This window comes from Bacteroidota bacterium (assembly GCA_039821555.1).
GTDB lineage: Bacteria > Bacteroidota > Rhodothermia > Rhodothermales > Rubricoccaceae > JBCBEX01.
Genome location: JBCBNX010000003.1, coordinates 1 through 115,343, shown reverse-complemented (window position 1 = coordinate 115,343; position 115,343 = coordinate 1). Strand labels below are relative to the sequence as shown.

95 protein-coding genes, 1 tRNA gene and 1 pseudogene (1 of these 97 running past the window's edge) are annotated in these 115,343 nt (G+C 68.8%); 44 read left to right on the top strand and 53 right to left on the bottom strand.

Going from position 1 to position 115,343, the window contains the following annotated elements; translation table 11 throughout:
* The 7 genes from atpB to AAFU51_04890 form a co-directional block, all read left to right on the top strand.
* Positions 1–1,209 carry the 3' portion of a F0F1 ATP synthase subunit A gene (atpB, locus tag AAFU51_04920; protein ID MEO1570590.1) on the top strand. It extends 57 nt beyond the left edge of the window, so 1,209 of the gene's 1,266 nt are visible here — the last part of the coding sequence; the start codon falls outside the window, past its left edge; it ends in the stop codon at positions 1,207–1,209.
* A gap of 74 nt (positions 1,210–1,283) precedes the next feature.
* Positions 1,284–1,517: an ATP synthase F0 subunit C gene (gene atpE, locus AAFU51_04915; GenBank protein MEO1570589.1), complete on the top strand. Its 234-nt coding sequence runs from the start codon at positions 1,284–1,286 to the stop codon at positions 1,515–1,517.
* Between the two features lie 108 nt (positions 1,518–1,625).
* On the top strand, positions 1,626–2,141 hold the full coding sequence (gene atpF / locus AAFU51_04910; GenBank protein MEO1570588.1) for a F0F1 ATP synthase subunit B: 516 nt from the start codon (positions 1,626–1,628) through the stop codon (positions 2,139–2,141).
* A gap of 72 nt (positions 2,142–2,213) precedes the next feature.
* Positions 2,214–2,780 carry an ATP synthase F1 subunit delta gene (gene atpH / locus AAFU51_04905; GenBank protein MEO1570587.1) on the top strand — a complete coding sequence of 189 codons (567 nt, stop codon included), beginning with the start codon at positions 2,214–2,216 and terminating at the stop codon, positions 2,778–2,780.
* Between the two features lie 95 nt (positions 2,781–2,875).
* Positions 2,876–4,462: a F0F1 ATP synthase subunit alpha gene (gene atpA / locus AAFU51_04900; protein MEO1570586.1), complete on the top strand. Its 1,587-nt coding sequence runs from the start codon at positions 2,876–2,878 to the stop codon at positions 4,460–4,462.
* A gap of 83 nt (positions 4,463–4,545) precedes the next feature.
* Positions 4,546–5,484 carry an ATP synthase F1 subunit gamma gene (gene atpG, locus AAFU51_04895; protein MEO1570585.1) on the top strand — a complete coding sequence of 313 codons (939 nt, stop codon included), beginning with the start codon at positions 4,546–4,548 and terminating at the stop codon, positions 5,482–5,484.
* Positions 5,485–5,726: 242 nt separating this feature from the next.
* Positions 5,727–5,816: transfer RNA gene (locus AAFU51_04890), tRNA-Ser, on the top strand.
* Positions 5,817–5,877: 61 nt separating this feature from the next.
* On the opposite strand, the gene AAFU51_04885 is transcribed toward AAFU51_04890, so the two are convergent.
* From AAFU51_04885 to AAFU51_04860, 6 genes are all read right to left on the bottom strand, one after another.
* Complete coding sequence (locus AAFU51_04885) at positions 5,878–6,348, bottom strand: nuclear transport factor 2 family protein (GenBank protein ID MEO1570584.1); 471 nt, start codon at positions 6,346–6,348, stop codon at positions 5,878–5,880.
* 54 nt (positions 6,349–6,402) lie between these two features.
* Positions 6,403–7,083 carry an AP2 domain-containing protein gene (locus tag AAFU51_04880; protein ID MEO1570583.1) on the bottom strand — a complete coding sequence of 227 codons (681 nt, stop codon included), beginning with the start codon at positions 7,081–7,083 and terminating at the stop codon, positions 6,403–6,405.
* Positions 7,084–7,276: 193 nt separating this feature from the next.
* Entirely contained in the window at positions 7,277–7,546 is a 270-nt protein-coding gene (locus AAFU51_04875) for a NifU family protein (GenBank protein MEO1570582.1), read from the bottom strand.
* Positions 7,547–7,592: 46 nt separating this feature from the next.
* Complete coding sequence (locus AAFU51_04870) at positions 7,593–10,415, bottom strand: AAA domain-containing protein (protein ID MEO1570581.1); 2,823 nt, start codon at positions 10,413–10,415, stop codon at positions 7,593–7,595.
* Between the two features lie 81 nt (positions 10,416–10,496).
* Positions 10,497–11,357, bottom strand: coding sequence for an Mrp/NBP35 family ATP-binding protein (locus AAFU51_04865; GenBank protein MEO1570580.1), 861 nt, complete (start codon positions 11,355–11,357; stop codon positions 10,497–10,499).
* Positions 11,358–11,540: 183 nt separating this feature from the next.
* Positions 11,541–11,903, bottom strand: coding sequence for a cupin domain-containing protein (locus AAFU51_04860; GenBank protein ID MEO1570579.1), 363 nt, complete (start codon positions 11,901–11,903; stop codon positions 11,541–11,543).
* 432 nt (positions 11,904–12,335) lie between these two features.
* Between AAFU51_04860 and AAFU51_04855 the strand changes: the two genes are divergently transcribed.
* Positions 12,336–13,397 (top strand): hypothetical protein, encoded by a 1,062-nt coding sequence (locus tag AAFU51_04855; protein ID MEO1570578.1) that lies wholly within the window; start codon positions 12,336–12,338, stop codon positions 13,395–13,397.
* A gap of 15 nt (positions 13,398–13,412) precedes the next feature.
* Here AAFU51_04855 and AAFU51_04850 read toward each other — a convergent pair whose 3' ends face one another.
* Positions 13,413–14,330: an exopolyphosphatase gene (locus tag AAFU51_04850; GenBank protein MEO1570577.1), complete on the bottom strand. Its 918-nt coding sequence runs from the start codon at positions 14,328–14,330 to the stop codon at positions 13,413–13,415.
* A 110-nt stretch (positions 14,331–14,440) separates the two neighbouring features.
* Here AAFU51_04850 and AAFU51_04845 point away from each other — a divergent pair, with 110 nt between their 5' ends.
* The 3 genes from AAFU51_04845 to recJ all read left to right on the top strand — a co-directional run bounded on the left by AAFU51_04845 (position 14,441) and on the right by recJ (position 18,024).
* A complete protein-coding gene (locus AAFU51_04845) occupies positions 14,441–15,298 on the top strand; it encodes a shikimate dehydrogenase (protein MEO1570576.1) in 858 nt (285 codons plus the stop codon).
* A 6-nt stretch (positions 15,299–15,304) separates the two neighbouring features.
* A complete protein-coding gene (gene pgeF, locus AAFU51_04840; GenBank protein MEO1570575.1) occupies positions 15,305–16,063 on the top strand; it encodes a peptidoglycan editing factor PgeF in 759 nt (252 codons plus the stop codon).
* Positions 16,064–16,269: 206 nt separating this feature from the next.
* Positions 16,270–18,024, top strand: a complete 1,755-nt coding sequence (recJ, locus tag AAFU51_04835; GenBank protein MEO1570574.1) for a single-stranded-DNA-specific exonuclease RecJ — start codon at positions 16,270–16,272, stop codon at positions 18,022–18,024.
* Between the two features lie 276 nt (positions 18,025–18,300).
* Here recJ and AAFU51_04830 read toward each other — a convergent pair whose 3' ends face one another.
* Positions 18,301–20,391 (bottom strand): hypothetical protein, encoded by a 2,091-nt coding sequence (locus AAFU51_04830; protein MEO1570573.1) that lies wholly within the window; start codon positions 20,389–20,391, stop codon positions 18,301–18,303.
* 301 nt (positions 20,392–20,692) lie between these two features.
* Here AAFU51_04830 and AAFU51_04825 point away from each other — a divergent pair, with 301 nt between their 5' ends.
* The 4 genes from AAFU51_04825 to AAFU51_04810 all read left to right on the top strand — a co-directional run bounded on the left by AAFU51_04825 (position 20,693) and on the right by AAFU51_04810 (position 23,809).
* Entirely contained in the window at positions 20,693–21,190 is a 498-nt protein-coding gene (locus AAFU51_04825) for a GNAT family N-acetyltransferase (protein MEO1570572.1), read from the top strand.
* 91 nt (positions 21,191–21,281) lie between these two features.
* Positions 21,282–21,554 (top strand): hypothetical protein, encoded by a 273-nt coding sequence (locus AAFU51_04820; protein MEO1570571.1) that lies wholly within the window; start codon positions 21,282–21,284, stop codon positions 21,552–21,554.
* A gap of 130 nt (positions 21,555–21,684) precedes the next feature.
* Entirely contained in the window at positions 21,685–22,497 is an 813-nt protein-coding gene (locus tag AAFU51_04815) for a hypothetical protein (GenBank protein ID MEO1570570.1), read from the top strand.
* A gap of 82 nt (positions 22,498–22,579) precedes the next feature.
* A complete protein-coding gene (locus AAFU51_04810; protein ID MEO1570569.1) occupies positions 22,580–23,809 on the top strand; it encodes an FAD-binding oxidoreductase in 1,230 nt (409 codons plus the stop codon).
* Between the two features lie 10 nt (positions 23,810–23,819).
* Here the strand turns inward: AAFU51_04810 and AAFU51_04805 are convergent, their stop codons facing one another.
* On the bottom strand, positions 23,820–24,458 hold the full coding sequence (locus tag AAFU51_04805) for a phosphoribosylanthranilate isomerase (GenBank protein MEO1570568.1): 639 nt from the start codon (positions 24,456–24,458) through the stop codon (positions 23,820–23,822).
* 219 nt (positions 24,459–24,677) lie between these two features.
* Between AAFU51_04805 and AAFU51_04800 the strand changes: the two genes are divergently transcribed.
* The 5 genes from AAFU51_04800 to AAFU51_04780 all read left to right on the top strand — a co-directional run bounded on the left by AAFU51_04800 (position 24,678) and on the right by AAFU51_04780 (position 32,017).
* Positions 24,678–26,015, top strand: coding sequence for an OmpA family protein (locus AAFU51_04800; GenBank protein MEO1570567.1), 1,338 nt, complete (start codon positions 24,678–24,680; stop codon positions 26,013–26,015).
* An 84-nt stretch (positions 26,016–26,099) separates the two neighbouring features.
* The gene (locus tag AAFU51_04795; GenBank protein MEO1570566.1) at positions 26,100–29,300 is read left to right on the top strand and encodes a two-component regulator propeller domain-containing protein; all 3,201 of its coding nucleotides are present in this window, start codon (positions 26,100–26,102) and stop codon (positions 29,298–29,300) included.
* Between the two features lie 165 nt (positions 29,301–29,465).
* Positions 29,466–30,101, top strand: a complete 636-nt coding sequence (locus AAFU51_04790) for a response regulator transcription factor (protein MEO1570565.1) — start codon at positions 29,466–29,468, stop codon at positions 30,099–30,101.
* Positions 30,102–30,301: 200 nt separating this feature from the next.
* Positions 30,302–31,483: a T9SS type A sorting domain-containing protein gene (locus AAFU51_04785; protein MEO1570564.1), complete on the top strand. Its 1,182-nt coding sequence runs from the start codon at positions 30,302–30,304 to the stop codon at positions 31,481–31,483.
* 45 nt (positions 31,484–31,528) lie between these two features.
* Positions 31,529–32,017: a DUF6252 family protein gene (locus tag AAFU51_04780; GenBank protein MEO1570563.1), complete on the top strand. Its 489-nt coding sequence runs from the start codon at positions 31,529–31,531 to the stop codon at positions 32,015–32,017.
* 24 nt (positions 32,018–32,041) lie between these two features.
* Here the strand turns inward: AAFU51_04780 and trpC are convergent, their stop codons facing one another.
* From trpC to trpE, 10 genes are all read right to left on the bottom strand, one after another.
* Positions 32,042–32,884: an indole-3-glycerol phosphate synthase TrpC gene (trpC, locus tag AAFU51_04775; protein ID MEO1570562.1), complete on the bottom strand. Its 843-nt coding sequence runs from the start codon at positions 32,882–32,884 to the stop codon at positions 32,042–32,044.
* Between the two features lie 89 nt (positions 32,885–32,973).
* Positions 32,974–33,096: a hypothetical protein gene (locus tag AAFU51_04770; GenBank protein ID MEO1570561.1), complete on the bottom strand. Its 123-nt coding sequence runs from the start codon at positions 33,094–33,096 to the stop codon at positions 32,974–32,976.
* A 134-nt stretch (positions 33,097–33,230) separates the two neighbouring features.
* Positions 33,231–34,277 (bottom strand): anthranilate phosphoribosyltransferase, encoded by a 1,047-nt coding sequence (gene trpD / locus AAFU51_04765; GenBank protein ID MEO1570560.1) that lies wholly within the window; start codon positions 34,275–34,277, stop codon positions 33,231–33,233.
* 86 nt (positions 34,278–34,363) lie between these two features.
* Positions 34,364–34,681, bottom strand: coding sequence for a four helix bundle protein (locus tag AAFU51_04760; GenBank protein ID MEO1570559.1), 318 nt, complete (start codon positions 34,679–34,681; stop codon positions 34,364–34,366).
* A gap of 3 nt (positions 34,682–34,684) precedes the next feature.
* On the bottom strand, positions 34,685–35,308 hold the full coding sequence (locus AAFU51_04755; protein MEO1570558.1) for an aminodeoxychorismate/anthranilate synthase component II: 624 nt from the start codon (positions 35,306–35,308) through the stop codon (positions 34,685–34,687).
* A 138-nt stretch (positions 35,309–35,446) separates the two neighbouring features.
* Positions 35,447–36,529 (bottom strand): tryptophan--tRNA ligase, encoded by a 1,083-nt coding sequence (gene trpS / locus AAFU51_04750; protein ID MEO1570557.1) that lies wholly within the window; start codon positions 36,527–36,529, stop codon positions 35,447–35,449.
* A gap of 36 nt (positions 36,530–36,565) precedes the next feature.
* Positions 36,566–36,886: a hypothetical protein gene (locus AAFU51_04745; protein MEO1570556.1), complete on the bottom strand. Its 321-nt coding sequence runs from the start codon at positions 36,884–36,886 to the stop codon at positions 36,566–36,568.
* Between the two features lie 41 nt (positions 36,887–36,927).
* Positions 36,928–37,473, bottom strand: coding sequence for a hypothetical protein (locus tag AAFU51_04740; GenBank protein ID MEO1570555.1), 546 nt, complete (start codon positions 37,471–37,473; stop codon positions 36,928–36,930).
* Positions 37,474–37,531: 58 nt separating this feature from the next.
* Positions 37,532–37,948: a four helix bundle protein gene (locus AAFU51_04735; GenBank protein ID MEO1570554.1), complete on the bottom strand. Its 417-nt coding sequence runs from the start codon at positions 37,946–37,948 to the stop codon at positions 37,532–37,534.
* A gap of 46 nt (positions 37,949–37,994) precedes the next feature.
* The gene (gene trpE, locus AAFU51_04730) at positions 37,995–39,551 is read right to left on the bottom strand and encodes an anthranilate synthase component I (GenBank protein ID MEO1570553.1); all 1,557 of its coding nucleotides are present in this window, start codon (positions 39,549–39,551) and stop codon (positions 37,995–37,997) included.
* A gap of 399 nt (positions 39,552–39,950) precedes the next feature.
* Between trpE and AAFU51_04725 the strand changes: the two genes are divergently transcribed.
* Positions 39,951–40,772: a YdcF family protein gene (locus AAFU51_04725; protein MEO1570552.1), complete on the top strand. Its 822-nt coding sequence runs from the start codon at positions 39,951–39,953 to the stop codon at positions 40,770–40,772.
* Positions 40,773–40,791: 19 nt separating this feature from the next.
* Here the strand turns inward: AAFU51_04725 and AAFU51_04720 are convergent, their stop codons facing one another.
* Positions 40,792–42,576 carry a L,D-transpeptidase family protein gene (locus tag AAFU51_04720; protein ID MEO1570551.1) on the bottom strand — a complete coding sequence of 595 codons (1,785 nt, stop codon included), beginning with the start codon at positions 42,574–42,576 and terminating at the stop codon, positions 40,792–40,794.
* A gap of 333 nt (positions 42,577–42,909) precedes the next feature.
* Between AAFU51_04720 and AAFU51_04715 the strand changes: the two genes are divergently transcribed.
* The gene (locus AAFU51_04715; protein ID MEO1570550.1) at positions 42,910–43,254 is read left to right on the top strand and encodes a DUF3098 domain-containing protein; all 345 of its coding nucleotides are present in this window, start codon (positions 42,910–42,912) and stop codon (positions 43,252–43,254) included.
* Entirely contained in the window at positions 43,251–43,538 is a 288-nt protein-coding gene (locus AAFU51_04710) for a hypothetical protein (protein MEO1570549.1), read from the top strand. Before AAFU51_04715 ends, AAFU51_04710 begins: the two co-directional genes overlap by 4 nt.
* Here the strand turns inward: AAFU51_04710 and AAFU51_04705 are convergent.
* Together AAFU51_04705 and AAFU51_04700 are read right to left on the bottom strand one after the other, a co-directional pair.
* Positions 43,532–44,869, bottom strand: coding sequence for a DUF1343 domain-containing protein (locus AAFU51_04705; protein MEO1570548.1), 1,338 nt, complete (start codon positions 44,867–44,869; stop codon positions 43,532–43,534). The genes AAFU51_04710 and AAFU51_04705 overlap by 7 nt on opposite strands.
* A gap of 101 nt (positions 44,870–44,970) precedes the next feature.
* Entirely contained in the window at positions 44,971–46,404 is a 1,434-nt protein-coding gene (locus tag AAFU51_04700; protein MEO1570547.1) for a DUF4139 domain-containing protein, read from the bottom strand.
* 351 nt (positions 46,405–46,755) lie between these two features.
* On the opposite strand from AAFU51_04700, the gene AAFU51_04695 reads away from it, so the two are divergent.
* The 3 genes from AAFU51_04695 (at position 46,756) to AAFU51_04685 (ending at position 49,042) form a co-directional block, all read left to right on the top strand.
* Complete coding sequence (locus tag AAFU51_04695) at positions 46,756–47,928, top strand: pyridoxal phosphate-dependent aminotransferase (GenBank protein MEO1570546.1); 1,173 nt, start codon at positions 46,756–46,758, stop codon at positions 47,926–47,928.
* A gap of 96 nt (positions 47,929–48,024) precedes the next feature.
* Positions 48,025–48,681: a DUF1361 domain-containing protein gene (locus AAFU51_04690; protein MEO1570545.1), complete on the top strand. Its 657-nt coding sequence runs from the start codon at positions 48,025–48,027 to the stop codon at positions 48,679–48,681.
* A 97-nt stretch (positions 48,682–48,778) separates the two neighbouring features.
* The gene (locus tag AAFU51_04685; protein MEO1570544.1) at positions 48,779–49,042 is read left to right on the top strand and encodes a hypothetical protein; all 264 of its coding nucleotides are present in this window, start codon (positions 48,779–48,781) and stop codon (positions 49,040–49,042) included.
* 34 nt (positions 49,043–49,076) lie between these two features.
* On the opposite strand, the gene AAFU51_04680 is transcribed toward AAFU51_04685, so the two are convergent.
* The 3 genes from AAFU51_04680 to AAFU51_04670 form a co-directional block, all read right to left on the bottom strand.
* The gene (locus tag AAFU51_04680; protein ID MEO1570543.1) at positions 49,077–49,433 is read right to left on the bottom strand and encodes a hypothetical protein; all 357 of its coding nucleotides are present in this window, start codon (positions 49,431–49,433) and stop codon (positions 49,077–49,079) included.
* Between the two features lie 49 nt (positions 49,434–49,482).
* On the bottom strand, positions 49,483–49,860 hold the full coding sequence (locus AAFU51_04675; GenBank protein MEO1570542.1) for a hypothetical protein: 378 nt from the start codon (positions 49,858–49,860) through the stop codon (positions 49,483–49,485).
* A gap of 70 nt (positions 49,861–49,930) precedes the next feature.
* Positions 49,931–50,590, bottom strand: a complete 660-nt coding sequence (locus AAFU51_04670; protein ID MEO1570541.1) for an EcsC family protein — start codon at positions 50,588–50,590, stop codon at positions 49,931–49,933.
* Between the two features lie 271 nt (positions 50,591–50,861).
* Between AAFU51_04670 and AAFU51_04665 the strand changes: the two genes are divergently transcribed.
* The 4 genes from AAFU51_04665 to AAFU51_04650 all read left to right on the top strand — a co-directional run bounded on the left by AAFU51_04665 (position 50,862) and on the right by AAFU51_04650 (position 55,175).
* Positions 50,862–52,451 carry a PAS domain S-box protein gene (locus tag AAFU51_04665; GenBank protein MEO1570540.1) on the top strand — a complete coding sequence of 530 codons (1,590 nt, stop codon included), beginning with the start codon at positions 50,862–50,864 and terminating at the stop codon, positions 52,449–52,451.
* 62 nt (positions 52,452–52,513) lie between these two features.
* Positions 52,514–53,164, top strand: a complete 651-nt coding sequence (locus tag AAFU51_04660; protein ID MEO1570539.1) for a response regulator transcription factor — start codon at positions 52,514–52,516, stop codon at positions 53,162–53,164.
* A gap of 207 nt (positions 53,165–53,371) precedes the next feature.
* Entirely contained in the window at positions 53,372–54,277 is a 906-nt protein-coding gene (locus AAFU51_04655) for a universal stress protein (protein ID MEO1570538.1), read from the top strand.
* A 172-nt stretch (positions 54,278–54,449) separates the two neighbouring features.
* Positions 54,450–55,175, top strand: coding sequence for a KR domain-containing protein (locus AAFU51_04650; GenBank protein ID MEO1570537.1), 726 nt, complete (start codon positions 54,450–54,452; stop codon positions 55,173–55,175).
* Positions 55,176–55,225: 50 nt separating this feature from the next.
* Here the strand turns inward: AAFU51_04650 and AAFU51_04645 are convergent, their stop codons facing one another.
* From AAFU51_04645 to folP, 3 genes are all read right to left on the bottom strand, one after another.
* On the bottom strand, positions 55,226–55,900 hold the full coding sequence (locus AAFU51_04645; protein ID MEO1570536.1) for a protein-L-isoaspartate(D-aspartate) O-methyltransferase: 675 nt from the start codon (positions 55,898–55,900) through the stop codon (positions 55,226–55,228).
* Positions 55,901–56,041: 141 nt separating this feature from the next.
* The gene (gene cdaA / locus AAFU51_04640) at positions 56,042–56,824 is read right to left on the bottom strand and encodes a diadenylate cyclase CdaA (GenBank protein MEO1570535.1); all 783 of its coding nucleotides are present in this window, start codon (positions 56,822–56,824) and stop codon (positions 56,042–56,044) included.
* Positions 56,821–57,783, bottom strand: a complete 963-nt coding sequence (gene folP / locus AAFU51_04635; GenBank protein ID MEO1570534.1) for a dihydropteroate synthase — start codon at positions 57,781–57,783, stop codon at positions 56,821–56,823. The genes cdaA and folP overlap by 4 nt, the downstream gene beginning before the upstream one ends.
* A gap of 244 nt (positions 57,784–58,027) precedes the next feature.
* Here folP and AAFU51_04630 point away from each other — a divergent pair, with 244 nt between their 5' ends.
* From AAFU51_04630 to AAFU51_04620, 3 genes are all read left to right on the top strand, one after another.
* Positions 58,028–58,870, top strand: coding sequence for an RNA polymerase sigma factor RpoD/SigA (locus AAFU51_04630; GenBank protein ID MEO1570533.1), 843 nt, complete (start codon positions 58,028–58,030; stop codon positions 58,868–58,870).
* Between the two features lie 147 nt (positions 58,871–59,017).
* Positions 59,018–59,347, top strand: a complete 330-nt coding sequence (locus AAFU51_04625) for a hypothetical protein (GenBank protein MEO1570532.1) — start codon at positions 59,018–59,020, stop codon at positions 59,345–59,347.
* Positions 59,348–59,437: 90 nt separating this feature from the next.
* Positions 59,438–60,607: a DUF3667 domain-containing protein gene (locus AAFU51_04620; protein ID MEO1570531.1), complete on the top strand. Its 1,170-nt coding sequence runs from the start codon at positions 59,438–59,440 to the stop codon at positions 60,605–60,607.
* Here the strand turns inward: AAFU51_04620 and thiE are convergent.
* From thiE to menB, 7 genes are all read right to left on the bottom strand, one after another.
* Positions 60,604–61,245 (bottom strand): thiamine phosphate synthase, encoded by a 642-nt coding sequence (gene thiE, locus AAFU51_04615; protein ID MEO1570530.1) that lies wholly within the window; start codon positions 61,243–61,245, stop codon positions 60,604–60,606. The genes AAFU51_04620 and thiE overlap by 4 nt on opposite strands.
* Positions 61,246–61,346: 101 nt before the next feature.
* Entirely contained in the window at positions 61,347–62,840 is a 1,494-nt protein-coding gene (locus AAFU51_04610; protein ID MEO1570529.1) for an AMP-binding protein, read from the bottom strand.
* Positions 62,837–63,898, bottom strand: a complete 1,062-nt coding sequence (gene menC / locus AAFU51_04605) for an o-succinylbenzoate synthase (GenBank protein MEO1570528.1) — start codon at positions 63,896–63,898, stop codon at positions 62,837–62,839. Before menC ends, AAFU51_04610 begins: the two co-directional genes overlap by 4 nt.
* A gap of 42 nt (positions 63,899–63,940) precedes the next feature.
* Positions 63,941–64,879, bottom strand: coding sequence for a 1,4-dihydroxy-2-naphthoate polyprenyltransferase (locus tag AAFU51_04600; protein MEO1570527.1), 939 nt, complete (start codon positions 64,877–64,879; stop codon positions 63,941–63,943).
* A 61-nt stretch (positions 64,880–64,940) separates the two neighbouring features.
* The gene (locus AAFU51_04595) at positions 64,941–67,544 is read right to left on the bottom strand and encodes a T9SS type A sorting domain-containing protein (GenBank protein ID MEO1570526.1); all 2,604 of its coding nucleotides are present in this window, start codon (positions 67,542–67,544) and stop codon (positions 64,941–64,943) included.
* Between the two features lie 91 nt (positions 67,545–67,635).
* The gene (locus AAFU51_04590; protein MEO1570525.1) at positions 67,636–68,010 is read right to left on the bottom strand and encodes a hypothetical protein; all 375 of its coding nucleotides are present in this window, start codon (positions 68,008–68,010) and stop codon (positions 67,636–67,638) included.
* A 116-nt stretch (positions 68,011–68,126) separates the two neighbouring features.
* Positions 68,127–69,038: a 1,4-dihydroxy-2-naphthoyl-CoA synthase gene (gene menB, locus AAFU51_04585; GenBank protein MEO1570524.1), complete on the bottom strand. Its 912-nt coding sequence runs from the start codon at positions 69,036–69,038 to the stop codon at positions 68,127–68,129.
* Positions 69,039–69,386: 348 nt separating this feature from the next.
* On the opposite strand from menB, the gene AAFU51_04580 reads away from it, so the two are divergent.
* Complete coding sequence (locus AAFU51_04580) at positions 69,387–69,929, top strand: hypothetical protein (GenBank protein ID MEO1570523.1); 543 nt, start codon at positions 69,387–69,389, stop codon at positions 69,927–69,929.
* A 65-nt stretch (positions 69,930–69,994) separates the two neighbouring features.
* Here the strand turns inward: AAFU51_04580 and AAFU51_04575 are convergent, their stop codons facing one another.
* Positions 69,995–70,735: an alpha/beta fold hydrolase gene (locus AAFU51_04575; GenBank protein ID MEO1570522.1), complete on the bottom strand. Its 741-nt coding sequence runs from the start codon at positions 70,733–70,735 to the stop codon at positions 69,995–69,997.
* A 293-nt stretch (positions 70,736–71,028) separates the two neighbouring features.
* Here AAFU51_04575 and AAFU51_04570 point away from each other — a divergent pair, with 293 nt between their 5' ends.
* From AAFU51_04570 to AAFU51_04560, 3 genes are read left to right on the top strand one after another with little or no spacing between them, the layout of a single operon-like run.
* On the top strand, positions 71,029–71,517 hold the full coding sequence (locus tag AAFU51_04570; protein MEO1570521.1) for a hypothetical protein: 489 nt from the start codon (positions 71,029–71,031) through the stop codon (positions 71,515–71,517).
* A 33-nt stretch (positions 71,518–71,550) separates the two neighbouring features.
* Positions 71,551–72,138, top strand: a complete 588-nt coding sequence (locus AAFU51_04565; GenBank protein MEO1570520.1) for a hypothetical protein — start codon at positions 71,551–71,553, stop codon at positions 72,136–72,138.
* 48 nt (positions 72,139–72,186) lie between these two features.
* Entirely contained in the window at positions 72,187–75,171 is a 2,985-nt protein-coding gene (locus AAFU51_04560) for a hypothetical protein (protein MEO1570519.1), read from the top strand.
* Between the two features lie 89 nt (positions 75,172–75,260).
* Here AAFU51_04560 and menD read toward each other — a convergent pair whose 3' ends face one another.
* Entirely contained in the window at positions 75,261–77,144 is a 1,884-nt protein-coding gene (gene menD / locus AAFU51_04555; protein MEO1570518.1) for a 2-succinyl-5-enolpyruvyl-6-hydroxy-3-cyclohexene-1-carboxylic-acid synthase, read from the bottom strand.
* A gap of 78 nt (positions 77,145–77,222) precedes the next feature.
* Positions 77,223–78,455, bottom strand: a complete 1,233-nt coding sequence (locus AAFU51_04550; protein ID MEO1570517.1) for an NAD(P)/FAD-dependent oxidoreductase — start codon at positions 78,453–78,455, stop codon at positions 77,223–77,225.
* A gap of 121 nt (positions 78,456–78,576) precedes the next feature.
* Between AAFU51_04550 and AAFU51_04545 the strand changes: the two genes are divergently transcribed.
* From AAFU51_04545 to AAFU51_04530, 4 genes and pseudogenes are all read left to right on the top strand, one after another.
* Positions 78,577–79,167, top strand: coding sequence for a hypothetical protein (locus tag AAFU51_04545; protein MEO1570516.1), 591 nt, complete (start codon positions 78,577–78,579; stop codon positions 79,165–79,167).
* Between the two features lie 134 nt (positions 79,168–79,301).
* Positions 79,302–79,700 (top strand): hotdog fold thioesterase, encoded by a 399-nt coding sequence (locus tag AAFU51_04540; protein MEO1570515.1) that lies wholly within the window; start codon positions 79,302–79,304, stop codon positions 79,698–79,700.
* Positions 79,701–79,703: 3 nt separating this feature from the next.
* Positions 79,704–80,633, top strand: a complete 930-nt coding sequence (pheA, locus tag AAFU51_04535; GenBank protein ID MEO1570514.1) for a prephenate dehydratase — start codon at positions 79,704–79,706, stop codon at positions 80,631–80,633.
* 77 nt (positions 80,634–80,710) lie between these two features.
* A pseudogene (locus tag AAFU51_04530) lies at positions 80,711–81,063 on the top strand (IS481 family transposase).
* Between the two features lie 617 nt (positions 81,064–81,680).
* Here AAFU51_04530 and AAFU51_04525 read toward each other — a convergent pair.
* Positions 81,681–84,422, bottom strand: coding sequence for an alpha-amylase family glycosyl hydrolase (locus tag AAFU51_04525; GenBank protein ID MEO1570513.1), 2,742 nt, complete (start codon positions 84,420–84,422; stop codon positions 81,681–81,683).
* A 499-nt stretch (positions 84,423–84,921) separates the two neighbouring features.
* On the opposite strand from AAFU51_04525, the gene AAFU51_04520 reads away from it, so the two are divergent.
* Positions 84,922–85,431, top strand: coding sequence for a L,D-transpeptidase family protein (locus tag AAFU51_04520; protein ID MEO1570512.1), 510 nt, complete (start codon positions 84,922–84,924; stop codon positions 85,429–85,431).
* A 12-nt stretch (positions 85,432–85,443) separates the two neighbouring features.
* Here the strand turns inward: AAFU51_04520 and AAFU51_04515 are convergent, their stop codons facing one another.
* From AAFU51_04515 to ispG, 5 genes are all read right to left on the bottom strand, one after another.
* The gene (locus AAFU51_04515; protein ID MEO1570511.1) at positions 85,444–86,217 is read right to left on the bottom strand and encodes an SDR family oxidoreductase; all 774 of its coding nucleotides are present in this window, start codon (positions 86,215–86,217) and stop codon (positions 85,444–85,446) included.
* An 11-nt stretch (positions 86,218–86,228) separates the two neighbouring features.
* Positions 86,229–86,813: a GNAT family N-acetyltransferase gene (locus AAFU51_04510; GenBank protein MEO1570510.1), complete on the bottom strand. Its 585-nt coding sequence runs from the start codon at positions 86,811–86,813 to the stop codon at positions 86,229–86,231.
* A gap of 10 nt (positions 86,814–86,823) precedes the next feature.
* On the bottom strand, positions 86,824–87,483 hold the full coding sequence (locus AAFU51_04505) for a hypothetical protein (GenBank protein ID MEO1570509.1): 660 nt from the start codon (positions 87,481–87,483) through the stop codon (positions 86,824–86,826).
* A gap of 143 nt (positions 87,484–87,626) precedes the next feature.
* The gene (locus tag AAFU51_04500; GenBank protein MEO1570508.1) at positions 87,627–88,580 is read right to left on the bottom strand and encodes a WD40 repeat domain-containing protein; all 954 of its coding nucleotides are present in this window, start codon (positions 88,578–88,580) and stop codon (positions 87,627–87,629) included.
* Entirely contained in the window at positions 88,577–89,725 is a 1,149-nt protein-coding gene (gene ispG, locus AAFU51_04495) for a flavodoxin-dependent (E)-4-hydroxy-3-methylbut-2-enyl-diphosphate synthase (GenBank protein MEO1570507.1), read from the bottom strand. Before ispG ends, AAFU51_04500 begins: the two co-directional genes overlap by 4 nt.
* 230 nt (positions 89,726–89,955) lie before the next feature.
* Here ispG and AAFU51_04490 point away from each other — a divergent pair, with 230 nt between their 5' ends.
* Positions 89,956–90,369 carry a hypothetical protein gene (locus AAFU51_04490; protein ID MEO1570506.1) on the top strand — a complete coding sequence of 138 codons (414 nt, stop codon included), beginning with the start codon at positions 89,956–89,958 and terminating at the stop codon, positions 90,367–90,369.
* Between the two features lie 3 nt (positions 90,370–90,372).
* Here AAFU51_04490 and AAFU51_04485 read toward each other — a convergent pair whose 3' ends face one another.
* The 9 genes from AAFU51_04485 to AAFU51_04445 all read right to left on the bottom strand — a co-directional run bounded on the left by AAFU51_04485 (position 90,373) and on the right by AAFU51_04445 (position 114,929).
* Entirely contained in the window at positions 90,373–92,709 is a 2,337-nt protein-coding gene (locus tag AAFU51_04485; protein ID MEO1570505.1) for a M56 family metallopeptidase, read from the bottom strand.
* Entirely contained in the window at positions 92,702–93,160 is a 459-nt protein-coding gene (locus AAFU51_04480; protein ID MEO1570504.1) for a BlaI/MecI/CopY family transcriptional regulator, read from the bottom strand. Before AAFU51_04480 ends, AAFU51_04485 begins: the two co-directional genes overlap by 8 nt.
* A gap of 128 nt (positions 93,161–93,288) precedes the next feature.
* On the bottom strand, positions 93,289–95,346 hold the full coding sequence (locus AAFU51_04475) for a tetratricopeptide repeat protein (protein MEO1570503.1): 2,058 nt from the start codon (positions 95,344–95,346) through the stop codon (positions 93,289–93,291).
* Positions 95,347–95,486: 140 nt separating this feature from the next.
* A complete protein-coding gene (locus AAFU51_04470; protein MEO1570502.1) occupies positions 95,487–97,529 on the bottom strand; it encodes a hypothetical protein in 2,043 nt (680 codons plus the stop codon).
* 95 nt (positions 97,530–97,624) lie between these two features.
* Positions 97,625–109,996 (bottom strand): hypothetical protein, encoded by a 12,372-nt coding sequence (locus AAFU51_04465; GenBank protein MEO1570501.1) that lies wholly within the window; start codon positions 109,994–109,996, stop codon positions 97,625–97,627.
* A 52-nt stretch (positions 109,997–110,048) separates the two neighbouring features.
* Positions 110,049–111,752, bottom strand: coding sequence for a hypothetical protein (locus AAFU51_04460; GenBank protein ID MEO1570500.1), 1,704 nt, complete (start codon positions 111,750–111,752; stop codon positions 110,049–110,051).
* A gap of 288 nt (positions 111,753–112,040) precedes the next feature.
* On the bottom strand, positions 112,041–113,024 hold the full coding sequence (locus tag AAFU51_04455) for a calcium/sodium antiporter (protein MEO1570499.1): 984 nt from the start codon (positions 113,022–113,024) through the stop codon (positions 112,041–112,043).
* Positions 113,025–113,169: 145 nt separating this feature from the next.
* A complete protein-coding gene (locus tag AAFU51_04450; GenBank protein MEO1570498.1) occupies positions 113,170–113,943 on the bottom strand; it encodes a hypothetical protein in 774 nt (257 codons plus the stop codon).
* A gap of 98 nt (positions 113,944–114,041) precedes the next feature.
* Positions 114,042–114,929: a permease-like cell division protein FtsX gene (locus AAFU51_04445; protein ID MEO1570497.1), complete on the bottom strand. Its 888-nt coding sequence runs from the start codon at positions 114,927–114,929 to the stop codon at positions 114,042–114,044.
* A 228-nt stretch (positions 114,930–115,157) separates the two neighbouring features.
* Here AAFU51_04445 and AAFU51_04440 point away from each other — a divergent pair.
* A partial coding sequence (locus AAFU51_04440; protein ID MEO1570496.1) for an IS481 family transposase occupies positions 115,158–115,343 on the top strand: 186 nt, incomplete at its 3' end.

Sequence of the window (115,343 nt, the reverse complement as noted above, 5' to 3'; positions counted from 1 at the left end):
GTTCGTGCCGCTGAAGGCGACCAACTCGACGCCGTCCAGCACAGCGTCGACGGCAACTACCTCGACTTCCTGCCCTTTGCCAAGGTCGAGTTGCCGCGCTTCTTCGTCGTCCGTGACGCATCCGGCGCGCTCGGCTTCGACTTCTACGCGACGACGAAGGCCGCCCTTCGCTCCGGCGACTACGTCATGAAGAAAGAGGATGGCGAGCAGGGCGGCGACTCCGCCAGCGATGACGCTGCCGCTGGGTACGGTGGCGATTCGACGAGCGACGGCGCCTACGGAGATGGCGCCTACGGAGATGGCGCCTCTGGTAGCCTCGAAGCCAAGCTCGCATCGGGCAAGCACCTCTACGAGACCATCGTCCCGGCCTCCGGCTCGATGGTGATCGACCTCTCGCCGACGCGCCACCTGCTCTTCGCGCTCCTGGGCATGCTCATCGTAGCGCTGCTCTTCATCTCGATGGCGAGCAAGTACAAGAAGGGCGTCGGGCGCACCTCGGCGCCGAAGGGCACGCTCCAGAACATGCTGGAGTCCATCATCCTCTACGTCCGCGACGAGATCGCCGTCCCGCAGCTTGGCAACAAGGCAGACAAATACATGCCCTACCTGCTGACGGTCTTCTTCTTCATTCTGACGTGCAACTTGCTCGGCCTCATGCCCTACGGCGCGGCCGCTACGTCGAACATCGCCATCACGGCGGTGCTGGCCTTCTTCACCTTCGCGCTCACGCAGATGGCAGGCACGAAGGACTACTGGATGCACATCCTCTGGCCGCCCGGTATCCCGGTCCCGATCAAGTTCATTCTCATCCCGGTCGAGATCCTGGGCATCTTTACGAAGCCCTTCGCGCTCGCCATCCGGCTCTTCGCCAACATCACGGCGGGTCACCTGGTCATCCTGAATCTGATCGGGCTCATCTTCATCCTCGGTGCCCTCTTCGGGCCGGTCGTAGGCTTCGGCGTGGCCGTGCCGAGCATCCTGATGACGGTGTTCATCTACGCCCTCAAGGTGCTCGTCTCGCTCATCCAGGCGTACGTCTTTACGATCCTCTCGGCGCTCTTCATCGGGCAGGCTGCGGAGGAGCACGACCATCACCACCACGACGAGTCGCACGCGCATGAGATCGCGCGTCACGCCTCGGCTCCCATCGTCGCCACGAACGGCTCGACGCAGGAGAAGCAACTCGTCGGCGCCCCGGTCACGGCCTAGCGGCCCACGAATACCTCAGCGGGCATCGCGCTCGCGTTTGTCACCCTAGATCCTCTAAACCCCCTACCCCAACAATGGAAGGACTCGCATTTGCCTACCTCGGTGCTGCCATCGGCGCCGGTCTCGTTGCCATCGGTGCCGGCATGGGCATCGGCCGCCTCGCTGGCTCTGCCCTCGAAGGCACGGCCCGTCAGCCTGAAGCCTCGGGCGACATCCGTACGACGATGATTATCGCCGCGGCCCTCATCGAGGGTGTGGCGCTCTTCGGCCTCGTCGTCTGCATCCTCGTCGCGCTCAAGACTGTTTAAGTCCGGCGCGACTGAGGACCCCAACGCGAGTGTGGGAGCGGCGAGTCGAGACGACCTCGGCTCGCCGCTCACCCGCCTCACCCCTTTACCTGTATTGACCTCGTTCCGATGATTGCGACCATCCTCGCTGCTGGTGGACTGCTCTCCCCGAACGCCGGGCTGATCTTCTGGATCGTCATTGCGTTCTCCCTCTTCCTCTTCATCGTGGGCAAGTACGCCTGGGGGCCGATCACGTCGGCGCTCCGCGAGCGCGAGGCCACCATCGAAGAGTCCATCACGCGTGCCGAGAAGGCGCTTGCTGAGGCGAAGGCCATGCAGGCCGACAACGAGAAGCAGCGCCGTGAGGCCGAGCGCGAAGCTCAGCGCATCCTCGCCGAGGCCCGCGACGACGCCCAGGCCCTCCGCGAGCGTGAAGCCGACAAGACGAAGGCTGAGATCGCCCGCATGCAGGAGCAGGCCAAGAAGGACATCGAGAACGAGAAGCAGCGCGCCATCGGCGAACTGCGCCAGGAAGTCGCCGGGCTCGCCATCGGAGCGGCGGAGAAGATCCTCCGCGAGAACCTCGACGCCAGCCGCCAGCAGAAGCTGGTCGACGCCTTCCTCACCGAGATGCCGAAGAACTAAGTCCGGATGGTTGAAGGCGTAGACGCAGAGTCGATCACGCCTTCGCGCCTCCAAACGTTCACACCCCGATCTATGAACCCCGTCGCTCGACGCTACGCGCAGGCGCTCTACCAGGAGGCTGAGGCTCTAGAAGCAAGTGCCGCCGGGTCGGTCGAGAAGATCGACGCCGACGTGCGCGACCTCCGCACCAGCCTCGCCGACTCCCGCGACCTGCTGCTCCTCTTCGAGAGCCCCGTCATCCCGAACGACAAGAAGACGTCGGTGGTGGAGAAGCTCCTTAAGGGCAACGTGCAGCCGCTCACGCTCGACTTTGTGAAGCTGCTCGTCCAGAAAGACCGCGACGGGCTGCTCCCCGAGGTGCTCGACGCCTACCAGGCCCTCCGCGACGAGGTCAACGGTGTCGTCGAAGCCGACGTGCGCTCCGCGATGCCGCTCTCCGCGAAGGAGACCAAAGCCCTCACCAAGACGCTTCAGCAGCGCACCGGCAAGAAGGTGCGCCTCCAGGTCCGCGTCGACGAAGCCCTGATGGGCGGCATCGTCGTCCGCATCGGCGACCAGGTCTACGACGGTTCCGTCCGTCACCAACTCGCGCAGCTCCGCGACCAGTTCGCCCAGCGCGCCTACGTTTCAATGAACTAGTGTGTTGAGGGTTGAAGGTGTAAGGTCCAAGGCCGCGAAGCCTGGACCCACCAACCTTCAACCTTGAACCTTCAACTTTCAACTTCCCCTTCTCCATGGCTACGATTCGACCGGACGAAGTCACTGCTGTCCTCCGCGAAGAGCTGGGCGGCTTTTCCAGCGAAACCGACGTCTACGAGGTCGGCACCGTCCTCCAAGTCGGCGACGGTATCGCGCGCCTCTATGGCCTCTCGAACGTCCAGGCCGGTGAGCTGATCGAGTTCACCGAGACGGGCGTCACCGGCATGGTGCTCAACCTCGAAGAGGACAACGTCGGTGCCGTGCTCTTCGGCGAAGTCGACCAGGTGAAGGAGGGCCACGAGGCCAAGCGCACCGGTCGAATTGCCTCGATCAGCGTCGGCGAGGGCATGCTCGGCCGCGTGATCGACCCGCTCGGCAACGCCGTCGACGGCCGCGGTCCCATCACGGGCGACCTCCTAGAGATGCCGCTGGAGCGCAAGGCACCGGGCGTGATCTACCGCGAGCCGGTCACCGAGCCGCTCCAGACCGGTATCAAGTCGATCGACGCGATGATCCCGATCGGTCGTGGCCAGCGTGAGCTCGTCATCGGCGATCGCCAGACCGGTAAGACGGCGGTCCTGATCGACACGATCATCAACCAGAAGCAGACGCACGAGGAGGGCGGCAGCCCGGTCTTCTGCGTCTACGTCGCCGTCGGCCAGAAGGCCTCCACGGTGGCCCAGGTGCAGCGCGCGCTCGAAGCCAACGGCGCGATGGACTATACCGTCATCGTCAACGCCCCGGCCTCGTCGCCCGCGCCGCTCCAGTTCATCGCGCCCTTCGCCGGCGCGTGCATCGGCGAGTTCTTCCGCGACACGGGCCGCCACGCGCTCGTCGTCTACGATGACCTCTCGAAGCAGGCCGTCGCCTACCGCGAGGTGTCGCTGCTGCTCCGCCGCCCGCCAGGCCGCGAAGCCTACCCGGGTGACGTCTTCTACCTCCACAGCCGCCTCCTGGAGCGCGCCGCCAAGATCACGGCGTCCGACGAGATTGCTGGTCAGATGAATGACCTCCCGGACAGTCTCCAGGGCAAGGTCAAGGGTGGTGGTTCGCTCACGGCGCTCCCTGTCATCGAGACGCAGGCGGGCGACGTGTCGGCCTACATTCCGACCAACGTGATCTCGATCACGGACGGCCAGATCTACCTCGAGTCCAACCTCTTCAACGCGGGTGTGCGCCCGGCCATCAACGTCGGCATCTCGGTGTCGCGTGTGGGTGGCAACGCCCAGATCAAGGCGATGAAGAAGGTCGCCGGTACGCTCCGCCTCGACCTCGCCCAGTACCGCGAGCTGGAGGCGTTCGCCAAGTTCGGCTCCGACCTCGACCCGGCTACACAACGCCAGCTCAACCGCGGCGCGCGCCTCGTCGAGATCCTAAAGCAGGCGCAGTACCAGCCGGTGCCGGTCGCTGAGCAGGTGGCGCTGATCTACGCCGTCACGAATGGCTTCGCCGATAGCATCCCGACCTCGAAGATGCGTCAGTTCGAGCGCGAGTACCGCGAGGCGCTCCGTCTCAAACACGCCGCGCACCTCGACGACCTCGCCACGTCCGGCAAGATGAGCGACGAGGCCAAGGCCGCCATCGAGAGCGAGGCCAAGGACGTCGCTGCTACGCTGAGCTAGGGATTAGGGCCTCGGGAATAGGGGATGGGGTCGCGCTGACCCTCCCTGTTCCCCATCCCCTATCACCTATACCCTAATCCAACATGGCTTCCCTTCGCGACATCCGCGACCGCATCAAGACGGTCAAGAACACGCAGCAGATCACGCGCGCCATGAAGATGGTGGCGGCGGCGAAGCTGAGGCGGGCCCAGGAGCGCATCTTCAACACGCGTCCCTACGCCTTCAAAATCCGCGAGCTGATCGGCCACCTCCGCTCAGGCGTGGACCCGTCGAGCCACCCGCTCTTCCAGGCGCGGGAATCGGTGGACGCGGCCCTCGTCGTCGTCGTGACGAGCGACCGCGGCCTCGCTGGGGCGTTCAACGCGAACATCCTCAAGAAGGCCGAGGCGACCATCGCAGAGCGCTACGCCGATCTCGAAGCGGCGGGTGGGCTCTACATCCTCGCCGTGGGGCGCAAATCGCATGAGCACTTCTCGAAGCGCGGCTATCAGATGGTGATGGACACCGACGGCGCCGACTTCCGTGGCGTCTTCAACAGCCTCAGCGTCACGCAGGCCACGCGCGTCATCGAGTCCGCGATGGAAGGGTGGGACGCTGGGCGGTGGGACGAGGTCACGGTCGTCTATAACGAGTTCAAAAACACGATCACGCAGAACCGGATCGCGGAGCAACTCATCCCGATTCCCGCTGACGGCTTCCTCACGCCGGTCATGCAGGCCAGCGAGGACTACATCGAAGCGGAGGACAACGGCGAAGTCGAGTACATCTTCGAGCCCAACGCACAGCGCCTCCTCGACGACCTCGTGCCGCGCTTCCTCACCTACCAACTCTGGCGCATGCTGCTGGAGTCGAACGCCGCCGAGCAGGGCGCGCGCATGGTGGCGATGGACAACGCGACCACGAACGCGGGCGAGCTGCTGAAGGACCTCAAGCTGACCTACAACCGCGCTCGCCAGGCCGCCATCACGACGGAGATCATCGAGATCTCGTCCGGCGCCGAAGCGCTCAAAGCCGCGTCGTAGAGAAGGGCACAGGCCCATGTCCTTGTCATCCCGGACTTGATCCGGGATCTCTAACGTTTTCGGTGTTTCGTGGCATCGCAGAGATGCTGAATCAAGTTCAGCACGACAAAGGTGAGCGGCCGCTGCTCGTCTTGCTCTGCCCTTTGTTGAATTTCGGCGCACGGGTGGACGGCGCTGCGAGGCCGTCCTATCTTGCGGGCCTGCGCTGCTCAAACGCTGCCTGTTTCGCCAAGCACACACCCGGAGAGGTGGCCGAGTGGCTGAAGGCGCTCCCCTGCTAAGGGAGTATAGGGTTTATAGCTCTATCGAGGGTTCGAATCCCTCCCTCTCCGCACCCCACACCATGTGGGCAACGCCCTGGAATCTAAGAGATTCCGGGGCGTTTGCTTTTGGTCATTCGCTCTGCTTTGCCATATACCGATCGAGGCCTTTGCGAGCCTGCTGGCGCACCTTGTTTTGGACAAACGGCGTCCAGCCGAGCGCGAGCCCCATCGGGCCGAGCGCCTGCCGCGCCCAGCGCGGGAAGCTGAATGTGTCGCGGTGCTCGCGGATCAGGCCATCCTCGAAGCGGAAGTGCGCCTGGATGCGGTTGTGGACCTTGCGCTTGCCACCGAAGGTGTACGTGGCCTCCCAGGCAGCACGGCCGGTCGTGTCGTCAGCGTGGACGTCGCTGTGGGAGAGTACGAGGTCGGTGCCGCGCTCGCAGAGCATCGCCCACATCGCGCGGGCCTCGTCGCCCACGAGGTGCGGGAACGCCGGGTCGCTGAAGACGACATCGGGGTGGTAGCACGCGGCCATTCCCTCGGCGTCGCGTTGTTGGAAGGCCGTGTAGAAGCGGTCGATCAGCGCAGCGTTCGGGTGCATGGGCTCAGAGATCCAGCGGAAAAACGGAGAGCCGAAAGTGTAGCGCCGTCGGTGCTATTTCCCAAACAGCTTCGACTCTAGGTGCTCCTGGATCTTCTCCTCCTTCTGCATGCGCTCCACGGGGGCGAGCCGGTCGAGGTTGAGCGAGGGGACCTCGCCACGATCAGCCGCCTCGGCGCGCTGGCGGGCCTCTTCCTCGCTCTTAGCCTCGTCCTCCTTGCGCTGCTCCTCTTCGAGCAACTCACTTAGGGTCTCCTGCGCGGTGGCAAAGTTGAGGTGCGGCTCGACGGTGTCGCGGCCCGCCTCCTCGTGTTCGCGGTAGAGGCGGAGGCAGCCGTTCCAGAGCGCGCGGCGCAGGCCCCACTTGGCGACGGAGTAGGCGGCACCGCGCCGCTTGCCCTCGGCGTCGATCCAGGAGAGCTGGACGTAGAGCTTCTCGTCGCCGTCCTTACCGGCCTTGGTGCGGAGGCTGAGGCCGGAGACGCCGGTATTGGACCAGGCGCGGCGGGCGGAGGGGGGCGTGGCGTCAGGCAATGCGTCGAGCAAGGTATCGCGGTAAGAGATCGCCGCACCGAGGGCTGCGTCTGGCGTGCCGTGGCGCGAGTCCGAGAAGAACTTGGTGTGACGCGCGCCATTTCTGCGCACGCGCACCTGCCAGCCGTGCGTCGCGCTGCGACGCGGCGGCTCGGCACTCGGCTCGATATCGATGCGGGTGATGTTGCGGTGCTCGCTCATGGCAACGTGGGGTGGTGTTGCCGGTCGGGTGGGGAAGTCTCCGGTAGGGAGCCGACGGGCACACGTCGCGAAAGGGGCACGCCAGGTGGCGCAGGGGGAGGGGCGCGCTGAATCTACGCACCTGGCCCCGAACAGCAAACCCCGACGAGCGAACGAAATCGGGGCGGGCTGGCAGAAAAAACTAGGACGGCACCTAATGCGCGGACGGCGTCACGGCCTCCACGCGGGTGATCTCGGGCACCGCGCGCTTGAGCGCCTGCTCGATGCCTGCGCGCAGCGTCATCATGCTCATCGGGCACGTCCCGCAGGCGCCGAGGAGTTCGAGCTCGACCACCATGTCGTCGGTGACACTCTGCAGGCGCACCGAGCCACCGTCGGCCATCAGGTAAGGCCGGATCGTGTCGAGGGTTTCTTCGATGCGCTGGTTCAGCGCGTCGTCCTGAAGGGTGGTCGTGGTGCTCATCGGCGGCGTCTGGATCTTGTGTTTTGCTGCTACGGCGAAGCAAGCGTCAGGTTCGCGGGTCTAGGCTCCCGTCGGAGGTTTCCCGGATGAAATGAGGAGCAAGGGCTGGGGCGCGACGCAACGCATCCCCGACCGCATCGAGGCATGCCGTCTGGTCGAGGTACCAGCGTGCGTACGGGAGCGGGAGCACCGGAAGCGTCGCCCGGCCCAGTATGCGGATCCGATCGGGGGCCAGCTGCGCCTCAAAGGCCCCCGGATAGCCGATCAGGTCGATGCCGCACGCATGCGCCTCGTCCATCACCACAAGATCGAGGTGCAGCCCGGCGATAGGGAAGCCGACCCGGCACGTCCAGCCTCGTTCTTCCAGTCCGGCAACGACCTCGGCTGCAAACCGATCGAGCGAGGCCGCGCGCGTGACCACGGCCGAGTTGGTCAGACTCGCCTCGGCGATATGTTGGAGATAAGCGCCAGGCAGCGAGTCAGCGGCCACCTGGCGCGGGTCGAGCGAGGTGATGACGTGCTGCTGGTAGCGGGCGCGGGTCACGGCGACGTTGAACACGTCGGCGCGGTCGAGGTAGCGGAAGGCGGCGCTGTGGGAATCGCTGTCAAGTGCGAACGAGAGGAGCATTACATCGCGCTCCTCGCCCTGGAACGTGAACGGCGTCCCGACCATCACTCGATGCCGGTCGAGGACGCTCGCCTCGAAGCGTGCCGTGAGGGCGTCACCGAGGGCATCGACCTGTGCGCGGAAGGGCGACAGCACGCCGATGGAGCGCGCCGACCCGCCCGGAGCCTCAGCGTCCTCGGCTACGAGTGCCACGACCGCGTCGAGCACGTGCTCGACCTCGGTGTCGTTCACGCCCGAGGCCGCGCGGTGTCCGTCCACGCGGTGCAGCACGAGCGGAGGTACCGGCGGCGGCGTGGGCTTGGCCGTCATCACACGCAGCCGCTCGCCGTAGAACCGCGCGTTGCTGAAGGCGATGATCGGCGGCGCGCTGCGGTAGTGCTCGTCGAGAAACACTACATCGTCCTGCGAGCCTATGCGCGCGTCCATCAAGTCGAGGATGCTACGGCTCCGGTAGTCGAAGTCGGCAGTCGTTCGAGCATCAAGGCCATGTTTCTCCGCGAGGGCGGCCTGCCGGGGCCGTGCGAGAAACGACAGGTGCCGCAACTGCTGCGGGTCCCCGACGACCACGACCCGCTTCGCCCGCTGGAAGAGCGGGAGCACGCTCGCGAGGTCGCACTGCGACGCCTCGTCGATGATGGCGAGGTCGAACAACTCGCGTTCCATCGGCAGCGTCTCGGCGAGGTCGCCCAGCGCGACGAGCCAGACGGGAAAGGCGGCCAACAGCGTGTCTAGCCGGATGCTCTCGAAGCGTTTCTTCTGGGTGCCGCTCGCGCGAGCGCGGAGCGCCTGGTCGAGGAGTTGAATTTCCAGCCGCCGCCGCTTCAGGACATCGGCCAGGCGATACGCGTTGCGCTGTCGGGCATAGTCCTGCGCCTCCACAACGAAGCGGCGGAGGCGCGCCTCGTAGCGCTCGGCGAGGTGCCAGACCGCCTCGGTGCGGCTGGTGCGCCAGGCTGCCCATCGAGCACGCAGGCTCCGGGGCGCGTCGGCGAGCGCGCGGCTCCAGGCGGCCTCTTGCCGCTCGCGCTTGGCCAGCCCAGCTTCCGCCTTGTCGATGGCAGCGTGGCTGCGCAGTAGGCGCCGACGCTGCTCGTTGAGTGCGTGCTCGGTCGGCGCGTCTTGCGTATGCATCCCGCTGAGCAGCTGGCGGAAGTACGCCTTGAGCGCCTTGCCATAGCCGCGCCGTCCGGCTCTCATCGCCACGCCGGGCATGCCGAGTTGCCGTTCGATCTTGTCGGCGACGACATCGACGGCATGGTCCATCTTCGAGGCGACGAGCACCGTCTCGCCGCGCAGGACATGCTCGGCTGCGAGCGCCGCGATGGTGTACGACTTGCCCGTGCCTGGTGGCCCCACCACCACCGACGCCGTTCGCTCGGCCGCGCGGTCGAGGATGGCCTGCTGCGGGCGGCTCAGGATAGCCGGGACGAGGTGGTCGCCAGACTGCCGGGGCGCTGGAGCCTGCTGACCGGTGAACAGAAACCGCAGCGGAGCCGAAAGCTGCGTCGTGGTGGCCAGCGCGTCGAGTTCGCTGAGGACGCCGCGGGTACCGCGCCCGCGCGGGGCGAGCAGTAGCATCGAAGCGGGGAGGAGCGCGAGGCCGCGCTTTGGCATGCGTGTCCGCAACGCTGCCGCATCGACAAGTGCCGGAAAGGCCTCGGCCTGCGTGCCGTCGAGCGAGGGGACGGTTTCCTGCAGCAGTGCGGCGAGTTCGTAGAGACTAGCTGCGCTGAGTGGCTCGGCGGTGAGGTGGTCCCAAAGCCGCTCGCTGAGCGTTGCGTCGTCCTTCTGGTCTGGGCCCTCCTGGCTAGAGTCGAGCGCGCGGAGCAGGCCTTCGTTCAGGCGCGGGTCACTGAGGTCGAGCGCAGCGAAGGTCCCGCCAGGACGTTCCTGGAGCGTGGCGGGGTAGGTGAGTAGCGGCGCGCAGATCCGCACGGGGCGCCCGAATCCCCCGACTGTGTCGTCGTCGCGGTCCTGCTCGGTGCGCGGCCACGACCCGACGACGAACAGGCTCGCGTAGAGCAGCTCCTTCTCGCGCTGGTAGAGCGTCGTCGCCTTCTGGAAATCCACTGCCGTCTCGCCGACGAGCGGGAGCAGTGTCAGGTCGCCCGTCAGGATGTCCTCGCGCTCGGGGACGACGTAGCGCGGCCCGATGGTTTTGGCAAAGACGTTCCACAGCGTCGCGCGGCGGTGGTCCTCCTCAAAGCAGTCGCGGAGGTAGCGGACGAGGGGCGCGTGCATTGAGGGGGGTCAGGTGGGGCGAGGTGCTCCCAACCTACGCCCAACGGCGGCACCAACTCACCGCGGCACTGCGATACCGCCTTACTTGTACAGAATCTCGATGGGCTGCGTCGGCGGCTCGCTCTCGTTGCGAATCGTGACCTGCGTGATCGTCTCCTCCGCGATGCGCTGGAACGCTTTGGCCGATGCGCTCTCTGGCTCGGCTACGACGATGGGCTTGCCGCGGTCGCCCGACTCGCGGAGCTGCTCTTCGATGGGCACCTCGCCGAGGAGCGGCACGCCGAGCTCCTCGGCGAGCTTGCGCGCCCCGCCCTGGCCGAAGAGGTAGTAGCGCCGGTCGGGCAGGTCCGGCGGCACGAAGTAGGCCATGTTCTCCACGATGCCGAGCACGGGCACGTTCACGTTCTGGAAGAGCGCCACGCCCTTGCGCGCGTCGTCCAGCGCCACCTTCTGCGGCGTCGAGACGACGACGGACCCCGTGAGCGGGATCGTCTGGACGATGGTGAGCTGGATGTCGCCTGTGCCCGGCGGAAGGTCCAGGATCAGATAGTCGAGCTCGCCCCAGTCGGCGTCGCTGAGGAACTGCCGGACGGCGGACGACACCATCGGGCCGCGCCAGATGACGGCGTTGCGGGTGTCCACGAGGAAGCCCATCGAGAGCAGCTTCACGCCATAGCGCCGCAGCGGAAGAATCTTGCGCTCGTCGTTGAGGCGCGGCTTCTCGCCCTCGGGCACGCCGAACATCGTCGGGACGCTCGGGCCGTAGATGTCGGTGTCCACGAGGCCGACTTTGTGCCCGGCCTGGCTGAGCGCGACGGCGAGGTTGGCCGCGACCGTGCTCTTGCCGACGCCGCCCTTTCCGGACGCGACGGCGATGGCGTTCTTGACGCCGGGGATCGAGGGGGGCGTGGGCGCTTGCGGCCCGGCGTTGGGCGGAGGCATCGCTTGGGAGGTATGGACGCGTGGATGTACGCAGGTGTGAACGTGTGGCTCTTCGGTACGTTCGGAGCCGCGCGCGTAGGGTTGGCGAAGAGCGAAACGGCCGAGCGTCAGAGCCGGGCTTTCAGGTCAGAGCCGGGCTTTCAGGTCAGAGCCGGGCTTTCAGGTCAGAGCCGGGCTTTCAGGTCAGAGCCGGGCATCGACGGGCGCGGTCAGGTCGGACGGGGCCGCATCGCCGGTGTTGACGACGCCGAGCGGCTCGAAGAGTACGATCTCCGCCACCTCGTCGGCGACGGGCCGGTGCTCCACGCCGCGCGGCACCACGCACACCTCGCCAGGACCCAACTCCACCACGCGGTCCCGAAACTCGATCCGCAGCCGCCCGCGCACCACCCAGAAGAGCTCGTCGATGTCGTCGTGCTTGTGCCAGACGAACTCCCCTTGCACGCGCGCGACCTTGACGGCCTGCCCGTTGAGCTCCGCGACCACATGCGGCTCCCAGAGCCTGTCGAGCGCCGCAAACTTGTCGGCAAGGTTGATTGCAGTCATAGCGTCTCTGAGCGGATAGGAAAGGGCGTCTCGGAGGCGATGGCACCAGATCGACCAGGGCAGGTTCCGAGCGGAGCCGCCCGGCGAACCGGGCGCAAGCGCGCAGTCTGGGACGCCAAACTAGCCGCTGCGGCCACCAGGAGGCCGTGGTACAGCGTGTGCGTAGGTCTGCAGTCCCTTCTCGCTGGCTCCGTTATCAGCTGCCCTTCTTGCCACCCTTCTTCTTGCCTCTCTTTTGGGTCGTAGTGACATCTAAGCTGATGGTCGCTCCCGGCTTCGATTCCGCTCCCGCTGCGTTCGACTCGTCGCCTGATCCTACAGGATCGCACTCCTGAGGATCGCACTCCTCGTCCGCCTTGCGGACACGAAATCGCTGCGGCGTGAGCGTCTGACCTACTGAATGTCACGACTCCCTAGTCTCTGGCTCGTCTCATGCGTTATCTCCTCCTTCTACTCGCCGTCGTTCTCTCCACACTCCCGGCCTCCGCGCAGCGCGTCGTCCGCGCCGACCTCGCCTTCTCGCCCGACGGCACGCTCGCGGCCACGAGCACCGGCACCGGCACGCTCCTGGTCTGGAACGCCGACGACTGGAGCCTGCAGCACCGCTACGCGACCGATGACGACCGGCTCTTCGGCTTCGCGTTCACGCCGGACAGCCGCTACGTGGCGTTCGGGAGCAACGGCGGACGGCTCGCGGTGATGGACCTGAAGACCGGCGCCCTCGTGTTCGACGTGCAGGACCGGCCGGGGAGTGTCAACGTCGCCCGCTTCGGCTCCGACGGCACCACGCCCGACGGTCTACTCTTTGCCGCAGGGGAGGGGCGCACGCTGACGAGCTACGTCTGGCACACCGGCATCCCCAGCCGCGTCTACGACCTAGGTCGCGACACGATGCCGAACGGCGACCCGCTGATCGTGGAGGACTTCGACGTCGTGCCCGAGCGCGGCTGGCTCTTCGTCGCGCGTTTCGACGGGCAGGCGCGGCTCATGGACATCGCCACGGGCGCAGTCGTGCACACGTGGACGGCCAAGCTGCGCCCTCGCGACGGGCAGCGCAACGTCAAGGATGTCGCGGTGCTACCGGGCGGGCGCACCGGCTTCTTCGCGGGCGTCGGGGGCGATGTGATCGCGGTGGACCTGGACACCGGCGCTCGGATCGACTCGGTGCGCGTCCACCCCGACTTCGTCTCGAAGCTCACGGCCCGACCGGACGGCGCGCTCCTCGCCACACTGGACCTCGACGGGACGGCGACGCTCCTCGACCCGGTCGCCTTCGGCGACCCCGACCGCGAGGCCGTCGTCCGGCAGATGACCCAGACCGCGAGCTTCAGCAGCCGGCGGCTGCTCTTCGCGGGCGAATTTCGACCGGGTACCGATCAGTTCGTCACGGGCGGCATCCGGCTCCCGCTCATCGTCTGGGACATCGAGTCGGGTGCCCGCCTGCGCACGGTGGAGCGCCTCCCTGAGGTCGCCGCCGCCGATGAGAGGGAATAGACGGCGAAATAGCGGCTAGGCATGACGCCGCGCCCAGTCCAGCGCGAGGCCGTAGCGCAGGCCGCGCGGGCTGGGGCGGTAGGCGTCGAAGCCACCGTTCGCACACACGAGGTCGAGGATGAGCACGCCCGCCGCGAACACGTCGCTGCGCCCTTCCATGGCTGCGGGGTTGAGCGCGAGTACCTCGTCGGGTGCGAGCGTGAGCAGACGCTTGCTCCACGCGTGGATCTCGGCAGTGGGCACGTCCTGCCACGGGTTGTCGGGGTGGACGAGCTTGGCGAGCGCCCTCGTCGTGCCCGAGGCGCCGAGGAGCGGGAGGCGTCCGTCGAGCGGGACCGTCCCGAGCGCGTCCGTGACGGTGCGCCGCGCGGTGACGACGTGGTAGGCGCTCGGGGGGATCGTCTCGAAGCAGCGCTCAGTGAGCCGCACCGCGCCCACGTCGAGGCTCACGCGGTGCTCGATCTCGATGCCGTCCTGTGACGCGTCGCCCGTGCGGCGGCCCGTGATGAGTTCTGTGGAGCCGCCGCCGATGTCGAGGACGACCGCGCGGTCGAGGTCCGGAAACGCCGAGAGCGCACCGAGGAAGCTCAGCCGGGCTTCTTCCTCGCCCGCGATCACGCGGTAGTCGAGGCCGAGTTCGTCGCGCGCGCGGTCCACGAGGACGTGCCGGTTGGCGGCGTCGCGGGATGCGCTCGTCGCGCCGATCACAGCCGCCTCGGCACCGTGGGTGTCGGCCTGCTGCTTGTAGGCTGCGAGGGCCGTCATCACCCGCTCGATGGCGTCCGGGTGGAGGTTCTTGCTTCCGTCGACGCCCTGGCCGAGGCGCGTGAAGCGGTCTTCTTTGTAGGCGACGCGGAGCGCCCCGTCGGGCGTCACGTCGGCGATGAGGAGGAGGCAGGTGTTGGTGCCGATGTCGATGGTGGCAACGCGCAAGGGAGGTGTGAGGTCGGAAGCGAGAAGGGTGACGTTAGAGAGTAAAACGGATAGGTTCGGTGTCCGGTCCCGGTGCGCGCTAGCTTGCGCTGGCTTTCATGTCCATGTCTATGACCCCAACCGCTCAGACCCGCCTCGCACTGCTCCTCGGCGACCCCGTGGCGCACTCGCGCTCGCCCGCGATCCACAACGCCGCGTTCGAGGAGCTCGGGATCGACGCCGTCTACCTCGCCGCCCACGTTCGGCCCGACGACCTCGGCGACGCCGTCGTGGGACTGCGGGCACTCGGCGTGCTCGGGGCCAACGTGACGATCCCGCACAAGCAGTCCATCATCCCGCACCTCGACGCGCTCACGCCGGTCGCCGAGGCCATCGGCGCGGTCAACACCGTCGTGCCGCAGCCGGACGGGACGCTCCTCGGGACCAACACCGACGCGGCGGGCTTCTTCGAGCCGCTGCGGCCCTACGCGGAACGCCTCGACGGCGCGGAAACGGTCGTCTTCGGAGCGGGCGGGGCGGCTCGGGCCGTCGTCTACGCACTGCTCACCGAAGTGCGCGTCGCCCGCCTGACGCTCGTCGCGCGCTCGCCCGCCAACGCGGAGGCTCTCGCCGACGACGTCGCCCACCTCGACCCGCTCGGCGCAGTCGCAGTCCGTGCGGACGACGACGCCTCCGAGGCCGTTCAGAGCGCGACGCTGCTCGTCAACGCGACGCCGCTCGGCATGCACGGGGCGCACGAGGCCGAGACGCCATGGAGCGCCGCCGCCGACTTCCACGCAGCGCAGATCGCCTACGACCTCGTCTACGCGCCCGCTGAGACGCGCTTCCTCCGCGAAGCCGCCGCGCACGGCGCAACCCCACTCGGCGGCATGGCCATGCTCGTCGGGCAGGCCGCCGAGGCGTTCCGGCTCTGGACCGGCCAGACGATACCGCATGCCGCCGTGCTGCGTGCCCTCACATCGACCTGACCCTCCGTGCTCCTGCGTTCCGATCTGTTCGCCGAACTCCCCGCGATTGTCGCGGCGATCACGACCCGGCACGCGCCCGTAGGCGTTGCGCTCGGGGATCTGGGGTATGACCTCGGCACGAACACCGAGACGGAGGCGGCCACGCGCGACGCGCACCAAGCGGCGCTGCTCCGCGCGCTCGACTTCCGCGCCGAGAGCGATCCGGCCGACGTGCTGGTGCTGGCCGGGCAGGTGCACGGGGCCGAGGTCGAGACGGTCACGGCCGCGGGTGTCTATCGCGAGCGCGATGCCCTCGTGACGAGCCAGCCGGGTGTGTTGCTCGCCATCCAGGTCGCCGACTGCGCGCCGGTGCTGCTCGCCGATCCCGAGGCGCGCGTCGTTGGGGCTGCGCACAGCGGGTGGCGTGGGACGGTGGCGAACATCGCGGCGCAGACCGTCGCTGCGATGCAGGCGCTCGGTGCCGAGGCGTCCCGCATCCGCGCCTACATCGGACCGTGCATCAGCCAGGCGCACTTCGAGGTGGGGCCTGAGGTGGCGGCACAGTTCGACGACCGGTTCGTGACCGTGCCGTCGCCCGGCGCGAAGCCGCACGCGGACCTCAAGGCCGTCCTCCGCGCGCAACTCCTCAGCGCCGGGCTCGCGGAGACGCACCTCGACATCGACCCCGGCTGCACGGTGGCGGACAATGACCGCTTCTTCTCGTACCGCGCCGAAGCGGGCCGCACGGGCCGCATGCTGGGCGTGATCGGGCTGCACGAGGGCTGACGGCGAGCGGCTCTGGATTCGCCGGGCGGGGTTCGTTGTGCAGGGTTTACTGCGCGGTCTGGTGGCCTGCACAACCAACAGGAAGTCGAAGGGGACCGTCCCACGGGCGGGTGAAGCGACCAAGCCAAGGTTACCCCCATGTTATATTCGCGGCGAACGAATGTCATACGGAAGCCGCCCTGACGCGCTTCCCCACGAGTCTCCCCATGCCTACCCCCCGCTGGACGCTCCGCCCGGTCGATGACCTGGAGGCGATCACCCGCCTGAGCTATCAACTGAACCGCCTCCCGATGGCCCTCGCGCGCACCCTTGTGGCGCGCGGCATCGGCTCCTTCGACGAGGCCCGGCACTACTTCCGTGACGGTCTCCCGGCGCTCCACGACCCGTTCTTGATGCAGGACATGGACGCCGCCGTGGGCCGGTTGCTCCAGGCCATCGAGCAGGGCGAGCGCGTGCTCGTCTACGGCGACTACGACGTCGACGGGACGACCTCCACGGCGCTGATGGTGGGCTTCCTGCGCGCGCAGGGCCTCGACCCGGCGTTCTTCGTCCCGAGCCGCTTCATCCACGGCTATGGGCTGTCCGAGGCGGGCATCGACCACGCCATCGAGGCGGGCGCGACGCTGATCGTGGCGCTCGACTGCGGCATCACGGCGCACGACGCGGCGCTCTACGCGAAGAGCAAGGGCGTCGACCTCGTCATCTGCGACCACCACACCGCGGGCGAGACGATCCCCGAGGCGGTCGCCGTGCTCGACCCAAAGCGCCCCGACTGCGGCTATCCGTTCGACGGCCTCTCCGGCTGCGGCGTGGGCTTCAAGCTCATCCAGGCCGTGCTCCAGCGCCAGGGACGCCCCGAAGAGGAGGCGTGGCCCTACCTGGACCTCGTCGCGGTCTCGACGGCGTCGGACATCGTGCCGCTCCAGGACGAGAACCGCGTGCTGATGCGCGCCGGCCTCGAACGCCTCCGCGCCACGCAGCGGCCCGGCCTGCTGCGCCTCGCCGAGCAGGCGCGCGTGGACCTCACGACGGCGACGACCTCGACCATCGTCTTCAACCTCGGCCCGCGCATCAACGCCGCCGGGCGCCTTGACGACGCCACGCTGGCCGTCGATCTGCTCATCGAGTCGGACAGCTGGAAAGCGAAGCTGCTCGCTGAAGAGCTCGAAGCGCTCAACCGCCAGCGCCGCGAACTCGACGACGACACGCGCACGGTCGCGCTCGCCGAGGCCACGCGGTTCATGGACGGTGACCCGAAGGCGCTCGTGCTCTACGGCGCCGACTGGCACCCCGGCGTCATCGGCATCACGGCGAGCCGGGTCGCAGAGCATTTTCACCGTCCGACGGTGCTGCTCACGTCGTACGGCGAGACGAACGGCCACGTCAAAGGCTCCGCGCGCTCGGTGAAGGGCATCAACGTCTACAACGCGCTGCAGTCCTGCTCCGACTTGCTGGAGCGCTTCGGTGGCCACGCCTTCGCGGCAGGGCTCGCGCTCGACAAGAGCCACATCCCTGAACTGCGCGCCCGCCTCAGCGACGCCATCGAAAACGCTGTCGAGCCCGCCCAACTCGAACCCGAGATCGAGCTCGACGCGCAGCTCGACCTCAACGAGGTAGACGGGTACGGTGGCAAGTTCTGGCGTCTCCTCCAGCAGTTTGGCCCGTTTGGCCCGGCCAACCGCAAGCCCGTGTTTTGGGGCCGCGACCTCCGCGTGGTGGGCCAGCCGTCGACGTGCGGCGCCGACCGCCAGCACCTTCGCATGCGTGTCGCGCAGCGCGATGGCGGGCGTCCGATGAGCGTGATCGGTTTCGGCCTGGCCGAGCGGCTGCCGGAGGTGCTTCAGAGCGCCCGGCGCGGTCGCGGCTTCGAACTGGCTTTTTGCGTTGAGGACAACACCTGGAACGGCCGGACGACGCTACAGCTACGTGCCAAGGACGTCCGCCTGGGCGACGACGCATGACGCCGGGCGAGCAGGCGCCAGGACTGGCGTCCGATACGGCGAGCGCGTGTGTGTGCGGGCATCGCCGCGACCACCCTGAGGTGCGAGCAGTCCCTCGCTACGGGTTCGGTGCCATGCTGGTCCTCTTGGCCGGGGCCAGCGCCACGCCCAGGCGCCTCGACTATCGGTGTACGCGCTGCGGCCAGGTCTTCGACGCCACGACCGACCCGCGCGAGTGCGCGCACTACCGATAAGTGCGCATACAACCGATAGACGCGAGCGTCTGCGGCCTCGCGGCTACTTTGCTTGCGTCCGCGCAGTGCGGAAGTACGACTCGATGGCGTCCGTGAAAGCCCGGGCCGGTGCGCTCCAGATGTAGACCGAGTAGCGCCGGAAGATCTCCCGCGAAATGATCTGGGAAGCCTCGATCCACGAATCCGCCCGGTCGATGGCCTGGAGGGTCGCATCGTAGGCGGCTCCGTCGCCTTCGGTGAGCTGCTCGACAAACCACGAACGTTGGTCGGCCGCGGCGCCCAGCAAGCGGCGCTCTAGTGCGCTCGGCGAGTCGTCCAGGGTAGCTGGCGTCTCTGCCGCCGTGGGCCGCGGCGCTTCCGATAAGGGAGGGGGCTCTGAAGTTGAAGGCGTCGCCTCTGCAGCTGAAGGTGTCGCCTCTGCAGTTGAGGGCATCGCCTCTGTGGGCGAGGAGGCCTCTGCGTACGATTCCGGAGCTAGCGGCGCTGCTGTCGGCGCGGTTGTGTCAGACGGCGTTGAGGACACGTCGTCTGACGGCGCATCGGTGGGCACGGTATCCGACGAGCCTGCCGGTACACCCGTCTCTACCGCTGCAGGGCGTAGGTCGACGCTGTCTTCTGAGGGGAGCGGGGCCTCGTCCGCCGAGGCCGGGCCTGAGTCGCCGCCGGAGAAGTAGCGTTTCCAGAGCGGCACGTCGCGGCCGCTGGCTGGAGGGGAAGCAGGCGTGGCGTCAGGATCCGCGAAGCCGTCGTTGACGCTGGGCGCGTCCGGCGCGGCATACTGACTCCAGAGTGGCTGGTCGTCGCGCGTTGCCTCTTCGATGGTGGAAGGTCTCGAAGAAGGCGGCTCGCCAGGATCGAAGGAGTCCTGGGCCGCGTCTGCCACGTTCTGGGAAGCCGAGGTCAGAGCCTCCGAAGTCTCGTTCTCGGACGGCGTCTCGGGTGCTGAAGGAACCGCTGGAACCGACGGTGCGGGACCGAGCGACGACGAGAGGGGTGCCTGCGCTAGGTCGGGAAGCGGCGCGTCGAGCGCAGAGGTGGGCGAGTACGGCTCCGATGCCAGGCTGTCGTCGGTCTGCTGGACGTCGGTGTCTTCGTGCGAGGTCACTGCCTCGGGTGCTGGCTCGAATGCGGTGCGGGGCGCGGTTTCCGAGGGCACGTCCTCAGTCTCCGGGGCCTCCGCCTCAGTCTCCGGGGCCTCCGCCTCAGTCTCCGGGGCCTCCGCCTCAGTCTCCGGGGCCTCCGCGTGCAGATGAGCTACTTGGGAATCCTCCGTGGGTACGTCCTCCGGAGCCACGGCCGCGTTGGCATCCGGCCCTGTTGCCAGTGGTGCGTCGGGAGCGGAGGGCGACGGCGCGGTAAAGCCGAGGTCGTCCTCCTCGACCATCAGCGCGTTGACGCTGACGGGGACGCGCGGCGCGTCAATCTGGAGCAGCGCGAGGAGCTGCGCCTCGCTGACAGCGGCCTGGTCGTCGGAGAACACCGACGCGTCCAAGCCGCGCGCGGCGAAGTGGTCGCGCAGAACCGAGGCAGAGAGGTGCCGGTCGGCGTTCACGTGTGCCGCCAAGTCGAACAGCGGCGCGAGGTGGTCCATCCAGTCGCTCGGGGACTCCTCCTGGGCTAGTCGCTCGTCGATCTGGGCGAGGAGGCGGCGGAGGTCACTCGCGCTAACCTGCTGCGTGCCCTTCCAGTCAAAGTAGCTGCGGAGCACTTCGGCGAGCGTGGGCCGCGTTGCGAACCAGGCGAGGCGGTCGAGGACGAGCTCGACCGAATACGGCCCAGCCCCCGTCTCCTCGATGGTCTTCGGAAAGGCCTCGGCCGGAGCCACTAGGAAGCTCACGATCCGGGCCGTGGCATAGCGTACGACCTGGGCACGGCGCTCCTCGGGGACCTGCGCGTCGCGCTGCATGGTCGCGACCAGGTCTGCGCGGGCGGCGGCGACCGCTGAGGTCTCGGCCACCCAGGGCGACCGCAGCGACGCATCGACGCGTCCGACGTGTTGCGCGAGCCAGCACGAGAGGAAGTGGCCCACCGGAGCCGGCAGGGCTGCGAGCGCGTCGCGCTCGAGCGGCCGGTCGTCCGGTAGCATTGCCAGAAAGTGGTCGGCGAGGGCGGCGGCGAACGTCGAGGCGGTCATGGCCGGAGGAGCAGGCGTGGACACCACAGGGTATGGCGTCAAAAAACAGCAACGCGCAAGCTACGCGCCGGGGGCGGCTGAACACAACGGGCGGAGCGCTTGCAGGGGCTTTCGTCTACCGTGCATCGCAGCAATCGATCCATGGGACGAGGGTGGCATGGCTACGAAGGCTGCGGATTCGTGTAGATTACGCAGGGCCTGCCAGGTCAGCGGGCGCTTGCGCGCGCGAACCGCGTTTGCAGGGCAGGACGAGGACGCAGAGGGACCTCCCGCAGAACCTAGAACGCCGGGCCACAACGACATGAGCGCGCTCACGACCAAACGATTGGTGCTGCGTCACCTGACCGCTGCCGACGCGCCGTTTGTGCTGCGCTTGCTCAACGAGCCGTCGTTCCTGCGCTTCATCGGCGACCGTGGCGTGCGCACGGAGGCCGCCGCCCGAGACTATCTGGCCACCGGGCTCTGGGCGCGCTACGCCGACGTGGGGCACGGCCTCTATGCGGTCGAGCGAAAGACGGACGAGGCCGTGCTCGGCATCTGCGGCCTGCTGAAGCGCGACACGCTCGACGCGCCCGACCTCGGCTTCGCACTCCTGCCGGAGCACTGGGGGCAGGGGTACGCCCACGAGGCCGCTGCCGCCATTCTCGGCCAAGAAGTCCCCGCGCTCGGGCTCGACCGCGTCCTCGCGATCACCGTGCCTGACAACACCGCCTCCATCGCCTTGCTCACGCGGCTAGGCTTCCGCCACGAGGCCACTCCCGGCGACGCCACCGTGGAGCGCTATGTGTGGACGCGCTGAAGCTCGTCCGGCGCAAGGCTGGCGGACTCGGCTTCACAGTATGTGTTTGCATGGTGCGTATGGCATGGTAGTGCGTATGGCATGGTAGATCGTGGCGAGCAAGCTGGTGTGCCTCGTCGCATCCCTCTCCAAGAAGTGCTCAAGAGCTACACTGCTCCAAGAAGAACGATGTCGACGACCTCGCTCTGAAGCCCGTGCGCCCGCTGGCGTCGCCTCGGCGCAGGCTGCGGGCGCCATCGGTATCGCCTCGACAGGCCAGCCTGAGTATCTCGCCGCGGCCAACGCCGTGGTCGCCCGGCTCGCCGACGTGCACGTTGAGGCGGAGCCGGATGGCCTGGTGGTGACGCTCCGCGAGCAGGGCTGAGTTCGCCCACACAGTCAGGGCTCGACACAGCTAGACGCGGCGTTCTTGACCAGTCTTGAAGGTGGGATGAGCAACCGGGCGATGGGTCAAGCGTGGACGCCTCTCTTCCTAGTCCAGCCTACCGCGCCCCATGCGCTTTGCCTACTTCACGATCATCGTTACAGGGCTGGCTGTCGGCCTTCTGGCCGGGTGCGACAGCGGTACTGAAGATCCACAGGTGCTCTCCGTCGTGAGCACCAACCTCGGCGACGACGGGGCGCTACAAAACGGCGGCGGCCTCCTCGTACGGTTGAGCGCGCCGCTCGACACGGCCACGCTAGGCTACCGGAGCCTCACGGACGAGGGAGGCAGGCTCCTCGTCGGCGAGGATGGCGAACCGCCGACTCTGCTGACGTGGCCCAGCGACATATGGGGCGTGCAGGACGCCGAGCAGGTGACCTTCGACGGTAGCCCCGCCTCGTTCTGGTACGACCCGGCTACGGCCACGCTTGCCTTCTTCCGGGAGACGACCGAGCCCAACCCGGAAGGCGTCAGGGGAGGATGGCAAGCAGGCACCCTGCAGTTCGGGCCGGAACTGCGCAGCATCGACGGGCTCGCCTTCGGCGACGACGACGCGCTCGCCATTGAGCGGCTTCCGGCCCTCGACTTCCTCGATCTGGTCCAGGCCGTGCCCAACCCTGCCTCCTTCACCACGGCGTACGGCCGAAGCCCCGACGAGCGCATCATTCGGTTCGTCAACCTACCTCCTTCCTCAACTATTACCCTCGTCGACCCCTCGGGAGGGGTTGCGGCCACGGTATCCAGCGGTAGTATGTCTGTGGCAGACTGGTTCGCTCCGCAAGACCAGAGCGGTATCTTTACCTACCGGGTCGAGTCCGAGGCCGGGGTCGCCGAAGACCGCGTGCTGGTCCTGGCCGACACGAGGCCCGACTTCGACGAGTAGAGACGCCGAGCACGCGCGAAGGGCTGGATCCACACCGACCGGCGACGGCGTAGGTTGGACGCCGAGACTTTCCGCACTGCCCATGTCTACGACCTCGCTCTGGCAAGCCGATACGCCCGCGGCACCGCCCCCCGCACAACTCCCAGACGCGGTAGATATCGCGGTGGTCGGCGGCGGCGTGGCGGGCTGCGCGGCGGCCTACTGGCTGCGGCAGCACGCCCCGGATTTGCGCGTTGCCCTCGTGGAACGGGGGGCGTTGGCGAGCGGGGCGTCGGGCCGCAACGCAGGCTTCCTGCTGCAAGGCACTGCCGCCGACGTAGTGCAAGCCGTCGAGGAATATGGCGAGGACATCGCGCGACGCATCTGGGCATTCACGCAGGAGAACCAGCGGCTTGTCGAAGCGCTGCCCGCCGGCGCGATCCGCCGCGAGGCCGTCGGCAGCGCCATCGCCGCCGCGAGCCCCGACGACGCCAACCGCCTCGAACGCGGGGCCGATCTGCTCGCTGACCTCGGTACGAACGCCCGCTACCTCGACGCGGCGGCTGCTAACCGCACGCTTGGCACGGCGCGCTTCGCCGGTGCGCTCCTCGTGGACGACGACGGCGCGCTCGACCCCGTGCGGCTCGTACGGTACCTGGCCAGCGAGAGCGGTGCCACGCTCGTAACGCATACGCCTGTCGAAGCGTTGGAGGCCGACCGTAGGGGTACGCTCGTTCACACCGCACGCGGCACCATCCGGGCCGAGCGGGTCGTACTTGCGCTCAACGCCTACGCGCCGCTGCTCGTCCCGGACCTGGCCCTGTTCGTCCGGCCCGTCCGCGCGCAGATGCTCGCCACGGCACCCGTCGCGCCGACCCTCACGCGGCCCGTCTACTCGCACGAGGGCTACTACTATGTCCGCCAGCACGCCAACGGCCGCCTTCTGGTCGGCGGCGCACGGCACCTCCATCGGGATGAGGAGGTCGGCTACGAAGACGCCACTACGCCTGCGTTGCAAGCCGGCCTCGAAGCCTACCTCGCTGAGCACGTTCCCGCTGTCTCGCCCGTCCAGGTCGAGCGGCGGTGGAGCGGGACGATGGGCTTCTCGCCCGACGGCCTCCCGCTCGTGGGTGCGCTGCCAGGGCACCCTGAGAGCCGCTGGTGCGGCGGCTTCACCGGGCACGGCATGGGCTTCGCCGTCCGCCTCGCCCGCCTCGTCGTCTGCGAGATGATGGGCGAGGACGACGCGTACGCCGACCTGTTCGCCTGGGAGCGCGTCGCAGGTCCTGGGTCACAGGTCGCAGGTCTGGACACGGTTGGACCTGCGACTTAAGACTTGTGTCCTACGACTCTTCTTCGACCGCCTCGTAGAACGCGTCGAAGAAGGCGGCGAGCTTGTCGTAGTCCTTCACGCCGGGCTCGGACTCGACGGACGAGGAGAGGTCCACGGCGTAGGGCCGCATGCGCAACGCCTCGGCCACGTTGTGCGCGCCGATGCCGCCCGCGAGGAAGAGCGGGAAGTCGCCCGCCAACTCGCGGGCGAGGCGCCAGTTGAAGCTCTCGCCCGTACCGCCCCAGAGGCTCGTCTTGTGCGTGTCGAGGAGAAAGTAGTCGGCGAGGCCCTCATACGGCTCCATGAGGAACCGAAGCTGTTCGCTGGCCGCGTCGTGCTGGACGTGGACGGCCTTGATGACGGGTACTTCGACGGCAGCGACGACCTCCGGTGGCTCGTGGCCGTGCAGCTGCGCGAGTTGGAAGCCGACCTCGGCGCAGCGGCGGTTGATCGTCTCGGCGTCCTCGTTCACGAACACGCCCACGGGCTGCGCGCCCGCCACCCAGCCGATGATCTCCTTCGCCACGGCAGGCTCGACGTAGCGGGGGCTGTCTTCGTACTGGATGAAGCCGAGGTAATTGGCCCCATAGCCTGCACAGACGCGTGCATCCTGGAGCTGCGTGATGCCGCAGATTTTGGTTTTGGTCATCTGAAGTGAAGCGAGAGGGCGTGCTCGAAGTCGGCTCCCTGTTTGGGCTCCCTGTTTGAGGCAGTCCTCGGAGGCGAGATGCGTTGCGTGTTGCGTATTCCGTGTTGACCTCGATCCGATACGCAATACGCAACAGCCTCAATATCACATCAACGGGCGACGCGGGGCGGCGAAGATCTCGGCTAGTGTGAGTCGACGTTCCACCAGCCTCGCCTCGCCATGCTGTCGCTCTCTCGCCTCTTCGTCGTCGTGTGTGTCACGCTGCTACTCGGGCCGGGTTTGAGCGCACAGTCCATCCTGGAGCGGGCGCGGCGGGCTGCCGAACGTGGTGCCGAGCGGGCCGTCGAGCGCGAGGCGGAGCGCCGGGCCGACCGTGCGGTGTCTGGAGCTATCGCCTGTGCGATGGGCGACCGGCAGTGCGCCCGCGAGGCCGAAGCCGATGGCAAGGAGGTCGTCTACGTCGATGCCGACGGCGAGCCCGTCGAGGACCAGGATGCCGCCGCCCAAGCGACGCGCGACGGAGAGGACGGCGCCGCCCCCGACACCACGCGCCCGGGCACAGGCATCTGGGCCAACTACGACTTCGTCCCCGGCGACCGCGTGCTCTACTATCACGACTTCGAGGGCACCCGCACCGGCAACTTCCCCTCGCGCCTCGACTACATCGCGGGCACGCTCGACGTGGTCGAGATGACCGAAGGCAGGACGGAGAACAAGGTCCTTCGCGTGGGCGAAGGCACAAGCGAGGGCGGGCCGGGCGGTAACGGCTGCTTCACGATCCCGCTGCCCGAGGCGCTGCCTGAGCGCTACACGATGCAGTTCCGCGTCCGCACGAGCGACCCGCAGCGTCGCGCCCGCGTCCGGCTCTTCTCCGACGGCAGCGACGACACGCCCGACACGCGCTGCACCTATCCGCCCGACCCGCACGTCGTCCTCAGCAACGCCGAGCAAGGGCTGAAACTCCCCGGCGGCGTGAAGGCCATGGGCGATGTCGGCTTCCAGCCCGACACGTGGTACGACGTCGCCGTGGCGGTGGACGGGCCCTACTGGAAGATGTACGTCAACGGCACCCGCGTCTCCAACGTGCCGCGTGTCGACTTCCCGCGCGCGAGCAAGCTGCACGTGTTCATGAACGTCTACCGCTACAGCGTTTTCCTCGACGACCTCCGCATCGCTGAGGGCGGACCGCGCTCGCTCTACGACGACCTCGAGGCCGACGGCTTCGTCTCCACGACGGGCATCCTCTTCGACACCGGCAGCGCCCGCATCAAGCCCGAGTCCACGCCGACGCTCAACGAGGTGCTCGACATGCTCAACGATCACGGCGACTTGAGCCTGCTCATCGAGGGCCACACCGACAGCGACGGCGGGGATGCCTCCAACCAGACGCTCTCCGAGGACCGCGCCGCTGCCGTGAAGGCCTACCTCGTCGACAACGGCATCGACGCAGGCCGTCTCGACACGGCGGGGCACGGCGAGAGCGAGCCCGTGGCCGACAACGAGACGCCCGAGGGCAAGGCGCAGAACCGCCGCGTGGTGTTCAGCAAGAGGGAATAGGGAATGGGGAGGGGCGTAGCGCCGTCTGGTGACATTCCTGTTTCTCTGCATCTCCCTTGCACCTAGTGATGTCGGGCGTGCATCTTGCCAACTGACTCGTTTTCAGGCAGTTGTGCGATGTATGGTGGCATCCGCTGGATCAGTTTGTTCGTCGTGCTCGCCGTAGGGTGGGGCACCGGGCGTGCTGTAGCGCAAGGGCCAGTCGTCCAAGCCAGTGGCCAAACCAGCGGGACGGAGGGCGAGGCCTGGACGCCGCGCTTCGAGCGGGCGCACGACGTGGAACCGTACCTCCCGCAGTCGTCCGTCTACGATATCCTCGAAGACCGGCGCGGCTTCCTGTGGTTCGGCACCCGCGAGGGGCTCGGGCGATGGGATGGCTACACGATGCGCACCTGGCGCTTCGAGCCGTTCGACGTGGCCTCGCTGCCGGGCAACCAGGTGCGGCAGATCGAAGAGGACGCGCACGGCGACCTCTGGGTGCGGGCCGAGCGGACCGACCGTAGCCCCGTCGGCGTCGCGCGGCTGGTTGGGCCGGACCACGAGCGCGTGGAGCGCTACGGGCACCACTACGCCGCGCTGTTCGTCGGGCCCGACGGGGAGGCCTGGCTGGCGGACTCGACGTTTCTCTGGCGCTTCGACCGCACGGCGGGGCAGTTCGCCGTCGTCCGGGACCGCCTGACGCCGCACCGGGCCGATGACGGATGGAGCCTGTCGGGCGGGGCCGTCTGGGTGGGCACGCCGCAGGGTATTGAGCAGTACACGCCGACGGCGGACGGCGGCTACGGGGCCAGCTCATTCGTGCGCGCAGACCGCACCTGGTGGTCGTCCGAGGACCTCCTGTTCAAGCCCTTCAACGCGCTCGCGGAAGACGCTGGGGGGCGCGTCTGGGTCGGGGGCGTGCATCTCGGCTACGTCGAGGAGGGCCGGATGGTCACACTGGAAACGCCCTCCCCGAACGTCGCAGGGTCCGAGACGGGGCTCGACATCATCGACATGATCCCGACGCCCGAGGCGCTTTGGCTCGCGACGCTCGACGGGGTCTACCACTTCGACCTAGCTACGCAGACGTTCACGCGCTTCTCGCTGAGGCTGCCGGGCGACATCGCCACCCAGAACTGGGTCACGGCGCTCCACCGCGACCGGACAGGGACGTTTTGGGCAGGCACGGTCTGGGGCCTGCACCGGGCGTCGCCGTTCATCTCGCCGTTCCGGCTGTTCGCCCACAACCCCGACGACCCCAACACCATCGGGAGCGGCATCGTGCTGTCTGTCGAGGAGGACCCGGCGGGCGCGCTCTGGGTGGGCACCCTGGGCGGGGGCCTCAACCGCATCGGCCCCGCTGGCAGCGTCACACGCTACCGCCACGAGCCCGACGACCCGCGCTCGCTCTGGCAGGACTGGGTCTGGTCCGTCGAAGCCGACGCCGACACCGTCTGGGTAGGGACGGGGGGCGGTCTCAACGCCATTCCCCTCGACGAACCGGGCGAAATCAGCCGCATCCGGCATGCAGGCCCTCTCCACGATGCCTGGGGAAGTAGCGCCATGGGTCTGCACCTCGACGCGGCGGGCACGCTCTGGTATGGCTATCCTGGCGGGCTGCACCGGCGTCATCCTGACGGCACCGTTGCCGTGACACCGCTCCCCGAGGAGTCCATGGGGCTCCAGCAGGTACGGACCGTGCCGGGTGGCGCGTGGATCACTACGACGGACGGTTTGCTCTTCTACGACATGCAGGCGGACGCCTTCGAGGTGTATCGCCATCGGGCGAGCGATCCCACGTCCATCCCCGACGACGCTACCGTGGCGTTGCACCTCGATCGTAAGGGGCAGCTGTGGGTCGGGACGCAGAGTGGGCTGGCCCGGCGCGACCCCGGCTCCGACGGCTTCGTGCAGTTCTCGACGGCCGACGGGCTCCCGAGCAGCACGGTGTATACCCTCCTCGAAGCTGAGGACGGCACGCTCTGGGTGTCCACCAACCGAGGCCTCGCCCGCTACGACGAGGGGCAAGTGCCCGCCTTCCGGGCCTATGCGTTGGCGGACGGGGTCGGCAACGTCGAGTTCAACCGGCATGCCGCTGCGGTGGGCCGCGACGGCACCTTCTATTTCGGCGGGGACCGCGGTGTGACGGCCTTCCACCCCGAGGCGGTCCGGCTCAACCCGCACCCGCCTCCGATCGTGGTGACGGCGCTGCACCGAGCTACCCAAGACAGCACCATGACCGAGCGCCACGTCGCCGGTGCCCCGGTTCGCATCGCGCCGGATGTCTCGACGTTTGCGTTCGAGTTCGCCGCGCTCGCCTTCACCAACCCGCATCGCAACCAGTATGCGGTCCAGATGGAGGGCTGGGACGACGCCTGGGTGCCGATGGGCAACCAGCGCCGCGCGACCTATACCAACCTCCCGCCCGGGCGCTACACCTTCCGCGTGCGGGCGGCCAACGAGGACGGCGTCTGGAACGAGACGGGCGTCGCCGTGCCCGTCATCGTCGCGCCGTGGTTCTGGCAGACCGTGTGGTTCCAGTTGCTCCTCGGCATAGCGCTCGTCGGGCTCGTGGCGTTCGTGGCGTGGTCGTTCTCGCACCGCGCCTACCAGCGGAGATTGGCGCAGATGGAGGCGCAGCAGGCCTTGGAGCGGGAGCGCGCCCGCATCTCGCGCGACATGCACGACGAGGTCGGCGCGAGCCTCACCGAGATCGCCATCCTCTCCGAGCTTGCCCAACTCCACGCGGCGCAGCCCCACCACAACGAGTCGCCCGGCGGTGACGGCGCCCCGGCCGCGCTACCCCCGGCTGCCGCAGGTCGCCTACAGCAGATCGCCGCTACGTCGCGCGCCACGCTCGACGCGATCGGCCAGATCGTGTGGGCGCTCAACCCGCGCAACGACCGCCTCGACCACCTCGTGGCCTACCTCCGCGAGAGCGCCGCCCAAGCGCTGGAGCCGACCGGCCTCGACGTGGTGCTGCGCTTTCCTGAGTCGGTACCCCCGCGCTCGGTGACGACGGAGTTTCGGCGCAACGTGTTCTTGGTGCTGCGCGAGGCGGTGCACAACCTGGTGAAGCACGCTGGGGCGCAGCGGGTGACGGTGACAGTGACGGTGACGGGGGAAGCGTTGACGCTGACGGTGGAGGACGACGGGCAAGGATTCGCGTCGGGGCGGCGGTTCGGCAACGGGCTGGGCAACATGCGCGAGCGCGCCGAGGAGATCGGCGGGGCCCTCACGGTGGAGAGCGAGCTGGGTGCAGGCACGCGGATTCGTCTCGCAGCGCCACTGCCGGTCGAAGTGTGAGGATGGATGTACACGGGCGAGTGGATGTACATGGGTGAGAACGAGCACCTGCACACGCCCATACCTGCACACGCCTATACTCTCTGTCCACTCTCACACCCTCATGCGATTGCATGGACGGCGCGGCACCCAGACCTTGCCCATAGCCACTCAACCGTCTCTGCCGTGCCAACGCCCATCCAGATCGCCATCATCGAGGACCGGACCGAGATCCGCGAGGGGCTCGCCACCCTCATCGACGCCTCCGAGGGCTTCCGCTGCGTGGGCACGTTCGACGCGGCCGAGCCCGTCGTGGAGCACGCCGCGTCGCTCACCGCCGAGGTAGTGCTGATGGACATCGGGCTGCCGGGCATGGACGGCGTGGAGGCCACGCACCGCCTCAAGACGGCCCGGCCCGACGTGCAGGTGATGATGCTCACGGTCTACGAGGACGACGACCACGTTTTCGGCGCGCTCCAGGCCGGAGCCACCGGCTACGTGCTCAAGAAAATGCCCCCTGCGCAGCTCCTAGCGCATATCCGCATGCTCGCTGAGGGCGGCTCGCCGATGTCGAGCCAGATCGCGCGCCGCGTCGTGGAGACGTTTCACCGCCCCGCGCGCTCGGCCGCCGACGAGGCTGACCTCACCAGCCGCGAGCGCGAGGTCCTCGCCCTGCTCGTGCAGGGCCACCGCTACCGCGAGATCGCCGAGGCGCTCCACATCAGCCTCGACACCGTGCGCACGCACATCCGGCACATCTACGAGAAGATGCACGTCCGCTCGCGCACCGAGGCCACGCTGAAGTACTTGGGAAAGGCGTAGGAGGCGGTCGGTAGTCCGTCGTCGATTGCGAGGAGAGAGCCCGAGGTCTGTCCAGAAAGCAGCGCCCGACGGACTGAGGCCGAACGCTGATGGCCGCCAGCCGATAGCCAACGGCCACAATCTCACATCCTTGGGCGATTGAACGGCAGCGCTCGGACCGGCAGTTTGGAGGCGACTCATACACCAAGCCGCCGACTGCCATGCGCCTCCTGCTACCGCTTCTCCTCCTCGCGCTCGCGCTGCCCGCTGTGGCGCAGATCACCATCACCCGCGCCGACGTGGAGGCGCGCTTTGGCACCGAGGAGCTGTCCTTCACCTACGACTTCGAGAGCGAGGTGCCCGACCTCGCCGTGCTGCCAGACACGACAGGTCTCAGCGTGATCGCCCGCAGCGACGGCGCGAATCAGTCCTGGAACATGGTCACGATGCTCTCGACGCTGGCACTCGTTGACCGGAGGAGGTTCGTCCCCGTCCCGCCCGACGCCGACCCGTTCGACTTCGAGGGGCTCCAGAACCCGTGGTTCGGCGAGGCGAACACCAACACCGTGCTGCGCCTCGGCGCGCGGCGCGACCTCGACGAGTCGCCCGACTCCACGTCGTCGCTCTACTACCGCTTCGACGCCGAGGGCGGCTGGAACACGGGCTTCGCCGTCGGCGACCTCGACATCGACCAGGACGGCAGCCTCGACACGCTCGTCACGCGGCGCTATCACCTCGGCGCGCCCGAGATCCGCTTCCCGACCGAACTCGGCGCGATGTGGACGGAGTCGTTTGTCGACTCCTCGGCGATCTTCGTCCCGAACTTCGGCGTGATCGACTCGGAGAACCAGCGCTCGACCATCGTGCGCGAGGTGGACGGGTGGGGCACGCTCGTCACGCCGCGCGGGGCGTTCCAGGCGCTCCGCCTGCGCCTCGACCAGACGACCGACCTCTTCCCGCTCGGTGACAGCCCCGGCGATGCCGTGCTCAAAGGCTACGGCTTCGTGACGCGCGAGGGCGAGTCGGCGGTGGTGCTCTGGCGCGACACCTTCCCGCAGGACGACCCCGACGCGGTCCTGGAGACGATCACCTACTTCCAGAGCGTGGGGTCTGTCGCCAACGAGGCGGACACGCCGCAGCCCGCAGGTCTTGCCCTGGAAGCGTATCCCAACCCAGCACGTGATGCGGCAACGCTCGCCGTCACGCTCGCCGCCGCGGGCCCGGTGACGCTCGCCGTCTACGACCTCCTCGGTCGCCGCGTGGCCCTCGTTCACGACGGGCGGCTCGCAGCCGGGACGCATGCCCTGCCGCTCGACACGGCCAGGCTGCCCAGCGGCCTCTACCTCGCGCGCCTCGTCCACGTCGATCAGGCCGTCACCCGCCGCCTCGTCGTGCAGCGCTGAGGCGCGCCTCGCTTCTCTGTTCCCTCGATCTACACCCTCACGACCATGATCCACTCACTTCGCAACCTCGCCACCCTCTTCCTCTGCGCGTGCTTTGCGCTCACGCTCACCGCCTGCGACAGCGACAGCAGCGACGACGGCAACGGCGGGCCGTCCACGGGCAATGCTGGGGTCACCGCCACCGTAGACGGCGCCTCGTGGTCGGCCACCACGCTCTCCGCTGCCGGGCGCGACGAGGACGACACGAGCTTCGGCTTCGGCGGCATCAGCGCCACCGGCAGCAGCATCTCGGTCTCCGTGATGAGCCTCTCCGCCGGTACCTACTCCACAAACAACCTGGAATTCGTCGCGGTCTACTCAGCTACGACGACGGGCACGCCGTTCACGACGGCGCTCGGCGGCTCGGGCACGATCACCGTGACGAGCATCACAGCGGAGCGTGTCCGGGGCACGTTCTCGTTCACCGCCTCGAACGGCAGCGGGGGGACCGTCACGGTGACGAACGGCGAGTTCGATGTCGCCTTCTTGGACTGAGTCGCCCTCCTCGACGGAAACGGTCTACACCGCGATGCGCAGCGGCGAGGCCAGGCGGCGCTGGGTCCCTTCGACGAGGGCCTGTAGTGCGTCGCCAGGCTTCGCTGCTCGCATGAACGCGGTGCCGATGAGCACGGCATCGACGCCCCCTCGACGAACGTGGGCGAGGTCGTCAGCCGTCTTGAGCCCGCTCTCGCTCACGCGCACGATGTGGTCCGGCACGCGCTCCAGCACGCGTACGCTGTGGTCGATGTCGACCTCGAAGGTGCGGAGGTCGCGGTTGTTGACACCGAGGATCTTGATGGCATCGAGGTCCAGCTTAGCGAGTTCACTGGGGTCGTAGACCTCCACGAGGCAACTCAGTCCGAGGTCGGTCGCGGTCTGGTGCAGGTCGCGCAGTTCGACAGCATCCAGCACCGCTGCGATCAGGAGCACCGCGTCTGCCCCGAAGGCACGAGCTTCGAGCAGTTGGTATTCGTCGACGATGAAGTCCTTCCTCAGGAGCGGGAGGTCCGTCGCAAACCGCGCCGTGTCGAGGTTGCCGAGCGCGCCCTGAAAGTGCGTGGGCTCGGTGAGCACGCTGATGGCGGCGGCTCCGGCGGTCTTGTACTGTCGCGCGATGCCTGGTACGTCGAACTCGGGCCGGATGACGCCCTCGGACGGCGAGGCCTTCTTGATCTCGGCGATGACAGCGGGCGGTGCCGTGGGGTCCCCGTTGCTGATAGCAGGGCGCCGCAGTGCGTCGGCGAGCGAGAGCGTGGGCGCGCGGAAGGCGGGGCGCGCTTCGAGGACGGCGGCGGGGACGTGGGCCTTGCGGCGTTGGACGAGGTCGCGCGTGTCGGCGACGATGCGGTCGAGGATGGACATGAGTCGGTGGGTCGAGAGTCGTGGGTCAGGGGTCGTGGGTCAAAGTCCGTTTCGAGAAGACCCTCGACACGGGACCCGCGACGCACGACCTAGGAGCGTATGGCGAGGGGGGCGGGCACGACGCGCCAGACGGCGGCGTGGCCCCGGTAGTGGAGCGCCGCCGCGGACGAGGGCCCGCTGGTAAATCGCTCGCTGTAGGTGATGCTTCGCATGGGTTCGGGTGAGTGTCGGGGGTAGGGTGCTCGGCTGAACGGCTCTCCCCGTTCTCGCTTCGCTCGATCTGTCCCCCTCACGCTTGAGGGGGGACAGCTTCTCGACCCTTTAGGGGGAGAGAAGCAGGGGGTGTTCAGGCGGTCGCTGCTACCTCGTTCGACACCTCGACGAGCGCGTCCAGTTTGGCGAGGGCGCGGCCGGAGGCGATGCTGTCGCTCGCGGCGGCGAGGCAGTCCTCCAAGCCGTCGAAGCGGCCCGAGGCGAGGAGCGCATAGGCTGAGTTCAGGAGCACGATGTCGCGCTTCGGCCCGGCCTCGTCGCGGAGGATAGCGCGCACGATCTCGGCGTTTTCCTCCTTCGTGCCGCCGGTGAGGTCGCTCGCCTTCACGCGGGCGAGGCCAAAGCGCTCGGGCTCTACGATCTGGTGCAGCATCCCGCCGTCGTAGGCGTCGCTGCCGGTCTGGTAGATCGTCGTCGGACTTGTCGTCGAAAGCTCATCGAGGCCATCGTGCGCGTAGACCACCACGACGTGCTCGGAGCCGAGGCGCAGCAGGATACGGGCCATCATCTGCGCGGTGTCCTCGGAGAACGCGCCTACGAGCTGCCGCTTCACGCCCGCTGGGTTGCAGAGCGGCCCGAGGATGTTGAAGAACGTCCGCACGCCGAGTGCGCGACGCACCGGCATGACGTGCTTGAGCGCCGGGTGGAAGTAGGGCGCAAACAGGAACGCGATGCCCGCCTCGCGCAGGCACGCCTCGACGCCTTCTTTGCGGAGGCTCGTGTTCACGCCGAGCGCGTCGAGCACATCGGCGCTGCCCGCCTTCGACGACACGGCCTTGTTGCCGTGTTTGGCGACAGGCACGCCCGCACCGGCCGCGACGAAGGCCGCCGCCGTCGAGATGTTGAACGTCCCCATCGAGTCGCCCCCGGTGCCGCAGAGGTCGATCGCGTCGTCGTGACCGGGGTCGACCGCGACGGCGTGGCGGCGCATCGCGCGCGTGAAGCCCGCGAGTTCGTCCAGCGTCTCGCCGCGGCTCCGTAGGCCGAGTAGCAACCCGGCGATCTCGACTTCGGAAGCCGCGCCGGTGAGCATGGCCTCCATGGCAGCGTCGGCCTGGGGTTCTGTTAGCGTAGCTCCCTCCGCTATGTGCTTGAGATAGGGTCGTAGGTCGTTGGTCACAGGTCGTAGGTCTGGTCGGGTTCGCGGAGACGTGCGTTGTCGGTCTGTCGGAGGTAGCGGATCAGGCCGTGCAGTTGACGGCTGATTTACTTCACTAAGTCGTGAAGGTGCTGGAACTCCTCGTTGGAGAGGTAGCCCAGATCGAGAGCACAGTACAACTGGGCGCGCACCTCACCAGCCGATCCCTTCGCGATCAGGAGAAAGCGCGCGAAGTCACGGTCGCTGCCGCGCTCGAAGCCCTCAGCGATGTTCGACGGGACTGAGATCGCCGCACGTCGGATCTGGTCGCGCAGTGAAAAGTCGCGCTGAAACGCGCCCGTGTTGGTGGCTGCGTAGATCTCGCCGACGAGCCGACGAGCCGCCTGCCACGCCTCCATATCCTCGAATCGCTTGAACGCGGCCATAGCTCAGTTTTCTTGTGGAGTGGCTGGTTCTCCCTGATCTGCGACCTGCGACCTGCGACCTGTGACCATCCCAACCCAGTTCGCGATCATCTTGGGACCTTCCGTCGTCAACACCGACTCCGGGTGAAACTGGATGCCCTCAATGGGGAAGTCCTTGTGGCGGAGGCCCATGATGGTGCCGTCGGCAGTCTCGGCGGAGATGGTGAAGCAGTCGGGCAGGTCCTCGCGGGCGACAACGAGCGAGTGGTAGCGCGTCGCCGTGCAGGGCTGGGCAACGCCCGCGAAGACGCCTTGGTCGTCGTGGGTCACGTCGCTCGTCTTGCCATGCATCAGGGTGGGCGCGTAGGTCACGGTCCCTCCGAAGACGCGCCCGATGGCCTGGTGCCCGAGGCACACGCCGAGGATGGGCGTCGTAGCGCCGAGTTCGCGGATGATCGGCTCCGAGAGGCCCGCATCCTCCGGACGGCCTGGGCCTGGCGAGATCAGCACAGCGTCGTAAGCCCGCTCCCGTACCTCGTCCAGTGTCAGCGCGTCGTTGCGCACGACCTCATACTGGTCCGTATGCCGCGCCACGAGGTGGACGAGGTTGTAGGTGAACGAGTCGTAGTTGTCGAGAATCAGAATCACGACGGGATTGCCTGGGTGTTTGAGAGTGTCATCCTGAGCGTAGGCCGTAGGCCGAAGTCGAAGGATCTATGTCTACCTCGGTGTCGAAGGCAATGCTTGGAAGCTGGCCTGCAGATCCTTCGGCTCGCTTAAGCTCGCTCAGGATGACATGGATGTGGTCTGGTAGGTCGTGACGATGCCAACGTGCTCGCGGACCTGCTCCATGAACTGCTCCGCTTTCGCACGCGCGGCGATTCCCCCGTCGCGGAGCACGTCGCGGACATAGTCGGGGCGCTCAGCCAGGTCCTTGCGGCGCTCGCGCGCCTCGGCGAAGTAGGCGTCGATGAGGCCAAGGAGTTCCTTCTTCGCGTGGCCGTAGCCGTAGCCGCCCGCGCGGTAGGCGGCGGCGACCTCCTCGCGCTTCGCGTCGTCAGCGAAGAGCTTGATGAGCGCGAACACATTGTCGGCGTCGGGGTCTTTCGGGGCCTCCAGCGGCGTCGAATCGGTGACGATCGACATGACCTTCTTCTTGAGCGCCTTGCCCTCGTCGAAGAGCCCGATCGTGTTGCCGTAGGACTTCGACATCTTGCGCCCGTCCACGCCCGGCACGACGGCGACCTCGTCGAGGATGAGCGGCTCCGGGACGGGGAAGAGCGGGTCGTCCTCGTTCCCATCCAGATCCGTGCAGAACGCGGCGTTGAACTTCTGCGCGAGGTCGCGGCTGATCTCGATGTTTTGCTTCTGGTCCGCGCCGACCGGTACGAGCGAGCCGCCGTAGACGAGGATATCGGCCGCCTGGAGGATCGGGTAGGTTAGCAGCCCGCCGTTCGCCGAGAGCCCCTGCGCCACCTTGTCCTTGTACGACACACCCTTTTCGAGGAGACTCACTGGCGTCAGGCAGAGGAAGATCCAGGCGAGCTCGGTCACCTGCGGCACGTCGCTCTGGACGAACAGGTGTGCTTTCTCGGGGTCGAAGCCGAGCGCGAGGTAGTCGAGCGCGACGTCGTAGGTATAGCGCTCCAGCGCGGCGCGGTCGTTGACCGTCGTGAGGGCGTGGTAGTTGACGATGAAGTAGTACGCCTCATCGCGTTTCGACGTGTCCTCAGCGAGCGCGATGTGCTGCCGCAGCGCGCCGAAGTAGTTGCCCAGGTGCAGCGTCCCCGACGGCTGGATGCCGGAGACGACGACGGTCGGGTGGTTGGTTGTTGGCGGTTGGTTCTTGGTGGGCGAACCGGCGAGCATTTCAGTAGACATAGGAGTCAGAGTGCCGATATCAGGCTACGTGGCGTCTGGGGTGGGGGTGTGGAGCGGAGGGTCAAGCCAGCCTCGGTCGAAGGCATTGTCGATGTCAAGAGGCCAGATGTCTCGGAAGCGGCGGTAGTACACTTCGCTCAGCACATGCAAACCTCCAGTGTCTCGGGTGCCTATGAATTGCTCTACATCCTCCAGCGTAGGGTAATGGCTTGGCTGGTGGAAGAACCTTATGAACTCGCCGATGACCTTGTAGGCATAAAGGGCGTCCCGGAGCGGAATCTCTACAGTCCGCTCGGGAGCAATCTGCTCCAAGCCTTGCTCAACGTGTTCCTCTATAGCAGCCATATGATTCCAAAAACCAAGAACTACAAACCATTCACCATCATCTACTCTGCGTGCACCTGGCCGTGCTGGCCCACCATCTGGCCAGGGCGGAGGTTGGGCAACTCCGGCAGGTCGACCGGGCGGGGGAGGCGGCTCGTCGATGCGTGCAGGGCGGTGAGGCGCTCCTCGCTGCCGCGGCGGTTGTTCTCGATGATCGCCAGCGTGCGGAGCTGGTGGTTGGTGCCGATCTCGTCGGTGAGCGCGTCGCGGTAGGCGCGCTCGTAGGCGTCGAGCGTGTAGACGCGGTGGGCGTCCGTCGCGCCGAGGTCGTAGTCGCTCATCTCGCGGTCGACGCCGTGCGGGGGCGTGCCGCCGAGGCTGTAGACCGTCTCGTTGAGCTTGGCGAGTTCCACGCGCCCGCGCTTGAGCAGCCCGCGCAGCGTGTCCGCAAGCGTCGCATCGTCAAGGCTCGCGATGGCGACCTCGTAGGCGTTGTGAAGGTCGAGGTGGCGCTCCACGAGCGGGAGCAGGCGCTCGGCGCTCTCGGCGCGGGAGAGCGACGGCCCGGCACCGCCTTTGTTGAGGAACGGACGGAGGAACGGGTACATGGTGGAGGTGGGCAGTGTGGACGTATGGATGTGTGAAGGTGTGGACGTGGAGCGCACGTCAAGCTTCGAGGTCGTAGGCCTTTTCTGGTTCGCAAAGGGTGGATGGGCCGCACCAGCGGTCTGCTTGCGCAACCATCTTGGTGAGGCCGGCGAGGACGCTGCGAACACGTTCGGTGAGGATGTCGGCTTCGTCCGTGTCGAGCAACTCGCAGGCTTCGGCGAAGTCGATCCAGACGAGGGTCTCAGCTGCTTCGCTGCTCGCGTCGCGCAGCTTCGCGGCAAAGTGCTTCGGGTAGCTCCGCTTGTGCCACGCTTCGGCGATGTTCGCGCAGACCGAACGTGACGAGCGGCGCACCTGGTCCGTCAGCGCATGGCGCTCCTCGCTCGGCCACGCTTTCGAGCGTGCATACAGTTCCATCGCTACATCGAACGCAGCGCGATAGACCCGGAGCTTTTTGAAGTCGTCAACGAGCATGGACTCAAGACACATTCATACGTTCATACCTGCACACATTCACACCTCAAAGCAGGCCGTCGGCCGCGAGGCGCATGGCCTGGTGAAGCGCGCGGGCCTTGCTGCGGGTTTCCTCGTACTCGGAAGCAGGGTCGGAGTCGGCCACGATGCCAGCACCGGCTTGGACGTAGGCGGTGCCGTGATGGGGGCCGTTGCGCTGGACGACCATCGTGCGGATGGCGATGCAGGTGTCCATGTTGCCGGAGTAGTCAGCATAGCCGACGGCCCCGGCGTAGACGCCGCGTTTCTCGGGTTCGAGGGTGTCGATGATCTCCATCGCGCGGATCTTGGGCGCGCCCGAGACGGTGCCGGCCGGGAACGTCGCGCCGAGCACGTCCATCGCCGTGCGGCGCTCATCCACGAGGCCCGACACGGCCGAGACGATGTGCATCACGTGGCTGTAGCGCTCGACGTAAGCGTAGCGGTCCACGGCTACGGTGCCCGGCGCGCAGACGCGGCCGAGGTCGTTGCGGCCGAGGTCGACCAGCATCAGATGCTCAGCGCGCTCCTTCGGGTCGGCGAGGAGGTCGGTTTCCAGCGCCGCGTCTTCCTCAGCATCGGCCCCGCGCTTGCGCGTCCCGGCGATGGGCAGCACCTCGGCGCGGCCCTCCTCCACGCGCACGAGCACCTCCGGGGAGGACCCGACGAGCGCGAAATCCTGGCCCGGCTGTCCATCCAGACTGGCGCTGTGCAGGTCGAGGTAGAACAGGTACGGCGACGGGTTGACCTGCCGGAGTGCGCGGTAGAGGTTGAACGTGTCGCCGCGGAACGGCATCGCAAAGCGCTGCGAGAGGACGACCTGGAAGATGTCGCCCTCCACGATGTGCTGCTTCGCGGTCTCGACGGCCGCCTCGAAGTCGCTGCGCGCGAAGTTGGAGGCGATGGCGTCGGCGCGGAGCTGGATGGCGGGGCCAGGCTCGGCCGTGCCCTCGGCGAGACGCTGTTCGAGGCGCGCGAGCCGGTGCTGCGCTGCGGCGTAGGCGTCGTCGAGGTCCGTGTAGGCGTCGGCGAAGACGGTCGCGATGAGCAGCATCTGGTGCCGCACGTGGTCGAACGCGACGAGCGTATCGTAGAACGCCCACAGCGCATCGGGCAGGCCGAGCGGGTCCGGGGGCGGCTCCGGGAGGCGTTCGAGGAGGCGGACGGTGTCATAGCCGAGGTAGCCCACGCCGCCGCCCGTGAAGCGCGGGAGGTCGGGGATCTTGACCTCGTCCACGTCGGCGAGCAGCTCGCCGAGCACGTCGTAGACCGACCCTGCGCGCGTCTCCGTCTGCGGCGCGCCATCGCCGCCGTGCTGGTTGGGACGCGTGATTCGCACCCCGGCGCCGTCCGCTTCGAGGACGAGGTGGGGGCCGACGCCGAGGAACGAGTAGCGCGCCAGCTTCTCGCCGCCCTCGACGCTCTCCAGCAGGAAGCCGAGCGTGCCCGGCTGCCGCAGCTTCAGGTAGGCCGCCACCGGCGTCAGCAGGTCCGCCGAGCGCCGCACGAAGACGGGCACGGCCACGCGCGTGCTGCCCGCAGCGAGGCGGTCGGCGACGAGGATGCGGAACTGGTCGAGGGTCATCGGACGAGGAGGCCGGGAGGCCTAGAAAAGGCAGGAGGTTGAAACGCGCGCGGCGTAAATGCCAGGGGCCCAGAAAAGCAGAAAGCCCGCCGCTCGGTCGAACGGTGGGCTTCAGCGCAGGTCGTGCTCAGGCTAGTCCATGAGCGCGCGCGGCGACGCCACCGTTCGGTAGGCCGGCCAAAACCAAAACGCATAAAACGAGGTAGCGCGATTCATGAGGATGCAAGCTACGGCGTGGCACGAAGCCACGCAAGGCACCGAGGGGGCGGCACGATGGGGAAACGGAGAATCGGAAAGGACGCCGCCCGAGGCTTGACGCGTTGAGTGGCTACCGGCACCTTCCATTCGCCATTCGCCATTCGCCATTCGCCATTCGCCATTCGCCATTCGCCATTCGCCTTGGACTTCATCCTCTCCAAGCTGCTTCCGCAACTCGTCTACCCGCTCGGGCTGGCGTGCGTGCTGCTGGCCATCGCACTCTGGCGAACGCGCCGCGGCGCCGGGGCAAAGGCGACAGGGAAGCCGAAAGGGCGCAAGATGATCGCGCTCGCGCTCCTGGCGCTGCTGCTCGGCGGCAACCGCTTCGTCGCCTACGGGCTCACCGACGCGCTCGAAGACCAGGCGGTGGCGCTGCGGGCTGACTCGCTCGCGGCCGATGCAGTCGTGGTCCTTGGGGGTGGAACGCGGCCGCTCACGGCACCGAGGATGACCGCAGAGGTCAACGAGGGGGGCGACCGCGTGCTCTATGCTGCCCAACTGTGGCGGGCGGGCGCCGCGCCGCTCGTGGTGGTCAGCGGGGGCAGTGGCAGCCTGGGCGCTCAAGGCGCGCAGCCCGAAGCCTACAGTATGGCTGGGCTGCTGGGCTTCGTCGGCGTGCCCGACAGCGTGCTCGTCCTGGAGCCGCGCTCGCGTAACACTTACGAGAACGCCGTCGAGACGAAGCGCCTACTCGACGCACGTGGGGTGACGGACATCGTGCTCGTGACCTCGGCGTTCCACATGCCGCGCGCGGTCCGCGTCTTCGAAGCCCAGGGCTTCACCGTGCGTGCGGCGCCGACGGACTTCATCGTCACCGACGCGGAGTGGGCACGCGTCAAGCGCCTCCGCCCCGACGTGCTGCTCCAGAACCTGCTGCCCGATGCGGAGATGCTGCAGCTGACCACGCGTGCCGTGAAGGAGTACATCGGCACGGCGGTCTACCGGCTGCGAGGCTGGCTGTAGCAGTGGGTCTAGGTCTTGCCTATCGTCCGGCGAGCGGCTGGTCCAGCGCGTTCAGCGTGGCGATGAGCTTCTCGTCGTGGCCGTAGACATCGTCGTAGACCTGGAGGCCATCGGGACCGGCCCAGGCGGTGAAGTAGACGAGGTGGATCGGAATGCCCGTGTCGAGTGTGGCGCCGGTCGTCGGGCCGCCAGCGAGGGCAGCGTCGACCTTGGCATCGTCCCAGTTGTTGTAGGGGGCGAGGAGATACTTGGCGAGGCTACCCGGGTCGGCGAGGCGGATGCAGCCGTGGCTGAAGGCGCGTGCCTCGCGGTTGAACAGGCTCCGGCTGTTGGTGTCGTGGAGGTAGATGCCGTGCGGGTTGGGGAAGCGGAATTTGACCTCGCCGAGCGGGTTGGCGCGCCCCGGTCGCTGGATGAAGCGGTAGCGGCTGGCCGTCGCCTGGCTCCAGTCCACGGTGGCCGGGTCGATGCGCGCGCCGGTCCGGCGGTCGTAGACTTTGTAGCCGCGGCTGGTGAGGTAGCTCGCGCCGCGCGCCCGCACCCGCGGGATCGTCTCGTCGGCGGCGATGGAGGACGGCACGCCCCAGGTCGGCTGGAAGATGACCTCCGTGAGCGTGTCCGAAAACATCGGGGTCTTCCAGCCCAGGTTGCCCACGACCACGTTCATGGCGAGGGCCTCGCGCCCGTTCTCCTCGACGCGGAGGCGGTAGGCCGGTGCGTTGACCATGATGTGCGTCGCGCCGAGGTTGACGGGGAGCCAGCGCCAGCGCTCCAGGTTGGCTTCGAGGAGCGGGATGTTGTCGCCGGGCGGGCGGTTGAGCGCCGTGCGCGTGGCCTGGTTGACGCGGCCTGTCACGTCGAACCCATTGCGCGCCTGGAAGCGCTCGACGGCGGGCTGCATCTCGTACTCGTAGTACTCGCTCGCCATCGCCTCGGCGTCGTCGAGGTCGGCGTCGTAGTCGCCGAGGAGGACGAGTTGGCGGCGCAGCGCCGGGACCTGCGTGGACGATTCGCCGGGCAGCAGCGTGCGGATCGGGAGGATCGTCGGCCAGCTCCCCATCGCGTCGGCGAGGGCGTGCTGGCGCTTGAGTTCGTCGCGGAGCCGCCAGTAGGCGGGATGGCTGGGATAGAGGCGGTCGAGGGTGCCGCGCACCTGGGCGCTTTCGATCGCGTCGGTGAGGTGCGCGCGGAGGTCTTCCGAGCGGGGCGTCGGGAACCAGTCGTCGCCGTAGAGTGCATGCGGGTCGATGCGCCGGCCGAGCAGGTCGTGGCCGAAGCGCAGGAAGGCGTCAGTAAGGAGCAGGTCGAGGTCGGCAGCGCGCTCGGCGTCGGCACCGGCCGGGTCCAAGGGCCAGTCCGCCACGAGGGGTTCCAGGCGGGGCAGGTGGTAGGCGTCCGGGCGCAGGCCGTCGTAGCGGCTCTCGGCGAGCGTGGCGAGCAGGTCTTGCGCCATCGCGCCTCCCCGAGGATGGGTGACCCAGGCCTCGGCATAGTCGCGACCGGCATAGAACGGCGCGAGGTCCGGGTGTACCGGCATCGCCTGATTCCCGACGCGCACATGCGGTGCGGTGTCGCCTCCGATGCGGCTGCGGAGCACCTCGCTCACGGGCGACGTGCTCACGGGCGACGCGCTCACGGGCGACGCGCTCACGGGCGACGCGCTCACGGGCGACGCGCTCACGGGCGACGCGCTCACGGGCGACGTCGCCCACGCGGTCGGTGTGGCAACGGGACTCAGTAGGAGGGCCAGGGCGAGGCCGCGTGCAAAGACGCAGGGCCGGGAGAGGCGGACGGGGGCTCTCATGGGGAAGGCGGGTCAGATAACGGGCGTGACGGCCCAGCGTAGGCGCGTCGGTCTGGGGTGGCACAAGAACCAAGCGCAGGGGCAGGAAATACGCCACAAGCAGCCGGAATGTCCAAGTGGTGCTCCGTGAAATCGGACGTGTTGGACGAATAGAGCACCGGTATCCAGTCTTGAGCAGAATCGTCTCAGAGGGACACGAGGCATAGGCTTGTCGACGTTGAAGCGGTGCCCCGTTCTGAAAACGTACAGGGGGTGAAAACGCACGCCTTCCGGTCCCCCTGGCTGGTGGGGCGCTGTATCTTTTCCGCCTCCGTCATCCACCGTGCCTGATTCATGGCCAAGCGTTCGCGCGGCTCGAAAGCCCGCCCCTCGAAGTCTCGATCGTCCCAGCAGGAGACGCCGTCCCGATCGCGCCCGGTCGCTGGGCGGCGCGGTGCTCGCAAGGCGCGCATGGCATTCAGCCGCCAGAACTACCTCCTGCTCGGCCTCGGCCTCGCGCTCGTCGTCGCGGGCTACGCGCTCATGCTGATGGACAACGCCACGAGCGACGATCCGGTCAACAGCCCGCTCTCACTCTACGTTGCGCCGCTGCTGCTGCTGGGCGGCTACCTAGAGATCGTCTATGCGATCCTCTGGCGCCCTCGCGCGGAACCGCAGCCCGAACCTGCTGCAACATGAGCGAGCCCGACGCGCTTACGCGGATCCGCATCGCGCTAGAAGACGGTCGCACGCGCGCCACGTATGGGGCCGTAGCAGGCGTTATCAATGCAACGGCCCGGTTCCTGATGAACGGTCGACCGCGCGACCCGCTGCACTCGTGGGTGGTGAGTAAGGAAACGGGGCGTCCGACACGGTATACCGAGGACGAGCAACACGCCGAACTGTTCGTGCACGATCGCGTCATCGATACGCCTGAGGCGTTGCGGGCGTACCTCGACGAGCGCGGTGTCGCGCTTCAGTAGCGCAGGTAGGGCTCCCGTTGCGCCTCGAACGTGGCAACCTCGTCGGCCCATGCGGCGATGATGGCGTCGGGCGTCACGCCCGCCGCGAGCATGCTCCGAAGCTCGTCCGTGCCCGCAAGCTTGGCGAGCCAGTCTTGCTTGAACGCCGAGCGCTGCGTCTCCAGCGACGCCTGCCGGTACACCGCCTCGACGACGTGGACGCCTACCGCGACGGGCTCAACGGCGGCGCCATCCGTGACGACGAGGCGCACGCCGTGGACCTCCGCGCCTTCGTGTTTCGGGTTCACGGCGCGCCCAGGTAGGTCCTCCGGCACGAACGTCGCCGCTTCGAATCGGACGCCGGGAAGCCCGCGTGCTGTCAGCGTGTCCGCCATAGTCGCGGCGTCGACCCACGGCGCACCGACGAGGAGGAACGGCGCATCGGTGCCGCGCCCCTCGCTGGCCGTCGTGCCCTCGAAGAGACACGTGCCGGGGTAGACGACGGCCGTTTCGAGGTCGGGGATGTTCGGCGAGGTCGGGACGAACGGGAGCCCGGCGGGCCAGCCGACCGCGATGGCGTCGTTGTCGGGGCTGTCGGGGGCGTATCCCTGCATGTCGACGACGCGCAGGTCGAGGTCGTCGAGGCCGGGCAGCCAGCGCTCGCCCTGGATCAGGGTGGCGAGCTCGCCCACCGTGAGGCCGTGCTGGATCGGGATCGGAAAGGCCCCGACGAACGAGTCGTACTCTGGCTCGCGGATGAAGCCGTCGGTGCGGCGGCCGAGCGGGTTGGGCCGGTCGAGGACGACAAACGGGATCCCCGCCTCGGCGGCGGCCTGCATCGACGCGCCCATCGTGGAGATGTAGGTGTAGAACCGCGCGCCGATGTCCTGGATGTCGAACACGAGCGCATCGAGGTCGGCGAGCGCCTCGGCGGGCGGTCGCTTGGTGGAGCCGTAGAGGCTCACGATGGGCACGCCCGTCGCGGCATCGCGCCCGTCGGCGACGGCGGCCCCGGCCTCGGCGGTCCCGCGCAGCCCGTGCTCCGGTCCGAAGAGCGCCGCCAGCGTCACGTTCGGCGCCTCGTGCAGCCGGTCGATGAGGTGCCCCGTCCCGCCGTCCGTCGTGTCCACGATGGCGGTATGGTTGGTCACCAGCCCTACCCGCAGCCCGTCAAGGGCGGCAAAGGCGCTGTCCACGAGCACCTGCGCGCCGGTGCGGAAGGTCGCAGGCTGCGGGTCTTCAGTCGCAAAGGCGGCGGGCGCTGGCTCCTGCGCGCAGGCGGGGAGGGCGAGGAGGAGCAGGAGGAGAATCCGCCTTACTCCCCCCGCTTTGCTCCCCCTGAAGGGTCGCAAAGCTGTCCCCCTCATACGTGAGGGGGACAGTTCGAAGAGCGACCGCAGGGAGCCGATGAGAACGGGGGGAGCCGTCACGGCTCGAAGTGGGAGACGAGGCATCAGTACGAAATCCGAGCGGTGTAGCGAACCGTCACGGTCTCATCCGGGCCGACCTCCAGCGGGAACTCTACCGTGCGCGCGTCGAGCTTCGTGTGCTCGTGGCTCGATTGCGTGATCTCCCAGTCGGCGTAGAGGCGCTCGACGACGGCCACGTCGGCGGCGGTCTCCTTGCGGTTGCGGACCTCGACCTCGACGGTGATCTCGCGGACGCGGTCGGAAATGCGGCGCTCGTTGACCTGCCGCCGCGTGCCGACCACGTCGAAGGCGTCGCCGATGTAGAGCCGGACCAACTCGTTGCGCGGCGTGTGGTCGATGAGGTCCTCGCCGACGAACTGGAGCGCGCCGGTGCGGTCGGCCTTGTAGACACGCACCTTGCCCTTCGGCAGCGGCATCCCCATGCGGTTCTCCTCGCTGTTCTCCATCTCCAGGACGATGGCGGCGCTCATCTCGTTGGTCGCGCCGCCTGCGCCGGGGCGGCGGGTCGAGTACGACGGGAAGTAGGTGCCCGAGCCGTCGAAGATGAGCCGACGCCGGACGCCGACCTCCGAGGCGGAGAGTAGGTTCATCTGCTTCGTCTCGCGCTCGGCGAGCGTCGTCGTGCCGTCGAGCGTGTAGAGGTGGTACTCGAAGAAGGCTTCCTCCTCGAACGCAGGGGCCGCGCGGGCGGCCTGCACTTCCATCATGTCGAACATCATCTCGCGGCGCATCGGCTCCTGCACGCGGCGTACGTCGCCTGCCATGAGTTGCAAGCGTGCGTCGCGGTAGGTCGCGCCGCTCTGGTTGTTGAGCGTCACCCAGCCCGTCACGTCCACCTCTGTCTCGTCCTCGCTCACGACGGCCACGTAGTCGGCCTTCCAGCCAAGGCCCTCGGTCATGTACGACACCTCGGCGCGGTGCTCGCCCGCGCGGCCCGCGTTGAGCAGCCACAGCAGCGACGGGCGGCTGAGCAGCCCCGTCGGCAGCGAGGCCAGTTCGATGGTGCCCTCGGGGTTGACGAGCACGCGCCCGTCGTCGAGTTGCACGATGCGGCCCTGGCCGGGCACGCTCAAGAGCACGCCCGACTCGGTCACGGTCTGCCCGTCGTCGAGCCGCCGGATGAGCCGGATCGGCTGGCCGACGGCCGCGTCGAGCACCGAGTTGGTGCCGATGAGGTCGTACTGGTAGTTCTGCTCGCGCACGACGAGGCTATTGGGCGCCGTGAGCGACTTCAAGGAAATACTCGTCGGGTCGATCTGCGCCGCGACGCCCTCGAAGCGGACGCGGTTTATGCCGTTCGCGAGCGTGATCGGCCGCACCTCGCGCACGACGGCGAAGTTCTGGTTGTAGACCGTCAGCGCGACGCCGTCCTGGCTCTCAGGCTGCGAGATGACGGACGGTTGAGCGGCAGCAGGCATGGCGAGGAGGGCCAGGAGGGCAACAGCGAAGAGGCGCATACGATTGGGTCGGAAGGTGACGAGGCAAGATAGGCGGGCTTGCTAGACCCGCGCGTCCCCCAAACGGACCAGCCGGTAGGTTGCGTGTCCGACATCAATGGGGAGTTGGGAGGAGGGGGGAGGGAGTACCGACATTCAGGTTGGATCCCAAAGCCCCTACCCGGTGCTGGTACGGCTCCCCCCGCTTGGCACGCGCCCCGTCGAATGGCGGGGGAGGCGACCAAGCTGCCCCCCTCACGCGTGAGGGGGACAGTTCGAGCGAGAGCGAGAACAGGGGGAGTCGAGCGAAGCACGATGCACGGGTGCCCCATAGGTGTTCGTCATAGAATCCCAAACCCCTCCCGTCACCCCATGAAACCCCTCGCCACTCGCACCGACGCGCTTCGCCAGAGCGACATCCGCGCCGTCACCGCCGCCGTCCGCCGCGTCGACGGCCTCAACCTCGGGCAGGGCATCTGCGACCTCCCCACGCCCGACCCGATCAAGACGGGCGCCATCGCCGCCATCGAGGGCGATCAGTCGATCTACACGGCCTATAATGGCATCGCGCGGCTGCGACAGGGCATCCTCGCCAAGGCGCAGCGCTTCAACGGCATCCCGGCCACGGACGATGGCGAGGTGATGGTGAGCGCTGGGTCCACCGGGGCCTTCGCCGCGACCGTCCTCGCCCTCTGCAATCCGGGCGACGAAGTGATCCTCTTCGAGCCGTTCTATGGCTACCACACGGGCATCCTGAAGCTCTTCGGCGTCACGCCCGTTGCGGTCCCGCTGCAGGCCCCCGACTGGGCCGTCGACTTCGATGCGCTCGCCGCCGCGATCACGCCGCGCACGAAGGCGGTCGTCGTCTGCACGCCTGCCAACCCGAGCGGCAAGGTGTGGACCGAGGCCGAACTCCTGCAGATGCTCGCGCTCGCCGAGCGGCACGACCTCTGGCTCGTCACCGACGAGATCTATGAGTACATGACCTACGACCACCACCGCCATGTCTCCATGGCGAGCTTGCCGGGCGCGTACGAGCGGACGGTGACGCTCTCAGGCTTCTCGAAGACGTTCAACATGACCGGGTGGCGGCTGGGCTACGCCGTCGCGCCGCGCCCCGTGATCGAGAAGATGGGACTCGTCAACGACCTCGTCTACATCTGCGCGCCCGCGCCGCTTCAGCACGGCCTCGCCGCCGCACTCCCGATGCCGGACGCCTACTACGCGCAGATGCTCGCCGACTACGCCGCTAAGCGCACCCTGATGTGCGAGACGCTGGAGGCGTGCGGCTTCGAGGTCAACTGGCCGCAGGGGGCGTACTACGTGCTGGCTGGCACCCGCGCCCTCGCCGAGCGCCGCGCCGGCTTCGAGGACGACCACGCCGCCAGCCGCACCCTCATCGACGAGGCGGGCGTTGGGACGGTCGCGGGGCGCTCGTTCTTCGCCGATCCTGAGCGTGGGCGCTACCTCTTGCGGTTCTGCTATGCGAAGGAAATGCCGGTCCTCGAAGAGGCGTGCGCCCGGCTTCGGCGCATGCTCACGTAGCCACGGCCCTAGACGGGCAGGCGTAGCAACGTGTTGACAAGGTTGGTTTGTCAGACTACTTTGTAAATCAAAGTAAAATAGACCTACCTGCTCTCCATGCCCCCTCCCGTTTCTCGCCTCGTTGTTGCTTCGGTCGGCTTCGCGGTCGCCCTCATCGCAGCACGCATCGCCGTGACGGGCGATCTGCAGTTCGCCTTCCTGCTCTGGAACCTGTTCCTAGCCTCAGTCCCGCTGGTGCTGAGCCGTGGGTTAGCCCGCTTTGAGAGGCCGGGGTGGCTGGCTCTCGGCGTGGGGAGCGCGTGGCTTCTGTTCTTCCCCAACGCGCCCTACATCCTCACCGACTTGGTACACCTCCGAGTGCGTCCCGAGGCACCGTATTGGTTCGATCTCGTGTTGCTGCTCGCGGCGGCCTGGAGCGGAATGCTGGTCGGCATGGTGTCCCTGGCGGAGGTGCACGGCACGGTGCGGCGCTGGCATGGCGCTCGGGCGGGCTGGTCGGTCGCGGTCGGCGCGCTGGTGCTCGGCAGCTTCGGGGTCTACCTGGGGCGGGTTCTCCGCTGGAACTCGTGGGACGTGCTCACCGCTCCAGGTGCGCTCCTGGGCGACGTGGCGGCTCCGCTCCTCGATCCGTTCGGCCACCCGAGGGCGGTGGGGATGACGCTGCTGTTCTCGGTGCTGCTGACGCTCTGCTACCTCGCCCTGCGCCCGCTGACGGACCGGGCAACCGCCGCTGCCGACGCCACCGCGCCGTAGCCGCCGCACACGGGCCTAGTTCGAGGCTGAACGGCCTAGTATTTGGTAGGGCTGGTCGGTAACCTTTGCGTTCCTGCACGCCCCACTGAACGTTGCCATGCCCACCCGTCTAGCCCCCGGTTTCGAAGCGTCGTGGCCCGAACTCGTGGGCGTGCTGGGCGATCACCCGCAGCTGTCAGCAGCGTGGATGCAGAAGCGGACGGATGCGGTGGTCTACCACCGGCTCCCGATCCATTTCTCCGACGGGCGGCTGGCGGTGCAGTTTGTGCGGTGTCGCTACGGCCCCGACGGACCTCGCTGGATGTGCCGGTTCGTGGACCCCGGCCTTGCATCGCCGCTCGGCACCCAGGCCGAGGCGTAGGCAAGGACCGCTCTCACGAAGCAGACCTGCGCTGTTACGCTTTCGCCCCGCCTAGTGAGGTCCCTGCGCGACGGAGGCCCGTGGCGACGCGTCCGAGCGTGGACGCGAGGGGTTCGTTGTCGGCGGGGGCGGCTGCGTCGGTAGCCTCGGCGAGGTCGAGCAGCGCCCGCCCGATCGCGCGGCCGTCGAGGCGGTCCTGGCTGAGGGCGTCGCGCAGCGTGACGAGGCCGTCTGCAACCGCGACCACGCCAGCTTCCCGGCACTGCGCTTCCCAGTGCGCGATGGAGGCCATCGCTGTCTTGGGATACATCGAGGTGACGCCTGCGTCGAGCGCGTCGGCAGTCTGGGTGAGGTCGTGAAGGGCGGTGTCTTGGGTGGAAGTGTCAGGCATGGGGGAGGTGCAAAAAGAAGGGCGATGGAGGAAAGGAAGGGGAGAAGGGTCAGCGCGATGGACCGGTGCGGCCAGCGAGGGCGTAGCCGGTGCGCTGTAGGATGCTACCGAGCCGGTGCAGCGCGTTGCGCATGGCATCGGGGGCGGTGTCGGCAACGCCCTGGGTCTGCGCGCCCAGCCGGGCGAGCGTCTCGCCGATCTCGCGGGCATCGAGCGACGTGCCCGCCAGGTAGCGATCCAGGCCCGCGAGCTCGTCGGCGATGGGGAGGAGGTCGCCGCGGTCGGTGGCGCGGAGATGGCGCTCCCAGTCGCGGAGGTGGTTGATCGCCTTGGCGAGCGGAAGCTGCCGGAGTCCCTGCTCCAGATCGTGCACCGTGGCGTTCAGCGCGGTGCGGAGAGGCTCGGCAGTGGGGGTGTCGACCGACATCGAGGGGGTGGAGAAGACGTAGGCTCTGGAGTAACGGGGGGCGGTGAAGGTAGGCAGCCACGGCTCGGCGTCACACGGCGGGTTCCAGGTCGGCCGGGGTTGCGGGGAGGCCGTCGCCAGCGTGCGGTGCCGCGAGTCCGCCGGACTCGATGAAGGTATCGAGCGCGCACCGGGCGACCATGCGGGTGTTGTAGAGGTCGGACAGCCCTCCGATCACGCCGCCGACGAGCGGGAGGCGGCGCGCCAGCCGGTTCGTGAGCGAGCGCTTCGTGGCATACTTCGCCAGCTGCCACGACTGCGTCGCCACGAACTGCAGGCCCTTCTCGGCGAATTTGACCCCGAAGCGGTCCACCATCTCGTCTTCGGTGCGGCGCTCCGTCTCGTGGTCGGGGTCGCCGATGAGGCAGCCTACGATCCGCTCCTGCGTGTGCGGGTCGCCGAGCGTGTGACCACCGAGGTGGGCGACGGCCGCCGTCATGTGGAGCTGGACCAGCGCCACGCCCGCGAGGTTGGCCGGGATGGTGATCGGCAGCGTGAGCCAGCCTCCGAGGCCGCTCACGAAGCCCGTCGCGCTCGCTGCGGCGAGGTGGGCGCGGACCATCTGCTCGGCGCGCTCGCGCTTCGGCCCTACCTTCTCCACGTAGGGCTGGGCGAACGCCTCGGGGGTGCCGAGCACGGGCAGGCCGTCTATGGCACGTGGGTAGAGGGTGTGCAAGAGAAACGTCTTCATGGGCAGGGCCAAGCAGAGGAAGAGAGGGCGTCGGGGCGTGCTACGGACGCGTCAGCGGCGGGGTTCGCCATCGTCGTCGCCTGCGCGCGCGGCCGTGCGGTGCGGGGCGGGGCGGGGCGGTGCGGGGCGGTGCGGGGTGGTGCGGGGTGGTGCGCGAAGCAACGGCAGCGGCAACGTAGCTTGCAGGCGCAACGTACGTGTTTCCCATGCCCGTGGCCTCGATTCCCTGCGGCCTCGATTCCCTGTAGCCTCGATACCTCCTGCGGTCTCCATGCATGCGCTCCCACCTGATTCGGCTGCCTGGTTGCTCGCGCTCGCCCAGCGCGCGCTGGCTGGCGAGTCCTGGACGACCCTCTATGCCGCCGCGACGGAAGCGTGCCGCGAACAGGCGGGGTGGTCCGCGCTGGTGCTTCTGCGCAGCCGCCTCGACGGGCAGTTCGTGCCGCGACCCGATGGGCAGGACACAGGCGAACCCTTGTCGTCGGCTGTGAGCCTCGACCTTCGCCGGGCGCTGGATCAGGACGAGCCCGTGGCCCTTGCCGACGACGCTGCCTCCGCGCTCGCTGATGTGCTGCAGGCGTCGGCAGCGGACTGCGCGCTGGCGGTCCGTGCGGGGCAGCCAGCACAGTCCGTGAGCGACCCGCAGGACCACGGGCAACGCTCCCCTGCCGACGTGTTCGTCGCCCTGCGCTCAGGTCCGTTCTACGAGGCCGAGCAGGCCCTCCTCCAAGCCCTAGGCAACGTCTTGGGCGTCGCGTTGCGCCAGCGTGAGGCTGCGCTCTTGCTCCAGCGCAGCGAAGCCCAGAGCCGCGCCATCCTGGAAGCGACCGTCGACGGCATCATCACCATCGATGAGCGAGGCAGCATCCTCACGATGAACCCGGCGGCCGAGCGCATCTTCGGCTACGCCACCGAGGAAGTGTACGGGTGCAACGTGAAGGTGCTCATGCCGCCGCCCTACCGCGACGAGCACGACGGCTACATGGCAGCCTACCGCGAAACCGGCCACCGTCGCATCATCGGCATCGGGCGCGAGGTGAGCGGGCGGCGCAAAGACAGCTCCACGTTTCCCATGGAGCTGTCGGTCAGCGAGGTCCGCACGCCCGACGGCACGCGTACGTTCACGGGGCTCGTCCGCGACATCTCGGCACGCCGCGAACTCGAAGCCGAGGTGCTGCGCATCGCCGACGAGGAGCGCCGCCGCATCGGCCAGGACCTGCACGATGGCCTCGGGCAGATGCTCACCGGGACGCACCTGATTGCGCGCGGCCTCGCCCGCCAACTCGAAGCCAGCGGCTCCACGGAGGCCGCCGACGCCACCGAGCTCGCAGGCCTTATCAAGGACGCCGACGGCTACGCGCGCGCGCTGGCTCGCGGCCTCGTGCCCGTCGAGTTGGAGGCGCACGGGCTTGCTGCGGCGCTCAAGCGGCTCGCGGCCAACGCTGAGCGGCTCTTCGGCATCACCTGCACGTTCGACTTTGTAGGGTCGCGCGCCGGGGACATTGGCGAGGCGCCCGAGGTGCCCGCCGCGGCCCACCTGTTTCGCATTGCCCAGGAGGCCGTCTCCAATGCCGTGCAGCACGGGCGCGCCGACCACGTGGCAATCACGCTCGCCATCGGCACGGACCAGGTGCGGCTGCGCGTGGATGATGATGGCGTCGGCATCGGCGAGACGCTTCGCTCTGGGGGCGCCGACCAACCGCGATCAGGAGGCCTAGCAAGCCGCCTGGAAGAGAACCGGGGCATGGGCGTGCGGATCATGCACTACCGCGCGCGCATCGCCCAGGGCGCCCTCGAAATCCGTCCCGGCACTACGAGCGGCACGACCGTGCTGTGCACCATCCCCGTACGCGGCACGTAGCTTTCCCGCGTCCTCGTCCCTGGGGCCCCGCGTCGCCCCCTGACTTTAGCGACCTCTCTGCCATGACTCGCCTCCTGCTCGTTGACGACCACCCGCTCCTCCGCAAAGGGCTTGCGCTCACGCTCAACGCCGAGCCCGACCTGGACGTCGTCGGCCAGGCGGCCAGCGCCGAGGAGGCGCTCGAAGCGTTCGGCACGCTCGACCCCGACGTGGCGCTGATCGACATCTCGTTGCCTGGCATGAGCGGCCTCGAACTGCTCAAGCACCTACTCGCGCTCAAGCCGGACCTGCTCACCCTGGTGGTGTCGCGCCACGACGAGGCACTCTATGCCGAGCGCGCCGTCCGCGCTGGAGCGAAAGGCTACGTGATGAAGGTCGAGGCCGCCGACGAGATCGTCCAGGCTGTTCGGCACGTGCTGCGCGGCGGGATCTACATGAGCGAGGACCTCAAGGACCGGCTCCTCTTCGGGGCCGCCGTCGGGCGCAAGGCCCCGATGCAGTCGCCGCTGGAGGTGCTCTCGGACCGCGAACTGGAGGTGTTCGAGATGACTGGGCGCGGGCTGCCCACGCGCGAGATCGCGGAGCGGCTGCACCTCTCCGTGAAAACGGTCGAGAGCTACCGCGCGCGCATCAAGACGAAGCTCAGCCTCGATTCGGGCACTGAGCTAATGCAGCACGCCGTACGCTGGGTCGAGAGCGAAAGCGGGACGTAAACGCCGGGGCCTGCGAGGTGACGGTGAACTGAGACGAGGCGGTGCCCATGGTGTGGGGACGCCCCCGGCGGACCCCGTGGGGTTGGGCTGTCACGGCGCGGCGGCTCAGCACGGCACGGTGGCCCGATTCGGACCGACAAGGGGCGCACAGCCGCCAGGGTATTGTGAGCATCCACCCCCCCGATGCGTTCACTCCAACACGCTCCTATGTCTACCCTCGTCGTCGCGCTCGACTTCTCCGACGGCTCGGCCGTCGCGCTGCGCACTGCTGCCGCTCATGCCGAGCACACCGCCGCCACGCTGCACCTCTTCCACGCCGACGTGCTCTTCGACGGCGACGATGCGCCGCATCCGGATAAGAACCGCGTGCGGCTCCAGGACTTCGCGGAGAAGACGCTCGGCGCCGAGCGCGTCGCCCGGCTCGCGCCAACCTACGGGGTCGGTCATGGCTTTGCCGCGGCCCCGCCGCTCTTCGACTATGCCGAGCATGTGGAGACTGACCTGATCGTGATGGGGACGCATGGCCGCCGGGGCCTCCGGCGCTTCGTCCTCGGGAGCGTCGCCGACGAGGTGCTGCGCGGCGCGCCCTGCCCAGTGCTGGTGGTGCCCGACAAAGGCGACCCCCTCGTGCCCGGACCGGACGCTCCCATTGTGGTGCCCCTCGACTTCTCCCCGCTCAACGACGCGGCGCTCGCCGGTGCAACGGTCTGGGCGAAAGTCTACGGGGCGCCGGTGCACCTCGTGCACATCATCGAGTTGGCTGGCCCCTACCCTGAGTTCTACCCGGACACGCTGGTGCCAGGGCTCGCCTTTGGCACCACAGATGTGGCGTCTGAGGTTGAGCATGACCTCGAACAGCGGGCCGAGCGCGCGCTGCGCGCCCGGGCGGAAGGCCTGCGAGCGGACGGCGTCGCGGACGTGCAGCTGTTCGTGGGCTATGGACGGCCCAACCTCGGCATCGACGACCACGCGGCCCGCGAGGGCGCCGGGCTGATCGTGATGGCGACCCACGGGCTGTCGGGCTTCGCCCACGTGCTGCTTGGCAGCGTCACGGAGAAGACCGTGCGTCGCGCACCGTGCCCCGTCCTGACGGTGCGCGGCAGCGAGGGATGACCCCACTGTGTAGGGGCGGCCCTCACGCCTCTGACGGTGGACACCTGATGGTCGCATCTCGCTCAAACGCCTAGACTGAGACATCATGCTGGAGACCTCCAGATCGCTAACCCTCCCCCGAGGTGCTCGTCTCGCCTTTTCAACGAGAGCTCGGCTGTCCACCAACCACGCTATGCCCACGACCGCCTCCTGGCTCGCTGGCTCGACCATTGCGGTCGCGGGTGCAGAATATCCGCTCGGCCGGGCGGTGGCGTCCAGCTTTGCAAGCCGCCGTGTCAACCTCGCCCTCGCAGGCGTGGACGGGTGCGCCCTTGGCAGCACCGCCGACGAGGTGGCGCGGATTCGCGCGCTGCACCAGCACGAAGAGATGCCGCTGCTCGTGGAGGCCGACGTGGCGACGCCGGAGGGTGTCACCTCGCTGAAGCAGGCCTCGCTGGCCTCGTTCGGCCCGCTCGATGCGGTCGTGCACGTGGCGGAGGTGGGCGATGTGGCGATGCTGCTCGCGGCGACCTCGACCATGCTCGCGGTGGCTGGGCAGGACCTCGTGAGCCGGGGCGGATCGCTGGTGCTCGCGGTGCTCGCGGGCCCTTGGCGCGGTGCAGACCGGACGCATCAGCGCACCGAGGTGCTGGATCGACTGCGCACCCTCGTGTACGACGCGGCACGGCGCTGGCCGCAGCGGGTCGCAGTCAACGGGGTGGTCGTCCAGGCGCCGCCGCCCGTGCGTCCGCTGGGCTACCAGGGGTACACGGGCCTCGGTCGGCCGGCCACTGCCGTGCCGCAGACGGGCACCTACGACGAGGCCGCGCGCATCGTCCGCTTTCTGGCGTCCCGTGAGGCACAGGCGCTCACCGGCCAGACGCTCACCGTGGGCGGCGCCCTCGCCGAGGCTGCCTAGCCAGCGACCACCCACGCTGCAGGCCGTTGCCCGGCGGGCAGCTAGCGGGTCTACTGCTCTCGCACGAGCGGCACGAACCGGAATTCGTCAAACGCCTCACGCTGGAACGACGCCTCGCCGGTGCCTGCGTCTAGGCGGGTGAAGCGCAGCATCGTCTGGCGCTCGGCGTCGCCGACGGGGATCACGAGCCGCCCGCCGCGCCGCACCTTGCCGCCGTCGCTGCCGTCCGAGGGAACGCGGAGCTGTGTGAGGAGGGCCTGCGGGACCGCCCGTCCGCCTGCGGTGACCAGGATCGCGTCAAACGGCGCGAGCGAGGGCCAGCCCTCGGTGCCGTCGCCAGCGCGCGTCATCAGGCGATAGTGGAGCCGCTGGAGCACCTCGTTGGTCCGCGCCAGGAGCGGGGCGTGCCGCTCGATGGAGAAGACCTGCGCGCCCATCTCGCAGAGCACGGCAGCCTGATAGCCGCTGCCGGTGCCGATCTCCAGCACGCGGTCGTGCGGGCCGAGGTCGAGCAGGTGTGTCTGCGTGGCGACCGTGAACGGCTGCGAGATCGTCTGGTTGAGGCCGATCGGCAGCGCCGCGTCGTCGTAGGCGCGGAAGCGCAGACCGTCCTCGACGAACTCGTGGCGCGGAACTCGCCCCAGAGCCGCCAGCACACGCTCGTCGGTCATGCCTTTCTCACGGAGCAGGTCGAGCAGGCGGGCGAGGCGGCGGGCGTAGCGCATCAGGAGGGAGTGTTGCGGTGAAGGGGTGAGAGGGTGCGGCGGAGAAGGTGGAGACTACCGAACGAGCCGGGGCAGAGCAAGGCATGGTGTGCGCATGGAGACCACCGCTTCACCGCGACACCGCACAACCGCTACACTCGTCTAAGCCGCTTCCGTCGGCGTCGTGGCGGCGAAGGCGTCGGCGAGACGGCGGCGGAGTTCGCCGACGGTGAGCGGGGGCGAGAGCACGCCGTTCTCGGCCACGGAGATACGTCCGGTCTCTTCGCTTGTCACGATCACGAAGGCATCGGAGCGTTCGGAGACGCCGACCCCTGCGCGGTGCCGCAAGCCGAGGTGCGGGTCGAGCCGCTGCGCCTCCGAGACGGGCAGGATGCAGCGCGCCGCCGCAACCTTCGAACCCTGGATGATGACCGCGCCGTCGTGCAGGGGCGAGTTCTTGAAAAAGATCGAGGTCAACAGGTCACGCTCCACATCCGCATTGAGCCGCGTGCCCGTCTCGATGAAGTTGCGCAGCCCCGTCGCCCGGGCGATCACGATGAGCGCGCCCGTCCGGCTGCGGCTCATCTCCTCGACGGCGGTGACGATCTCCTCGGTGACCTGCTCGCGGGCGCTCGTGCGCACGAACTGCCGCACGAGCGGGTTGCGGCCGATCATAAAGAGCAGCCGCCGAATCTCCGGGGCGAAGAGGATGATGACCGCCAGCACGAACACGTCGCTGATCGTGCCGAAGAGCGCCTGGAGTGTGCGCAGGCCTGCGAACTGGACGAGCGCATTGAGGGCGAAGATGAAGAGGATCACGCCGGCGATCTGGACGGCGATCGTGCCCCGGATGGCGCGATACGTCAGATAGACGAGCCCTGCGACGATCGCGATGTCGAGCGCGTCCCAGAAGCTGAAGGGCAGGAAGTCGGGGAAGAGGTTCACGCTGCGCCCTCGCCGGTTGGGCGGTCGGCCACCGCGTCGATGGCGGCGAGCACGCGGAGCATCTCGGCGGTCGCCTGGACATCGTGGGTGCGCACGAGGGCCGCGCCCTGCAGCACCGCCACCGCCGTCGCGCCGAGCGAACCGAAGAGCCGCGCTTCGACCGGGGCGGGGGCGTCCGCCGTGCCGAGCGCCGCGCCGATGCTGCTCTTTCGCGACACGCCCACGAGCACAGGTCGCCCGAGCGCGACGAACGCCTCGGTGTAGCCGATCAGCGCGAGGTTGGCCGCCGTCGTCTTGCCGAACCCGAAGCCGGGATCCACCACGACGTCGCGCACGCCTGCGGCCTCGGCCTGCGCCACCGAGCTCGCGAGCGAAGCCCGGACCGACGCGACCGGGTCGTCGAGGCCCCCTGCCAGTGTCAGGGTCTCGTGGGGCATGGCACCCGGCGTACCGAGCGAGTGCATCACGATGTAGGGCGCGCCGTAGCGAGCGGCCACCTTCGGCATGTCGCTAGAGAAGCGCCCGCCCGTGATGTCGTTGACGACGTGCGCGCCCGCGTCGAGGGCCGCAGCGGCGACCTCCGGCTTGTAGGTATCGATCGAGAGGAGCGTCTCGGGAAACTGCGCGGCGAGCGCCTCGATGACAGGCAGCACACGGCGGCGCTCCTCGTCGGCCTCGACAGGGGTCGCGCCTGCCCCGTAGGTCTTGCCCTTCGGCCGGCTGGACTCTCCGCCGATGTCGATCAGCCGGGCGCCCTCCTCGATCATCTGCTCCGCGTGGCGCAGTGCGGCGTCGCGGCCGAGAAAACGCCCGCCATCGGAGAACGAGTCCGGCGTGACGTTGAGGATGCCCATCACATGCGCGCCGGTCGAGCGGAGGGCTACCGGGCGGCAGTCGAGGGCGTGGCCTCGGGCGTCGAGGACCAGGGGGTGGTCGGTGTCCAGGAGAGGGGCAGGCATCGGCGGGGAAAGGGGACAGGGGGAAGCTACGGACGGGCGCGCGCCATCGTGAAAACCGACGCCCCGCCGAGCACGTATGTTCATCGGCACCTCGGACTGCTCCGCGTCGCTATAGCGCCGTTTGGCCTGGTACAGAGCCTCTCGGGACGGCGCCGCGCCGCGCGCGCGCTTTTTTCTGTGCAGGCGTTGGCATCCGTGGTATACTCCCGCCCAATCATTTCCGTCGCCTCTAGCACGCCTCGGCATGTACGTCCCCCGCCAGCAACGAATGCTGGACCAGTACCTCCAGGAGATTGGGCAGATCGCCCTGCTCAAGCCTGAGGAGGAGGTCGAGCTTGCGCGCCGCATCAAGGAGGGCGACGAGGCCGCGCTGCACAAGATGGTGCGCGCCAACCTGCGCTTCGTGGTGTCGGTGGCGAAGAAATACCAAGGCCAGGGCCTCACCCTCTCGGACCTGATCAACGAGGGCAACTACGGCCTCATCAAGGCCGCGCAGCGCTTCGACGAGACGCGCGGCTTCAAGTTCATCTCCTACGCGGTGTGGTGGATCCGGCAGGCCATCCTGCAGGCACTCGCCGAGCAGAGCCGCGTCGTGCGGCTCCCGCTCAACCGCATCGGCACGATCTCGAAGATCCGCAAGTCGACGGCGAGGCTCCAGCAGCGGCACGAGCGCCAGCCCAACATCGACGAACTCGCGGAGGAGCTGGACCTCTCGCCGCAGAAGATCCGCGAGGCGCTCAAGCACACCGGCCGCCACCTCTCGATGGACGCGCCGTTCAACGAGGACGACGACAACTCGCTCCTCGACGTGCTCCCCGACGAGGACGACATCCCGCCCGACGAGGGCCTCCTCGACGAGTCGCTGAAGATCGACATCGAGCGCGCGCTCTCGACGCTGCACCCGCGCGAGGCGGAGATCACGCGGCTCTACTTCGGCATCGGCCGTGAGCACCCGCTCACGCTCGAAGAGATCGGCCAGCGCTTCAGCCTGACCCGCGAGCGCGTCCGGCAGATCAAGGAGAAGGCGCTGCGCAAGCTCCGCCAGAAGCACCGCCGCGAAGACCTCCAGATGCACGTCGGCTCCTGACGAGGGGCACGGGGGCAAAGCGGCACCACTCGGGGTGGTCGGCAAGGCGCGTCGACGGACACGCGACCTGGCGCCGCGCAGACACCATGCGCATGGACATCGCGCGTGCGGGAACAGTGAGCAGGTCGTATCCGTCGCGTCTGGCCTGTGCAATCCCACCCCAACGCGCCCGTGCTGAACCCTGGAGGAGAAATCGACCTCGCCCTAGCCCTGGACGTGGGGGGCGTGCTCGCCGCCGCCGCCTTCGCGCTGTTCTTCGGCCGCGCGTTTTGGGCCAACCGTCGCCTCCTGGCCCCGGACGAGCCGCGCTTCTCCGACCCGGAATTGCAGCGGCTCCTCGGGCACGGCGAGCTTGGCGCCGCGGATCGAGCCGACGCCAAAGCGCGCCGCACGCGCTTTGGGCTAGCGTTCGCCGCCTCCCTCGTCTGGCTGGGCGTTGCCGTGGTGTTTCTCGTGCAACACGGCCTGGCGACGTAGCAGGCTCAGCGCGATGGGTTCGAGGCGTAGGTTTGGGCTAGCACGTGGTGGTCGCCGAACGACCACGCGTCCGACCTGCCTCGCCGTTCCGTGACTGTTCCTCCCGCGCTGCCCGACCTCGACACGGCTGCCCCGCCGGCGGCCTGTCCGAACTGCGCCGCGCCGCTCTCGGGCCCGTATTGCGCCCAGTGCGGCCAGAAGGACCAGCCGCTGCGCCAGCCCTTCCACCGGGTCGCCGTGGAGGCCGTCACCGAACTGCTCGGCATCGACGGACGGCTGTGGCGCTCGCTGGCACGCCTCGCTCTTCCAGGCCGGCTCACGCGCGCCTACCTCGAAGGGCGCCGCGTCCGCTTCGTCCGCCCGCTGCGGCTCTACCTGCTCTCGACGCTGCTCTTCTTCTTCCTCGTCAACGTCGTCGTCGCCGACGAGATCACGGCGGGCTTCAGCGAAGCGTTCGACTCGGATTCCACGATGACCGTGGCGGCACGTCTCGCGGAACTCGACGAGGACCTGGGCGACTACCAAGCCGAGGCCGCCGAAGAGCGGGCCCTCCTCGACTCGCTGCGGGCGTTGGCCGAGGCCGACACGACCGGGCTAGCGTCGCCCACGGCCGCCGCACTGCGCCGCGCCGAGGAGCGCGTGGAAGACCTCGCCGCAGCGTCCAACATCCGCGTGCAGAACCGGCTCGCATGGCAGCGCTCGTTCCTAGCCACGTTGCCCCCGGACAGCCTCGTCCAGACGGGCGACTATGAGGCGGCGGCCGCGTACCTCTTCCCTGGTTCCGACGTGCGGGTCGACCTGCCGTCGTGGGCGCAGCGGGGCGCCAGCGTCCAGCGGATCAAGACGGCGCGGACCGACGCCGAGCGCAACGCAGCCTTCCTCGACTTCCTGCGCAGTTCGCTCCGCCAGGTGCCTACGGTGATGTTCCTGCTCCTGCCGGTCTTCGCGCTGCTACTCAAGGTCGTCTACCTGCGTCGCAACTGGTACTACGGCGAGCACCTGGTCTTCGCGCTGCACGTCCACGCGTTCGCCTTCGGCGTCTTCACGCTGCTCGCGCTGGGGGCGATGACGCCGCTGGGTGGGTGGTCGTTGTGGCTCTTGGTGCTCGTGCCGCTCTACGTCTACCTCGCGCAGAAACACGTCTACCAGCAAGGCTGGGTCAAGACCGCGCTGAAGGGCTATGCGCTGAGCATGCTCTACGTCTTCGCGCTGTCGTGCGGCTTGGTGCTCGCACTCGTGCTTGCCGCAGCGATAGGCTAGGGAGACGCGTCGACGCGGCAGGCTGCATCGATGGCGGTGCGGAACGCGCGCGTCGCAGCTTCGGGGTCGTGCGCGGTGCTGATGGCTGTCATCACCGCGACGCCGTGGGCCCCCGCATCGAGCACGTCGGCCATACGGTTCGCCGTCACGCCGCCGATGGCGATGACCGGGATCGAGACGGCCGCGCACACCGCAGCAAGGCCGTGCAGGCCCTTCGTGGAGGCGGGCGCGGCCTTCGAGCGGCCGGAGAAGACCGGGCCAAAGCCGAGGTAGGTCGCGCCGCACGCCTCAGCCTGCCGGGCCTGGGCAAGCGTCGTGGCGGTGGCGCCCAGGATGGCATCGGGGCCGAAGATGCGCCGTGCATCCGGGATCGGGAGGTCTGTCTGGCCGAGGTGGACCCCGTCGGCCCCGACCGCAAGCGCGAGGTCGAGGTGGTCGTCCACGAGCAGCGCCGTCTGGGTCTCCTGGCACGCGTCTGCGACGGGGCGCAGCTCGTGCAGCTTGGCGCGCGCGGTGCCCGTCTTCTGGCGAAACTGGATCACGTCGGCGCCGCCCGCGATCGCGAGGCGGGCCAACTCGGCGTGCGAGAAGCGCTGCTGGAAGACGAAGTCGGTGAGGACGTGCAGGCGACCGAGCATCGGAAGAGGGCAGAGTGAAGGGCAAAGGGTGAAGAGCGACCTGGCCAAGGATAGGCTTGGCGGAGCGATTGCAGTCAGTGTGCGTTTAGGCAACACGCAACTCAGCCGCCTATGGCTACGGCGGCGCGTCGTTGCAACGTCGCCAGGTCCGGCTTCATCCCATCCACCAGGTCTGCGGGCCACGGAAGCACAGCAACGGGGCGCATGAAGCCTGGCACATCGAGCATCGTTCTCAGCGCGCCAAGATCGATGTCGGCTTCCACGAACGCGACGGGACGGTGGCCGAACTCGGCGTCGGCGATTGGGACGACGGCAGCGCGACGCACGCCCGGCAGCCGCAGCAGTGCCGCCTCGATAGCCTCGGGCTGGATGTTCTCGCCGCCCGAGATAAACATCCGGTCTGTGCGCCCGATCACGCGCAGGAGCCGCTGCCCGTCGACCTCAACCCATGCTCCGACGTCGCGGGTGCCGAACCAGCCATCGGCATCGAACGGCTCCGTGAGCGCGGCGTCGTCCAGGTAGCCCGCGAAGCGCGTGCGGCCACGTACGAGGATCTCGCCATCGTCGGCCAGCCGTACCTCGCGGTGAGGAAGCACCGCCCCGGCGGTGCACAGCGCCTCGAAGCTCGCGTCCGGCGGCGTGGCGGTGACGGTCGAGGTCATCTCGGTCATGCCGTAGCTCGTGAGGACGGGCAGCCTGGCGTCGTACGCCTCGCGCAGTACGTCCTCAGGGATGGCGCTGCCACCGAGGAGAAGCGCGTCCATCCCGCGTAGCGCGTCCAGGTCCGCAGGCGTCGCGGCGTCGAGGGCGCGGCGTAGCTGCGTGGCGACGAGCGAGGCGTGCGTGACGCCGTAGCGCCGGACAGCCTCGGGCAACGGCGTCTTCGGTGGTGCCAGCACGGCCGCTGCGCCCGCAAGCGCACACCGGACGAGGATCGCCAGCCCGCCAACGTGATAGAGCGGGAGGTCGAGCCACCACCGATGCTGCGGGCCGAGGCGCAGCCGCTCGATCCAGCCTCGGGCGCTCCAGAGGTGGTTCGCCCAGGTGTGCAGCGCGGCCTTTGGCGTGCCGGACGAGCCGGAGGTGTGGATGAGAGTCCAGGGTCGGAGGTCGAGGGTCGGAGGTCGAGGGTCGAAGGTCGAAGGTCGAGGGTCGAAGGTCGAAGGTCGAGGGTCGAAGGTCGAAGGTCGAGGGTCGAGGGTCGGGCGCGTGGATTGGGCAGCGCGTCTGGAGGCCAGGGGGTAGGTCGGGAGGGAGAACGCGGCGTCTGGCCAGTCCGTGACGAGGGCAGCGGGGCTGAGCCGCTCGATCAGGTCGGCGAGGGCGGCGTCGGGGAGGCGGAGGCTCAGCGGGGCCGCGACGACGCCCGCGCGCCAACAGCCCCAGAGCAGCGCAATCAGGTCCGGCGACGGAGCAGCGAGGATCGCCAGGCGGTCGCCCGCTCGGAGGTCATGGGCTTCGAGCCACGCCGCCGCGCCCCCCACCTGGGCGTCGAGGTCGGTGTAGGAGACGGGCCCGTCGTCGAGCACGAGCGCAGGCGCTTCGGGCGTGCGCTGAGCCGCAGCGCGAACCGGATCGAGGGTAGAAGCGGTCACAGCGCGACGGGCGTAAGGCAGGCGAGGTCGATCTGACGCGCAGCGAGCGCCTCAGCCACGTCCACCGTCGGCGATCCGAGCGGCAGCTTAGGCGAGCTTGCTGTGAACACATCGGCGGCGAGCCAGCGGTAGGTGTCGAGCCCCGCAGGCGTCGGCGGGCGGTCCGGTGCCCCCGTCGCAGCGGTCATCGCCACAAGACCTCGCAGGCCGACGCCGCTCTCGAACGCCGCGCTCCAGGTCACCCGCAGTCCCAGAGCCCGCGCTCGCGTCGCCAACGCCCAGGCGCGCGGGCCGCCGAGGAACGTCGGCTTGAGCACCACGGCTGCCGCATAGGCGTGGCCGGCGAGGTCGTCCGGTGCCATCGCCGTCACGGACTCGTCGAGCGCGACCGGGAGGCCGGTCTCCGTCGCGTAGTCCGCCAGCCGTGCAGGGTCGGCCAGCGGCTCCTCGATGTACTCGATCTGGGCATCGCCTAGCGCCTCGGCAAAGCGGCGGGCGTCGTCGTAGGACCACGCCCGGTTGGCATCCAGACGCAGCGCAACGTCCGGGTGGGCCGCGTGGAGCAGCCTCACGAGAGCAGCCTCGTCCTGCACAGCACCGCGCCCGACTTTGAGCTTCAGCGCGCGGTAGCCCTCCGCGGCGAGCCGTTGCGCGTCGCGCTGGACCGTGTCCGCGTCGCCCGCGAGCAGGCCATTGAGCGGGACGATAGGCGACGCCTCGCCGTCCAGGGCCGCAGGAAGAGGCATCGCGCGGCGGCATGCATCCAGGTCCCACTGCGCGAGCGCCATGCCGAAGCGCACCGACGGCGGCAGGGTCTCGTCGTGCTGGGCCGACAGGAGCGCGCCCGCGTCCAGCCCCGCGAGCGCCCGGAGCGATTGCGTCGCCTCGTCCACCGTCTCCGCGCTGAAGCCGGGGAGCGGAGCCACGTCGCCCCAGCCCTCGTGGTCGCCCACGCTTAGCCGTACGAGCAGACCTTCCCGCACGGTCACGGTCTGCCCACGCAGCGGCAGGGGGCGGACGAGCGGCAGGCGGTAGCGGAAGACCGAGAGCACGGGCATGGGCGAAACGGAGAACCAGAGCGCTGACAGCCGACAGGCCCGCTACAGGTTCCAGCCCACGGCCAGCAGCACGCTGTAGACGAGCAACGCCCGCGCCGTGGCTCCCAGCACCGGCGCGATGGTTGCGGGATCATCGGTGCGCGCAAGCGTGCGGATCGGCCCGAGGACGAGGGGCAGGGCGAGGCACCCCAGCAGCGCGCCCATGGGCGCGTCGAAGCCGTACGCCAGCACCAGCGGCCACAGCACGCCGAGGAGCACCCAGGCCGCATACATCGCCACGCCCGCGCGGCGGCCCAGCCGCACGACCAGCGTGCGCTTGCCTGCCGCAGCGTCCGTTTCCAGGTCGCGGAGGTTGTTGGCCAGCAGGATCGCCGTCGAGAGCAACCCGGGCCCGACGCCTGCCAGCAGGACGACGAGCGGTAGCGCCGCGCCGCCCACGAGGTCGGCCGCCTGCACGTAGTAGGTGCCGCCCACCGCGACGGGTCCAAAGAAGACGAAGACGAACAGGTCCGCGATGCCGAGGTAGGCCAGCGACTTGCGTCCGGCGGTGTAGAGCCACCCGCACGCCAGCGACGCCACGCCCACGATCACGATGGGCCAGCCGCCGCGCACCATGAGGTAGGCCCCGGCTAGCGTCGCCAGCGCGAACATCAGAATCGCAGCGCGACGCACGGCCTGCGGCGTCGCGAGCCCCGCCTGCGTGACCCGCGTCGGCCCAACGCGCCGCTCGGTGTCCGCGCCGAGGAGGAAGTCGTGGTAGTCGTTGGCGAAGTTGGTGCCGATCTGGATGAACACGGCTCCGAGGAACGCGCACCCCCAGGCGAGCGCGTGGAAGAGGTCGGCCTCCCAGGCCAGCGCCCCGCCGAGCACGACCGGCGCGACGGCCGCCCACAGCGTCTTCGGCCGCGCCGCGAGCGTCCAGAGGCGCATCGGCGAGAGTCGGGGAGGCGAGGAACCGGCGGCAGTGACTGAGTCGGGCATGCGGGAGCGGGGCTGATGCGACCGCCAAGCTACCGCTCCCAGATGGCCGCCCGCGCGTCGATCATCGCGCCAGCGTGAGCCTCGTCGTGAGCGTCTGCGCGCCTGCGGTCAGTCGCACGACATAGGTCCCGTTCGCGAGCCCAGCGTCGGGCGACCACGACAGCGTGTGGGTGCCGCTCGCCTGCATTCCCTCGGCGAGGGTAGCGACGCGGCGCCCGGCCACATCGAACACCTCCACCCGGACCTGTACCGGGCTGCCGAGCACGTACTGGACCGTCGTGGAGGTCGCAACCGGGTTCGGCCACGGCGTGGCGAGGGCAACGCCTGCGGTCTCAGCAGTCGGCTCGTTCGCGACAGGGTTGGCGGGCAGTTGGAGCGTCCACAGCGAGCGGGCGTGCGTCCCGGCTGCGAGGTAGCGCGCCGTCGGGTGGATCTTCAGGTCGAACACGGCGACGGCGGGGATGCCGGTGCCGAGCGCCTCCCACGACGCGCCCGCATCGGGGCTCACAAACGGCCCGACATCGGTCCCGACGAACACCGTGTCCGGCGCGAGCGGGTCGATGGCGATGGCATTTACGGGCGCATCGGGCAGACCGTCGCTGATCGCGGTCCACGTCGTGCCGCTGTCCGTCGTGCGGAAGACACGGGGGGCAGGATCGCGCCAGCGCAGGCCCGACTGCGTCACGTAGGCCGAGGTCACATCGGTCGGGTGCGCGACCACGCGTGTGACGTAGCGGAAGGGCAGCGGCCCCGTCCGGTCCTCCCACGTCGCACCGCCGTCCGAGGTCGTCCATACCTGGCCGTCGCCCGTGCCTACCCACAGCACGTCGGGGTCGAGCGGCGACACCGAGATGGCCGTGACTACGCTCAGGCGCCCCGCGGCGCTCGTCGTCAGGTCGGGCGAGATGGGGGTCCAGAAGCCTGCGCCGTTGGTCGTCCGATAGACGCGGTTCGTGCCGTAGTAGAGCGTCTGCGAGTCGCTCGGGTCCATCACCACCGGCGTCGACCAGTTCGTGGGCTCGCCTCCGTCGATGCCGTTGAGGGCGAAGTCGAAGCTGAAGCCGCCGTCGGTCGACTTGCCGAGGTTGCCAAACTGCGACTCGGCGTAGATCACGTCAGGGTCGGTCGGGTCGACGATCACGTAGAAGCCGTCGCCGCCGTAGATCGTGTCGAAGTCGTCGAGCGCGCCTGTGCGGGTGCGCACGGTGCCGTTGTCCTGCGTGCCGCCGTAGAGCCGCTCCGGGTTGCTCGGGTCGAGGCCGATCTCGTAGAACTGCGTGATGGCGAGGCCGTTGACGGCCTCCCACGAGAGGCCGCGGTCGGTGCTGATGTCGAAGCCGCCGTCGTTGCCGGAGAGCACGTAGGTCGGGTCGTCGGGCTTGAAGGCGAGCGCGTGGTGGTCAACGTGGAGCACCTCGTAGCCGTACTGGTCGAACCAGCCGTTGCCTTCCCACACGACGAGCGGCACGTCGAGGACGAAGACGCGCTCCGCGTCGAGGGGGTCGCAGCGGACGTTGCCGAAGTACCAGGAGAAGCCGCCGCTGAAGCCAGGCAGCGCGCCCGAACGGGGGTCCCGCGCCCACGAGACGCCGCCGTCCTCGGAGCGGTAGAGGTCGGTCAGGACGCGGCCGTCGTTGTAGAGCGCGTACATCCGGTCGGGGTCGCCGTCGCAGGTCGCGAGGCCGATTCGCCCGATGTCGTCCGCCGGGCCAGGCAGGCCGTCCGTCGCCCCGAGGAGCGTCCACGTGTCGCCGCCGTCGGCGGAGCGGTAGACGCCGCTGGTCGTGCCGGAGAGGAAGGCCGTCGTCGGCGTGCGCTCGCGCTCCCACATCGTCGCGTAGAGCGTGTCGGGCGAGGTCGGGTGCATCACGAGGTCGATGGCCGCCGTGCGGTCCGAGACGAAGAGCACCTGGTTCCAGGAGTCGCCGCCGTCGGTGGAGCGGTAGACGCCGCGCGCGGGCGACGTCCCGAAGTAGGCGCCCGTGCCGGTGAGAAAGACGCGGTCCGGGTCGCGGGGATCGATGCGGATGCGGCCGATCGTAATCGTCTCCTCCAGCCCGAGCGGTGTCCACGTCGCCCCGCCGTCCTCGGTGCGGAAGACGCCGCCGCCCGAGAGGTTGTACGACCCGCCGTTCGATTCGCCCGTGCCCACGAATGCGCGGTCCGGGTTAGCCGGGTCGACCGCCACTGCGCCGACAGGCAGCACGGCCTGGTCGTCGAAGATGGGCGCCCACGTCCGCCCGGCGTCGAGCGACTTGAACGCGCCGCCGGTCGCCGCGCCCGCGTAGACCACGTCCGGCGCGCTCGGCGCAAAGGCGATGCTGGTGATGCGCCCACCGATGTTGGTCGGCCCAGCCTGCTGCCAGGTCCCAAACGTGTCCCCTCGGCGTGCGGTCTCGCGCATCTGAAGGGCTTGCGCGTGCGCGGCACGGAACGCCTCGGCGTCGTGCTCGAAGTGGGGGAAGAGCCGCTGCTCGGCGAGCCACGTCGCCGGCCGTTGGTCGGGGCCAGGCGCTTCTTTCTCGGCGCGTTCCGTCAGCGGCCGCAGGTCGGCTTCCGGGACTGCCACCGAGGTGGCCGGGTCTGCTGGGAGGTCGGGGAGTGTCGCCCACGCGACGAAGAGGCCAAGAGCGAGAAGCGGGAGAACCAGGCGAGTAGGTGGCATGAGCGGGGCGTAGGGTCGGGGTGGAACACACACGGCGGACAGCGGCACGATACGGCACACCGCGCCATCCTATCCATGCAGTTCCTACCCGCTACGATGCGTCCATGCCTGTGACGGGACGCCATTCCTCCAACTCGTCGAGCAGGTCGTAGACGTCCTCGCGGTACTGCTTCTTGATCTTCAGCTTCACGCGCTCCTTGTGCTTGCCGGGCAGCTCTGCCAGCAGGTCGAGGTGGGCGGGGCGGAGGAAGAGCGTGTCCTTGAACGCGCCGCGCTTGAAGCGCACCTCGGTGAGGTCGCGCAGCGGGACGGCCACCACCCTCGGAGCCTGCTTCACGAGGCCGAGCCACGCAAGCTGCACCTCCATCACCAGCACATCGCCCGCGGCGCCGCGCTCCACGCGCATGAGGCCGTGGCCCTCAGCGAGGCCGTCGTAGACGTTGGGGAGCGTGAACGGGATGCTCATGACGAGTGCGGCGGTGCCGCGGTGAGGCCGTGTTGCGGTGGGCTTCGATACTGAAAACGGCCGCGGGGGTTACATCCAACGTGCCCCCGCGGACCGCAGACGGTGCCGCTGCCGACCTACGGCCGGTATCCGTCGGCGTCGAAGTCGGGCTTGCGGCGCTCGTTGTAGGCGTTCTTGCCCTCCTGGCCCTCCTCGGTCATGTAGAACAGCATCGTCGCGTGACCGGCGAGCTGCTGGAGGCCCGCGCCGCCGTCCTCGTCGGCGTTGGCGGCCGCCTTGAGCATGCGGATGGCGATGTTCGAGTTCTGGAGGATCTCACGGCTCCACTGGACATACTCGCGCTCCAACTCGGCGAGCGGGACGACGGTGTTGACGAGGCCCATGTCGAGCGCCTCCTGCGCGGAATAGTCGCGGCACAGGAACCAGATCTCGCGGGCCTTCTTCTGCCCGACAATGCGCGCGAGGTGCGTCGTGCCGTAGCCCGCGTCGAACGAGCCCACCTTCGGGCCGGTCTGCATGAAGCGCGCGTTGTCACTGGCGATGGTGAGGTCGCACACGACGTGGAGCACGTGCCCGCCGCCGACGGCCCAGCCGTTGACCGCCGCGATGACGGGCTTCGGGATGGTGCGGATGCGCGTCTGGAAATCAAGCACGTTGAGGCGCTGCATGCCCGTCTCCGAGCCGCCCTGCATCTCCCTGTAGCCGTGGTCGCCGCGGATGCGCTGGTCGCCGCCGGAGCAGAAGGCCTTGTCGCCTGCGCCCGTGAGCACCACCACGCCGACGGACGGGTCGTCGCGCGCGTCGTCGATGGCGTGGATCATCTCGGTGACGGTCGTCGGGCGGAAGGCGTTGCGCACCTCCGGGCGGTTGATCGTGATGCGGGCGATCCCAGCCGTGTTCGAGTCCGGCGTGCCTTTCTCGTAGACGATGTCCTCGAAGCCGTCGAGGGCGTGCCAGGAGAAGGGGCCTTCGACGGTCGGCCGATGGGTGAAGTGGTGGCGCTTGGAGGTGCCGTTGGGGGAAGCCATGGAATACGCGGGGAGAAGCCGGGAACGAAGGGAAAAGGAGCGTCCAGAACGAGGAGGGGCAGGGCCGGTGTTCCGTTCCTGGCAACGAGGCCTTGCCGAAATCGCCCAGTCGATGATCATAGCGAACGCGGCGGCCGCATCGCTGCTGTATCGCCGCCGCGCTCGTGGGCTGGGGCAAGGCGATATCTGGCCGGGTAGGTTTTTCCGGCTGGCCGCAGCGTGGCAGCTTCAGTCACGCGACCCGACACGGAGGCATGTCAAACGCAGGTGGCAACGCGCTGGAGCAAAGGCGCGCCCGGCGTTTGCCCGCGAAGCCGGTGTTCTCTCACCCGACCTCGCTCTCCTCTCATGGCGCAGACCTTCTACGCGCTCGTCGCGGTCTTCTCGTTTTCCTTGCTCGGGCTCACCATGCACCGCCAGACGGCGGACACCGAACGCCACGCCATCGAAGCGGAGGTGGAGGCCGCCGCGCTGGACCTGGCGATCGTCTGGAGCAACCGGGTGAAAGCGCTCGCCTTCGACGAGGCGGACGTGGACGAGCATCCGATGCGGGCGACGGCTGACGGGCTGACGCCCTTGGCCGCTTTCGGCCCCGACGCCGCCGAGGCCACGCTTGACGACTACGACGACGTGGACGACCTCGATGGCACCGTGATCGACGCCAACCTGCCGCTCGGCACCGGCCTCTATCCGTTTGCCGTCCACGTGTCCGTGCGCTACGCGGACCCGCTGGACTTTGAGCGGCCCGGTGTGATCGGCCCGACGACGGCAAAGATGGTCACGCTCGTCATTGCCGACCAGGGCGCCGACTTGAGCCAGTCAGGCCCGGCAGGGCGCCACGTCGAGCTGTCGTTCCCCGTCACGCCGGTCAAGCGCCACCTGCACTGGTAGGCGCTCGCCAACGGGTGGGGTGCTGCGGGCGATCACGCCACATCACTGCGGGCGATCACGCCACATCACAGCGTCTCGAACCAGGCAACAACCGCGTCTACGAAGGCCGCCGGGCGCTCGCGGTGGACGTTGTGGCCCGCAGCAGACACGATGCGCGCTGTGACGGTCGAGGCGCGCGCCATCAATTGGACGATGTGCACGTACTTCTCGTCGCGCGCGCCCGCGAGCGCGAGCGTGGGCGGGAGGGCACCGAGCCGGTCCCAGTAGGACGGTTGGTGGGCGACGCTGAGTCCTCGGAGCGCGCGTGCCAGTTCGCCAGGGTCACCGCGAAGGCGCTCCGCAATCGTCGCCTCCACGCGGCCAGGCTCCAGGGCCAACGAGGCAAAAAGGGGAAGTTGGTACCACGACGCAAGGAATCCCGCAAAGTCGCGCTCGACGTGGGCGGCGCGTGCGTCGTCGAGGGCGTGCCTCGCTGCGCGCTCAGCGTCGCTGGATAGGCCCGGCGACGCCGATTCTACCACAAGAGCTCGGAAGCGGCCCGGGTGGCGCAGCGCCGCCGTCATCGCCACGCGCCCGCCCATCGAGTAGCCGACTAGCACCGGACGCTCGAGCGCCGCAGCGTCGAGCGCATCCACGAGGGCATCGGCAGTGCCCGAGAGCGAGTAGGTGCCGCTGGGGAGGCTGAGCGAAGCGCCGTGCCCCGGCAGGTCCACGGTCCAGCCCGGCAGGAGTGTCTGCACCGGCGCCCAGTCAGCATGAGTGCCCAGCCAGCCGTGCACATAAATCACCGGGGTGGGAAGCGGCACAGCGGGCATGCGCGGCGCGGCATGCTTGGGGGGAAGACAGGCTAAAACAGCCAAGGGAGTGAGGGAAAGAGAGCGGGGCGACTGGAAACGAAAAGATGAAACGTGTATGTGCGCGTAAGTGCTGCGCAGGGCGCATCCGTCTATGAGGCGCAGAAGGGCTTTTTCGGTTTAGGCTCCCCAAAGGTCCACCCAGTGAGAGGCTTTGTTAGGGTGATACACAAAATGAGATGCCAGGAATGGCATTGGTACCGAAGTGGGATCACACGCCAGAGCATCTCCTTCGAGTACGACCCATGTCCCAAACTATCGGAGCCATCATCGCCCTCATGGCAGCCTCAGTGCTCGCCATGAATGTGCAGCAGGGTGCCGTCCGCTCGAAGATGGACATGGTGGCCGAAGAGACCGAGACTTATGCCGGCAGCGTCGCTCTCGACGTGCTCGACTACATCTCCACGACCGCCTTCGACGAGGCGACCAAGGGAGGAGGCAGCTACTCCCGCGACGAGCTCACCGCCGTGCCCTTCTCGACGGGCAAGCGCTACGAGGACGCCGACGATATCGACGACTTCCACGAGATCCAGACCTACACGTTCACCTCAGGCTACGAGAGCTACGAGTTCGAAGTCGACGTGACCGTGCAGTACGTCAGCGAGGAAGACGGCGAGACGGTCTCCGGCACCCCCACCTTCGCCAAGCTTGTCACCGTCTACGTCACCAACCCGATTCTCCAGCGCTACGACCGGACGGTGACGATGAGCCAGGTGATGACCTACGGCAGCTAGCCCGGCTGGCTGCCCCCCCTTTGAAACGCCCTCATGCAGTTTATCTACGACCATCTAAACGCCACCCTCATCGGCACCGGGGTGTTCTTCATCCTCGTCGGCGTCCAGCTGACGGGGACCAACTCGACGGTGGACGAGACGTTCTTCGCAGCGGCACGCACGCAGATGCAGTCGTTCGTGGACCTGCTCGACGAGGACCTGGCCAACGTCGGCGCGGGCGTGCCAGCGGCGATGGACCCGTTCGTGGACTACGACGCTGCCAGCCACCTCACCTTCCGGCGCAAGCTCGATGCCGCCGACTCGACGTTCGTGGAGGTCGAATACCGCTGGACCGTCGCGGACTCGGTCACCTACGTGGACGACGGCGTGTCCTCACGGCTGCCGCTCTACAGGGTGGAGCGCCTCGTCAACGGGATGATGAGCGGGAGCAGCCCGGCCTCGCTCATGACGCTGCAGATGCAGCCTCAGGAGACAGACGGCACACCGACAGCCACCCTGGCGGACGCCACGGCCATCTACATCCGCTTTGACCTGCTCTATGCGGGCAGTGACACCGTTACCGACCAGACTGCCAGGCGTGCACGGTGGGCGCGCACGTATCGCCCCGCCAACCTCAACTAACCCCACACGTCCGACTGGAATCACCCCGGCGGACCACACAGCAACACCATGAACAGAGTAGCCCTACTCGCCGTTGCGGCGGCAACCATATGGATCGGTTCGCTCTCGAGTTCGTCCCTGGAGCGCACGCGCGACATCGCCACCGATACCGAGCACATCCAGAGCGAGATGCTCGCGGAGCGCGTCGCGAGAACAGGCTTGGACCTGGCCGCGAGCAAGATCAACCAGGACTTTGAGGGCTGGCGTGCGGGCTTCAACCAGACCGCCCACAACGGCGGCACCTTCGAGGTCGTGGCCAGCGGCGGGACAGCCGGCCCCGTGGTGCTTGCCTCAACGGGCGACGTCAGCGGCACCTCGGTGGATATCTACCGCGTGGTGGGACGCCTCGCGTCCGCGCCGTCGCCGCTGATGCTCGACTCGGACACGATGCAGGTGAACCTGTCCGGGACCAACTTCCTCGCCAGCGGCCACGACACGCCGTCGTTCTCCTACGAGGACCTGCCCGAGGGCTACGGGCGCTCCGGCACGTCGGTGCCTGCGGTGTGGACGAGCACGCCCGAGGGGCAGCAGACGGTCCAGAATGCGCTCAGCAACTACAGCAGCGACCGCGTGCGCGGCGATCAGAGCCAGGCCGACGTCACCACCGGCGCGCTGGCCTACGACGTGGAGGCGATCCTGGACGAGGTCATGGCGAACCCAGCCTACGCCTACCAGGGCAACCAGTCCTTCCAAGACACCGCGTTCGGCAGCCTCGGCAGCCCCACCACCGTCTACATCGACGGCGACGTCAGCTTCGCCGGCGCAACGACGGGCTATGGCATCCTCGTGGTTGAAGGCGACTTCGTAGCAGCGGGCGACTTCGAGTGGCACGGCGTCGTGGTCGCCGACAAGGTGGGCGACATGGAGGTCACCCTGCGCAACAACGCCACGATCTACGGCATGCTCTACGTCCGCCACGAGGAGGGCGACTACGACTGCGAGGTCGAGGTCGGCGACGCCGAGGTGGACCCGATGACCATCTGGAGCATCCGCGACTCCGACGGCATGCTCATGCGCTACACCATCGACGAGGACCAGGTCATCGTCGGCACCGAGGGGCTGCTTCAGGGCATTCAGGAGCCGGCCACCCCAGGCTTCACCGTGGACGCGGAGGCCTTCACCTTCGGCCCGGACGGCACGATCTACTTCGTCAACAACGCCAACTTCGAGGAATACACCTACAGCAACGGGCAGTACTACCCTGTGCAGGACAATGCGCTCTACACCATCGACCCGGCCGAGATCGACGACGACCCGAGTACGCCGGTGAACGTCACCCGCGTGGGCGACACGGGGCGCTACTGGGGAGACGAGATCAACAGCCTCGTCTTCCAAGGGAACACCCTCTACGGCTTCGCCCGCTCCTCGACGCGCCTCTACGAACTCGACCTCTCGACTGGCAACGCGTCGCAGGTCCGGCGCCTCGTCAGCGGCACCGCCGAGATCGGCAGCTTCACGATGAATGCCAGCGGCCAGGTCTACTTCACGCGGACCGACGCGTCCAGCCTGGAGCTGTGGCGCTGGGACGACCTCGTTACCGGCTGGGTCGCCAAGCAGTACGACCTGTCGGGGATCTCGCACAACAGTTCTGACAAGATGCGCGCCATCGCCGCCCACCCCGACGGCATGATCTACGGCCACGACGGCGTCCGCTTCGTCCGCGTCGATCCGACCAACGGAGGGGTCACGCAGCTCTCCGCCTACAGCGGAGACATTCAGGACATGGCGTTCTACTTCCAGGGCGAGGAGGCTACCGCCGAAAACGTCCTGCCCGGCTGCGACCAAGACCTCACGGGCATCATCCCCGACTTCACGTCGCTGCCCTACGACTGGATGGGCAACACCAGCTACGCGCAGTACAGCACCCTGAACTGGCCAGGCGGCCCTGGCATCCAGGTGCGCGTCGACGCCGACACCGGCTACGGGAGCTACTACCGGGCGGGCTATGCCGAGGGCATGAGCCTCCAGGCGCTCACGGAGTCCGTGGACTTGGGGCAGGCGGCCAGCGACATCAACAACCCGGACTACATCGGCCCCAACCCGCTGCCCGTTCTTGACGTGCACCCGCCGATGTATTCCTCGGGTGGTGGCCGCGCCGAGGTGTCCTTCACCTTCAGCCAGGCTTGGAACCGGCCGTTCTACTTCTACATCTTCGACATCGACAACGCCGCGACGACCATCCGTGCATATGACGAGAACGGGGCCCAGGTCTCGACGGCGGACTGGGAGATGACGCAGAACCTGGACGTACTGCTGGGATCGGATGGCTCCAGTGACGGCGTGAGCTGGATCTGGGACGCCTCTCGCGGCTCGTTGCGCCCGGAGGTGATCCGCGACACCGAGTTGATCGTTGCGGAGCTGATGGTGCCCAACTTTTCAGAGGTCCGGAAGATTCGCATCAGCCTCCAGACAGCCAACATGAGCTACTTCGCGGATCGCGTCTCGTACAGCTTTGCGCCGCTGTCCCTGTTCAAGCAGCGCGGCATACTCGACTTTACGATGGCTGACAACGCCGAAGTCTACTACTCGACCGAAGCGCTCGGGCAGCTGGCCACGCTGAGCGACACCATCGAGCAGGGCTCGTGGATCGTCGAGTACGACGACTACACGATGGATCTGCGCGACTACTTCGAGGAGGAGACGTTCGTCGCGACGCCGCAGCGCGAGGACGAGCGCCGCGTGGCCATCTGCCGCAACGGGCGCTCGGTGATGGTGTCGGTCCTCGGCCTGAGCGGCCACCTGGACCGGGGCGCCACGCTGGGCCGTTGCGGCACGTCCTCCTCAGGAGGTGAAGCCGGAGAGCCCACCGGCGGCGGCACCCAGTCGCCTGTCACCAACCCGCTCGCTGATCCTACCGCCAACGGTCCTGGTGGGTTGGGGCAGATCATCACGATCTGCGTCGATGGCGTGGAGATGCAGATCGAGCTGCGCGACCTGGCTACGTGGCAGCGCCGCGGAGCAAGCATCGGGTCCTGCACCGTCGCAGCCGAATGAGGTGACGGCGCAGCGCACCCACCAATGAATCGAGCACGGGGCGTTTCCTTTGGGACGCGCCCCGTGCCTGCTACTTGTGCGCGGGGTGCCTACGCGCAGACGGCGGTCACAGCGCCTGCAGCAGTCTCCAGGAGGTGAGCATGCAAGGCCCGGTTTGCATCGCGCTCGGTCCGAACCTCGATGAGTGAGGAGGTCGCAGCGGTGCAGGCTGTGCGGTAGGCCTCGATGAAGCCTGCGGGCGTGGTGGGGGCGTGGTAGGCGAGGTTGAAGAGCCGCGCCGCATCGGCAAAGCCAAGCCCGTGAGGCGTGCCGAAGAACCGCTCGAAGTTGGCTGCGGGCACAGCGCCTGACTCGACGCCCTCGCGCGCGAGGGGCAGAAAGTGGAAGATGCCCCCGCCGTCATTGTTGATTGCCACGATCACGACGGGTGGCTGGGCTGCCATGGAAACGTCAGGGTCACGGAGCAGCGCGAGCGAGTTGAGGTCGTGCAGCAGCGCCAGGTCGCCGATGAGGAGCGTCGCTGGGGCGCTCCGCCCGCGTGCCACGCCTGCCGCCGTCGCCACTGTCCCGTCGATGCCGCTCGCGCCCCGGTTGGCGAAGACCTCGGCTGCGGGTACGGTCGGGTCCGCGAAGGCGTCCACGTCGCGGATCGGCATGCTGGCCGCGAGCACGAGCGCGTGGTCGGCGGGCCGATGCTGGCTCACGAGGCGCGCGACGAGGGGCTCGGAGAGCGGCTCGTGCTGGTCAACGGCATCCAGGGTGTCGGCTAGGTGCTTTCGGACGGCTGTGTCAGCCTTGTGCCACCCTGCCTGCCATGCGTCGTCAGTCGGGTTGACCACATCCCCTGCGAGCAGCGCGTCGGCGAACGCGACGAGGTCGCTCTCGAAGCGGTGCGTGACGTGGTGGCGCGGGTCGAAGCGGTCCGGGCCGTCGCGGACGACGGCATAGCACGGTGGCGCGCACGCGGCGAGGTGCTGCGCGAGCCGCTTCGAGACGGGCCGCCCGCCGAGGTGCAGCACGGCGTCGGGGCGGACGGCCGCGCAGAACGGCGCGCTCGTGAGGACGAGGTCCGCGTGCGCAACGACGAGCGGATGGTCGGCGTGCCCCGTCCGTAGCCCCGACTCCACGTCGGCCAGCAGCGGCCAGCCCAGCGCCTCAGCGACCCGCCGCGCCGCGCTCGACTCAGCCTCGGTCCGCAGTCGCCCGACGACGACTACGCCGCGCTCGGCGCGTTGCAACGTCGCCCGGAGCGAGGTGAGCGCACCGGGCGGTGCAGCCACCAAAGGCGCTGCATACTGCGTGAACGGGGTCTCGCCGTTGGTCCAGTGCGCGAGCGGACGGAGGTAGGCCCCCCAATCCGTGGAGCCTTCTGGGAAATCGGCAGCGCCCTTGGGCGGCGGCGCGAGCGGCTCCCGAAACATCGCGTTGAGGTGAACCGGCCCGCCCGGTGCCCGCCCGGCACGGTGCCACGCCTGGTCGACAGTCGTCAGAACGGCCGCGGCGGGCATCTCGGTGCTCGGGGTCGGGAGGTCGAAGGCCCAGCGGACGTACGGGTCGAAGAGCCCCGGCTGCGTGATCGTCTGGTTCGCCCCCGTCTGACGCAGTTCCGGCGGCCGGTCGGCGGTGAGCAGCAGCAGCGGCACGCCGTCCACGCTCGCCTCCACGACGGCGGGCATGCCGTTCGCCAGCGCCGTTCCGCTCGTCGTGATCCAGACGGCGGGCGTCGGTCTCTCTTGTGACTGAGCGGCCCGCGCATAGCCCAGCGCCGCGAACGCCGAGCCTCGCTCGTCGAAGTGCACCAGCGCCTTCGCCTCGGGGTGGGCTGCCACTGCCAGCGTCAGCGGCGTCGAGCGCGAGCCAGGAGCCACGCAGAACAGCCCCACGCCTAGCCGCACTAACTCCTCGACGATCAGCTCTGCCCAGACCTGGTTGAGGTGCGGAGCAGCATCGAGGCGGGCCGAGAGGGTGTGCACAGTGACGCGGTGACGCGGTGTGGCGGTGAAGAGGTCACTGCCGCACCGCCACACCGCAGCACGGCTGCACCCATCGTCCTACGCCATCAGCACGCGCAGGTAGAACATCGGCGAGACGAGCTTGCGGCGCTGGCTCTCGTCGTCGAACATGGTCGAGATGTAGTCGGCGAGCTCGGGGCTGCGGCTGGCTTTCTTCACGACGGTGTTGAGGAGCCACTTCCACTGGCCGAGGCGCTGCATGGCGTAGCTGAGGCGCAGCTCGCTGTCCAGGTACTCGTGGACATTGCGGTCGTAGCCCTGGAGGAAGCGGCTGGAGTAGTCGTTGGCCGCCTTGGCCTTGGCGGTCCACTGCGCGGCGAACTCGGCGGAGATCATCGCGTTGCCGATGCCCTCGCCCGTGAACGGGTCGATGAGGCTCCCGGCATCGCCGACGAGCATCCAGCCCGGCCCGGCGAGCGGGCGCGGCTTCGAGCCGAGCGGCAGGCCCCAGCCCTTCACCGGGCCGATGCGCGTGGCGTCCTTGAACCGCTCCTTGAAGCGCGGGTGGTTCACCAGCAGGTCGAGGAGTGGCTTGAGCTTGATGTCGCGCTTCTTGATGAAGTCGGACCGCATGCCCAGCCCCACGTTCGCGCGGCCGTTGGCCATCGGGAAGATCCAGAAGTAGCCCGGGATCGACTCCTCGACGAAGTGGATTTCGATGTGGTTGAGCGGGTGGAAGCCGGTGACGCCCTCGTAGTAGGCGCGCAGCCCGGCGCAGTAGTGGTTCTCGACGAGCTGCTCCATGCCGAGCTCCTTCGCCACGACCGAGTAGGCGCCGTCGGCCCCGACCACGATGGGCGCGCGGACCTCCGTCGGGGCGCCGTCGCCACCCCGCGCGAGGCGGACGCCGACGACCTGGTCCCCTTCCCACAGCAGCCCGAGGACCCGCGTGCCGAGCCACAGCTCGACGCCCTGCTCCAGCGCGTACTCGACCATGAGGTCGTCGAACGAGACGCGGTCGCAGACGAAGCCGGGCGCGACGGGCTTGTTGAGCTCCTTCGTGAACGGGATCGCGACCTCGTCGCCGAACGGCCCGGAGAAGGTCACGCCCCACGAGCCGAGGCTGGGCCGCTGCTCCACGAGCCGGTCGAGGAGGTTGAGGCGGCGCAACACGTCTACGCTCTTGCCGCTCACCGCGTCGCCGCAGATCTTGTCGCGAGGAAAGGCGTCGGTCTTGTCGAGGAGGAGCGGGCGGAGGCCAGCCTTGGCCATCTCGGCTGCGGCGGTCGCGCCGCCCGGGCCGGCACCTACGATGATCGCGTCGAAATCCATGCAGGAAGTACGGTTGGGGTGTGAGGGGACGCGAGAAGATAGGCCGAGGCCCGGACGCGTCGGGGACCCACCGACAGAGCGCGGGGTTTTGAACCAACCTCCACAACGTCCACGCCTCTCCATGCCCTATCTCGTCCGCCTTGTCCTTCTCGCTGCGCTCTTGGGTGTTCCCGCTGGGTGCGCGCCGCCCCAGTCGCCTGCGCCCTCTGCGCCCGACACTACAGCGGTCGAGACGCCGACGATCGGCCCCACCCCCGCGCCGCCGCGCGACCGCCGCATCACGGCGCTGGCCGACCGCGAGATCGAGGGCTACCTCGCCGGGCGCGGCATGGGCCTCGCCATCCCCGCTGAGCGCAACCACTTCCCCGGCCCGCTCCACGTCCTCGAACTCCGCGACACGCTCGGCCTCTCGCCCGAGCAGCAGGCCTACGCTGAGCAACTGCGCCAGGAGGTCGTCGAGGAGGCGCCGCGTCTAGGCGCAGCCTACATCGAGGCGGAGCGGGCGCTCGACAGCCTGTTTGTTCACCAGGTCGCCACCGAGGCGAGCGTCCGCCGCCAGACCCGCGCCGTCGCCGATGTGCTGGGCGCGCTCCGCGCGCTCCACCTCGTCGCGCACGTTGCCATGCGCGACACGCTGCGCCCCGCCCAGATCGCGCTCTACGACGACCTCAGAGGGTATCCCGCCGACACGACGGGACAGGCAGGCGAGTGAGCCGTTTCGACCCCGCTCGCGGAGCAGAGGCACGCAGGTGCGGACGCAGGAACGTGTAGAGAGGGATTCCTGCGGACCGACGGACAGCGTATCCTTCGGCCCTTGACGTCACCTACCCCTGTGCCTCTCACGCTATGGCTGCGCTCCCTAACACGACCGGTGGCCTCGCCGCGCTCCTCGGCATCGAACTCCTGGAGGCGGGCCCCGACCGCGTCGTCGCCACGATGCCGGTCACGCCCGACCACCACCAGCCGATGGGCTATCTCCACGGCGGCGCGAGCGTGGCCTTCGCCGAGACGCTGGTGTCGTACGGCGCCTTTCTCGGTGCGCCCGAGGGCCACACGGCGTTCGGCATGGAGATCAATGCCAACCACATTCGCTCGAAGCAGGACGGCCTGCTCACGGGCGTCGCGACGCCGCTGCACCAGGGGCGTACCTCGCAGGTGTGGCAGGTCGAGATCCGCGACGAGGCCGAGAAGCTGGTCTGCGTGAGCCGCTGCACCGTTGCCATCACGCCGTTGCGCAAGGGCTAGCCGATGGCCGACCGCTCACATTCGACGCCGCCGCGTATCGCCTTCCAGGGCGAGGTCGGCGCGTTCAGCGAGGAGGCCGTGCGCGCCTTCTTCGGGCCAGACGTGGAGCCGGTGCCCTGCGCCAGCTTCCGCGACGTCTTCGAGGCCGTTGCCGGGGGAGCGGTCGAGCGGGGCCTCGTGCCCATCGAGAACGCGCGCTTCGGGAGCGTCCACGTCAACTACGACCTGCTGCGCGAGTACGGCCTGCCCATCGTCGGCGAGGTGCACCTGCGCATCCGCCACCACCTGATGGCCCGGCCCGGCACCACATTGCCGGATGTGAAGCGGGTTCGCTCGCACCCGCAGGCCCTCGGCCAGTGCGACGCCTGGCTCCGCGACTACCTCCCCAACGCCGAGCCCGTCCCCGACTACGACACCGCTGGCGCCGCCCGTCGCCTCGCCAACGTCGAGCTCGGGGGCGAGCGCCTCAGCGCCGAGGCCGCCATCGCCAGCGCCGCCGCCGCGGAGGAGTACGGCCTCGTCGTGCTCGCCGCCGGCATCGAGGGCGACCCGAACAACGTCACCCGCTTTCTCGCTATCGAGAGGCGAAGCGGCGAAGAGGCCGAGAACCAGGGAGACGGGGAGGAGACGACACCGCCGCACCGCGACACCGCGACACGGCCGCACTTCAAGACCTCGCTCGTCTTTGCGCTACGGGCCAACGTGCCGGGCGCGCTCTTCAAGAGCCTCGCCGTCTTCGCGCTGCGCGACCTCGACCTGCTCAAGATCGAGAGCCGCCCGCTCGTGGGCTCGCCGGGGCAATACCTCTTCTACCTCGACCTCGGCGGCCACGCCACGGACCGCCCCGTCGCTCGTGCGCTCGACCACCTCGCCGACTTCGCTGCGCGCGTGCAGGTGCTCGGCAGCTACCCCACGGGGCGACGGGTGGGATAGCCCACGGGATAGCGACTAGGGTGTGTAGTCCCAGAGTGTCGTGGTCTACCCTGTGACCACTTTAACCCCGACCTCCTATGGGACTCCTTCTACACGGCAGCGCCCGCACCACGCACGCCACCCGACGAGCCCTCCAACGCTCCCAGAAGACCGTGAGCGCCCTCGCCGAGCAACACGGCCTCAATTGCAAGACCGCCGCCAAGTGGCGCAAGCGCCAGACCGTCGCGGACGCCCCGATGGGCCCAGGCAACCGCGTTCAACCGTCCTCTCGCCCGAGGAGGAAGCGACCATCGTTGCCTGCCGCCGACACACACTGCTGCCGCTCGACGATTGCCTCTACGCCCTGCAGCCGACCATGTCCCATCTGACGCGTTCGTCGCTGCATCGCTGCTTGCAACGTCACGGCATCAGCAGGCTGCCGGAGGTTGAGGAGGAATACGTCTTCGAGGGCACCAAGTACGACGCGGAGTACTTCGCCTCGTCCGAGGAGAGCGACCTCAGGGAGACGAAGAACACATCGGCCTTTCGCATCATCCGCGAGACGCCCCACATCCCCGATCCGAACGGGCCAGGCCCGGAAATCCCCGAGCCCTCGGACCCGGACACCACCTCGGCGCCCACGCCGCCGCCCGCTCCGAGCCGGGCCCATGCCCAACTTGGCTCCCGCTATAGGCTCAACGGCCACTCCTTCATCACCGACTACGGGTTCATCGCCATCGCTGGCGTCACGACGAGCGTGAGGAAGCGCGGCTGGTTCGGGATCTACTTCCCCGTGCGCGGCGACGTGCTCAGCCACACCGCCACGTTCGGCTCAACGACCGTGTCGAACACCTGCACCCGAGCTTTCTTGTGCTACTCCGTGGTGTCCGTCTCGATACCCGGTCCGCTCACTGGCACCCTCTCCACAACGCACAACGCGACGCATGCGGGTGACTCTGCAAACGTTCAGACCAGCGTGACCGTCGAGTAGCAGCACGACCCATCCTCTACCCACCCAGCGCCCCACTGCGATCACTGCGGTGGGGCGCTGGCGTGTATCGGCCGGGCCTACTGTGCGCGCACCCAGATCATGGCGGTGCGCTCTGGGACGGCGACCGCCTGCGTCTGCCCGCCGTCGAGCGGCGAGCCGAGCGTGCCGTCCAGGTTCACGCGCTGGCCGTCGCTGACGAGCATCCATGTCCCGTCGGCGAGGTCCACGCCAGGGAACGTATGCGGGGCGTCGCTGCTGTTGACGAGCACGAGCACGCGGTCGTCCACGACGTAGCCGAGTAGCTGCGTGTGGTCGGGCGTGAGGAAGTGGTAGTAGCCCTCGGGCTGCGGGTCGCCCTTGCGGAAGACGGCCCCGGCCTCGGACAGGCGGAAGTCGATGAGGCCGCGCCAGAACGCGAGCATCGCGGCGTAGTCGCTCGCCGCGCCGTCGGCTGGGGTCGCGCCGACGGTCTCCCAATCGTATTGGTTGGCGGTGCGCAGGTTGTAGGTGTCGCCGCGCCCGTTGATGTAGACCGGCGTCATCGCCGTTTCGAGGACCTTCTGGCCGCCCATCTCGCTCTGGAGCGGGGCCGCGCCCTTCGAGCGGAGCATCTCCGAGCCGCCGTTGAGCACGATCGGTCCGAGCGAGGTGAAGAGCAGCGTCGCCGCGATGCGGTAGCGGTCCTCGTCCACGCCCGCGCGGCCGTCCCAGGCGTCGCTGCCGGTCTTGTTGCGCGCGTAGCGGTCGGGCAGCGCCCAGTTGTCGTGGATGTCGAGGTAGTTGATGCCCATGTTGGGCGTCGCCTCGTCGGGGAAGCGATTCGAGAGCGCGCGCATCGTCTGCTCGCGCACGGCCCCGTCGCCGCCCGCGAAGCCGCGGCTCTCGACGGCGGGCATCGGGTCGGAGGTCGGCCCCTTGAACGCGTTGCGGGCATCGTCCTGGAAGAAGGTGATCGGGCTATCGACCTTGTACCAGTCCCAATCCGGATTCGCCTCGAAGGCGGGGTCGTTGGAGCCGATCCATGGCTCGCCGTAGACGATTTTGTCGCGCCCGATAGCCTCGCGGACGGCGCGGAGCGTCTGCTCGTCGGTCTGCCCCGCGAGGTCGATACGGAAGCCATCGACGCCGAACTCCTCAATGAAGTGGAGGCACTGGTCGATGAGCCAGCGCTGCACCATCGGGCGGTCCTCCGACTTCACCTCGTTGCCGAAGACGCCGATGTGGTCGAAGGTGCCGAAGAGGTCGGGGAGGATGCGGTAGTAGTAGAGCTTGTCGATGCCGTTGAAGTTGAGCACCTGCTGCGTGCCCTCCATGTTTTCGCCGGTGTGGTTGAACACGAAGTCGACGATGACGGCCATGCCCTCGTCGTGGAAGGCCTGGACGAGGTCGCGGAACTGCTCGCGCTCCGAGCCGGGCTCGGTGCCGCGCTGGCGGAAGCGGCTCTCGACGGCCATGTAGTGCGTGATGCGGTAGCCCCACTGGTAGTTCTCGTCGGCGACGCCCTGCGCCTGCATGAACGGGTCGTCGGCGAAGGCGGCCTGCCAGACGTCGTCGGGGTAGTGCAGAAATTCCTGCATCGGCATCAGGTGGACGACGTTGACGCCGAGGTCTTTGAGGTAATCGAAGCCGATGGGCTCGCCGCGTGCGTTGGTGAGGCCGGGCATCGTCATCGCGGGGATGGTGCCCTTGAGGTCGTCGGAGACGGGGAGGCGGTCGGTGAAGTCCTGGACGTGGACCTCGTAGGCGATTACGTCTTCCATCGCCGGGATGCCGTCTGCGAGCGGCGTGGCGGGCTCGGTGGCGCGCCAGATGCGGGCGCGGCCCCAGCCATCGTCGGAGACGCGGGCGTAAGGGTCGGTGACGCGGATGCCTTCCTGGTTGAAGAAGTGGTTGCCGGGGTCGTCCGGGCCGACGACCTCGAAGTCGTAGTACGTCCCGTGGAGGTCGCCGTCCAGCGCGATTTCCCAGACGCCCTGGCTGTCGCGGGTGAGGGCGTGCGAAGCGGTCGCATCGCCCGTGCGGTCGGCGTAGAGGTTGACGGTCACGCCGTCGGCACGCGGGGCGAAGAGGCGAATGTCGGTGCGGCTGCCATCGCCGTTCTCGTCCAGAGTGATCTCAGCGCCGAGCGGCTTCTCGGAGTACATCGTCCGCCAGAGCCCGTCGAAGTTGGCCCAGGCGCGGAGCACCTCGTCGCTGCCGGGCGCGCTGTACTCGACGAAGTAGATGCGATTGAGCGCGAGGTCCTCGGCAGGCACGACGAGGAACTCATCGGCCTGGTTCGGCAGCACGGCCGCCACGGGTGTCTCGTTGCCCTGCGCGTCGAGGATGCGGTAGCGCAGCGGGCGCGTGGACGTGCGGAGGCTGTCGCCTGCGAGCTTGACCCAGACGGCGCGCTCGCCACGTAGCTCAGCGCGCATGCTCGACGGCGTGACATCGTGGAGGAAGATGAAGTTGCCGCCCTCGGCGTTGGGCGCCCCGCCCGGCGGGTCGAGCCAGACGCCGTCGTTGACGCGGAATTTGAACGGCGTGGCGGGCTTCAGAAAGCCGTAGCGCGGGTTGTAGATCGAGAGCGCCCAGACGCCGCTCTCCGTCGGGCGAAGTTGCCGTGTCGGATCGTCCATGGCCGTGTCCCAGCCTACGAGCGCGCCCGTCACCACGACCCGCTCCGGCACCGCATTGAGGCCATAGTGCCCAGGTTCGAACAAAAACACCGTCGAGTCACCCCGGATCGCGTAGCCCTGGAGGCGTTCGGCGTCGGAGAAGTCTTGAGCGAACGCGGCGGGCATGGCGAAGCAGAGGAATAGGAGGAGACGGCGCATAGGAGAAGCGGCTTAGGAAGAGACGCGGGAAGATAGGCTGAGGGGTGGGGTACGGGAGTGTGCAGGTGCTCTCTCGGAGATCGTGCGGACCGGGGTGACCTCCGCATGCTGTGATGCTGAGGCAACCTGGTGGGTCCCCGCCTCTGTTTGCACAAGGGCACCCTCCGCGCGGGGATGACGCCCGTTCGTGGAAGGGTTTGCAGGTCGAAACCTAGCCGGACGCTGGTTCCACCTCCGGCCATAGACCTCAGCGAGCAACGCAGGCGGCCTACAGACGAGCCCGAGGCGAGCGTGCCGCGGGCCAATTCCCACTCTTCACGGCGCTTTGGTTGCGAAGCGGCCCGCCGTCGCTGCATTTTTGGGCGTCTGTCGTCTCCTACACGCCTCTGCGCTATGATCCCCCGACTTCTTGCTGTCGCCGGTGCTGGCCTCGTCGGCCTCTCGTTCTTCACGCTCCTGATGGCGATCTTCACGAGCTGCCACTCGTACTAGGCGAGCCATGCGTGCGCTCGTGCTCGGCAGCCTTCTGATTGCGGGCCTCGGCGCCTACGCGCACTGGCCGCCCGACCCGCTGCCTTCGGAGGCGCGCGCCGACGCGGTCGTCGTGGACAAGCAGGCCCGCACGCTCACGCTGCTGCGTCAGGATGAGCCGCTGCGCACCTACCCGGTCTCACTCGGCGGAGCCCCGGCTGGCCACAAACAGCGCGAGGGCGACGAGCGCACCCCGGAGGGCACCTACGTCCTCGACTGGCGCAACCCCAACAGCTGTTGCTATCGGTCGCTGCACGTCTCCTATCCGAACGAAGACGACCAGGCCCGTGCCGACACCGGCGGTTACTTGCCGGGCGGCCACATCATGATTCACGGGCTGGTGAACGGCATGGGATGGCTTGGTCGCCTGCACCGGCTGTGGGACTGGACGGACGGCTGCATCGCCGTCACGAACGCGGAGATGGCCCAAATCTGGGATCACGTGCCCAACGGAACCCCGATCACGCTGCTGCCCTAGCTGTGCGGCGGATTACCGCAGCCCGAGCTTGCTGAACGCACCGTCCACGACGAGGTGCGCGCCCGTGATGTAGCTCGCGGCCGGCATCGCGAGGAAGGCGACGGCCCGCGCGACCTCTTCCGGCTCACCGACGCGCCCGAGCGGCGTCGCGCCGATGATCTTTGCGCGCTTGGCATTGTCCTGCAAGACTTGCTCGGCGAGCGGCGTGCGGATGTACCACGGGTGCACGGCGTTGACGCGGATGCCGTCCGGCCCCCACTCCACGGCGAGGAAGTCGGTGAGTTGGTCCATCGCGCCCTTCGTCATGGCGTAGGCGGCCGTCGAGGTGGCGACGATGCGGCGGGTGGACACGGACGACACGTTGACGACGCTCCCGGACGCAGCCTTGAGGAGTGGATAGCATGCCCGCGTGAGTTCGTAGGCCGACTCGAGGTTGACGGCCATGAGGTGCCGCAGGTCGTCGAGCGTGTAGGCAAGTGTCGGCTTGCGGAGGTTGGTCCCGACGTTGTTGACGAGCGTGTCGAGGCGTCCGCCGAACTCGGCCCGCACGGCATCGAGGACGACCGCCCGACCTTCGGGCGTCGCCACGTCGGCGGCCACCCCGCGCGCGTCGTAGCCTTCCGCAGTCCACATCGAGGTCTGCGCTTCGACATCGGACGCCGTGCGTGCTGCGACGAGCACCGACGCGCCCAGATCGAGGAGTTCTTCGACGATGGCGCGGCCGATGCCCTGCGTGCCGCCCGTGACGAGCGCGGTCGTGTCGGAGAGAGTCCAGGCGTCAGACATGGCGGTGCGGTTTATCGGGCTAGCCGTGCGCGCAGCGCCGCGTCCACACGCGGCCACTCGTCGGCGAGGATGCTGTAGTAGATCGTGTCGCGGGTGCGGCCCGTCGCGGTGATGACGTGCTGGCGGAGGATGCCTTCCTCGGTCGCGCCGAGGCGCAGGATGGCGGCCCGCGACCGCGCGTTGAGGACGTCTGTCTTGATCTCGACGCGCTGGCAGTCCATCTCCTCGAAGGCGTGGCGGAGCATAAGCCACTTCGCCTCGGTGTTGACGGCGGTGCGTTGCCAGGGCCGCGCCACCCACGTCCAGCCGATCTCCGCGCGGCGGTGCTCCGGCACGATGTTGCCGAAGCGCGTGCTCCCGACCACACGTCCGCTTGCGCGGTGGATCGTGGCAAATGGCCGCATCCGACCGCGTCGCTGCCCCTTGAGCGCGGCCTCGATGTAGGCACGCATGTCGTCCCGGTCGTGCACAGTGGACGTCGTCCAGCGCCACAGTTCTGGGTCGAGTCCAACCTCGCACAAGGCGTCGAGGTGGTCGCGCGTGAGCGGCTCCAGACGCACGTGCGTGCCTTCGAGCAGGACGAGAGACGGCGTCACCGCGGCGCTGTTAGAGTCCAAACTGGTAGCCGATGCGGAAGTAGGGCAGCACCGGCACGCGCCGAAGCTCGTCCTCGATCTCGTCGAGTTCCTGCTCCAGGTCCGCCTGGAACTCCGGCTCGTCGGCCACGGGCCCCTCGGCGGTCAAATCGGCGCTGGCCGTCGCTGGGATAAGCACGCCGAGGCCGACGTTGAAGCCCGCCCCACGCCGAGCGACCTCCAGGAGGACGGACGGCCCGCCTACGGAAAAGTCCCCAAGTACACGACCGACCTCGTTGGGCGCATAGGTCTCGTCGCCGATCTCGACGCTCTCGGTGGGCGTGGCGACGCCCTCCAGGCTATAGCCGCCAAACATCACGCCTCCGCCGACGGCGAAGTTGCCAGCTCCGGGGTGGTAGTGTCCGAGGAGTAGGATCGAGAAGGCGCTCGGATCGAGGTCGTAGTCAAGGTCTTCGATCTCCACATCGATTCCAGGGAATGGCAGCACGGAGAACTCCGCGGACGCGCTGAATCGAGACGTGATGCGCACATTGCTGCTGAGGCCGAGCCCGGTGAGCGTGAAAACAGGGCCCACGGACACCTGCACGTCCCCTCCGCCTTGCGCGCGGCTGCTAGGGGCGACGAGGATGCTGGCAAGAAGCAGTACGAGGAGGCAAAGCGAACGGGACATGACGGCGCGGCTGCTGGCGAGAAGGAAGCGCGGCTGGGTAGCATGCAGGTAAACGGCACGTACCCAGTAGATACAACGATATCGGCTCCGCTACCACCGTCTTATCCTCTGCTATGCGCTACCTCCTGGCCATGCAATGCGGCCTACCGGATGGTGCGTAGTCGTTCGCCTGAAGACGCTTCCCACAGCTTGATCGTCGTACCCTGCCCCACGGTGGCGAGGGTTTGCTCATCAGGTGCAGCATCTACAAAGAAGGCAATGTCGGCGTCGGCTCGGACGCGCCAGACCTCATCGCCGGTCTCCAGGCTCCAGAGGCGTAGCGTCCCGTCGCCGCAGGCGGCAGCGATGTGGGTCCCGCCACGAATAAACACGAGCGCGTTGACGAACCCACCCGCGTCGAACGTGGCCAGCGGTGATTCACGGTCAGTAGCATAGACGACGACCTCGCCGCTGCTGCCGGCCCCTGCTACGCGCTGGCCATCCGGTGCGATGCTAGCCGTGACGAAGCTCAAGCCCGCAGGCGACCACGAGACTATTTCTTCGCTGGTGGCGACGTCCCAGAGCTTCAGGAGCGTACCGCGTCCGGCGGTCACGAGGCGCGTGCCGTCAGGCGAAAAGCGCGCCGCCGCCGTCACCTCGTCGTGCGCCTGCGTGCGCCAGGCGATCTCGTCGGGCGCGCCTGGCTCTGTTGTCAGGTCCCACACGATCAGCTCGCCCTCGGTGGCGGTGCTCGCAAGGCGGGTACCGTCGGGCGAGGCGTCTACGTAGAACAGCGTGCCGGTGTGTCCGCGCAGCGTGCGCGTCAGCTCACCAGTGGCGAGGTCCCAGAGCTTGACCGTCCCGTCGTAGCTCGCGCTCGCGAGGCCCTGCCCGTCGGCGAGCCAGGCGACGTGCACCACATAGTCGTCGTGGCCTGGCAGCGTCTGTACGAGGGCGCCCGTGGCCGCGTCGTAGACCCGCAGCGTACGGTCCGAGGCGGCTGTCACAAGCTGCGTCCCGTCGGGCGAGAACCGGACGGAGTTGACCGCCACGCCCTGCGCCACCGTCGGAGCACCGAGGCCGAGCAGCAGCGCTCCCACGAGGGCCCACCGCGTCACGACGCAGCCTCCGCCTCCTCGTCCCATGTCTCAATGGCTTCCAGGACCGTCTCCACGATCTGGTCCTCGGGGACCGTGCGAACTACCTCGCCGTGCTTGAAGAGGTGCGCGCGCCCGCGCCCGAGCGAGATGCCGAGGTCGGCCCCGGCGGCCTCGCCTGGCCCGTTGACGGCGCAGCCCATGAGCGCCACGCTGAGGTCCTTGTCGAACTTCCGCTCGGCGACAGCCTCCTCTACTTCGTTGACGATCGAGAACAGGTCGCCCGCGAGACGGCCACAGGTCGGACACGCGATGATGTTGACGCCAGGCCGGCCGAGGCGCAAGCTCTTGAGGATGAGGTGCCCCACCTCGACCTCGTGCTCGGAGTCGGCGGCGAGGCTCACGCGGATTGTGTCGCCGATGCCGTCGGCGAGTAGGCTACCGATGCCGATAGCCGACTTGATCGAGCCCGCCTTGACGGTGCCGCTCTCGGTCACGCCGAGGTGCAACGGATAGTCCGTGCGCTCGGCGAGGATACGGTAGCTCTGGATCATGAAGAACACGTCCGAGTGCTTCACCGAGATCACGATGTCCTCGAAGCCCTCGCGCTCGCACACCTCGACGTGGCGCATCGCGCTCTCGAAGAGCGCCATCGGCTGCGGAAAGCCGTACTTGTCGAGGATGTCTTTCTCCAGCGACCCCGCGTTGACGCCGATGCGGATCGGGATGCCCTTCTCCTTGGCCGCGAGCAGCACCTCGCGCTCCCACTCCGGCTTGCCGATGTTGCCGGGGTTGATGCGCACCTTGGCGATCCCGGCGTCGATGGCCTGGAGGGCGTACTTGTAGTTGAAGTGGATGTCGGCGACGAGCGGCACGGGGCTGCCCTGCACGAGGTCAGCGAGCGCGTCGGCGTCCTCGGGGCGCGGCACAGCCACCCGCACGATATCGGCCCCGGCGTCGGCGAGGCGTGTGATCTCTTTCAGGCAGTTCTCGACATCGTGCGTCTTGCCCGTCGTCATCGACTGCACGGCGATGGGCGCGCCGCCGCCGACCTGCACGTCGCCCACGAAGACGGCGCGGGACTTCCGGCGAGGGCGCTCGACGGTGCGCAAGGGCTGATCAGGGGACGGAGCGGCGGACGAAGGCGGGGGGGCAGTCGCAGCCATGACGGGCACGGGGATGAGCAGGAAGAGAGGACGTGAAGCCGCCCCTGCCAACCACCCGCCGCGCGGATTGTTCGCAGGGGCAGCCTGGCTCCTGATCGGGCCCCTCAGGCAGCCGCTCACACAGAATTGCATGGCGTCTGGCTCCGCAATCGCTCTACACTTGGCGCACCGGAGCGTCCTCGATCGCGAGCGCCGCCTCCGTCTCCCCAACCAACCTCTGACTCACGTCCATGCGTGCACCTGTCTGGTTCCTGGCAGCGCTCCTCGGCGCCGCACTCTTCACGGGCTGTGACTCCTCGTCCTCATCGGAGGCGATTCGGCTGTTTACCGACGCCGATGCCTATGCTGCCGACGCCACCGTGACCCTCACCTTCGCCAACGACACGAGCGACGAGGTGTTCGTCCACCCCGAACTCTGCGGCGTCTTTCCACAGACCCGCACGGAGGACGGCTGGGACGCGGCGCCTCCCTTCGACCGCCTCGACTTTTTGTGCACGCAAGTCGTCCGGGAGTTGGCTGACGGCGAGCGCGTCACGGTGACGTTTTCGCTCACCGAACTCGACGATCCAGCGGGCACCTACCGGTTCACCTATGGCACATCGGCGGGTCAGGTGAACTCGAACACGTTCCAGATCGCGAACTGACGCTCACTGGCCGGCGCCCCGCCCATTGTCTTCGGGGTGCCGGTCTTCGGCTTCGAGGCGGAGGCGTTCGGCGGCTTCCCGGAGGCGCTCCGCCTCGCGTTCGAACTCGGCGGCGCGGCGCTGGAGCAGGTCGACACTCGGGCGCCGCTCGTCGATATCGCGCGGCGCGTCGGCTAGGCGCTCCAGCTGAGCCAACGACGCGCCCAGTTGGTCGCGGACCTGCTGGTAGCCCTCCACGCCCTGCGTGTCTGCGAGTTGGTAGAACTGCTCCGCAAGGACTTCCAAGTCCTCACTGAGGCTAAGTTCTGTGAGGTCGAGGCTAAGCGTCTCAGCGTCGTATTCCGCACGGAGCTCTTCGATGGCGCGCGCGACCTCCTCGGCGCTCGTGGTCTGCGCCTGCGCGGCCTCGCGCTGCTGCGCGTAGCGCTCCTGCACGCGCCGATGCGCTTCGTGCAACGCTTCTGCGTGCTGGGCCGCCACCGTCTCGATGCGGGCCTGCAAGACGGTGAGATCGCGCTCGCGCGCAGCGCCTCGACGGACCGAAACGCTCGTCGGAGCGGTGGCTGCCATGCCGATGCGCTCTCCATCACTGGGCGGCGGCGGGGGTGGGGGCGGCAGCGACGAGGACGGCGCTGGCGGCGGCGGCGGTGGACTGGCTCCTGCAGCCTGCTCGTAGCGGTCCTGGAGCCAGCGCAGCCCCGCCGCGTCGAGCGCCTGAACGGTCCCGTCGACCTCGTAGGCTTCCACGAGACCGCCCGCGGCGTCGGTGCGCGCCTCGTAGCGGCGCTCCACGCTCGGCAGTTCCTCGTGCACCAGGAGGCGCCCACCTTCGGAGAGCATGACTCCCCGCTGCGTGAAGGTGACGGTCCCCTTGCGCTCCACACGCAGCCGCGTGCGGTCGTCGTTGCGGGTGTAGCTGAACGTGACGACGGTATCCGGTCCGGCGATGGTGGTCGCAGCCGCCGGAGGCGGTGCGGGTGCACCAGGAACAGGCACCACAGGGGCCCGCGTCACGGGGGACAGCGCCACAGGGGCCCGCGTCACGGGGGACAGCGCCACAGGGGGCGGCGCCACCAACGCCGTCACTGCGGGAGGCGCTGAAGCCACCACGACGGCGCTGACCGTAGGGGAAGCGGGCGGCGAAGGCCGGGTCGGCGCTTCGAGCGTTGCGGCGGTCGTAGGCGAGGTGCCGGTCACGGCCGGACCCGCGCACGCCACCAACCCAATCACACAGCAGGCCGCGACCGCGAGCGGCCAGCGGCGGCTCGCTCCCGGCTCAGCTCCGTCGATGAGGTGCTCGACCCGATCACTCAGGGCGCCTCCCCGCCCGGCGGCCATGCCCGGCACCAGATGCGGCAGCGCCGCCGATGCACCGTCCAGGCGGTGCGCGCGCAGGCGGCCTGCGGCGTCCACGAGGCACCGCGCCATCGCCAGCGGCGAGGTCTGCTCGGCCGCCCAGCCATCGCAGAGGCGCTCAGCCGCAGCCTGCTGACGGCGGCGCGCGAGGTGATTCAGCGGCTGGAAGAAAAACACGCTCTCAACGAGCGCGAACACGGCGAGCCAGAACGGATCGCGCCGGGCGAGGTGCGCCACCTCGTGCGCCAGCAAGGCACGTTGCTCAATCGGCGCCGTGTCCTCGACTGCCCAGGTCGGCAGCACCACCTCGTCGACGCCGAGCGCGACAGGCACCGCGAGCGTCCTCGACTGCGTCAGGTGGAGCGGATAGCGCAAGCCCACACGGATGCCCAATCGTTCGACTTCCGCAAGGAGGTGCGCGCGCTCGACTGGCACTCGGTCGCCGAGGCTGTCCACAAACCGCCGATGCGTTCGCACGCGCCGCAGCCCCTCGACGGCAAACCCCAGCAACCAGAAGCCTACCAGCACGGCTATCCACCGCGATGCCGTCTCGGGTAAGCTCCAACTCGTCCGGAAGCCAACAGGAGCCCATCCTGTGGTAGCTGCGGTCGCCTCGTTCAGAAGCCCTGGACGCAGGCTGCGCTCGATCACGAGCGGGGCAGCTTCTCCCCTTTCCTGCACGATGATCCGGTCTGCGCTCAGTTCGATGAGTTGACTCACGTCCTCGCCTCGCAGCACGACGAGGGTGCTCTCGGACACCGTCGAAGACGCATAGACCGAAGGCTGCACCGTCATCTGGACACTCGTTGTGACGAGGCCTGCGACCACGGCTGTCTTCCACAACGCATCCTGCGCCAGGGCGCCCGTGATCCAGCGAGACGCCAGCCAGGCTGCGCCGAGCAGCAACGTGCTGTGCAGGGCATAGGTCGCCAGCCACGCCGTGAGCGTCTGCGCCCAGGCCGCGTCAAAGAGAGCATCAAACATCGGTCGAGTCGGTTGTCGTGGACGAAGGCGACGCGCCGGGGGACGAAGCGTCGGCGGGCGGGGCGGATGCGGGGGGTTCGTGCTGCGCGGCTTCGAGGGCGTCGAGGCGCGCGCGGAGTTGGTCGAGGTCGGCGGCGGAGAGTTCGTCCTCGCGGAGAAGGTGGCTCACGAGCGCCGCGGGGTCGCCGCCAAACAGGCTGTCAAGAAGACTGCCCGTCATCGAGCGCCGGACCGCGCGCTGGGTGACGGCGGCGCGGTAGACGAGGGCGCGGCCGTCCTTGCGGTGCGCCACGATGCCCTGCTTGGCGAGGCGCGCGAGGATGGTGCCCACGGTAGTGAGCGCGAGGCCGCGTTCGAGCACGGCGTGGACGTCGGCTACGGTAGCCTCGCGGCGGTCCCAAAGGACCTCCATCACGGCAAGCTGGAGCGGGCTGAGCTGGTCGGCAGGCATGGGTGACCCACAAGGTTTAACTACAACTGTAGTTTATACTACTACACCTGTAGTTCGATTGTCAAGAGCGAACATTGCGCCGGGCCAACAAAGGGGCAGCGCCTCAGGCCCTGCGCCTGCAGCGGATGTCAGGATCCGGGTCCCGCGCAGTGCTCTGCGAGCGCCCGCGCCTCCGCGTATCGCTCGGTCTTGTGCAGCGCCTCGATGGCGTGCTCGCACAGCACGGTGGCGTCGGGGCGAGCGCGGGCCTGCCCAGCCCACCGGTCTGCGACCACGTCGAGGCTGGTGGCAGCGGTGTGGACGCGCAGCAGCGCTCGGTAGGCGTCGCCCGCATCGGGGTCGAGCGCGCGGGCTCGCTCGTAGGCGAGAGCAGCCCGCTTCCAGTCCGCCTCGGCCTCGGAAAGACGTCCGAGCAACAGGTGCGCGTCGCGGAAGGTGGGGGCGTACTCTGCCGCCGCCTGCGCTGCCGCCTTCGCGCGCGCAGGCTGTCCGGCTGCGTCGTAGTGGCGGGCCAGCAGCAGGTGCAAGCGCGGACTCGATGGGTAGAGCGTGAGGGCGGCTCGAAGCCGGGACTCCGTTTCTCCTGGTAGACACGTCGTCTGCGCGATCTCGAAGGCGGCATCGAGGCGGTCTTCGCTGCGGGCAAGGTCGCTCGCGAGGTCCCGGAGTGCGAGCCGCCCTTCGAGCGAGGGCTGTGCGGCGGCCTGCTGTGCTTGCGCCTGCCACGCGGCGGCCTCCGCGACGGCTGACGTGAGCGCCTCGCAGGCGTACGATGACTGCCCCGTGATCGTAGCTAGCCGAGTCAGCGCCTCGGCGGGCGTGTTGGGGTGCGCGACGGCCTCGGCATACGCAGTCTGGGCAGCCTGCTCATCGCCGAGCGCTTCGTGCACACGCCCGAGGTACGTCCACGACACGGCATCGTCTGCGCGCTCGCGGCGGCGCTCGTGGACGGACAGCGCCTCGTCCCAGCGCCCGAGCGCTTCGAGCGTGCGCCCCACCGCGTCGAGCGCATCGGTTGTCACCGCATCGGGCGTCACGGTCTCGGTGGCCGCCTCCTGCGCGGCCTGCTCGTACAGGGACAGAGCCGCGTCGAGGCTATCGGCGCGCTCGTAGGTGCGGCCCGCCCGCAGGAGCATCGCGGCAGGATCTGCCCCCAGGTCACGCAGCGTGGCGTAGGCAGCCCGTGCACGCGGGCCATCGTCGAGGATCTCGAAGAGGACCGCTTGCTGCTCGACCACGTCGAGACGCCCTGGGAACTGGGTGCGCATCGCTGCGAGCAGATCGAGCGCGCCAGCGAAGTCGAACGCCGCGAGGTGCGCCGCGAGCGCGGTCTCATAGACAGGCAAGGCGCCGGGGTGCTGCGCGCGCAGCCCGTCGAGCACAGCGAGGGCGTCTGGAAGGCGCTGCTGGGCGAGGAGCGTGCGCGCGTAGGTCAGTCCTACGTCGAGGTCGGCGGGCGTCCGCGCGTACAGGGCCGCGTAAGCGCCGAGCGTTTCATCGGTACGGCCGAGACGACCGAGCGCGGCGGCCTGGCTGCGGAGGAGGCGCGTGCTTCGTGGCGCATGGCGCAGGCCTGCCTCGGCCACGTCGAGCGCGTCGCCCCAGGCTTCCGCTTCGAGATGGAGCGCCGCGAGGTTGGCGTGGATGTCCTCGTCGGCGGGCGCAAGGGAGCGAGCCTCGCGGTAGTGCGCGACGGCATCAGCGCGACGGCCTTGTTCGTACGCCCGTCCCCCGGCGTGCTGCAGCACTGTCGCGAGGCGCTCGCGGACCTGCGCCGCGGTCACGTTCGGCACGGAGCGCCCAGCCTCCATGGCCTCGTGCACGACGCGGTAGAGTGGCAGCGCAGCCTCAACCTCGCCCTGCTGCAACGAGGCCTCAGCGCGGAGTTGCGTCAGATGGAGGTCGCCGGGGAAACGTTCGAGCCCCTGCGCGGCCACGACTTCAGCCCGCTGCGGCTCTCCAGCCTGCAGGTGGGCCACCACGAGCGCCGGGTAGGTGTCACGCAGCGCCGGATCAGCCGTGAGCGCGGCTTCGAGCGGAAAGATCGCCGCCGCAGCCTCGCCCGCCTGGAGACGAGCCAGCCCCTCGGCGAAATACTGCGTGGCAGGCTGCGCCGAGACAGCGCTCACCGTGAGGAGCGTAGACAGAAGGACGACGACGCCAACACCGCGAATAGGAAGCGTCATGCCTAGTTCTCCCCTCTCTGTCATCCCGGACTTGATCCGGGATCTGCACAATCCACCGTACAGACCCCCGCCTTCGCGGGGGTGACTTTGAAGCGGGTTTGCCTCCTCACTTCTCGCAGACGGCATAGGGTGGCGCATGGCTACGGGCGTCCAGCGGTGGCTAGGCGAGCCTGGACGGCGGTGCTCGGTCGGCTCTCGTTGCCGGAGGTATCCACCGCCACAACACGATACCATTGCCCGACGGCGCCAGCGGGGTCGGTCCACATCGACTCAGGGACGAGGCCCTGATGTGCCGGGGCATAGACGCCGGAGGGCGTGGTCGCGCGCTCGACGCGGTAGCCCATCAGGTCGGCCGCTGGCACTGGCTCCCAGGCAAGCGCGACGCTGCCCGCCTCGGCCTGCGCCTGGAGGTTGCGCGCGGTACGGGGCGGGCTCGGGTCGCGCAAGAGCAGCGTGTCGGCGGGCGACGGGAATCCTTCGTTGCCGAGCGAGTCGATGGCGGCGACGGTGTATTGGTAGGTCTGGCCTGGCGAGACGGCCTCGTCGCGGAGGTAGCGGTCGCCCTTCGGCACGCGGGCTACGATGCTGTCGCGCGTCGCGCCGGGGTCGCGGCGGCGGACGAGGTAGGCCGTCACGTCCTTCGACACCGAAGCGGGCCACGCGAGGGCAACGCGAAGGCCCTCGTCGGAGGTCGCGGCGATGTAGCTCGGCGGCTCGGGGGGCGTGAGGTCGGGGATCTGCACCGTCGTGAAGGTCGAGTCGCTCACGTTGCCTGCGCTGTCCACGGCAGCGACGGCATAGCGGTAGAACGCGCCCTCAGCGAAGCCGCCCGCTGCCGCGCCGTCGTCCGTGAAACGACGGCCAAAGAAGGCGGTCTGGTTGAGTTGCTCCCAAGCCTGGCCTCGTGCTCCAGCTCCGTCGTCGTTCACGCGCTGGCGGAGAATCATGTACGTCGCGAGGTCGGGCGCGGGCGGGCGGTCTTCCCAGGCGAGCGCGACGGTCTGGTCGTTATCGGCGATAGCCGAGAGCGCCGTGGGAGCTGCGGGCGGTACGCGGTCCTCCATGTAGAACGTCGCTGCGTTGCTGCGGTCGCCTTCGTTGCCCGCTGCGTCGAGCGCGGTGACGGCGTAGTGCAGCGCCTCGCCGCCGACAGCGGTGGTGTCGAGGTAGGCCGTCTGCAGGGGCGCGAGTGGCTCAGCGGTCAACCGGCGGTAGGGCCCGGTGATGCGTGGGGCGCGGTAGACGTGGTAGCCTGCGAGGTCAGGCGCAAGGCTCACCCGCCACGTGATCTCGGCGGCGGCCCCCTCCCGACCGCTCGACCCGCGCACCTGCACGTCCGCGATGCGCGGCGGCGGGACGTTGTCGACGACCTCCAGGCGGAGCGCATCGCTGCCGACCTGCTGGCCCGTCACGTCGCGCACGACCACGGTGAGCGCGTAGGTCTCGCCCAGCGCGGGGACGGCAAAGCTGCGGACGTAGGTGCTCGCATCGCTCGTGCGCAGGATCGAGCGGGGCGTCATGCGGAGCGCCTGCGCGCTGCCCTCGCGCTGGGCGTAGACGTCGAACCGAAACGCGCCGGGACTGCCAACGGAGGGATAGCTCCAGGTGAGCGTCACGTTGCGGCCCTCATGCTCGGCGCGGAGGCGGGCCGGGGCCTCAGGCACGGTCGGCGCCAGAGTCACCGTCGCCGACGCCTCGGTGCCCGTTGGCTGGTCGTCCTCGTCCACGACCTCGACGCGGTAGGTGGCGCGGCCCCGGGGCGCGTCGGCGTCCACGTAGAGCTCGGCCAGCGCCTCTGCTACCTCGGGAAACCCCGCTCGCATGATCGCGCCGAAGTCGGGCTGCGTGCGGACGCGGAGGAAAACCGCCTGCGGGTCGTTGCGCTCGGCGAGCGTGGCCACCTCGGCGTAGACCGTTCCGACGCGACCCGCGAACGTGACGCCGTCCTCCGCAGGGCGCAGTGGTTCAGGCGTGAGGAGCGCGCCGTCGCGGTAGACCCGCACGCCGCCCCGGGCCGGGATGTCGAGCGTGTGGTAGACGTAGGCATCGCCGTCAGCCTGCGTGAGCACACGCACTTCCTGAGCCGTAACGGGGACGCTCACCATAAAGCCTGCGACAAGGACCGCAAGGCCCACCAGGGCACAACGGAACGCAGAGACAGGCAGGTCGGAGACGCAGGGCATGAGCAGAGCGGCAGACGAAACAGGGGCGACGACGTGTGCCGCCACCCCTGTCACGGAGTTCACTGCCTGAGTGGATCAGGCTCGCGGTGATTCGTTCAGTTACCGCCGCCGCTGCCCTGGACTGGAACCATGAAACCCGGCGGCAGGGTGATGACCGGACCCTCTGTCTCGAACACCAGTTCGTTCGATGGAATCGTGCCGGTGACGATGGTCTGCTGACCGGTGCCGTCGCGGACGTAGACGGTCACGCGGTCGCCTGGCTCGGCATTCCCCATCGGAATAGTCTCCGCAAGGGTCGTCGGTGTCGTCGCCGGTGGATCAAGTTCGGCGAGCGTACCGGACGTCACGAACGCCGAGCCGTCGGCCTTGATGATGAGGTAGGTCACCTTCGTGACGCCGGTGCCGGTATCGTAGACGCCGTTGAGCGTGATACCGAGCGTCGCCTCGCCGAGCAGCCAGTTGGGCTCGTTGTACGTGAGGTCGAGCCCGGGCACCACAGGCGGGCTGAGGTCGGGCACCACCGGACCCGTGCACGAGATGTTCGAGGGCATCCCCTGGCCGTTGATCGCGCGGATACAGACATAGCTTGGCGTCGGAGGCAGTTCGGTCTGGGGAACGACCACGAAGGGCGACGCTGGCAACGTCCAGATCTCGCTGTTCTGCGAGACGCGGTCCACGTCGGTTCCGGACGGCCAGCCACGCACGTCGGTCGCGCCGGGCGACGAGCCGATGGCGTACTGGTAGCCGAGGAGTTCCGTCTCGGGGTCGATTGACTGCTCGACGGCGTGGACGTAGAGCACGTCGCCACGGAGGCTGCTCTTCGCGAGCCGTCCGACGGCCTTGGGCGTGGTCGGCGGCGTCGGGTCGGCGGCGGTCATCGCTACGGAGAGGGGCGTGCTTAGCTGGCCCGCGTGGTTGACCGCGAAGACGTGGACGTAGAACTCGTCGCCGAAGTCGCGGAGCAGGTTGTAGTGACGGTTCGGCCCGCCCACGAAGCTCACCGATGTCTCGGTCGTCGTCGTGCGGTTGATGACGTCACAGCCTTCGGGGACGGCAGCGTCTTCGGTGAGGCAGTACAGGTAGTGCATCACGCCCGACTCCTCGTCTTCGGAGGCCTGCCACGACAGCGAGGCGACCGGTACGAGGTCGGACCGGACCATCGTGTTGTACTCCGACCACGACGGAGTGCTCTCGTCGGCGGGTGTGCTGGTGACCAGAGGATTCACGGCGTCCGTGTAGAGCGGGATGCCCCCCCACACAGGCGGAGAGAAAGGCAGATCGTCGAGCGCCACCATGGATAGCTGCGATGGAGCCGTCGGCGGCGACGGGTCGAAGACGATGCCGTGCGGATCGCTGATGGTCCGGCTCGTGATCCCCACGCCGTTCGTAACACGGACGCTCACGTAGTAGGCCCGTCCTGGCTCCATATTGAGGATGCGCGTGCGCGCGTCGAGCACCTTCTGCATGCGCGACTCGCCGGGCAACGGCCAGTAGTCCAGGTCGCCTTCGAGGCGGCTCCACGGCACCACGTCCTGCCCGCCCTCGCCCGAGCCGATGGCATACTCGAACGTGGCAATGTCGGACTCGCGGTCCTCCGCCACCACGTGTAGGCGGAGCCGTTGGCCGTCGTTGGTCCACCAGCGCTCGACAGGGACGGGGAACGAAAACGTGCCGATGCTGCCATTGAGGATCTGCGTGCCCTTTTCATAGAAGGACTCTAGGTAGAGCAGAGCAGTCGGCGGGCTAGCATCCTGAGTCTGCACGGGCGTGCCCGCAGGCGTGCTAGGCGCTCCGTTGGGTCCGAGTTGAAGCTGGAAGCTGCCCCGTCGGACGGTCATCCGTCCCGCGGGTCCGCGTACGCGCACGCCCACGCTGTAGTCCTCCTCCTCGTAGGGTGCGTCTGCTGCGAACGCATCCCGGATGTCCCCGACTCGGCGGTAGCGGACCACGGTAGCCGCGTCGGCATTGCCGACCGTCTCGTAGTTGTAGAAGCCCGTACCGACATCACTGTCGGACCGTCCGGATTGCGGACCATCGCGGCGCTCGATTTGGACCTGGATCGCGCTCTCGGCCAAGCCGAGCGGGTGCGTCGTAGCCCAGCGGATGCCGGCTTCGTTGAAGAAGCTGATCCGGTTCGGCGTCACCGTGAGCGCCGCGACGGTCGGCGGAGCGAGGGCGTCTTCGAGCGCACCGCGATAGCCCGCGTAGGCTACCGACACCGAGTCACCAACGCCGTAGGCGGCCTCGCGCCAGACGGCGTAGTTATCCACGAGGCCATGCAGCGTGGTGACGAGGTCTGCCTTCACGTCATAGGCCAAGTCGAGCGACTCGGTCATGTCGGCGTAGCTCGCGCGCACCCCGTTGAGGGCCAAGCGGTGCTGCTCTCTGATTGGGTCGAGCGTTCTGGTAAGGTGCAGCGCAGCCGCGGGCAGGCCGAGGTCGTGAATATCGTACCACAGATTCCCCGCCTTCCCCTCGATGTCGTTCTTGATCGCAACACGCTGGTTCGAGGCCTGCGTGCGCGTCAGCTCGCGGTGGAAGCTGCTGAGCGTGGGGTCCCAGCTGAAGCTCGCACGGGGGTTGAACGTGCTCGCGTCCTGCCCGTCGCGGAGTGCGTAGACGATGCCGAGCCGAGCGGCTGCGCGGCTGGACGCCTCGGGCGTCAGTGTGAAATCCCCTTCGCCTCCGGGTACGTCGCGGCTGCTGAGAATCGGCAAGGCGTCGAGCGTGCCGCGGAGATCGAGCTGGCTGTGACGGCTGAGGAGGAACGCTCGCTGCTCCCACTGGAGGTTGGCGAGCTTCGCGTAGTATCGATCCGTTGCCTCAATGGCTCCAGCGAAGTCTTCGGCCGCGCTGTTCACCGCGGCCCCGGCCAGCGCCTGGAAGAAGGCAGCCAACATGTTGTCTGTAGGAGCCAAGGCTTCCGGCACACTGGGGTTCGAGCCCATCAACCGGTCGATCTCTCGGACGCTCTGCGCTACGTCCTCAATGGATTCACGGAAGGCCGCGTCGAGCGCCTCGATCTCGGCGCGCGTCTGCGCGGCAAACCCCGCCTGCTGAGAAGCCAGGCTCCCATCGATGGAAAACGACGTGGAGGCGGTGATGACCCCGCTCGTGTCGGGGACGAACCGGCTCTGGACCGGCGAGGTGACGAGCGCAGCGAGCATATCGTCGAAGGCCTGCGAGGCGTCGCCCAACTCGGTGATCGCACGCTGCTGGACGTTGGAGAGGTGCGGCAGCACGGCTTCGGCGCTACGCTCGGCGCGGGCCACGGCCGAGTTGGCCCGCACCAGCGCCGTCTCGGGGGCAAGGTCGGCGTTGGCTGGGATGGTCGTGAACGGCGAGGCCGCATAGCCGAGCACCGTGCGCGTGCTATTGAGTCCACTGGGCAGCGGCGCCTGCTCGTTGGCCGCCATCAGGTCGAACCAGGCGCGGCGCTCGCTGTCGCCAGCGAGGTAGAGGTTCGTCCCGGCGCGCTCGAGGTCTTGCGTGGAGACCGCGACGGGCTGGTAGGCCGGCGGTGCTTGGAGCGCCTCCTTGGCAGCCGTCATCTGGTTCTTGAGGTCCTCGATGCGTTGACGGAACTGGTCCCGCTGCGCCTGCGCCTGCGCAACGAGGTCGCCGTGCGCGCCCTCGCCGACGCCGCCGTCCCAGCCGCCACCGTCGAGCGACATCCAGGCGCGGAGGCAGGGCTCGCTGAAGAAGAGGTCCACGCAGCCCTTGACACCCGCGTAGAGCTGGTAGCCCCCGCCGCGCCGGGTGACGAAGGCCCCCTTCGCCTCGCCGCTGATGCAGAAGCCCAGGCAAGCCTCGGCGGAGAAGGTGGCATACGCCCCGAACGGCATACTGAACCCGGGTGCATCAATGAGCCAGATCGAGGCCCGGGCCTGGGCGTTGATGCTGATGATGCTCGCGATGTCCGCCTCGATGCCCATGCCCGCCTCGATGAGGAAGCCGTCGGACGAGGCGAGGAAAGTGCCATCGGCATCCAGGATCGAGTAGACCTCGAAGTCGGCCTCGCCGATGATGCCCCAAATGAGGTTGGACTGCCCCTCGGGCATGCCCATGAACAGGTTGAGGTCCATGTCGCCCGTAAGCACGACGGGCACCGCGAGATCAAGGGCGACGCCGCCTTCGAGAAAGAACGGCTCGTACTGCGCACCGATGTAGAGCCCGGCCCTGAGTTCGGCCCCCGCAGGACTACCCTCGCCGTCGAGTTCGAGGACGGTGCCCTGCGCGTCGAGGTAGACAGACTCGTTGGTGACCTGGAAATACGCCTGCGCGTCGATGATGTAGGGCGCGACGGCGTTGCCGATGCCAGCCTTGGCGTAGAGCATGGCCGCGAAGTCCGCGTTGAGCGAGGTCGGGATGCCGCCCTCGCGGACGGGCGTGTAGTTGAAGGGCGCGCCCTGGATGGCGTCGGTGACCATGCGGAGGTCTTCGGGCGCGGGCTTGTAGAAGAAGCCGCCGCCGAGGCCGGTCGCCGTGACCATGCCCGGCACGATGGGCACGCCTGCGTCGGCCGCCACCGCCACGAAGAGCCCGAAGCTGAGTTCGTCGTTCTTGTTCGAGAACGAGCCCGCGATCGCCGCGCCGACGGCCTGGCCGCCCGCCTCGAAAGCACCGGTGCCCGACGCGCGCAGCAGCACGCCGTCGGGGCCGCTCTCGTAGAGCAGGCTCGCGTTCATCTCGAAGAGCTGGCCGATGGCGAGGTTGGCGTCGTCCACGGCGAAGAGCTTGGTCGCATCGGCGGTCTCGTAGAAGAGAACGCGCCCGACGCCGCCGCTGAAGCCGCCGCCGCCGTCGGCATTGCCGGAGCCGCCGAGCGAGATCGTGAGCGCGTCGCCCCGGGACGGGGCCGGGGGCGTGCCACCCTGGACGGCGTCGCTGCACGGGCCGAAGCAGAGGTAGCGCCGCACGCCACTCACCTCGCGCGTCGGCGGGGCCGCGCTGGGGTCAGCGGGCGTGTCGCCGGTGCTCTCGGCGATCTGGATCGTGAACGACTCGCCCTCGGCGGCCTCCTCGTAGACAAACTTCCCGAGCCCGAGGCTCACGATGTCCATCACGCTCACCGAGCCCGTCCCGTCGAGGTTGCCCCAGTCGGTGACGCCGTCCGGGGTGATCGTGAGGCCTTCGTAGCCGAGGCTCGCTGCGACGTTGGGCACGGTGAAGCCCGCCGTGCCGCCGAGCACGACCTGGAACTGGCTCTGGTCCGAGACGCTCGCGTCGGCGGTGACGCTGAGATCGAAGAAGCCGAACTCGACCGCGAAGGCGGCGTGGCCGGTGGCGTTGTAGCGGAGGCCCTGGCCGGGGCTGTAGCCGAGGCCCGCGTTGGCCGGGAAGCCCGTCGCCTCGCCGAAGAGGATCTCGGCCTCGCCCGAGGCGCGGTCGCCCTGCCTGCGCGGGATGAGCACGCGCCCGTTGGCGTAGACGCCCGAGTTCTCCGGCGTCACCACGTCGAGCTCGACGCCCGCCTTGGTCAGCTCGAACGTGGCGAAGCCGTTGTCGCCGAGGTCGTAGCGCAGGTCCGTCTGGAAGGCCACGGCGGCGGCGACGTTGACGGTCCCGTCGGCGGCGTTGCGGTCGATGGTGAGCGTACCCTCGGCCTCGCTGTCCACGGGCGCGGGCAGCGTCGCTTCGAGCGTCGCCGCGAGGCGCATCCGGGCGTTGCTCGCTGAGAGCGTGAGCGTCTGGAGCGCGACGTAGTCTTCCACGAGGTCTACGTCCCGCACGGTCGCCTGACCGAGGTTGAACTGGCCGTCGGTCGCCACCGAGATGTCCTGGAAGTCGATGGCCTGCTCCATGAGCGTGAGCCTACCGCTCCGGGCGCTCACGGTGAGCACGCGCCCGCTCACGGCGAGGCCCGGCTGCAGGAGTGTGAGCGTCACGGCCCCGTCGAAGAGGTCGGCCTGCTGGTCGGGCACGGTCACGCCCGCGCCGCCGAGCCCGAAGACGAGCGCCGGCTGCGACGGCACGTTCTCGACGCCCACGCGGAGGTCCTCGACGCTGACTGCGAGCGGCTCGCCGAGCACGTCGTCGAAGGCGACCTCGCCGGAGAAGGAGACCACGACGCTCGTGTCGGTGACGTCGAGTTCGACCGGGTCGACATCGGCAGGCTTGAGGTCAGCCAGGCCGAGCGGGATCGTGGTCGGCAGCGTGACCGGATCGACGCTGAACGCCCACTGGTTGCTCACGTAACCGGCGGTGTAGAACAGCCGCGCGGGCACGCCGCTGTCGTCCGTGAGAAGGCTGCTCGCCACGGTGCCAGCGAGGTCGATGCCATTGGTGTTACCGAACGAGAGCCGCACGCCCGTCACGTCAACGGTGAAGGCGTCCGGCTGTGGGCTGCCGCTGAGCGTGCCCGTCGTCTCGAAGGTCACGACCGGCGCGAGGCTCGGGTCGTAGGCCGTCGCGTAGGTGCCGATCTCGGCGGTGCCCTGGAAGCCGTCGGGGCCGAGCGCGAGCGTCGCGTCGAGCGCGTCGGCATTCACGCCGTCGAGGCCGTCGGGCAGGTCGATGCGGAGGCCCGCTTCGAGCGTGACGCCGCTGCCCGTGCTGGTGAGCGCGAGCGCGGTGAGGCGCACCGGCAGGTCGAGCGCCGGTTCGAGGTCGCCCTCGGCCTGCAGGGTGAGCGCACCGCCCGTCGGGTTGTAGGCGGCGTCCGTCGTGAGGCTGAACGCGGCGAGCACGGTCGGCGGCGCGCCGGTGTTGTCGAGCGCCGCGAGGACGATCGGCAGCGGCTCGTTGGGGCGCGTCGCGAGGGTGTAGCCGCCGTCGGACTGCTGCGCGACATCCACGAGCGGCTGCCCCTGCGCGTCCTTGAGCTGGATGTAGGCCACGTCCTCGGTCGGCAGCGGGAGCCGGTCCGGCAGCAGCGCCACGACCCCGCCGCCCACGTGGAAGCCCGTCGCGTCGAGGTAGGCGAGCGGCTCGGTCGCCCGGCCGCCCTCGTCGAGGTAGAGCGCAGCTCTTCCCTGCCGCACGGCGAACGCGCCAACGTTGACCGCGAAGCCGTTCTCGAATTCGAGCCGGAGGTTGCTGCGCACCTCGCCCGCGAAGTTGAACGCGCCCGTGCCGCTCCCGGCGAAGCGGAGCCCCTGCGCGTCGAGCGTGACGGCGCTGTTGAAGTCGAAGCGGAGGCCCTCGTCGGTAAACGGCGGCGCGCTGGCGGCCACGAGGCGCAGGTCGATCGGGCTCAGCGGCACCTCCACGCCCACACCCGCCGCGATGACGGCATCGCCACTCACGACCTGCGCCGCCTGGAGGTCCACGAGGAGGTCGTTGAAGGTCACGCCCACGGTCGCCGGATCGGCGTTTACGGTGCCTTGCGCACGGAGGCGGAGGCCCGCCGCACTCAGCTCGGCCTCGTTGACCGTGAACGTGAGCATCGGGTCCTCGAAGGGCAAGCCGAGGCCAAAGGGCTGCGTGACGAGGATCGAGCCGTCAGCGATGGTGCCGGTGAGCACGTCGAGGACGAGGCTGCCGGTGATCTGCGTCGGCGGCGCGGCGGCGCTCGGGCCGGGCAGGTCCACCACCACGCCGCCGTCGAGGCGGACGAGCTGCACGTCGTTGGTGTAGCCGAAGGCGAGCGCCGAACCCGTCACGCGCAGCGCTGCCGGACCGAGCGCGAGCGTCCCGCACGGAGCGAAGTTCTCGACACTCCCCGCGAAGCCGAGGCCGTCCACGAGGGTAACCTGGAACGTCGTCGGCTGCGGGCAGGACGCCGCACCGCCCCCCCCATCGTTGGCGCCATTGGCGAAGTTGGGCAGGTCCTCCAGCGTCGCGTCGAGGTCGAGGTCGACGGCCTGCATGCCGCCGCGCTCTTCGAGCGTCCCGACGGCGCGGGTGACGACGAGCGTCGGACCACCGGGCGCGAGCGGGAGGCGCGCGCCGTCCTGCGGGGTGTGCGCCGTGACCGTGCCCGTGAGGATGCCGTCGCTGTAGCCCGCGTCGGTGACGGTGAAGCCGTCCACAGGCACGAGGCCGGTGTCGGCGAAGCCCGGCAGCCGCAGCGCAAAGTCGAAGCGCGGGTCGAGGCCGAAGGCGGTGCCGCTGTACCAGTCGAAGACGAGGTTCGCAGCCGTCCGCAGCGCGAGCGGTTCGAGTTCGACGCCGCCGAGCGCGAAGGGCGGGAGCTGGAGGCCTGGAAGCGAGCTCCGGCTCACGTCCTGCGGCGGCACCACGAGACCTTCGTCACGGATCTCGACGCCGCGCAGCGGGAACACGAACGGCTCGCTATCGCCCCCATTGGGTCCCTCCACGTCCACCACGACGGCGAGGTCCACCTTGACCGCGAAGTCGAAACCCGTCTGGGTGTCGTAGCGGAACTCGGCGAGCGTCGTCAGCGAGTCCACGCGGATGCCAAAGTCGTCGAAGCCGAGCGTGGGGCGCTCACCGAAAAACGCAGGGGCAAAGTCGGTCACGGCGATGTGGCCCGGCCCGGCCTCGACGGTCATCGTGGCCTCCGCGACCGGTCCGGCGTCGCCGTTGACCTGCAGCCGCGCGTCGGCGTCGAAGGCGAACGTGGCGCTGCCAGGCGCAGACGCGGTCACGGGCACGGTCATCGTCCCGCGCACGGCCTCCACGAGCAGATCCACGCGGTCGCTGCCGGACACGACCGGCACGAGCTCGGAGAGCCCGCCCACGTCGAACGTACCCCGCGCGACGCCGTCGGTCGTGATCGCGAGCGTCACGTCGTTGTTCGCGCCGACCGTCTGGTCGAACAGTTGCACGTCGCCCTGGAGGAAGAGCGCCGACTGCGGACGGCCGTCGATGGTGCCGACACCGTATTGCAGCGCGCGCACGGTGAACGGCACGTCGGGGCCAAGCGCGAGGCCTTGCGGCACGCTCGCCGCGATGGTGCCGCTGACGAGTTCGGGGCTGCTCGGGTCGGTCGTGAACACGGCGTCGTTGAAGGCGACGGCGAGGCGCGGGGCAGGCTGGCCGCCCTCAGCCAGCGCAGGCACGACGAGTTCGAGCGGCTCGCTCGGGCGGGTGCGGATGCGCACGGCGTCGTTGGCGACGGGCTCCAGGTCCACGAGCCAGCGGTCGTCGCGCTTGAGCACGACGTAGGCCACGTCCTGCGACGGCAGCGCGAGGGTGTCGGGCAGCAGCGCATTGGCGATGAACGCTGGGTCGAGGTGAAAGCCAGCCGGATCCATGTAGGCCACGCGGCGGCCCTGCCACAGGAGGTCGGCTTGCCCGTCGCGCACGCCGAACGCGGGCGAGAGGCCGACGACGAAGTCCTCGCTCATCTCGACGCTGAAGTCGCTGTCGTAGCGCTCGGCGTTGTCGCCGAGGCTACCGTCGAGGGCGAGAGCGGCGGCGGCGGTCCCGCTCGCCCGGACGCCCGCCGAGTCGAGCACCACCTGCCCGTCGAGGTCGAAGCGGACGCCCGGAGTGAAGCCGAGCGGCGCACCGAGCGCGACCGCCTGCCCGTCGAGGTTGCCTGTCGCGGGGTCGATGCCTGCGGCGAAGGCAAAGGGCGCGTCGAAGACCACGCGGCCCGCGGTCAGCCCGTCGAGCGAGAGCGCGAAGAGCGCCTGGTCGAAGGTCGTCCCGATGGTCGTCGTGCCAGTCTGCAGCTGGTGGCGCCCGTCGATGAGGAGGCCGTCCATCGAGAGCTCCGCGCGGTTGATGCGGAAGGTCATCGCAGGGTCGGCCGTGCTCGGGAGTTGGAGCGCGAACGGCTGGTCGAGCACGAAGCGCACGTCGAGGAAGTCGCCTGTGACGAGGTCGAGTACGAACGAGCCGTCCACGATGCCACCGTCGGCCATCGCCAGGCGCGCGGTCGCGTCGAGGACGGCCTCGGAGCCGAGGCGGCTGGTCTCGCCGAACGTAAGCGTCGCCTCGCGGATCGAGGCCTCGAACGGACCGATGCCGACCGGGCACGACGGTCTCGTGAGCGCCACGCGTCCGTAGAGGCTGTTGCGCACCGTCAGCTCGCCTTCGCCGAGCGCGCCCGCCGTGCTGCCCGCGCAGCCGAACGGGGCAGCGGCGACCAACGCGGCATCCAGCGCGAAGCGGCCCCGGGCGTCGAGGTCGGCATCGGCGCTGACGCGCTGCCAGTTGAGTTGCCCGTCGAGGCGGCGGAGGTCGAGCGCGAAGCCAGCGTCGCCGAGGTCCCAGCGGCACGGCGCGAGGTCGTCCAGCCGCAGCTCGCCGCCGATGATGTCCTCGCCGTTGATCTGACTGCGGAAGCCCGAAAAGCCGATCACGGCGTTGGCGAGGCACGCGGGCATGGCCTCCGTCTCGGGCAGCGTCACGTCGGCGTCGAAGGCGAGATCCCACGGCCCCGGCCCGATGCGCTCCCACGAGAAGAGCGGGAAGGTGAATGCGTTGATGGTGAGCCGCCGGAGCGTCATGCCGAAGCCGTCGGCAGTGAAGGCGGCCCGTTCCAGCGCGGCGCGGTCGAGCGCGACCCTCGGCACGGTAAGCCCGGCGTCGGAGATCGTGAAGTCGTTGGCCGACGCGACGGTGAGATCGTCGAAGCCGGGGAAGCGCAGCGCGGCGTCGAAGCCGAGCGCGAAGTCCCAGCCCGCGCCGGGCGTGTAGGCGAGGCGGTCGGCGCGGAGGTCGCTGAAGTCGAGGGCCACGAAGCCGAGGTCGAGGCTCGGGTCGGGGATCGGGCAGTCGGGCACGACCTGCTCGATGGCGAACGCGCCGCCCGTCTGGAGGCCGCCCGCGATGGCGAGGCCGCAGCGCACCTCCTCGCCCGTGGCGGGGTTGTCGGCGGCGAGGCCGAGACGGGCCTGGAGCGTGAGGTCGTAGGTGAGCGGCTCCTGGAGCGGCCCGAGCGTGCCGGTGAGGCGGTCGAGGCGCAGCGTCACGCGGTCGCTCTCGCCCACGAGCGGGAACTCGTCGTCGGAGCGGCAGGCGAGCGCCGTCTTGCTCTCCGTGTCGAGGCCGTCGGCGGAGAGCTTGAGGTCGGTGATGTCGCAGCGGAGGCTGCCGAGCGCCTCCACGACGCCCGCGGCCGTGATCTCCGCGCCGGGGAACGTCGCGCGGAAGCTCGTCACGAGGACGCGCAGCGGGTCGTCGCCGAAGGTGAAGAGCGGGTTCTCGGGCGTCCCGCCGCCTTCGAGCACGCCCGCGAGGCCGCCATTCGTGACGGCGAGCACGCCTGTGAGCGTCTCGTCCGTGACGTCGGGCACGCGCAGTTCGGCCTCCACGGCCACGCCCGTGCCGAAGGCCCACGTCACCGCACGGATCGTGAGCGGCTCGGCGTCAGAGAGCGGCAGCGACTCCGGCGTGCGCTCGACGCGGAGCCGCCCGCCTGCCGCGCGTTCGAGGTCGTCCTTGGCGAGCGTGAGCCCGTCAAGCGTCGCGTCCAGGCGCATCGTGTCGTCGAGGTCGAGGCGCATCCGCGTGGTGCCCGAGAGGATGTAGCTCCCAGCCGTCTCCTCGACGGTCACCGTCCCGCGCTCGATGGCCGCGGGGAGGTCGGGCAGCAGCGCCAGTGCCTCTTCGAGGATCACGTCGCCGAGATCGGCCAGCGTGCCAGGCGGAGCGGTTGGCGGCAAGCCCGGTGCCCCCTCGCCCGTCTCGCGCTCGTCCACACGGAACGTGCCGACGGGGCTGAGCCCGCGGTTGCGGCCGTAGGGCTCGCCGAACTGGAGCGCCTGCACCTGCCACACGAACGACTCGGCGAGGGGGAACAGGTCGAAGGGCGCGTCGGACGGGCGGTAGATGTAGGTCGTCGTCGGGATCTCCTCGTCGAAAAGGACGGGGTTGGCGACGATGGCGTCGGTAGACGTCTGGCCCTCGAAGAGCGGCTTGATCGTGAGGCGGTAGGAGAGCCCAGCGGCTCCGGGGCGCGGGAGGAAGGCCCAGGTGAAGATGGGCGTCGGCGGCTGGACGGCCTCGCCGTTGAGCGGCACCACCAGCTCAGGCGGATCCGGCTCCTCGACGGTGAACACCACGCAGAGGTCGCCCGTGCCCCCGACCTCGCGCGGCGGTCCGTTGCCGAAGTCGAAGATGGTCACACACAGCTCGTAGAAGTCCTCCGGGATGCCGTCGCGGGCGACCTCGTCGATCAGGCTGCTCTCGATGTCGATGGACTCCTCGGCCCCGCCGAACTCGGGCCACGTGAGCACCCGCGTCTCGCGCGCGCCGAGGCTGATGCGCGGCTGCGCCGGGTGCCCGTCGATGGTCTGGGCGACGAGGCCGCGGCGGTCGCCCGTGAGCGTGAAGGCGAAGCGCAGGTCGTCGAAGTCCTCGCCGGTCGTGTTGCGCACGGTGGCACGGAGCAGCGTCGGGTCGTCCTCCCACGCCTGGAGGTCGCGCGGCAGCGGGTCGGCCACGCGGATGTCGAGCGTGACCTCCTGCGCCTGGGCGGTGCTGCCGAGCGCAACGACGACCGCGAGCAGCGAGAGAACGGCAAGCCGGGTGCGAGACAGCATGGCGAGGCGCGGTATGAAGAGGCGCCGTGTAGCGGGGCGCGGGGGCGTGACGAGGGACACGGGCATGGCAGAGTCCGGCGGGCGCATGACGTGGGGGCGCATGACGAGGGAGCGCGGTCTAGAACTGGTAGGCGTAGCTGAGGCGCGCGGTAGCCTCCGTGTAGCCGTCGCTGCCCCGGCGGGGCACGGCGTAGGCGAAGCTGCGGGTGGCGATCTGGAGCTCGACGCGGCTGTTGCCCTGCACGCGGTAGGTGCCGCGCAGGCGCGCCTGGAGGCCGCTGTCCGCGCCGTCGGTCCCGGCGACCGCGTCGTCGAGGACGATGCGGTTGTAGGAGAGCGTCCCCGAGAGCCGCAGCTTCCGGTCGAGGAGGGCCGCCGAGACCGTCTCGGCGAGCGTGAGGACCGTCTGGTCGAGGTCCCGCGCGAGGCCCTTGGTGAACGTGCCCGTCGTGGCGAGCGACAGCCCGCTCGGCCAGGCGAGCGTGTGCGTCAGCGACACGTCGTGGTTGCGCGTCGCCTCGTCGATGCCGCGCGTGAGGTTGCGCTGCGCCACGTCCTGGAAGCGATACGACAGCGTCGCGCTCTGCTGGAGCGTGCCCGTCTGCCAGGTGTAGCCTGGCGTGATGCCGATGGTCTGCGAGACCTGGCTGACGCGCAGCGTGTCGCGCTCGCGCTCGGTACGCAGGCCGAAGTTGGTGTAGTCGAGCCCGAGCGTGGCCCCGTCGAAGGGCTGCGCGTTGACCGACGCCGAGAGCAGCAGCCGGTTCTTGGTGCTGATGCGCGTCCCGGCGACGTTGTTCTGGCGCACGCCCACGCGGGTGGCGACGCGGACGCGCCGGAGCGTCACGCGCGGCGCGACGGTGACGTCGAGGAGGTCGCGTTCGAGTTGGATGGCCCCGGCGGAGGTGTAGCCCGGCCCGACGTAGCGCGTCTGGACGCCGAGCGCGAAGACGCGCCCTGGCGTGAGGTCGAGGTCGAGCGTTGCCGCGCCGTCCACGCGGGTAGAGAGCGTGGGCGTGAAGAAGGGCTCCACGAGGCTCGCGAGTTGGTCGAGGTCGCCGAAGGCGAGGGAGTCGGCAGTGCGGTCGCCGTTGGTAGCCGCGAGCGCCACCTCGCCACTCAGCTTGGCCACGCGCGGGACGATGGTCGCGCCAAACTGCATCGAGAGCGCGACGTTTTCGAGCGGCGTGGCCGTGCCGGGCCGCTGGACGGACGTGGTGTCGTCGGCCGCGCGGAGGCCGGTGAGCCAGAGGTGCCAGCCCTCCTCCTTGCCCACACCGAGCTGCACGGCGGTGAGCGTGCGGCGGAAGAGGCCGTCCCGGAACGCCGCGCTGTCGGCCTCGACGGCGCGCTGGCTGCGCCCCCGGATCACGCTCAGCCGGAACACGCCGGGCGTGAGCTCAACGCCGCCGCCAAGCAGCCGCGCGTCGGCGAGGGTGAGCTCGCTGAGCCGCGTCGAGAAGTAGCCGGCGTGGAGCTGCGCCCACCGCCACGTCGGGCTGGCGCCGAGTTGATTAAACGGCTGCTGGAAGCCCGCCTGCTCGGTCGACAGGAACGTCGAGAACGGGATGCTGAGTTGGCCGCCGATGTTCAGCGTGAGTTGCGCGTTCAGGCCCGCCACGCCGCCTGGCCGCCGGTTGTCGACGAGGCCCGTCTGGCTGTAGCCCTCGCTGTAGACCTGGACCCCGCCCGACACGCCCACGAGCTGCGCGGTCGCGGGCAGGCCACTCAGGCACACGAGTGCCAGGAGCAGGCCTCGCAACCCACGCATGCGCGTCTGGCGGTGCACGGCATGGGCCACACGAGGAGAAACAACGGGCATATCGAGGCGACGCTGGTAGGAGCTAGATGGCCTCGCACGAAGCCGACTATCCCTACCACGTCAATTCTTGCCCGGGTGGATCAAGCCCGTTGCTTCCGTTTTCTCGTCGCCCTTCGCCTGCGCCTCGTCAGCGACGCCCTATCGACCGGGTTCCAGCATCCGGCTACTGCGTTCGGATGTCGGGGGGCTCCGTGCTTTGGTTTGGACCGAGGTGCTGTGGTTCGGATCGAGGCCGCCACGCAACATGTCCTGCCCCCCTGACCCGGTAGATCAGCAAACGGTCGCCCGTCAGATCACCAGCCAGACCACGTAGCTGACATACACCGAAATCAGGAGCGCACCTTCCCAGCGGGCCATCGTGCGCTGCGTCGCCATGGTGAGGTGCACCAGGAGCGTCACGCCAATCATCACGGCGAGGCTGTCCACGCCGACACCGTCGGACGCGACGGGCTGGATGAGCGCCGTCGGGCCGAGCACGCCGAGCACGTTGAAGACGTTCGACCCCACGGCGTTGCCGAGCGCCATGGTGCCCTGCCCGCGCATCGCCGCCACCACGGTCGTGGCGAGCTCTGGGAGGCTCGTGCCGAGTGCCACGAGCGTCAATCCGATGACGGCCTCGGACACCCCAAAGCCGCGCGCCGCCGACTCCGCGCCCTCCAGCAAGAGCCTGCCACCAATCACGAGCCCGACAAGCCCAACGGCCACGAACAGGAGATCGCGCCAGATGGACGACCCGAAGCTGACCGGCAAGTCTTCGGCGATGGGGGCGTCGGGGTTGTCTGCCACCGCCTCGCGGGCCGCACGGTGCGCGGCGGCCTCCCGTCGGCTCTGCCAGATACTATACCACACGTACACGACGATGCCGACCGTGAGCACGGCCCCCTCCCAGCGCTCGACGCTGCCATCGAGCAGGAACGCGACCATGAGCAGCGACGACGCCAGCACCACGGGCATGTCGATCCGGATCAGCTGCCGCTCAATCGCAAGAGGAGCGATGGCCGCCGCGACGCCGACGATGAGCGCGAGGTTGGCGATGTTCGACCCGACCACGTTGCCGAGCGCAATCCCGCCGTCGCCGGAGAGCGCCGCGGCAATGCAGATCACCAACTCCGGGCTGCTCGTCCCGAATGCCACCACGGTCAATCCGACCACGAGCGGCGATAGCCCGAAACGGAGTGCCAAGGCTGAGGCGCCTCGAACGAGGGCCTCCGCGCCGACGAGCAGCAGCGCGAAGCCGCCGATCATGAACGCGAGACTCTGGAGCAAGGACATAGGAAAACGGGGGTGGGCGGAAAGCTGCACCGACGTACATAGGCCTCGCGCGAATCGTTCAGGCTTTGCCCCAGCTTCCCCTCTTTTTCGGGAAGCCCCGCCGACCACACCACATTCGCACACATGACCTAGTCTAGCCGATGGCCTACCGCCCTCGCACCGTCACGGTCCCGACCCCGACTCGCGCCTCAACTCGCGCGCGGGACGCACCGCCGACGCGGCCTGTCACGCGCTGCCCCGTCTCCGTCTCAGCTCGGTCCGTCGATGCCGACGAGAACCCGTCCACGCTCACGAGGCCCGTACCGCTCGCGGCGTCAAGCTCGGCAGCGGTGTCAGCGGGCAGGTCCACCTCGACGCGTCCTTCCTCGACCGCGACGATGAGCCGAGCCTGCGGTGCCAGCGCTGCCACGACGGCCTCCACGCCCCCAGCCGTAGCACTGAGGGTGGTCGTGTCGCTGGCGAGGGCTTCCGCGCGGATGGTGCCCTTGCCGGTCTGCGCCGTCACGGTGGGCCCGCCAGCCCCAGCCAACGTGATGGCGCCCTCGTCGAGTTGGAGGTACAGGCGGGCTTCGGCAGGCACGAGGGCCTCGAACGCGGTTTCGATGCCCGGCGGCTGCGGGGCAGGCGCGATGACCTGCACGATCTCGTCGTCCCCGTCGATGCGGACCACCTCGCCGCGCCCGAGCCGTTGGCGGGCCGAGCCTTCCGTCGCGCCGCGTGCCGTGCGGACGACCTGCACCGTCGCCACCGTCGCCGTGTCGCAGCCGGTCACGTCGATGCGGCCGACCTCGGCCTGCAGCACGAGCGTCCGGCCGTCCAGCGCAATCGCGTGCGTCACCGTGTCGCGCACCGCCAGCCGCTCGAACCGAAACGGCGAGTCGCCGTCGCCCGAGCACCCCGTGCACAAGAGGACCAGCACGAGGCATGACGCACGGACAAGCCGAGGAAGCGGGGAGCAGTCGCTCCGATGCCCGTTTGTCCGGCGACCCGCGACCTGCGCCCCTTGACCTGCGCCGCTCACGACAGCGTGATGCGCTGGACGAAGCGGCGCACCGCGACCCACGAGGCGAGCCAGCCGAAGAGCGCGCCGAGCACGAACACAGCCCCGAACGTGGCGAAGGGCGAGCCGAGCGGCCAGCCACGGCCAGCCAGTTGCGGAATCTGTCCGAGCAGCGCGCCGTAGGTCGCCCAGATCACGGTGCAGGCGACCACCGCTGCGATCAGCCCCTGCGCGATGCCTTCGACGAGGAAGGGGCGCTGAATGAAGCTGTTGGTCGCGCCGACGAGCTTCATCGTGCGGATGAGCATGCGCCGCGCGTAGATCGTCAGCCGGATCGTGTTGCCCACGAGGAAGAGCGCCGTCAGCACAACCAGCACCGCGAGCGCGAGCGCGACCGTCTGCACCACCTGGAGATTCTCGCGCACCCGCTCGATGATGCCCGCGTCGTAGGCGACCTCGTCCACGCCACGCATCGGCTCGACGGTGGCTGCGATGGCGTCGATGCTGTCGGCGGTGGCGTAGTCGGGCGTTACCTGCACGCGAAACGAGGCGGGAAGGAAGTTCTCGCCAACGACATCCTCGGCGCCCTCGCCGAAGTCCTGCACGAACGAACGGTAGGCCTGCTCCTGCGAGATGAAGCTCGCTGCTTCCACCCCGGGATGGCCAAGGAGGCGGTTGTTGATGGTCTGCTGTGTCCGGGTGTCCGCCCCGAGGTCGAGGAACACCTGGAACTCGCCGACCTGCTGCTGGAGCGCACGGGCGACCTGCTGCCCCTGCCAGAGGAGCAGCCCGAAGAGCCCGATGAGCACCAGCGCCACCACGAGCGCGCTCACGGAGGTGACGGTGGCAAACTTGGCGCGGCCAAAGCCCGCGAGGCCTTCGCGGATCGAGTACGAGAGAGCCATGCTGGAGGTCGAGGGTCGAGGGTCGTGTGCGGCGAACCTGCGGCAGCCGTCCCAAAATACCGCGGCGGTGTGGCGGTGTGGCGGTGTGGCGGTGTGAAAGCAAATCGGGTTCGGAGGCAGCGTCAAACGAATTCCCCCCCGTCGACGCTTCTCTATTCGCCAGTCGCTAGGGTGTATAGTCCCAGAGTGTCGTGGTCTACCCTGTGACCACTTTAACCCCGACCTCCTATGGGACTACTTCTACACGGCAGCGCCCGCACCACGCACGCCACCCGACGAGCCCTCCAACGCTCCCAGAAGACCGTGAGCGCCCTCGCCGTGCAACACGGCCTCAATCGCAAGACCGCCGCCAAGTGGCGCAAGCGCCAGACCGTCGCGGACGCCCCGATGGGCCCAGGCAACCGCGTTCAACCG

Coding starts and splice junctions, on each gene's coding strand:
- atpE (MEO1570589.1), top strand. CDS start 1,284: ATGGAAGGACTCGCATTTGCCTACCTCGGTGCTGCCATCGGCGCCGGT.
- atpF (MEO1570588.1), top strand. CDS start 1,626: ATGATTGCGACCATCCTCGCTGCTGGTGGACTGCTCTCCCCGAACGCC.
- atpH (MEO1570587.1), top strand. CDS start 2,214: ATGAACCCCGTCGCTCGACGCTACGCGCAGGCGCTCTACCAGGAGGCT.
- atpA (MEO1570586.1), top strand. CDS start 2,876: ATGGCTACGATTCGACCGGACGAAGTCACTGCTGTCCTCCGCGAAGAG.
- atpG (MEO1570585.1), top strand. CDS start 4,546: ATGGCTTCCCTTCGCGACATCCGCGACCGCATCAAGACGGTCAAGAAC.
- AAFU51_04885 (MEO1570584.1), bottom strand. CDS start 6,348: ATGCACCCGAACGCTGCGCTGATCGACCGCTTCTACACGGCCTTCCAA.
- AAFU51_04880 (MEO1570583.1), bottom strand. CDS start 7,083: ATGAGCGAGCACCGCAACATCACCCGCATCGATATCGAGCCGAGTGCC.
- AAFU51_04875 (MEO1570582.1), bottom strand. CDS start 7,546: ATGAGCACCACGACCACCCTTCAGGACGACGCGCTGAACCAGCGCATC.
- AAFU51_04870 (MEO1570581.1), bottom strand. CDS start 10,415: ATGCACGCGCCCCTCGTCCGCTACCTCCGCGACTGCTTTGAGGAGGAC.
- AAFU51_04865 (MEO1570580.1), bottom strand. CDS start 11,357: ATGCCTCCGCCCAACGCCGGGCCGCAAGCGCCCACGCCCCCCTCGATC.
- AAFU51_04860 (MEO1570579.1), bottom strand. CDS start 11,903: ATGACTGCAATCAACCTTGCCGACAAGTTTGCGGCGCTCGACAGGCTC.
- AAFU51_04855 (MEO1570578.1), top strand. CDS start 12,336: ATGCGTTATCTCCTCCTTCTACTCGCCGTCGTTCTCTCCACACTCCCG.
- AAFU51_04845 (MEO1570576.1), top strand. CDS start 14,441: ATGACCCCAACCGCTCAGACCCGCCTCGCACTGCTCCTCGGCGACCCC.
- recJ (MEO1570574.1), top strand. CDS start 16,270: ATGCCTACCCCCCGCTGGACGCTCCGCCCGGTCGATGACCTGGAGGCG.
- AAFU51_04830 (MEO1570573.1), bottom strand. CDS start 20,391: ATGACCGCCTCGACGTTCGCCGCCGCCCTCGCCGACCACTTTCTGGCA.
- AAFU51_04825 (MEO1570572.1), top strand. CDS start 20,693: ATGAGCGCGCTCACGACCAAACGATTGGTGCTGCGTCACCTGACCGCT.
- AAFU51_04815 (MEO1570570.1), top strand. CDS start 21,685: ATGCGCTTTGCCTACTTCACGATCATCGTTACAGGGCTGGCTGTCGGC.
- AAFU51_04810 (MEO1570569.1), top strand. CDS start 22,580: ATGTCTACGACCTCGCTCTGGCAAGCCGATACGCCCGCGGCACCGCCC.
- AAFU51_04805 (MEO1570568.1), bottom strand. CDS start 24,458: ATGACCAAAACCAAAATCTGCGGCATCACGCAGCTCCAGGATGCACGC.
- AAFU51_04800 (MEO1570567.1), top strand. CDS start 24,678: ATGCTGTCGCTCTCTCGCCTCTTCGTCGTCGTGTGTGTCACGCTGCTA.
- AAFU51_04785 (MEO1570564.1), top strand. CDS start 30,302: ATGCGCCTCCTGCTACCGCTTCTCCTCCTCGCGCTCGCGCTGCCCGCT.
- AAFU51_04780 (MEO1570563.1), top strand. CDS start 31,529: ATGATCCACTCACTTCGCAACCTCGCCACCCTCTTCCTCTGCGCGTGC.
- trpC (MEO1570562.1), bottom strand. CDS start 32,884: ATGTCCATCCTCGACCGCATCGTCGCCGACACGCGCGACCTCGTCCAA.
- AAFU51_04770 (MEO1570561.1), bottom strand. CDS start 33,096: ATGCGAAGCATCACCTACAGCGAGCGATTTACCAGCGGGCCCTCGTCC.
- AAFU51_04760 (MEO1570559.1), bottom strand. CDS start 34,681: ATGGCCGCGTTCAAGCGATTCGAGGATATGGAGGCGTGGCAGGCGGCT.
- trpS (MEO1570557.1), bottom strand. CDS start 36,529: ATGCTCGCCGGTTCGCCCACCAAGAACCAACCGCCAACAACCAACCAC.
- AAFU51_04745 (MEO1570556.1), bottom strand. CDS start 36,886: ATGGCTGCTATAGAGGAACACGTTGAGCAAGGCTTGGAGCAGATTGCT.
- AAFU51_04740 (MEO1570555.1), bottom strand. CDS start 37,473: ATGTACCCGTTCCTCCGTCCGTTCCTCAACAAAGGCGGTGCCGGGCCG.
- AAFU51_04735 (MEO1570554.1), bottom strand. CDS start 37,948: ATGCTCGTTGACGACTTCAAAAAGCTCCGGGTCTATCGCGCTGCGTTC.
- trpE (MEO1570553.1), bottom strand. CDS start 39,551: ATGACCCTCGACCAGTTCCGCATCCTCGTCGCCGACCGCCTCGCTGCG.
- AAFU51_04720 (MEO1570551.1), bottom strand. CDS start 42,576: ATGAGAGCCCCCGTCCGCCTCTCCCGGCCCTGCGTCTTTGCACGCGGC.
- AAFU51_04715 (MEO1570550.1), top strand. CDS start 42,910: ATGGCCAAGCGTTCGCGCGGCTCGAAAGCCCGCCCCTCGAAGTCTCGA.
- AAFU51_04710 (MEO1570549.1), top strand. CDS start 43,251: ATGAGCGAGCCCGACGCGCTTACGCGGATCCGCATCGCGCTAGAAGAC.
- AAFU51_04700 (MEO1570547.1), bottom strand. CDS start 46,404: ATGCGCCTCTTCGCTGTTGCCCTCCTGGCCCTCCTCGCCATGCCTGCT.
- AAFU51_04695 (MEO1570546.1), top strand. CDS start 46,756: ATGAAACCCCTCGCCACTCGCACCGACGCGCTTCGCCAGAGCGACATC.
- AAFU51_04690 (MEO1570545.1), top strand. CDS start 48,025: ATGCCCCCTCCCGTTTCTCGCCTCGTTGTTGCTTCGGTCGGCTTCGCG.
- AAFU51_04685 (MEO1570544.1), top strand. CDS start 48,779: ATGCCCACCCGTCTAGCCCCCGGTTTCGAAGCGTCGTGGCCCGAACTC.
- AAFU51_04680 (MEO1570543.1), bottom strand. CDS start 49,433: ATGCCTGACACTTCCACCCAAGACACCGCCCTTCACGACCTCACCCAG.
- AAFU51_04675 (MEO1570542.1), bottom strand. CDS start 49,860: ATGTCGGTCGACACCCCCACTGCCGAGCCTCTCCGCACCGCGCTGAAC.
- AAFU51_04670 (MEO1570541.1), bottom strand. CDS start 50,590: ATGAAGACGTTTCTCTTGCACACCCTCTACCCACGTGCCATAGACGGC.
- AAFU51_04665 (MEO1570540.1), top strand. CDS start 50,862: ATGCATGCGCTCCCACCTGATTCGGCTGCCTGGTTGCTCGCGCTCGCC.
- AAFU51_04660 (MEO1570539.1), top strand. CDS start 52,514: ATGACTCGCCTCCTGCTCGTTGACGACCACCCGCTCCTCCGCAAAGGG.
- AAFU51_04655 (MEO1570538.1), top strand. CDS start 53,372: ATGTCTACCCTCGTCGTCGCGCTCGACTTCTCCGACGGCTCGGCCGTC.
- AAFU51_04650 (MEO1570537.1), top strand. CDS start 54,450: ATGCCCACGACCGCCTCCTGGCTCGCTGGCTCGACCATTGCGGTCGCG.
- AAFU51_04645 (MEO1570536.1), bottom strand. CDS start 55,900: ATGCGCTACGCCCGCCGCCTCGCCCGCCTGCTCGACCTGCTCCGTGAG.
- folP (MEO1570534.1), bottom strand. CDS start 57,783: ATGCCTGCCCCTCTCCTGGACACCGACCACCCCCTGGTCCTCGACGCC.
- AAFU51_04630 (MEO1570533.1), top strand. CDS start 58,028: ATGTACGTCCCCCGCCAGCAACGAATGCTGGACCAGTACCTCCAGGAG.
- thiE (MEO1570530.1), bottom strand. CDS start 61,245: ATGCTCGGTCGCCTGCACGTCCTCACCGACTTCGTCTTCCAGCAGCGC.
- menC (MEO1570528.1), bottom strand. CDS start 63,898: ATGCCCGTGCTCTCGGTCTTCCGCTACCGCCTGCCGCTCGTCCGCCCC.
- AAFU51_04600 (MEO1570527.1), bottom strand. CDS start 64,879: ATGCCCGACTCAGTCACTGCCGCCGGTTCCTCGCCTCCCCGACTCTCG.
- AAFU51_04595 (MEO1570526.1), bottom strand. CDS start 67,544: ATGCCACCTACTCGCCTGGTTCTCCCGCTTCTCGCTCTTGGCCTCTTC.
- AAFU51_04590 (MEO1570525.1), bottom strand. CDS start 68,010: ATGAGCATCCCGTTCACGCTCCCCAACGTCTACGACGGCCTCGCTGAG.
- menB (MEO1570524.1), bottom strand. CDS start 69,038: ATGGCTTCCCCCAACGGCACCTCCAAGCGCCACCACTTCACCCATCGG.
- AAFU51_04580 (MEO1570523.1), top strand. CDS start 69,387: ATGGCGCAGACCTTCTACGCGCTCGTCGCGGTCTTCTCGTTTTCCTTG.
- AAFU51_04570 (MEO1570521.1), top strand. CDS start 71,029: ATGTCCCAAACTATCGGAGCCATCATCGCCCTCATGGCAGCCTCAGTG.
- AAFU51_04565 (MEO1570520.1), top strand. CDS start 71,551: ATGCAGTTTATCTACGACCATCTAAACGCCACCCTCATCGGCACCGGG.
- AAFU51_04560 (MEO1570519.1), top strand. CDS start 72,187: ATGAACAGAGTAGCCCTACTCGCCGTTGCGGCGGCAACCATATGGATC.
- AAFU51_04550 (MEO1570517.1), bottom strand. CDS start 78,455: ATGGATTTCGACGCGATCATCGTAGGTGCCGGCCCGGGCGGCGCGACC.
- AAFU51_04545 (MEO1570516.1), top strand. CDS start 78,577: ATGCCCTATCTCGTCCGCCTTGTCCTTCTCGCTGCGCTCTTGGGTGTT.
- AAFU51_04540 (MEO1570515.1), top strand. CDS start 79,302: ATGGCTGCGCTCCCTAACACGACCGGTGGCCTCGCCGCGCTCCTCGGC.
- pheA (MEO1570514.1), top strand. CDS start 79,704: ATGGCCGACCGCTCACATTCGACGCCGCCGCGTATCGCCTTCCAGGGC.
- AAFU51_04525 (MEO1570513.1), bottom strand. CDS start 84,422: ATGCGCCGTCTCCTCCTATTCCTCTGCTTCGCCATGCCCGCCGCGTTC.
- AAFU51_04520 (MEO1570512.1), top strand. CDS start 84,922: ATGCGTGCGCTCGTGCTCGGCAGCCTTCTGATTGCGGGCCTCGGCGCC.
- AAFU51_04515 (MEO1570511.1), bottom strand. CDS start 86,217: ATGTCTGACGCCTGGACTCTCTCCGACACGACCGCGCTCGTCACGGGC.
- AAFU51_04505 (MEO1570509.1), bottom strand. CDS start 87,483: ATGTCCCGTTCGCTTTGCCTCCTCGTACTGCTTCTTGCCAGCATCCTC.
- ispG (MEO1570507.1), bottom strand. CDS start 89,725: ATGGCTGCGACTGCCCCCCCGCCTTCGTCCGCCGCTCCGTCCCCTGAT.
- AAFU51_04490 (MEO1570506.1), top strand. CDS start 89,956: ATGCGTGCACCTGTCTGGTTCCTGGCAGCGCTCCTCGGCGCCGCACTC.
- AAFU51_04485 (MEO1570505.1), bottom strand. CDS start 92,709: ATGTTTGATGCTCTCTTTGACGCGGCCTGGGCGCAGACGCTCACGGCG.
- AAFU51_04480 (MEO1570504.1), bottom strand. CDS start 93,160: ATGCCTGCCGACCAGCTCAGCCCGCTCCAGCTTGCCGTGATGGAGGTC.
- AAFU51_04475 (MEO1570503.1), bottom strand. CDS start 95,346: ATGACGCTTCCTATTCGCGGTGTTGGCGTCGTCGTCCTTCTGTCTACG.
- AAFU51_04470 (MEO1570502.1), bottom strand. CDS start 97,529: ATGCCCTGCGTCTCCGACCTGCCTGTCTCTGCGTTCCGTTGTGCCCTG.
- AAFU51_04465 (MEO1570501.1), bottom strand. CDS start 109,996: ATGCCCGTGTCCCTCGTCACGCCCCCGCGCCCCGCTACACGGCGCCTC.
- AAFU51_04460 (MEO1570500.1), bottom strand. CDS start 111,752: ATGCCCGTTGTTTCTCCTCGTGTGGCCCATGCCGTGCACCGCCAGACG.
- AAFU51_04455 (MEO1570499.1), bottom strand. CDS start 113,024: ATGTCCTTGCTCCAGAGTCTCGCGTTCATGATCGGCGGCTTCGCGCTG.
- AAFU51_04445 (MEO1570497.1), bottom strand. CDS start 114,929: ATGGCTCTCTCGTACTCGATCCGCGAAGGCCTCGCGGGCTTTGGCCGC.